We start from the raw sequence: 112886 nt of genomic DNA on the forward strand, positions 1-112886 counted from the left end.
TGGCCCTGGGGCTGCATGTAGCCGCCCATCACGCCGAACGGGCCGACGGCCACGCCGTCCTTGCTGAGGAAGCCGGGAATGATGGTGTGGAAGGTCTTCTTGCCCGGCGCCAGGGCGTTGGAATGCGCCGGGTCGAGGCTGAACTCCGAGCCACGGTTCTGCAGGCCGATGCCGCTGTCGGGCAGCACCACGCCGGAGCCGAAGCCGTGGTAGGCGCTCTGGATGAACGAGACCATGTTGCCTTCGCCATCGGCGGTGGCGATGTACACGGTGCCGCTGGAGTGCGGGTCGCCATGTTTCGGCTCGGCGGCCCGTTCGCCAATCTCGGCGCGGCGGCGCGCGGCGTAGTCGTCGGAGAGCAGCGCGGCGGTGCTGACGCGCATGTGCTCGGCGTCGGTGATGTAGTGCAGGCCATCGGCGTAGGCCTTCTTCATGGCTTCGAGCTGGCGGTGCCAGGTGAGCTGGCTGTCGCGTTGGTCGAAGTCATAGCCTTGCAGGATGTTCAGGGTCATCAGGGCGATCAGGCCCTGGCCGGCCGGGGGGATTTCCCAGACGTCATAGCCACGGTAATTGGTCTTGATCGGCTCGACCCACTTGGGCTTGTAGCCGGCCAGGTCCGCCGCGCTCAGCTCACCGCCGGTGGCGGCGGAGTGCTCGGCCAGGCGCTGGGCGAGGGCGCCACGGTAGAAGCTTTCGCACTTCGTCTCGGCCAGTTCGGCGAGGGTTTTCGCCTGGGCCGGGTTGCGGAACAGCTGGCCGGCGCGGGGGGCTTTGCCGTCCACGGTGAAGGTGTCGAACCAGGCTTCCAGGGCCGGCACGGCGGCGCGGTTTTGCTGGTATTCCTGGCGGGCGATTTCCCACTGGTGGGCGACTACCGGGGAGACCGGGAAACCGTCGCGGGCCAAGGCAATGGCCGGTTGCAGCAGGTCGGCGAAGGGCAGTTTGCCGAAGCGCGCGGACAACTCGGCCCAGGCCGAGGGAATGCCCGGCACGGTGACCGGCAGCCAGCCGTGCACCGGCATCTTGTCGTGCCCGGCGGCTTTCACCTTGTCGATGGAGAGGGAGGCGGGTGCGTGGCCGCTGGCGTCCAGACCGTGCAACTGGTCCTTGACCCAGACCAGGGCGAAGGCGTCGCCGCCGATGGCGCAGCCGGTGGGCTCGACCACCGTCAGCGCGGCGGCGGTGGCGATGGCGGCGTCGATGGCGTTGCCGCCGGCGCGCAGCATGGTAATGCCAGCCTCGGCAGCCAGGGGCTGCGAGGCGGCGACCATGCCGTTGCGGGCGAACACGCTCTGGCGCTGGGAGGCGTAGGGATACTCGTGAGCGGAAAACTTAAGCATGGCAGGGCTCTTCGAAGGTCATTGGCCAGTCTTGATTCGGGTCCATTCGCGGGTGATCACGCGCTGGATTTTCGGAGGAAGGTCGGCGGAGACGTAGAGCTTCTCGATCACCGCATCGCTGGGGTAGATGCCGGGGTTGTCACGCACTTTCGGGTCGAGCAGCGGCGTGGCGTCGGGGTTGGGGTTGGCATAGCCGACGTAGTCGCTGACCGGGGCGATGACTTCCGGGCGCAGCAGGTAGTTCACCAGCTCGTGGGCGCCCTTGGGGTTCTTCGAGTCGCGCGGGATGGCGAACATGTCGAACCAGAGGTTGGCGCCTTCCTTGGGGATCACGTAGCGCACGTCGATCTTCTTGCCCGCTTCCTGGGCGCGGGTCTGCGCCTGCATCACGTCGCCCGAATAGCCGACCGCCACGCAGATGTCGCCGTTGGCGAGGTCGGTGGTGTACTTGGAGGAGTTGAAGTAGGTGATCGACGGGGCGAGCTTCTGCAACAGGGCAGAGGCGTTGGTGTAGTCGTCGGGGTTGGTGCTGTTCGGGTTCAGGCCGAGGTAGTGCAGCGCCTGCGGGATGATCTTCACCGGTGCGTCGAGGAAGGCCACGCCGCAACCATGCAGTTTGGCGAGGTTTTCCGGCTTGAAGATCAGGTCCCAGGAATCCAGCGGAGCGTTGTCGCCCAGGGCGGCCCTGACCTTGTCGACGTTGTAGCCGATGCCCACGGTGCCCCACATGTAGGGCACGGCATACTGGTTGCCCGGGTCGGCGGCTTCCAGGCGTTTCATCAGGCGCGGGTCGAGGTGCTTCCAGTTGGGCAGTTGGGCGCGGTCGAGTTTCTGGTAGACGCCGGCGTTGATCTGCTTGGTGAGGAACTGGCTGGACGGCACCACCAGGTCGTAGCCCGAGTGGCCGGAGAGCAACTTGGCCTCGAGCATTTCGTTGGTGTCGAAGACGTCGTACTGGACCTTGATGCCGCTGTCCTTCTCGAAGTTCTTCAGGGTGTCCGGGCCCATGTAGTCGGACCAGTTGTAGAAGCGCACCAGCTTGTCGTCGGCCTGGGCGGCGGTGGCGCAGGCGAGGAGGGTGAGAGTGCTGGCGAACAGAACGCGTTTACGCATGACTTGTCCTTATCTTCAGAGAACGCGGCTGAGGAATTCCCGCGTGCGCGGGTGGTGCGGATTGCCGAAGACCTGCGCCGGCGGGCCTTCTTCGATGAGCTCGCCCTGGTGCAGGACCACCACGCGGTCGGCCACTTCGCGGGCGAAGCCCATCTCGTGGGTGACGACCACCATGGTCATGCCTTCGTCGGCCAGCTCCTTCATCACCTGCAGCACTTCGCCCACGGTTTCCGGGTCCAGCGCGCTGGTGGGTTCGTCGAAGAGCATGGCCTGGGGCTTCATCGCCAGGGCGCGGGCAATGGCCACGCGCTGCTGCTGGCCGCCTGAGAGCTGGCCGGGGTAGTGCTCGGCCTTGTCCGACAGGCGAACGCGGGCGAGCAGGCGACGGGCCTGGTCCAGTGCCTCGCCCTTGGGCACACCGAGCACCTGGGTCGGCGCTTCGATGATGTTCTCCAGCACGGTCATGTGCGGGAACAGGTTGAAGCGCTGGAACACCATGCCAATGTCGCGGCGGCGGCGGGCAATGTTGCTTTCCGAGTCGCGCACCAGCTTGCCGTCCGGGCGTTCGCGGTAGCCCATCAGTTCGCCGTTGACGCGGATGCTGCCGCCCTGGATGTCTTCCAGGTGGTTCATGCAGCGGATGAAGGTGGTCTTGCCCGAGCCCGAGGCACCGATCAGCACCACCACTTCGCCACGACGGACTTCCAGGGAAACGCCCTTGAGGATTTCCAGCTCGCCGAAGGCCTTGTGTACGTCGCGGGCCTGGATCACCACGTCTTTCATGTCCGGGATCATCTCAACGCCCCCTCAGCAGTTTCATGGCCTGCCGGCCGAACAGGCGGTTCGGTGCGGTAGCGTGGCCGTCGGATTTGCCGAAGCGCGCTTCCAGCCAGCGCTGGAAGAAGCCCCACAGGGTGGTCAGGGCGAGGAAGTAGATCGCCACGACCAGGTACAGTTCGAACACGCGGAAGGTCGCCGAGGTGACCATCTGGGTGCTCAGCAGCAGTTCCTGCACGCCGATCACGCTGACCAGCGTGGTGTTCTTCAGCATCACGTTGAACTCGTTGCCCAGCGGCGGAACGATCACCCGGAAGGCCTGCGGCAGCACGATGCGGCGCATCAGCCTGGGGAAGGTCATGCCGAGGGATTTGCCGGCTTCGTACTGGCCCTTGTCCACCGCGCCGATGCCGGCGCGGATGATCTCGGCCATGTACGCGCCTTCGTTGAGGCCCAGGGCGATGATGGCGGCCTGGATATTGCCCGGCAGGATGAACAGCCCGAGGTCCAGGTCCTCGAAGCGGAAGATCCCGCCAGCAGCCAGCGCGGTGTAGAGGAAGACGATCTGCACCAGCAGCGGCGTGCCGCGCATCAGCCACACGTAGAAGCGCACCGGGTATTGCAACAGCGGATTGCTCGACAGGCGCATCAGCGCCGCCAGCAGCCCGAGCACGCAACCCAGGAGCATGGCGCTGACGGCGATCACGCAGGTCAGCCACAGGCCGTAGAGGTAGATGTCGCTCGGCCGCAGCAGGTACTGCCAGAACACGTCCCAACTGAAGTTCATGGCTCGTTACCTCAGTCCAGTTTGTCGCCTTCGATGTGCCACTTGGCCAGGAGGGCGGCGTAGCTGCCGTCGGCCTGCATGTCCTTGATGATCTGGGTGACGGCTTCGCTCAGCTGCTTGTCTTCCTTGCGGATGCCCAGGCCGGTGAGGATGCGCGCGAAGGCCGGTACGCCGATCTCGAACAGATCCGGCGCCATGCTCTGGTAGTAGCCGGCGGTTTCCACGGTGGTGCCGTAGGCGTCGGTCTGGCGGATGCGCAGGGACTGGAAGGCGTCGGTGTCGGTGTTGTAGACCACCACCTTCATCGGCGGCTTGCCGGCCTTGGCCAGCTTCTCGTTGTGGGCGTCGAGCAGGGTGCGGATGGTCGAGCCGTTGAGCACCGCGACCTTCTTGCCGGAGAGATCGTCCAGGTTGCGGATGCCCTCGGGGTTGCCCTTGGCGACGACCACGGCCTGGCTGGAGTACATGTAGTTGACCATGTCGATCACTTCGCGCCGCTCGGGCTTGTCGAACAGCTGGTCCACCAGCATGTCGCACTGGCCGGCGAGCAGCGCCGGGATCAGTCCGGAGAAGGGCGTGATGCGCCAGTCGATCTTCTTGTCGCCCAGGCGCTTGGCGATGGCTTCGCCCAGGTCGATGGTGACGCCGGTGAGTTTCTGGTTGGCGTCATAGAAGCCCATGGGCGGGGAGTCCATGCCGCCGCAGAAAGTGACCTTGCTGGCGTTCTGCAAGCGGTCGGGAATCTTCACTTCGGCGTGCGCCAGCGGGGCGGCCAGGCAAAGGGCGAGAAGGCACTGCGGGATCCTGCGTTCGAACATATTGCTCTCCGGGGTGGGGTTGCCAGGGGCAGTTCAGGGACACAGAAGTACGGGTCTAGGCGCCCGTTGCTTCGATTCTTTCTCTCAGGAGGACTGCGCCTCGAGGAATTTCGCGAGGGACGGGATGGTCCCCTCGATGTGGTCGCAGATCACCCGCTCGGCTTCGCGGGCATCGCCCGAGCGCAGGGCGTCGAGGATCACCGCGTGTTCCTCGCGGGCGCTCATGGGCTTGTCGACGTGCTGCAGCCACAGGCGCATGTGCGGCTCGATCACGGAGTAGAGTGCGGTGATCTGCCGTTGCAGGCGCGGACGTCCGGAAAGGCTGCAGAGGTATTCGTGGAAGGCGCGGTGGCGGCTGACCCACCCGGCGCTGTCGTCGCGGTAGTCGTCCATTTCGTCGAGCATGCGTTCGAGGCGGGACAGGTCGCGGTCGGTGAGTTGCGGCACGGCGAGGCGGATGGCCAGGCCTTCCAGGGCGCTGCGCATCTCGAAGACTTCGCGCATCTCCTCGATGTTCAGCCCGCTGACGATGGCCCCGCGATTGGGTCGCAGGGTCACCAGGCCCTCGGCGTCCAGGCGCTTGAAGGCGCCGCGCACGGGCATTCGGCTCATGCCGATGTCGCTGGCGATGTCTTCGGCCACCAGCCGGTCGCCGGTCTTGTAGCGGCCGGTGCAGATGGCCTGGAGGAGATAGTCGTAGGCCTCGTCTTCGGCGCTCATCGGCGGGCGGGCAGCGGGTACCAGGCGCATGGGTGTTTCCTCGTGGATTTTTGGATCCAATTATCCATGCATGCAATCAAGCAGTTGCCGTGCCAATGATGGCGAAGTGATTGGAATCGGGCGGATTAGGCGGCTCGGCGTAGGAAAGAGGTGTAAGAATGGTGTCGAGTAAAGAGGGCGAAACGGTAACGGATAGGAAGATTCGTGCGCGTTTGCGGTGCGCTTCGGTAACGTTGTGGTGCAGCATCCCTGTAACAACGTGAATTGGCTTACACGCCAATCGACAGGTAGATAGTTGACTGCAAAGGTTGGTGATGCAGTTCACTTTCTATAGAATGCGCAAACGTTTCAGCAGACCATGCATCCCTCCCACAACAAAAGCCGAAGCCGAAGGCTTTGCGTGTCTCTCTGCGCAGGACGTCCCTCATTCCATCAAGCAGGCCCCAGAGCCGGCGGAGGAGGGAACTGAGTCCCGACTCATCCTCGTCATCTGTCGCCTTGCCCGTCGTTAGCGCTCCGTGCGCGGGGCACGGCCTTCACGCTGTATGACGCCGGTGGGGAAGGCCAAGCCCTAACGACGAGAAACCTTTCGATGATCAAGAAAGTTAGCGGGGCGCTGCTGGGCCTCGCTCTGGCAGTGAATTGCGCGCCCGCGTTCGCGGAAACCAAGAAGGTCGATGTGCTGCTGATCGGTGGCGGCATCATGAGCACTACCCTGGGCGTCTGGCTCAACGAGCTGGAGCCGGGCTGGAGCATGGAGATGGTCGAGCGCCTGGATGGCGTCGCCCAGGAAAGCTCCAACGGCTGGAACAACGCCGGCACCGGCCATTCCGCCCTGGCCGAGCTGAACTACACCCCCGAGGATAAAGACGGCAACGTCAGCATCGCCAAGGCGGTGGAGATCAACGAGTCGTTCCAGATCTCCCGTCAGTTCTGGGCCTGGCAGGTGCAGAACGGTGTGCTGAAGAACCCGCGCTCGTTCATCAACTCCACCCCGCACATGAGCTTCGTCTGGGGCGATGACAACATCGCCTTCCTCAGGAAGCGCTACGAGGCGCTGCAGGCCAGCCCGCTGTTCCGTGGCATGCAGTACTCCGAGGACCCGGCGCAGATCGCCAAGTGGGTACCGCTGATGATGCAGGGCCGCGACCCGTCGCAGAAGATCGCCGCCACCTGGACGCCGATCGGCACCGACGTGAACTTCGGCGAGATCACCCGCCAGTTCGCCGGCTACCTGCAGACCAAACCGAACTTCAGCCTGAAGCTCTCCAGCGAAGTCGAGGACATCACCCGCAACGACGACGGCACCTGGCGCGTCGAGTACAAGAACCTCAAGGACGGCAGCGTCAGCGAAACCGACGCCAAGTTCGTTTTCATCGGCGCCGGCGGCGGTGCACTGCGCCTGCTGCAGAAATCCGGCATCGAGGAAGCCAAGGACTACGCCGGCTTCCCGGTGGGCGGTTCGTTCCTGGTCACCGAGAACCCGACTCTCGCCCAGCAGCATCTGGCCAAGGCCTACGGCAAGGCATCGGTCGGTGCTCCGCCGATGTCCGTGCCGCACCTGGACACCCGCGTGCTCGACGGCAAGCGTGTGATCCTCTTCGGGCCGTTCGCCACCTTCTCCACCAAGTTCCTCAAGGAAGGCTCGTACCTCGACCTGCTGGGCAGCACCAACGTCCACAACGTCTGGCCGATGACCCGCGTGGGCATCGATGAGTACCCGCTGGTGGAATACCTCGCCGGCCAGCTGATGCTCTCCGACGACGACCGCCTCGCGGCACTGCGCGAATACTTCCCGGAAGCCAAGGCCGAGGACTGGCGCCTGTGGCAGGCCGGTCAGCGCGTGCAGATCATCAAGCGCGACGCGGACAAGGGCGGGGTGCTGAAGCTCGGCACCGAGATCGTCGCCTCCGCCGACGGCAGCATCGCCGGCCTGCTGGGTGCATCGCCGGGCGCTTCCACCGCCGCGCCGATCATGCTCAGCGTGCTGGAGAAGGTGTTCAAGGAGAAACTCGCCACCCCCGAATGGCAGGCCAAGGTCCACCAGATCGTCCCGAGTTATGGCACCAAGCTCAACGACAGCCCGGAGAAGACCTTCGCCGAGTGGAGCTACACCGCCAAGGTCCTGCAACTGGACCCGCCGCCAGCCATCGACCAGGCTCCGACCGAGACGTCGAGCGACGCCGCACCCGCGTCGGAAAAGGCTTCCAGCGACATGGCGCTCTGAGCCGAGTTTCGCTGTAGAACAAGGCCCGCCATTGGCGGGCCTTGTTCATTCTGCGCCCGGGGCCGGTGTCGATTCACAGCCAGGCGGGAACGTATCGAGGCGGATGCCCTCAAAGGAACACCAAGCAGCAGATTTCAGTGGACGCGGGAACACCCGGCAAACGCCCCCTTTGCGCAACTGCCGAAGGGCCGGGCACCTGGGGAGGACAAGGGCGTGACACCTGTAGGGGCGAGCCTGCCTGTCATGGTTGTCCGGGCGGGGCTTGCGCGCGGGCTCGCTCCTACGGCGGCCGGAGCCACCTTTGCCTCATCGCGGCCGCGGCGCCGCTGGTTTCAGCATCTCCAGGGCGCGCGCCAGATCATCAACGGCGCGCTGCAGTTCCTGTGGCGTATAGGCGGCGAACCCCATCAGGAACCCGGGCTGCGGAGGCCGGGTAACAAAGAGTCCGCTCAACCCTAGTAACTCGATACCCGCCGTGCGCGCTGCACCCAGCACCGCACGCTCCGTCATCTCGCCACTCAGCAGGCACGGCATCTGCAGGCCGCCAGCGGGCCGCCGTGGTTGCAGAGCCCCACCCAGGCGCTGCTCAAGCAGGTCTGCCAGCAGTTCCAGCCGCTCCGCGTAGAGGTTGCGCATCGCGCGCACGTAGGCGCCGAAATGGCCGCCGGTGATGAAGCGGGCCAACGTCAGCTGGGCAATGGAGGCGGTGTGGCCGTCCTGCAGCGAACGGGCAATGGTCATCGGCTCGACCAGCGAAGGCGGCAGGACCAGGTATCCGATACGCAGGCCTGCAAAAAGCGACTTGGTGAAGGTGCCGATGTATAGCGTGCGCTCATGGGCGTCCAGGCCCTGCACGCAGGCCGTGGGTTTGCCGGCGTAGTGGAATTCGCTGTCGTAATCGTCCTCGATGATCCAGGCCTGCTCGCGCCGCGCCCATTCGATCAGCGACAGGCGCCGCTCCAGGGACAGGGTGGCCCCGCTGGGGAACTGGTGCGAGGGGGTCAGGTAGACGACCTTGGCCGGGTGTGGGTGGGCCAGCAACTCATCCACCCGAATGCCCTGTGCGTCGACGGGGATCGCCTGGCAGTCCAGTCCTGCCGCGGCGAATGCCTTGCGCGCACCGTAGTAGACCGGGTCTTCGATGAAAATCCTCTCGCCGGCATCCAGCAGCACGTTGGCGCAAAGGCCCAGCGCCTGCTGCGAGCTGGTCAGCACCAGCACCTGATCCGCTGTGGTTCGGGCACCGCGCTCCAGGTTGACGTAGTCGGCGATGGCCTGCCGCAAGGGCTGCATGCCTTGCGGATCGCTATGCAGCAACGCCCGTGGGCCGAACTCCTTCAGCACCTGGCGTTGCAGGCGCTCCCAGGTCGACAGCGGGAAGGTGCGGGTCTCTGGCACGCCGGGCGCGAAGGGACGGGGCGCGAGCTGCTCGCGCACTCCGCCGTTGTCGAGCATTGCCTGGCCGCGCTGGCTGAGGTTTGCCGCACCGGGTGGCGCGCCACTCAGGCGCCTCCGGGTACGGCGGCCGGGCGACAGGCGCGTGGCTTCGGCGACGAAACTACCACTACCGACACGCCGCTCGATGAAACCCTCGGCGTGCAGGTGCGAGTAGGCGGATTCGATGGTGTCGCGCGATACCCCAAGCGATCGGGCCAGCAGACGTGAAGCAGGAAGAGCGCTGCCGGCGCCCAGCGCACCTTCGAGAATCAGTTGGCGCAGCGTCCGCTGGATGCGCGAATGCAGCGGCAGGGACAGAAGTTCCGGATGGGCCATCGCGGCCTTGACCGATTCGAGCAGGGAGGTCTTGAACAATTGGTCTGTTACTCATCCGTGAATTGGCTGGGTCTTTCATGCCATTAGGGCGATATAAATCAGCCCGGTCAAGCAGGGGGTCTGCAGACCGGGGCGATTGTCCGTCATCGTGGATGGATGAAAAGGACACGCTCCCGCCGTGATCAAGGAGACAGGACATGACAGCGATACAACAGCTCATCTCGATTCGCCCGGTAGTGCAGGAAGACTTCGAGAAGTGGTCCGAGTACTGGGCCCGGTATCAGGATTTCTACGGTGTGGACCTGGGCGAGGAAGTCACCCGGATCACCTGGGCGCGCTTCTTCGATAGCGCCGAACCGATGCATTGCGCTGTCGCCACGGATGGCGAGCGGATATTCGGCTTCGTCAATTTCGTCTACCACCGTTCGACCTGGGGACGGAACCAATTCTGTTACCTGGAAGACCTCTACGTTTCCTCCAGTGTGCGAGGCCAGCAGATTGGCAAGAAACTGATCGAGTACGTGCAAGGCCAGGCGCGGGAGCACCAGTGCGACCGGTTATATTGGCATACCCAGGAAACCAACCACAGGGCGCAGCGGCTCTACGACTGGATCGCCGAACGGCCGGGGGTGATCGAATATCGGATGCCGCTTGAGGGTTGAGCCGGGACTTCGCGTTAGAGGGGGCGGACCTTGTCCGCCGTGCGCCGGGATGGTTGGCGATTGCCGATGCCGGCTTGCTGGCTGTCCCATGGCAGCGGATGGAATCCGCTGCCATGGGACATGAGGCGCTGGTGCACGATGTTCGACGTCGTGCACCCTGCGGCCTACCGCCGCGAAGCCTTCCAGCGACGAATCACCAGCTTCTCCAGTTCCACTGCGAAGAACACCACGACGCCGATGCCCAGCGAGATCAGCCAGCCGCTGAAGGGCAGGGCGACAGTGTGGAAGGCGGTCTGCATGAAGGGCACGTAGATCACGAAGCACTGCAGCAGGATCAGCGCCAGGGTCACGGTGAGCAGCGCACCGTTGCGCAGCAGCGCGGTGTTCAGCGAGAACTCCTCCTGCAGGCGGCAGTTGAACAGGTAGGCCCACTGGGCGGTGACCAGGGTGTGCAGGATCATGGTGCGGATGTGGTCGGTGTCCTGACCGTTGCTGACCATCCAGGCTTCCAGCAGGAAGGCCGCGGCGGTGAGCAGGCCGCCGACGTAGAGCACCCGCCAGACCGCGAAGCCATTGAGGATCGACTCCTTCGCGTTGCGCGGCGGCCGACGCATCATCCCCGGTTCGCCAGGCTCGAAGGCCAGGGCGAAGGACAGGGTGGTGGAGGTCGCCATGTTCATCCAGAGGATCTGCAGCGGCGCCAGGGGGATCACCGCGCCGGCGAGGATCGCCATGACGATCAGCAGGCCCTGGGCCATGTTGGTCGGCAGGATGAACAGCACGGTCTTCTTCAGGTTGTCGTAGACCCGGCGGCCTTCGCGCACGGCGCCGGCGATGGTGGAGAAGTTGTCGTCGGTGAGCACCATGTCGGCGGCTTCCTTGGTCACCTCGGTGCCCTTGATGCCCATGGCGATGCCGACGTCGGCCTGTTTCAGCGCCGGGGCGTCGTTGACCCCGTCGCCGGTCATGCCGACCACTTCCTCGTTGGCCTGCAGCGCGCGCACCAGGCGCAGCTTGTGCTCGGGGCTGGTGCGGGCGAATACCGAGTACTGCATGGCGAGGGATTTCAGCTGGGTGTCATCGGCCTGCTCCAGCTCCTGGCCGGTCATGGCGCGCAGGTCGTTGCCCATGCCGAGCATGCCGGCGATGGCGACGGCGGTGTCCGGGTGGTCGCCGGTGATCATCTTCACCTGGATGCCGGCGCGCTTGCACAGCGCAATGGCCTCGATGGCCTCCGGGCGCGGCGGGTCGAGCAGGCCGGCGACGCCGAGGAAGATCACGCCGTCCTGCACGTCCTCGTGGTCGATCACGCCGTCATCGGGCTGTACCGGCTTGTAGGCGGCGGCGAGCATGCGCAGGCCTTGCCCGGCGATGAAGCTCATCTCGCGCTCCCAGTACTCGCGGTCCAGCGGCTCCACGCCGTTGGCGCCGAGCTGTTGCTGGCACATGCGCAGCAGCACGTCGGGCGCGCCCTTGAGGTAGATCAGGCTCCGCCCGGCAACGTCGCAGCGTCGAGCCATGTACTTGTAGGCGGAGTCGAAGGGAATCTTGCCGAACTTGTGGAACTCGATCTCCGGCAGGTTGGCTTTGCGCGCCAGGACTTTCAGCGCGCCCTCGGTGGGGCCGCCGACCACGCCCCAGCGACCTTCGTCACCCAGTTGCAGGCTGCTGTCGTTGCAGATGTCTACTGCGCGGATGAAGGACTCCAGCGCGGTGTGTTGCGACCAGTCGAGTTCGTCGCTGGTGCTGCCGAAGGTGATGCGACCCCTGGGCTCGTAGCTCTGGCCCTCAACCGCATAGATGCCGTTGGCGAGCAGCACGCTCTTCACGGTCATCTCGTTCATGGTCAGGGTGCCGGTCTTGTCCGAGCAGATCACGCTCATGGCGCCCAGGGTTTCCACGGTCGGCAGCTTGCGGATGATCGCCTTGTTCTGCGCCATGCGTTGCACGCCCAGCGACAGGATGATCGAGACGATGGCCGGCAGGCCCTCCGGCACCGAGGCCACGGCCAGGCTGATCAGGGACAGCAGCAGCTCGCCGAACGGGTAGTCGTGCCAGAAGAAACCGATGACGAAGAGCACCACCATCATGCCGATGATCAGCTGGAAGATGCGCTTGCCCAGCTCGGCGATCTGCCGCAGCAGTGGCGTCTCGCCTTCGTCGACGTTGGCGATCAGCTTGTTGATGCGCCCGAGTTCGGTGGTCGGGCCGGTTGCGATCACCACGCCGCGCGCGTTTCCGGCGCTGACGTTGGTGCCGGAGAAGCCGAGGTTGGTGCGGTCGGCCAGCAGCGCTTCCTTGTCCAGCGCGTCGGCGTGCTTGCCCACGGTGAGGGATTCGCCGGTGAGCATGGATTCCTCGACCTGCAGATGGTGCACGTCAAACAGGCGCACGTCGGCGGGAATCTTGTCTCCGGGGCGCAGGATGACGATGTCGCCGGGCACTAGCCGGGCGGCGTCCATCTCGATCTTCTTGCCGTTGCGCACCACGTGGGCGGTGCTGCTGAGCATGCCGCGCAGGGCAGCGAGGGATTTCTCCGCCTTGTTCTCCTGAAAGAAGCCGATGCCCGCGTTGATCACCGCCACCAGCAGGATGACCGCGGTGTCGGTCCAGTGGCCCATCAGCGCGGTGGCCGCGGCGGCGGCCAGGAGGATGTAGATCAGCACGTCGTTGAAGTGCCGGGCGAAGCGCAGCCAGAGCGGATCGACCGCCTTGGCCGGCAAGGCGTTGGGGCCGACTCGCAGCCATCGCGCCTCGGCTTCGTCGGGGGAGAGGCCTTGCACGCAGGTCTGCAGATCGGCCAGGGTCTGGTCGATGCTCTTGCGGTACCAGTCGGTGCTTTTGGGGTCGGTGCTGTGCGGTTTGCCGTCGGTGGGTTGCTGTGCAGTCATGCGTTGACTCCCGGCTCCTGCCTGTTGGGAAATTTGGACTGACTCCAGGCTAGACGGAGGGCGTTACATCGGAACTGTCATACCTCAAGGTTCTTCCGATCCTGGCTGAACACTTCCTGAACGGCGTAGGAATTAACAATGCAGGGCGGGTAACGCGTCAGCGTTATCCACCCTGCGGTTTTATGAAACGTCCGGCGCCAATTCCTGCGTTGCCCCGACCCGGGCGGCCTGCCGCCAGCGGTTCGGCGTGCAGCCCACCAGCTTGCGGAAGCTGCGGCAGAAGTGCGACTGATCGGCGAAGCCGCATTCCTGGCTGACCTGGGATATCGGCGCGTCGCCGCAGGCGAGCAACTGGCGGGCGCGGTCGATCCGCAGGCGCAGCGCCCATTCCCGTGGCGCGAGCCCGGTGGCCTGCTTGAAGGCGCGGGAAAAGTGGCTGCGCGACATGCCGCACTGCTCGGCGACATCGGCGATGTACAGGCGGCTGAGCAGGCTGCCGGCAAGGATGTCCTTGGCCTTGCGTTCCTGCCAGGGGGCGAGGGCGAGGCGTTCGCCCGCCTCCTGCCCCTCGTTGTCGGGTTCCGGCATCCGATAGTGTTCCAGCAAATGCTGGCACAGGCGCTGGCTGGCCTGGTGGAGGCCTTCTCCGCGGCTTTCCAGCGCCTCCATGAGCTGCAGGAGCAGGCGGTGGGTCTGGGGGGCGAGCATGGTCGCTACCTGGTGGGCAGGTGCGGGCATGGCGTCTCTCTTGTCGTGGTGTCCTTCGGCAGCAAAAGGCTGCTCAGGAATAGGAAAAATCCAAGGTAAATCAAGGTGATCCGATGCTCAATCGAATTCCGCCGGCGGACCGCTTTCAAGCACATCCGTCCAAGAGAAATGCGCTGTACTGTGCTCGACTGGCGCGGCCCTCGTCTTGTGCAAAGATGCCCACTCCACAGCCCCGAGCGACCAGCCATGAACCGAAACGATCTGCGCCGCCTGGACATGAACCTGCTGGTGATCTTCGAATCCCTGATGCTGGAGCGGAACCTCACCCGCGTCGGCGAGAAGCTGTTCATCACCCAGTCCACCGTCAGCGCCGCCCTGGCCCGCCTGCGCGACCTGTTCGACGACCCGCTGCTGGTGCGTGCCGGCCGCGCCATGGAGCCCACCAGCCGGGCGCTGCATATCTTCGAGGAGCTGCGCCCGGCGATGGATGTGATCTCCGCAGCCGTCAGCCGGGCCAAGACCTTCGAGCCCGAGAGCAGCTGCAACATCTTCCGCCTGGGCCTTTCCGACGACGCCGAGTTCGGCCTGTTCCCGGCGCTGCTGGCGCGCCTGCAGCAGGAAGCGCCGAATATCACTGTGGTGGTGCGGCGCGCCAACTTCCTGCTGATGCCGGCGCTGCTGTCCTCCGGTGAGATCACCGTCGGCGTCAGCTACACCACCGACCTGCCGGCCAACGCCAAGCGCCGAAAGCTGCGCGATATCGGCGTGAAGGTGCTGCGCGGCGACGATCGCCCGGGCCCGCTGACCCTGGACGACTACTGTTCGCGACCCCATGTGATGGTGTCCTTCTCTGGCGACCTGAACGGCGCCATCGACCTGGACCTGGAGCGCATCGAACGCCGCCGTCGCGTGGTGCTGGCCGTGCCGCAGTTCGGCAGCCTGCGCGCGCTGCTGCGCAACACCGAGATGATCGCCACCGTCCCCGACTACGCGGCCTGCGCGCTGGTGGAGGACAGCTGCCTGCGCGCCGAGTCCCCCCCGTTGGAGATCAGACCGGCCGAGCTGTCCCTGGTCTGGAACGCCGCCCACGACAACGACCCAGCGGAACGCTGGCTGCGCGAGCGGATGGTCGAGTACATGAGCGCGCCGGTGCCCTGAGACCCGGGCTCCGGCCTTTGTGGGATGGGAGCGCCTGAGCGATAACCGTGCTGCCGGTGCGCGGGGCTGATGGGTACCGCTGTGCTCCACGCCATCCGACGGAGCGTTCTTCCCGGGAACTTCCCACACATCCTTTTCGTAGCAACCGGCCATATCCGCGTTCATTGAAGTGCATCAGCGCCGAGCAAGAATCGCTTCTGCAAGGCCGCGTGCTACGGCGCGATGTCGCCGAACTTCCGCGCGATGGCATCGATCACCGCGCGAACTCGCGCCGTATGGCGCACATCCTTGTGGGTGACCAGCCACACGTCGTAGGGCTGTGGCGAGCGATCCGGCCACAGGCGGACCAGGCCATCCGCTTCGCCCAGCGGCAGCGGCAGTTCGCCGACGCCCAGGCCGGCGGCCAGCGCGCGGCGGACCATGAAGCCGGAGGTGCAGGTCATGGCGATGCGCCCGTGAATGATCGGCTCGGAGGCGAGGAAAACTTCCTTGCCCGCGTCGAGATAAGGTTGATAGACCACCAGGTCGTGTCCGGCGAAGGCGCTTCCCGGCTCAGGAACCCCGCGCTGCTCGATGTACTGCGCGGAGGCGAACAGCCCGCTGCCCCAGCGTGCCAGGCGCCGCACGATCAGGTCCGGGTTCTCCGGCTGGTGGGTGCGCACGGCGATGTCGGCCTCGCGTTTGCTCAGGTTGAGCATCTGCGTGGAGGTCTGCAGTTGCACCTCGATGCCCGGCTCCTCGCGGTGCAGGAGGGCGAGCGCGGGGATGATGAAGTCGGCGGCGAAGGAGTCGGTGGTGGTGACCCGCACCACGCCGCTCATGCGGTCGTCCATGCCGAGGATCTGCCGTTGCAGCTGGGCGGCGGATGACTCCATGGCCTGCGCCGCGGCCAGGGCGATCTCGCCGGCGGCGGTCAGGCTGTAGCCGGCCGAGGTGCGCAGGAACAGCGTCGCCTCCAGCGAACGCTCCAGCGATGCCAGGCGCCGGCCCACCGTCGCCTGATCCACCGCCAGCACGCGGGCGGCGCCGCGCAGGGTCTGTTCGCGGCACAGGGCGAGGAACACGCGGGCATCGTCCCAGTTCATCATCACGAAGTCCTTTTGATGCAAAAATGCAATGGTTGCATGAAAACACGCTGCATTACTGCATTTTACCTGGCCTTTATGATTTCCCCATCACCACTCAACGGCGCCGCCCTGACGGCGCGATAGGGGTTGTCATGCATACCGATGCTTCCCGCCTCGCCAGCCGGGGCTCCCTCTGGTTGCCGATCTGGGCTGGCCTCTGCGCCAGCCTGGTCGGCATCGGCCTGGCGCGTTTCGCCTACACGCCGCTGATCCCGGCGCTGATCGAGGCGCACTGGTTCTCGGCATCCGCCGTGGTCTACCTGGGCGCCGCCAATCTCGCCGGCTACCTGGTCGGGGCGCTGGCCGGCCGTCCGCTGGCGGCACGCTGGTCGAGCACAACGGTACTTCGCGGCATGATGCTGCTGGTCACGCTGTCGTTCTTCGCCTGCGCCTGGCCGCTGAACCAGGCGTGGTTCTTCTTCTGGCGGCTGGTCTCGGGCATTTCCGGCGGGGTGATCATGGTGCTGGCCGCCGCTACCATCCTGCCGCATGTGGCCGCCAATCGGCGCGGGCTGGCGAGCGGGGCGATCTTCCTGGGCATCGGGCTGGGCATCGCCGCTTCCGGCACCCTGGTGCCGCTTCTGCTGGCGCTGGGGTTGGTTCAGACCTGGCTCGGGCTCGGCGCGCTGGCCCTGGTGCTCAGCCTGAGCAGCTGGTTCGGCTGGCCACAGGAGCACCCGCATACCCAGGCCCCTGACGTGGCTGGGCCGCGCGCCTCGGCGGGTGTCTACGTGCTCTTTGCCCAGTACGCGCTGATGGCCGCCGCGCTGGTGGCGCCGATGATGTTCCTGGTCGACTACGTGGCGCGGGGCCTGGGCGCTGGCACCCACAGCGAGGCACTGATCTGGACGCTGTACGGCGTCGGCGCCATCGTCGGGCCGGTGGTCTATGGCTTCCTCGCCGACCATCTGGGCGCGCGAGCGGCGATCCGGCTGGTGCTGGTGGCGCAATTCATCGCCCTCGGCCTGCTGCTGGAAACCGGCGACCTGCGCCTGCTGGGCGTGGCCAGCCTGGTGATCGGCTCGTTCCCGCCGGGCATCGTGCCGCTGGCCCTGGCGCGGGTGCATCAGCTGGTACCCGGCCATGCTGCGCAGAACGCCACCTGGAGCCGCGCGACGGTGTCCTTCGCCAGCTTCCAGGCCATCGCCGGCTATGCCTACTCGGCTTTGTTCAGTGCCAGCCACGGGCATTACGCGCTGCTCTTTGCGGTGGCCACCGGCGCTATCGTGCTGGCGCTGTTGATGGAGCTGGGATTGTTGTTCAGGGTGGCGCCGGCAACCGGTGAGCCGGCGCGTGGCTGACCGCTGCCGGTGTGTCGGCTTTCCTACAGGTCCGGATGTCCGTCGGCGCGGTTCAGAAAACGCCCTTGAGCGGGTATTCGACGATCACGTAGATGCGGTCGATATCCGCACCGCCCTGGGCGTCGTTGGCGCGGTGCGAGACCTGGGCGAAGCTCAGCGCCAGGTCCTTGGCCGGACCGGACTGCACCACGTAGCGCACGTCGAGATCGCGCTCCCAGTGGCGCCCGCCGTCGCCATAGGCGGGCTGGCAGGCGCCGCCCTCCAGGGGGTTGTAGGCGCCGCCGCACGGGGCGTGGGTGCCGTCGATGCCGCTGCCGCGCACATAGCGGGTGGAGAAGGTCAGTCCGGCAAGGCCGGCGCTGGCTCCGTCCCACTGGTAGCGGGCCTGCCAGGAATGCTCGCCAGGGCCATTGAAATCGGCGTATTTGATGGAGTTGGCGAGGTAGATGGAGTCGCCGCCGACGAAGTCGAAGGGTGTGTCGCCGTCGATCTGCTGGTAGGCAAGGCTCAGCGCATGGCTGCCCAGGGCGACCTTGCCCAGCAGGCTCCAGGCCAGGGTGTCGATGCTGCCTGCGCGGGCGCTGCCGGTGTCGCCGGTCTTGTACAGGTTGGCGTCCACCGACCAGCGGCCGAAGCGGCCGTTGAGGTTGGCGTAGGCCTGGCGCCAGACGTCGTCGAGCTGGCTGGCGTAGAGTGCGCCGCCCCAGTGGGCGCCGGGGGCGCTCCAGGTGGCGCCGGCCAGGCTCAGGCCGCCGAAACGGGTGCTGGCGCCGTAGCCTTCGAATTCGCCGTGGCTGGAGCTGGAGTCCTGATTCTTGAAGGCGGTGAAGCGCCCGGCCTGTAAACGCAGCCCCGGCAGGCTGCGGTCGTCGAGGAACCAGCCGGTGGCGTACTCGGGTTGCAGGCGCTTGTCGCCGGTGTCGAACACCGGGGTTTCCACTTCCATCTCGCCCCAGGCGAGGGCGGTCTTTTCATGTACCAGACGCAGCGCGGCGCCGACATCGGAGTACTCGCTCTCGCTGCGGCCATCGCTGTCCAGCGGCAGCAGGCCGGTGCCGGCGTGGCCGCGGCCGCCGTCGAGTTTCAGGCCGAGGAAGGCGTGGGCATCGACGCCCAGGCCGATGGCGCCGGGCGTGACGTCGCTGCTGAATCTGCCGATGAAACCCTGCGCCCATTCGCGGCGCAGGCTCTGGCCGTTGGGGCCGGGGCTGCGGTAGTCGTTGTCGAGGAAGTAGTTGCGTGAGAGCAGCGACCAGTCGGCAGCGTGCGCCTGGGCGCAGGCAAACGCCAACGCGCAGGAGAGCAGGGCGGTTTTCAAGTTCAGGACTCCGTGCCGAAGGCGGCGAGGCGAGGCAGGGTGAGGCGATAACGGCCAGGACCGGCAAGCGCCAGGCCGGCGAAGAGGATCAGCATCCACCAGGCGAACTGGCCTTCTTCCAGTGACCACTGCGGGTGCACGAACAGCAGCGCAACCAGCAGCACGGCGATCACCGGCAGGCAGGCGAGGCGGGCGAACACGCCCAGGATCAGCAGGAGCGGACAGAGCACTTCGGCGAACACTGCCAGCGCCAGGGTCGGTGCGGCGCCGAGGCCGAAAGGGTCTTCGATGTGCTTGAGCTCGCTCTGCCAGTGCAGCAGCTTGGGCAGCCCGTGTACCTGGAGCAGCAACAGGGCGGCGCTGACGCGCATGAACAGCAGCGCCAGGGCGCCGGAGCGGTCTTGGGTCGGCATGGTGTTTATCCCTGAAATGAAAAAGGGGCGGCAATGCCGCCCCTTTTCTGTCGCGAAGAATCAGTGGCCTTCGCTGGCGTTGAACATGGTCTTGGCGTAGATCAGGCCCAAGCCGTAGGCGCCGCCGTGCTCGATGGAGGTTTTCACGATCTGGTCATAGGTTTCGCCACGGGCCCAGTCGCGTTGCAGTTCCAGCAGGTACTGCAGGGAGGTCATGGGGCGTGCGCCCAGCTGGATCATTCGTTGCAGGGCCATCTCATGGGCCTCGGTGGATACGTCGCCACAGGCATCGGCGATGACGTAGACCTCGAAGCCCTGGTCGATGGCCGACAGGGCCGGGCCGACAATGCACACGGACGTCCAGAGGCCGGCGAGGACGATCTTCTGCTTGCCGAACTTGTTCACTTCAACGGCGATGCGCGGGTCTTCCCAGGTGTTCATGCTGGTGCGGTCGATGACGTTGTGTTCGGGGAAGACCGACTTGATCTCGTCGAAGATCGGGCCGGAGAAGCTCTTCTCGGCAACGGTGGTGAGAATGGTGGAAACGCCGAATTCCCGGGCCGCCTTGGACACCAGCGCTGCGTTGTTGCGCAGGGTCACCGCATCGATGGACTTGGTCGCGAAGGACATCTGCGACTGGTGGTCGATCATGATCAGGGTGTGGTCGGTGGGGCTGAGCAGGGTTTTACCGGGAACGGCTTTGGCGATGGCGGTCATGGTCGGATTTCCTTTGGGCTTGCGTGGGAAGAAGAGGGCAGCTGGGTCGGTCTGCATCGTGGGTCGGCAAACCGTGGAGCCATTCTTGTCGATCGCTCGAAAACGCGGAACAGACAGCCCTGCAGGGTCGCTTTGCAGTTCTGCAAGGGCCATCCGGGCGCTTCGATGGGCAAACTATGGTCAGGCCGGCGCGGCATTTATTGGACCCGTGTGCTCGGCCACGGCGGCGCAGAATGATGCAAACGTGCGATTCGCCAGCGCGGCGAGTCGGTACAGTGGTTTTTTTCCTATATCGGGGCACGCGAGACCGCCAAGCCCCGTTTGCGTGCGAGTAGACGAATGAAAACAGTGGCCATGGTGCTGTACGACGACGTGCTGGCGCTGGATGTGACCGGGCCGATGGAGGTGTTCTCCATGGCCAACCGTTATTTGCCGCCGGAGCGGCATTACCAGTTGCTGACGGTGGCGGCGCAGCCCGAAAGCGTGCGCGCCTCCAGCGGCCTGCGCATGACCGCGGACCTGTCGCTGCCGGCGCTGCCGGCAGGCGTCGACCTGCTGCTGGTGCCCGGCGGACCCGGCGCCTACAACGGCAACAACGAGGCGCTCCAGGCCTGGTTGCCGGGTGCGGCGCGTGCGGCCAAGCGCTACGGCGCGGTGTGCACCGGCGCCTTCCTGCTGGGCGCAGCCGGGTTGCTCGATGGCTACCGCTGCACCACCCACTGGAACTACCTCGAGCGCCTGGCGCAGCTGTACCCGCGCACCCAGGTGCAGGCGGAGCGCATCTACGTCGTCGACCGCAACCTGATCACCTCCGGTGGTGTCACCGCCGGCATCGACATGGCGCTGGCGGTAGTCGCCGAGGACCACGGCAAGGACATCGCCCTGGAAGTCGCCAAGGTGCTGCTGGTGGTGCTCAAGCGCCAGGGCGGACAGACGCCGTTCGGCCCGCTGCTGGTGTCGGTGGTGCGCGACGGCTCGGTGATCGCCCGCGCCCAGGCCTACGTGGTGGATCACATCGACGAGCCGCTGACGGTGAACCGCCTCGCCGAACTGGTGGCCATGAGCCCGCGCAACTTCGCCCGCGCCTTCCAGCGCGAAACCAGCATGACGCCCATGCAGTACGTGCAGAGCGCGCGCATCGACCATGCCCGCAAGCTGCTGGAAAGCAGCGACCTGCCGCTCAAGCAGGTGGCCAGCCGCAGTGGCTTTGGCAGCCCCCGGCACATGCGCACGGTATTCGGCGAGCGGATCGGCATGACGCCGAGCCAGTACCGCGAGCAATTCGGCTTTGCCTGATGGCCCAGGGCCGCATTTTTCACCGGTTGACCGTCCGGCGCACCCAAGTTGGCCGAATCCTTCCCCCCGCGGGAATTGCGCTGTCATGGCGAGGCGGGAAAATACCCCTGACCAATCATCGGGGGCGCGTCACTTTGGTTTCGATCAGATCGCCTGGAGGCCCCGTTGTAGAGCGATCCATTCGGACCACGGCGTGAGCAGGACATGAGCACGAGCACGGAAAACCGCACCGAGACCGTCCTGCAGTTCGGTCGCTTCCAGTTCCATCCCTACAAGCGCCAGCTGCTGCAGGGAGATCGCCCGGTGCGCATCGGCAGCCGGGCGCTGGACATTCTGCAGGTGCTGATCCGCCAGCCCGGCGAGATCATCGCCAAGGACACGATCATCGCGGAAGTCTGGGGCGGCACGGTGGTGGAGGAGATCAACCTGCGCGTGCACATCGCGGCACTGCGCCGCGCCCTTGGCGAAGGCCGCACTGGCGAGCGCTACATCGCCAACGTGCCGTTGCGCGGCTATGGCTTCGTCGGTGTGGTGGAAAGCGTGGCCGCACCGGTGCAGACCGTGGCGCTGCCTTGCGAAGTGCGCGCCAGCAACCTGCCGGTGCTGCTGATGGGCCTGGTCGGCCGCCAGGTGCAGCTCGAACGGCTGGTGAAGCAGCTGCCCGCCACGCGCCTGCTGACCCTGGTCGGCCCCGGCGGTATGGGCAAGACCTCCCTGGCGATCCATGCCGCCGAGCAGCTCGGCAGGCACTTCAGCCAGGTGCGCTTCCTCGACCTGTCCGCCGATCCGGACGGCGTGTCCCTCAGCCAGAGCCTCGCCATCCTCCTGCGCGAGCCGGCCTGTGAACCGACGCTGCTGGTGCTGGACAACTGCGAGCACCTGGCCGAGCGTTGCGCCGAGGCGGTGGAGCATCTGCTGCGTCTGCACCCTGCACTGAACATCCTGGCCACCAGCCGTGAGCCGCTGCGAGCCGAGGGTGAGCACGTGTTGCGCCTACCGCCGCTGGAGGTGCCTGCACAGGACGACGCGCCGCTGGCGCTGGCCATGTGCAGCTCGGCGGTGCAACTGTTCGTGATGCGCGCGCGGGAGGTCTGCGACCGCTTCGAACTCAAGCCCGGCCAGGTGCGCGCGATCATCGACATCTGCCGACGCCTGGACGGCATCCCCCTGGCCATCGAGATGGCCGCGCGGCAGGTCGGCATTCTCGGCCTTGCCGGGCTGCCGGCGCTGCTGGATACCCCCATGCAATTGCTGATGCCCGGCCGCCGCACCGCCCCGGCGCGTCAGCAGAGCCTGCAGGCGACCTACGACTGGAGCTACGCGCTGCTGGACGCCGTCGAGCGGCGTTGCCTGGGCTTGCTCGCGCAGCTGGCGGACGGCTTCACCCTCGACACGGCCGTCGCCTCGCTGGACGACAAGCGCTGGTGCCGCGAGTGCGTGTTCGCCGCCGTGCGGCAACTGGCGGACAAGTCCCTGTTGTGGGTGGAGCAGGGCGACAGCGAAGTGCGCTACCGCGTGCCGCATACGGCGCGTGCCTATATGCGCCAGGTGACCCTGCCGGGGCTTGCCATCTCCGCGGCCTGATCGCCTTCTGCTGCAGCTGCCGGCATCCCGCGTTCATGTATCCCCTGACTCCGGTGCGAACGGTGACTCGAGCGGCGTAGGGCGCATAACGCGCCAGCGTTATCCGCCGTTCGGCCGCCGGCGGATAACCCTTTCCGGTTATGCGCCCTGCCTGGCTTCACCCTGGCGCAGGAGCGGACTTTGTCCGCGACAGGTTCGCATCGCGCCCGACACCCTCGCGGTCGGAGTCCGCTCCTACGCACCTGCAGACCCCCATGGTCGAGCAGCTATCCAGCACATGCGTCCAATAGGACGACCGTTGCCGCCGCCATAGTGATCGGACCTCAATCATGAGTCCGGAACACCCATGAGCGCCGAAACCATCGATCTGAACAGCGTGGTGACGCTGGTGGTCCACCACAAGGTGCGTTGCGAAGCCCTGCCCAGCTACGAGGCCTGGCTGCGCCGTACCGTTTCGGCCGCGCGCCGACAGCCGGGGCACCTGGGGGTGAACGTGATCCGTCCGGACGGCGAGGGCGCCATGTTCACCACCGTGGTGCGCTTCGCCCGCGCCGGCCAGCTGCAGGCCTGGATCGACTCCCGCGAACGCGCGGAACTGGTCGCCGAAGTCCTGCCGCTGCTGGAGGAGGGCGATCACCCGCTGATCCACAACGACGCCGAGTTCTGGTTCACCCCCGAGCACGGCAACGCGCGCCAGCCACCGAAATGGAAGCAGGCGCTGCTCACCTACCTGGTGATCAGCCCGCTCACCATGGTGATTCCGCCGCTCTGGGCGCCGGCGTTCGAGCGCTTCCCGATGCTGGCCGGCGTGGTGCCGAGCAACCTGCTGGTGACCCTGTGCATCGTCCTGCCGGTGGTCTACCTGATCATGCCCTGGGTGACGCGTCGCTGCGCCCGCTGGCTCAGCGCCGACTGAAGCTGTCCCCTGAATTTCCCTCCCGCGGCGCCCGAGCGGCGCCCGTACCCACATCGTCCTGCATGGCAGGCAGAGGAGTTTCCATGAGCACTTTCGTTACCCGCGACGGCACCGAGATCTATTACAAGGACTGGGGCAGCGGCAAGCCCGTGCTGTTCAGCCACGGTTGGCCGCTGGACGGCGACATGTGGGAATACCAGATGCAGTACCTGAGCAGCCGCGGCTACCGCACCATCGCCTTCGACCGTCGCGGTTTCGGTCGCTCCAGCCAGCCGTGGAACGGCTACGACTACGACACCTTCGCCGATGACATCGCCGGCCTGATCGAGCACCTGGACCTGCGCGAAGTGACCCTGGTCGGCTTCTCCATGGGCGGCGGCGACGTCAGCCGCTACATCGGCCGCCATGGCACCTCGCGCGTCGCCGGCCTGGTGCTGCTGGGCGCCGTCACGCCGATCTTCGGCAAGGCCGCCGACTTCCCGCAGGGCGTCGACGGCGCCGTGTTCGATGGCATCAAGGCCGGCCTGCTGCAGGACCGCGCACAGTTCATCGCCGACTTCGCCGCGCCGTTCTACGGCATCAACCATGGCCAGAAGGTCTCCGACGGGGTGCTTACCCAGACCCTCAACATCGCCCTGCTGGCTTCGCTCAAGGGCACCGTGGACTGCGTCGGCGCCTTCTCCGAAACCGACTTCCGCGCGGATCTTGCCAAGGTGAACGTGCCGACCCTGGTGATCCACGGCGACGACGACCAGATCGTGCCGTTCGAAACCACCGGCAAGCTGGCGGCCGAACAGATCCCGGGCGCCGAACTGAAGGTCTACGCCGGCGCGCCCCACGGCTTTGCCGTCACCCACGCGCAGCAACTCAACGAAGACCTGCTGGCCTTCCTGCAACGCTGAGGGGCACGAGCATGAGCAACACAGAACGCAACGCAGACCTGATCCTGTTCAACGGCAAGCTGCACACCGTCGACCCCGAGCGCCCCCACGCCACGGCCGTGGCCATCGCCGACGGCAAGTTCCTCGCCGTGGGCACCGACGTCCAGGTCATGGCCTACCGCGACGCCTCGACCCAGCTGGTCGACCTCAACCGCCGCACGGTCATTCCCGGCCTCAACGACTCGCACCTGCACCTGATCCGTGGCGGCCTGAACTACAACCTGGAACTGCGCTGGGAGGGCGTGCCTTCGCTCTCCGATGCGCTGGAGATGCTGCGCCTGCAGGCCCAGCGCACCCCGTCGCCGCAGTGGGTGCGCGTGGTGGGTGGCTGGAACGAATTCCAGTTCGCCGAACGCCGCCTGCCGACCCTCGAGGAGTTGAACAAGGCGGCGCCGGATACCCCGGTGTTCGTCCTGCACCTGTACGACCGCGCGTTGCTGAACCGCGCCGCGCTGCGCGTCGTCGGCTACACCAGGGAAACACCGAACCCGCCCGGCGGCGAGATCGTCCGCGACAGCAACGGCGAACCCACCGGCATGCTGATCGCCCGCCCCAACGCGATGATCCTCTACGCGACCCTGGCCAAGGGGCCGAAGCTGCCGCTGGAATACCAGGTCAACTCGACCCGCCAGTTCATGCGCGAGCTGAACCGTCTTGGCCTGACCAGCGTGATCGACGCCGGCGGTGGCTTCCAGAACTACCCGGACGACTACCAGGTGATCCAGCAGCTGGCCGACGCCGACCAGCTCACCGTGCGCATCGCCTACAACCTATTCACTCAGAAGCCCAAGGAAGAGCTGGCCGATTTCAGGAACTGGACCAGCAGCGTGACCTATGGCCAGGGCACTGACTTCCTGCGGCACAACGGCGCCGGCGAGATGCTGGTGTTCTCGGCGGCCGACTTCGAGGACTTCCTCGAACCGCGCCCGGACCTGCCCGGCACCATGGAGGCGGAGCTGGAGCCGGTGGTGCGGCACCTGGTCGAACAGCGCTGGCCGTTCCGCCTGCACGCCACCTACGACGAATCCATCTCGCGCATGCTCGACGTGTTCGAGAAGGTCGACCGCGACATTCCGTTCAACGGCCTGCCGTGGTTCTTCGACCACGCCGAGACCATCACGCCGAAGAACATCGAGCGCGTCCGCGCCCTGGGCGGTGGCATTGCCATCCAGGACCGCATGGCCTTCCAGGGCGAATACTTCGTCGACCGCTACGGCAGGCAGGCCGCCGAGGCCACGCCGCCGATCAAGCGCATGCTGGCCGAAGGCGTGCCGGTGGGCGCCGGCACCGACGCCACCCGTGTTTCGAGTTACAACCCATGGACCTCGCTGTACTGGATGGTCAGCGGCAAGACCGTCGGCGGCCTGAGCCTGTACCCGGAGGGCCTGTCCCGCGAGGTGGCGATTGAGTTGTTCACCCATGGCAGCGCCTGGTTCTCCAGCGAGCAGGGCAAGAAGGGCATGCTCAAGGCCGGCCAGCTGGCGGATTTGGCGGTGCTCTCGGAGGATTTCTTCAGCGTCGAGGAAGAGGCCATCAAGACCATCGAGTCGGTGCTCACCGTGGTGGGCGGCAAGATCGTCCACGGCGACCGCGAGTTCGACAAGCTGGCCCCGCCGAGCATCCCGGTGGTGCCGGAGTGGTCTCCGGTCGCCATGGTCCCTGGCCACTGGCGCCCCCAGGTGCCCCTGCAGCAGGCTGTGCACCAGTGCGTTGGCTCCTGTGGTGTGCACGGCCACAGCCACGAGCGTGCCCGCACCAAGGATGTGCCGGTGAGCGACTTCGCCGGGTTCTGGGGCGCGTTCGGCTGTTCCTGCTTCGCGTTCTGATGGCGAGGTTCGCGACGGCCTGATGCCAATCGCGGACGGAGTCCGCTCCTACGTATCGGGGAACGCCGAGGCTCGCCTTGCGCGTAGGAGCGGACTCCGTCCGCGATATTTCCGTGCTCGTTCCGTCGCCGGCATGTCCCGCGAACCGCCCAGCGTCAGGTTTGCTGGTGCATGCCCTCTGTCACAAGGCTTTTCGCCATCCCCATCGATAGCTTTTTACCGTTAGAGCCAATCAATAACTGCAATAGCAGCCCGTCCCGTTTGATCTATCTTCTGATGGGTTGTGCGAATACGAGGCGCCACGCCAAGCGCCCACAAGGAGCCTGCAATGAGCGACGAAAACAAAGGTGGTTGCCCGTTTCACCAGACGGCTGGTGGCGGCACGTCCAACCGTGACTGGTGGCCGAACCAGCTGAGGCTGGACCTGCTGCACCAGCACTCTTCCAAGTCCAACCCGATGGGCGAGGACTTTAATTACGCCGAGGCATTCAAGAGCCTTGACCTGGAAGCGGTCAAGGCGGACCTGCGCGCCCTGATGACCGACTCCCAGGACTGGTGGCCGGCCGACTTCGGCCACTACGGCCCGCTGTTCATCCGCATGGCCTGGCACTCGGCCGGCACCTACCGCATCGGTGATGGCCGTGGTGGCGCCGGCCGCGGCCAGCAACGCTTCGCCCCACTCAACAGCTGGCCGGACAACGTCAGCCTGGACAAGGCGCGCCGACTCATCTGGCCGATCAAGCAGAAATATGGCGCCAAGCTGTCCTGGGCCGACCTGATCGTGCTCACCGGCAACGTCGCCCTGGAATCCATGGGCTTCAAGACCTTCGGCTTCGCCGGCGGCCGCGAAGACGTATGGGAACCGGACCTGGACGTGTACTGGGGCGAGGAGACCACCTGGCTGGGTGGCGACAAGCGCTACTCCGGCGAGCGTGATCTGGAAAACCCCCTGGCTGCCGTGCAGATGGGCCTGATCTACGTGAACCCCGAGGGCCCCAACGGCAACCCCGACCCGCTGGCTGCCGCGCGGGACATCCGCGAGACCTTCGCCCGCATGGCCATGGACGACGAGGAAACCGTCGCCCTGATCGCCGGTGGCCACACCTTCGGCAAGACCCATGGCGCGGGCCCGGCGGATCACGTCGGCGCCGACCCGGAAGCGGGCGGACTGGAAAACCAGGGCCTTGGCTGGGTCAGCAGCTTTGGCACGGGCTCCGGTGGCGACACCATCACCAGTGGCCTGGAAGTCACCTGGACGTCCACTCCGACGCGCTGGAGCAACAACTTCTTCTGGAACCTGTTCGGCTACGAATGGGAACTGACCAAGAGCCCGGCCGGCGCCCACCAGTGGCAGCCGAAGAACGGCGCGGGCGCCGGCAGCATTCCCGATGCCCACGACAAGTCCAAGCGCCGTGCGCCGTCGATGCTCACCACCGACATCGCGCTGCGCGTCGATCCGGCCTACGAGAAGATTTCCCGGCGCTTCTACGAAGACCCGGATGCCTTCGCCGACGCCTTCGCACGCGCCTGGTTCAAGCTGACCCACCGCGACATGGGCCCGCTGGCTCGCTACCTGGGGCCGGACGTGCCAAAAGAGGAACTGATCTGGCAGGACCCGATCCCGGCAGTCGATCATCCCCTGGTGGACGAGCAGGATGTCGCCGCGCTCAAGGCCAAGGTACTGGCTTCGGGGCTGTCGGTCGGCGAGCTGGTCTCCACCGCCTGGGCCTCGGCCTCGACCTTCCGTGGCTCCGACAAGCGCGGCGGCGCCAATGGCGCGCGCATCCGACTCGCGCCGCAGAAGGACTGGCCGGTGAACCAGCCCGAGCAGTTGGCCAAGGTGCTCGGCGTGCTGGAGGAAATCCAGGCCGAGTTCAACGCATCCACCGCCGGCGGCAAGAAGATATCCCTGGCCGACCTGATCGTCCTGGCCGGCGATGCCGGCGTGGAAGAGGCCGCGCGCAAGGGCGGCCACGACATCCGCGTGCCGTTCGCACCGGGCCGCATGGATGCCAGCCAGGAGCAGACCGACGTGCACTCGGTTGGCATGCTGGAGCCGGTGGCCGATGGCTTCCGCAACTTCCAGAAGTCCAAGTTCGCCGTGCCGGCCGAGGCGCTGCTGATCGACAAGGCGCAGTTGCTGACCCTCACCGCGCCGGAAGTCACCGCGCTGATCGGCGGCCTGCGTGTGCTGGGCGCCAACACCGGCGGCTCGCAGCACGGCGTGTTCACTTCGCGCCCCGGCACGCTCAGCAACGACTTCTTCGTCAATCTGCTGGACATGGGTACCGTGTGGAAGCCGACTTCAGCGGACAACACCGAGTTCGAGGGCCGCGACCGCAAGACCGGCGAACCGAAGTGGACCGGCAGCCGTATCGACCTGCTACTGGGTTCCAATTCTCAGCTGCGGGCGTTGTCGGAGGTCTATGGCTGCTCGGACGGCGAACGCAGGTTCGTGCATGACTTCGTCAAGGCCTGGACCAAGGTGATGAATCTCGACCGCTTCGACCTGCCGCGCTGATACGCCACCCTGAGGGGGGGCTTGCTCGCGAACCAGGCTCATCTGCCGTGCGGTTCGCGGGCAAGGACTCGGTGCCCCCTCGGTCCTTCATCCAAAGCCCGCTGACGAGACATTGTCAGCGGGCTTTTTTCTTGCCGGGGCATGTCAACGGAATTGCGCGGAGCGGGCAGGGTCCTATTCTCCAAGATTCCGTTCCCGGGGGGCCTATGCTCCTGGGCCGTTGCAGCTTCACTTCGCCCCTGGTTGCACGAGCGTCATGCATGCGCGCCAGACTGGGGCGCTTATCCGTTACCCAGCCAAAGGGGTTTCGCACATGCGCCGTCGCATCATCGCTGTACTGGGCACCATCGCACTGGCTGCCGCCAGCTTCATCGTCAGCGCCGAGGAGTCGCCCGGCCGCGCCCTGAGCGAGGCCGCCGGCGTGCCCTGGCCGGCAGTGATCGCTCATCGCGGTGCCTCCCACGATGCGCCCGAGGAAACCGCGCCGGCCTATCTCGCCGCCCGTGACCTGGGCGCGGACTACCTGGAGGCGGACCTGCAGCGCACCAAGGATGGCGTACTGGTGGCATTGCACGACGACACCCTGGAACGTACCACCAACATTGCCAAGGTCTTCCCCGGCCGCGAAAAGGACCCGGTGAGCCAGTTCACCCTGGCCGAACTCAAGCGCCTGGATGCCGGCAGCTGGTTCAACGCCACTTATCCCGAACGCGCTCGCTCCAGGTATGCGGGACTGCGCATCCTTACCCTCGACGAGCTGATCGACATCGCCGAGGGGGGTGGCGAAACCCCTGGCCTGTACCTGGAGACCAAGGCGCCGGGCCAGTTCCCCGGTATCGAGGAAGACCTGCGCAAGGCGCTGGAAAACCGTGGCTGGCTCGATGCCAATGGTGAGCCCCAGGGCAGGATCGTCCTGCAGACGTTCGAGAAGAGCAGCCTGGAACTCCTGAACAGGAGCATGCCGAAGGTGCCGAAGGTCCTGCTGCTGTGGGTCGGCGACGGCTACATGGCGGCCAGGAGTCCGGCCACCTTCGCCCAGTCCGGCGAGAAGATCAAAGCGGACTTCTATGCCCGCCAGGAAGTGAAATCCAAGGAAGAGCTCTTCGCCTGGCTAGACTGGGCAAAGGCCAACGGCGCCCTGGGCAGCGGCCCTTCGGCGACACTCACCGCCCGTGGAGACCAGAGCTACATGGACCTGGTGCAACCCTGGATGAACCAGGCGGCCCACGAGCGCGGCTTGTTCGTGCATGCCTATACCGTCGATGACTCGGTGGACTTCGACAAGCTGAGCAAGGCCGGCGTGGACGGCTTCTTCACCAACCGTACCGACCAACTGCTGATGTTCCTCGGTCGGCCGCCGAGCCAATCGGTGGACGAGGTGCTGAAGTCGGTGGGCTATTGAGTTGACGCAAGCGGACGGGGTCTACACTCGCTGAGGTAACCAGCGCCGCGTGCTATGCAACCAGGAGAGCCCCATGAATGCCTGCAAACCGATTTCCATTGTCCTCGCCGCCTTGCTGCCCTGGTCCCTGGCCCAGGCCGCGTCCCTCGGCGACGTTGCCGACCAGCTCGGCGGTCTTGGCAGCCTGCCGTCGGTATCTTCCAGCAGCAGTAGCAACGTTGCCGGGCTGCTGGAGTACTGCGCGAAGAACAACTACCTCAATGCCGACGCCGCCACCCAGGTGAAGGACAAGCTGCTGGGCAAACTGCCGGGCAACACCACCACCAGCGACAGCGGCTACAAGGACGGCGCCAAGGGTGTCCTCACCGGCAGCGACGGCAAGAGCCTCGACCTGTCCGGCAGCGGCATCAAGGAAAAGGTCACCAGGCAGGTCTGCGACAAGGTTCTCAGCCAGGGCAAGTCGCTGCTCTGACAAGGCCTGCGCACTGCACGGAAATCATCGCGGACCTTGTCCGCGATCACTCCTTGTCCGCGGGCCGAGGTTTTTCATAACGCACGTCGCGCTCGTCCACCCGCGCGACCCGCTCCCAGCCCCGCTTCAGGTAGAACCCGTTGGCGCGAATCTCGTCGCCGCCATCCGTCAGCAGCCAGATAGTCTCGTGTTCGCGGAAAAGCTCGGTCTCCGCAGCCCTTAGTAGCAGGCTGCCCAGCCCTTGGTCTTCCCATTGGGGACGGACGAACAGGGCGAAGACTTCTGCCGATGCCATATCCACCATGGCGAAGCCCCCGGCGCTGCCGTCCACCTCGGCAATCCAGGCGCAGGGGCCTGCCTCCAGCGCCTCCTTCAGCGCTTGCGGTGTAATGCCCAATTCGGCCATCTGCTCACGGCTCAGGTGGTTCTGCCGCACGCTGGTGCGGATGTCGAAGAGGGTGTCGATGTCGGCGGCAGTCGCGCGACGAATCCTGGGTGTCATGTGTCTTCCTTGCCTCAGTGGCCACAGCGGCGACACCTTGCGGGAGGTGCCGCCGCTTCCGCATCAGGACGCGGAAAAGGCCGGGTGGTAGGCGACCTTGCCGGCTGCCGGAATGTCGCCCAGTCGAAGAGCCATGAAGTACTCCGGCGGTACGCCTTCGTAGCGGATCGCCGGGTCCACGGCAAAGCCGAAGCGGCGGTAGTAGCGCGGATCGCCGAGTACCACGCAGCCCCGGGCGCCGAGCGCCTTGAGTTGTTCCAGTCCTGTGCGGATCAGTGCCGCGCCTATGCCCTGGCCATGCAGGTCAGGGCGCACGGAAACCGGGCCCAGGCCGTACCAGCCGCGGTTTTCGCCGTCGAGCGCGATGGGCGAGAAGGCCGCATGGCCAACCAGTTCGTCGCCATGCCTGGCGACCAGCGACACACTCAGTGCGCCGGCCGCACGCAAGGCGTCGACGATGGCGCCTTCGGTACCGTCGCTGTGTTCGGCCACGGCGAAGGCCGCTTCGGTTACCCGTCGGATATTGGCTGCGTCTTCAGGACGTTCGGGGTGAATGCTGTAGTTCATGGGGCATAGTCCAGGGTTGAACGTAACGCTGGCACTGTAGCGTTTTCGCACCGCCGTGGCCTTGCCGGTCGACGATCCGCGACGGCCTCGGGCGAGTCTTGTGAAGGGGCTCGATCTGCATGATCGCGGCCGGAGCGCGGCGCAATCGCTTTGTTCGATAAGGTAAGCTGCGCAGCTTTCCCAGCGTTCCATCCGGAGAACGATCCATGGAAGACCTCAACACCCTCTATTACTTCACCCAGGTGGTGGAGCAGGGTGGTTTCGCCGCAGCCGGCCGCGCGCTGGATATCCCCAAATCCAAGCTCAGCCGGCGCATCGCCCAGTTGGAGGACCGCCTGGGCGTTCGCCTGTTGCACCGCACCAGCCGGCACTGCTCGCTGACCGAGATCGGCCAGGAGTACTACCAGCGCTGCGTGGCCATGCGCATCGAGGCGGAAGGCGCTTCCGAGGTCATCGAGCGCAACCGTGCCGAGCCGCGCGGCCTGGTGCGGCTGGCCTGCCCGACGACGCTGCTCAACTCCTGGGTCGGGCCGATGCTCACCCGCTACATGCTCAAGTACCCGCTGGTGGAGCTGTTCATCGAGAGCACCAACCGTCGCGTCGACCTGCTCCACGAGGGCTTCGACATTGCCCTGCGGGTGCGCTTCCCGCCGCTGGAGAATACCGACATGGTGATGAAGGTGCTGGGCAACAGCACCCAGTGCCTGGTGGGACGGCCGGACTTCCTCGAGCGCATGGCCGGGGACAGTTCGCCCATGGGCTTCGGCCAGCTGCCGAGCCTGCACTGGGGCGGCATGCAGCGCGAATACCAGTGGGAGCTGTTCAACGAGGAGGGCGAGCGGCTGCTCATCTCGCACAAGCCGCGGATGGTCACCGACGACCTGCTGGCCCTGCGCAACGCCGTGATCGCCGGCGTCGGCATTGCCCACGTGCCGCGCGTGGCGGTGCGCGAGGACCTGGCCGCCGGCAGGCTGGTGGAGTTGCTGCCGGGCTGGTCGCCCAAGTGCGGCATCGTCCATGCGATCTTCCCCTCGCGCCGGGGCCTGCTGCCCTCGGTGCGCACGCTGATCGACTTCCTCGCCGAGGAATTCAGCAACAGCGACATGGCCTGAGAAACCGCGCCGGCGGGCAGCGTTGCGTTTTTCGCACCGCTGTTTTGCCGGCCCGACCGATTCTGCGCGGGAGGCCGCCGGCATAGTCTGGCGCCACTGTTTTCCCCACAAGGAATGGTCATGAACCCCGCATCGAATTCCCTCCCGGCCAACCACGCGCAGCCGACCCTGTCCTCGGCGATGGTGCTGCTGCTCGCGTTCTGCTGCGGCGCCGTGGTCGCCAACCTCTACTACGCGCAACCCATAGTCGAGCTGATTGCCCCGGCGATTGGCCTGTCCACCGAAAACGCCAGCCTGATCGTCTCGCTGACCCAGTTCGGCTACGCCATCGGCCTGCTGTTCCTGGTGCCGCTGGCGGACCTGCTGGAGAACCGCAAACTGGTCATCGGTTTCACCCTGGCCGTGGCGCTGTGCCTGGCCGGCGCGGGGCTGGCGAATTCGCCGTCGGTGCTGCTGGCCTGCGCGCTGCTGATCGGCCTGACCTCGGTGGCGGTGCAGATCCTCGTGCCGCTGGCCGCTCACCTGGCGCCGGAAGAGGCTCGCGGCCGGGTGGTGGGCAATATCATGGGCGGCCTGCTGCTGGGTATCCTGCTGTCGCGGCCGGTGTCGAGCCTGGTGGCGGAAGTCTTCGGCTGGCGTGGCGTGTTCCTCGCCGCGTCCGTACTGATGCTGGTGATCGCACTGGTGATGGCGGTGGCGCTGCCGCGCCGCCTGCCGACCCACAGCGCGACCTATCCGCAGCTGATCGGCTCGGTGTTCGCCCTGGCGCGGCGCTACGCCGTGCTGCGTGAACGCGCCCTGTACCAGGGCCTGCTGTTCGCCGCGTTCAGCGCCTTCTGGACCATCGCGCCCATCGAGCTGATCCGCCACCACGGCTTCAGCCAGACCCAGGTCGCGCTGTTCGCCCTGGTCGGTGCGGTCGGCGCCGTCGCCGCCCCTGTCGCCGGCCGTCTGGCCGATGCAGGGCACACCCTCAAGGGCACCATCGTCGCCCTGTTGCTGGCGCCGTTCGCCTTGCTGCTCGGGGCGATTCCCGGTGCGGGCTTCTTCTGGCTGGTGGTGTGCGCGGTGCTGCTGGATTTCGCCGTACAACTGAACATGGTGCTCGGCCAGCGCGAGGTGTATGCCCTCGACCCGCACAGCCGCGCGCGTTTGAACGCGGTTTACATGACCAGCATCTTCGTCGGCGGCGCGCTCGGATCGCTGGTTGCCAGTCCGCTCTACGAAGCCATCAGCTGGACGCCGTTCGCCATCGGCGCGGCAGTCATCCCGAGCATCGCCACCTTGCTCTTCCTGCTGCGCGGCGACAGCCACGCCTGAGAGCACAGGCGTGCAAGGCGAGCGCGGGAATGATTGGGTACACTCCGGGATTTCCCGCTCCCGGAGCCCCACCATGGACAAACTGCAGGCCCTGTCGATGTTCGTCGAGACCGTGCGTTGCGGCGGCTACTCGGCCGCGGCCCGCAAGCTCGGCGTGGCGACTTCCTCGGTGACCCGCCAGGTGGCGGCGCTGGAAGCGGAACTGGGCGCCACGCTGCTCAACCGCACCACCCGCCACAGCAGTCCGACGCTGGCCGGGCAGGCCTACTACGACAAGGCGGTGGAAATCATCGAGGCGCTGGTGGAGGCCGACGGGCTGGTCAGCGACCGTGGCCGCGAGGCGAAAGGGCGGTTGCGCGTCAGCGTACCGGTGGAGTTCGGCCGCCGTGTCATCGCCCCGCACCTGGGCCGCTTGCTGGCGCAATACCCGGGTCTGGAAGTCAGTCTGTCCCTGAGCGACCAGATCACCGACCTGCCAAAGCAGCAGATCGACCTTTCCGTACGCCTGGGCTCGAGCCTCACCAGCGACGACATCATCAGCCGCCCCATCGGCCAGTTCGAGCGCTGGCTGGTGGCGAGCCCCGACTACCTGCAACGCGCCGGCACGCCGGCCCATCCGCTGGAACTCATGGAGCACCAGTGCCTGCGCTTCGACTACGGCGGCACGCACCTGACCTGGACCTGCACCGATGGCCGCGAGAGCTGGCCGCTCAACGTGCAGGGGCGTCTGCAGAGCAACAACGCCGACGTGCTGCGCGAGACCGCCCTGGCCGGCGGCGGCATCGCGCTGCTGTCGGACTGGCTGGTGGCCGAGGATGTCCATGCCGGGCGGCTGGTGCGCCTGCTGCCCGAGTACGACTCCTATCCGGGCACTACCGTGGGCAGCATCAACGTGCTGTACCCGCCAAGCCTGCGCGAATCCAGCCGCATCCGCGTGTTCGTCGCCTTCCTCGAGGAGCTGATGGCGGCTCAGTGACTGTCCGCGCTGGGCTGCGCAGGCGGAGCGATCCTGTGCATCAGCGGTACCAGCAACAGCGTCACTGCAAAGCACGCCCCGACCAGCAGGAAGGTATCGGCGAAAGTCAGCGTCTGCGCTTCGCGCCAGGTCAGGTCCCACAGGTGTTTCAGCGCCTGCTGCGAGGGTTCGCCATTCAGATCCATGGACGGCGCCAGCCAGTGGTTGAGCGCTTCGTTGCCGCTGTTCAGATGCTCGGCCAGGCGCAGGAAGTGCAGGTTGGCGCGGTCGTTGAGCACCGTGGCGCAGGCGGCGATGCCGATGGCGCCGCCCAGGTTGCGCATCAGGTTGAACAGCCCGGAAGCCAGCTTCAGGCGCTCCGGCGGCAGTGAGCCCAGTGCCAGCGTCACGGTGGGCGCCACGCAGAACTGCTGCGCCATGCCGCGCAGGGCCTGCGGGAACATCAGCTGCGCCGCGCCCCAGTCGTGGGTCAGCGGGGCGAATTCATACATCGACAGGGTGAACATCAGCATGCCCAGCAGCAATATCCAGCGCAGGTCGACTCGCTTGGCGAGAGCGGCGTAGAGCGGAATGCTCATGATCTGGAAGATGCCGGTGGAGAAGATCGCCAGGCCGATGTCCAGCGCGCCGTAGCCTCGCACGCGGCCGAGGAACAGCGGGGTCAGGTAGATGGTGGCGAAGATGCCGATGCCGGTGACGAAGCTGAACAGGCAGCCGAGGGCGAAGTTGCGTTCCTTCAACGCGCGCAGGTCGACTATGGGGTTCGCGGCGGACAGACTGCGGTAGATGAAGGCGATGCCGCACAGGCCGGAGATCCACGCAGTGGCGAGGATGGTGTCATCGCTGAACCAGTTCCAGCGCGGGCCTTCCTCCATGGTGTATTCCAGGCAACCGAGGAACAGCGCCATCAGCACGATCGCCGGATAGTCGGCCTGCTTGAGCAGCGACAGGTCGGGCTTGTCGATGCGCACCATGATCGGCACCACGATGGCGACGAACAGCCCCGGCACCAGGTTGATGTAGAACAGCCAGGGCCAGGAGGAAATGTCGGTGATCCAGCCGCCGACCACCGGGCCCAGGGTCGGTGCGAGAGAGGCGATGGCGCCGATGGTGGCGGCGACGACGATGCGCTGCTTGCCGTCGAAGTACATGAAGCCGGTGGTGAACACCATGGGGATCATCGAGCCGCCGAGGAAGCCCTGCAGCGCGCGGAAGGCGATCATGCTCTGGATGTTCCAGGCCATGGCGCAGAGCAGGCTGGTGAGGGTGAAGCCCAGCGCCGAGGCGGCGAACAGCCAGCGCGTGGACAGGACCTTGGACAGCCAGCCTGACAGCGGAATGACGATGATCTCGGCGATCAGGTAGCTGGTCTGCACCCAGGCGAGCTCATCGGCACCGGCCGACAGCCCGCCGCCGATGTCGCGCAGCGAGGCGGAGACGATCTGGATGTCCAGCAGGGCGATGAACATGCCCAGGCACATGCAGGCGAAGGCAATGACCTTGCGGGCGGTGGACAGGCTCTCCACCGGCACCACTTCGTTGCTCCAGAGGTTCACGGCAGCGTGCTCTGGGCGACACGCTGGGCGGCGGCGTCGTGTTCGTGGGCGCGGGTGTCCACCTCCACCAGCACGGAAAGGCCCGGGCGCAGGTCGCCGAGGCGACCGTCGGCGTCGTCCAGGTGCACGCGCACCGGGACGCGCTGGACGATCTTGGTGAAGTTGCCGGTGGCGTTCTCCGGCGGGAGGATGCTGAACTGCGCGCCGGTGGCGGGCGCGAGGCTGTCCAGGTGGCCGTGGAAGACCTTGCCGGGGAGGATGTCGGCCTCGATGATGACCGCCTGGCCGGGCAGCATGCGCGCCAGTTGGTCTTCCTTGAAGTTGGCGTCGACCCACAGGCCCTGGGCGGGCACCACGGCGAGCAACTGGGTGCCGGCGGCGACGTAGCTGCCGACCCGCGCGCGGCGGTTGCCGATGTAGCCGTCCACCGGCGCGCGCAGCTCGGTGTAGCTGAGGTCCAGGCGCGCCAGGTCGCGGGCGGCGATGGCTTGCTCCAGGGCGGCCTGGGCCTGCTGGCGCTGGCTGCGGATCACGTCCAGCTGGCGGCGCGCGGCGAGCAGGCTGGCGCGGGCCTTGTCGCTGTTGGCGCGGGCGGACTTGAAGCTGGCGTCGGCGCGCTGCGCGGCCTCCACCGAAACGGCGTTGGTACGTACCAGGGTGGCGTAGCGGCGCTGGTCGTCGCGGGTGCGCACTTCCTCGGCGGCGGTCGCGTCGATCTCCGCCTGGCTCTGGCGGATCAGCGCGTCCTGCAGCGAGGCCTGGGCGTCGACATTGCCCAGCGCCGCTTCCTCGGCATGTACCGCACCCTCGGCTTTTGCCAGGGCGGCGCGGTAGTCGCGGTCATCGATGCGGGCGAGCAGGTCGCCAGCGTGCACCAACTGGTTGTCGTTCACCTTCAATTCGGCGATGTAGCCGGCCACGCGCGGGCTGATGACGGTGACGTCGCCGCCGACGTAGGCATCGTCGGTCTTCTCCAGGAAGCGCCCGTCGAGCCACCAGTGGCCGGCATAGGCGCCTGCACCGAGGATGGCCGCGGCGGCGACTGCGAGCTTGAGGGCCTTGCGGGATGTCGGTTTGGCCGTGTCGACGGCTGGCGTGGCGGGGAGGGTGACAGGCTGGTTCATGGCGGCCTCGCTCAGGCGTGATCGGCTTGGGGGATGGGCTGGTTGAAAACGGGGACGAGACGCTCGCCCTCGCGGCGTTGGATCTGGTGCTGCGGGCCGATGGGCTCGCCGCTGTCGGCGTCCACCAGGGCGATGTGCACCGGACGGCCGCTGCGGGTGTCGACCAGTTCGGCGGCGCTGGCCATGCCGGCGTGGCGCTTGCCCCACTGCAGCAGGGTCAGCAGCACCGGGCGCAGGTCGCGGCCACGATCGGTGAGCAGGTACTCGAAGCGCGGCGGGTGGTCGTTGTACTGGTGGCGCTGCAGCAGGCCGCTGTCCACGAGGGCGCGCAGGCGGCGGCTGAGCACGTTGCTGGCGATGCCCAATCGTGCGAGGAACTGGTCGAAACGGGTGGAGCCGTAGAAGGCTTCGCGCAGGATCAGCACGTTCCAGCTGTCGCCGATCAGGTCCAGCGCCTGGGCCACGGGGCAGGGCAGGTGGTCGAAGTGGGTTCTGCGCATGGCTGCACCTCTTTGAATTACATTCGTCATCTAATAGAGCCGCCTTGCCACGGGCCTGGCAAGGCAGCAGGCAGGGCCCGGCACGTAAAGATTATGGTCGTAATCTAATTCGGTCACTTGCTTTGCGCAAGTCACTCTTTGGGAGGAGGGTGGCGCAGGGGATGAACGGTGTATCGGTTGAATTTACGGCGGGCCCGAGAGTTGCCCGATCCTGCGGAAGCTGCCCGGAAAAGTTCAGGGAAAGTTAGCGGGAAATGGCGGCTGGAATAACTCTGGAAACAGTTGGGCTAATTATTCGGAAAATGCTCTGGAACGGTTGTTCCATAACTTTTCTTCAGGCAAAAAAAGGCCGCCTGGGGAGGCGGCCAAACCAAAGGATGATGAAGTGGAGCAATCCGCCGGACGCTCTGGAGCGGGCATCCGGGACTCATGTGCTTCATCGGGGCGCAAGCTTAATGGCGATGGCGGCAAATGCTGAATCATTCGTCTCGATATCGACTATCGACAAAGCTGGTTTGAGGCGAGGGCGGCGGATTGTTATCTCTTCGCTCGCTCTGCCTATGGCGGGGAAACATAAGAAAGTTGTTCAGAATTCAATCGATACACCTGCCAAGACAAGATCAACAAAGGGGTAGCAGATGTCCGCGTTCCGTCTTTCCGCTCGCGTTTCCATGCTTGGCGCCATCGTCGCCGGCATTCCGTTCCAAGTGGCGCACGCCGCCGTGGTTTCCGACCAGTCCGAAGCCACCGGCTTCATCGAAGGCAGCAGCGCTTCGCTGCTGATGCGCAACTACTACTACAACAGCGACCGCAAGTCCGGCGACCGGGACCGCAAGGACTGGACCCAGGGCTTCACGCTGAACTACAGCTCCGGCTTCACCCAGGGCACCGTCGGTTTCGGTGTCGAGGCGTTCGGCAATTGGGGCATCCGTCTCGACGGCGGCGCCGGCACTTCCGGCACGGGCAACCTGCCGGTGCGTGACGATGGCTCGCCGGAAAGCGAGTACGGCCGCGCTGGCGGCGCCGTGAAGCTGCGCGTATCGAAGACCGAACTGCGCTGGGGCGACCTGCAGCCCACCGCGCCAGTGTTCGCCGCCGGCGGCACCCGCCTGTTTCCGCAGACCGCCACCGGATTCAACATCCTCAGCAGCGAGATCGACGGGCTGGACCTGGACGGTGGCCACTTCACCGGCGGCAACGGCCCGGTGACCACCAACGGCGACCACGGCATCTGGGCGTCCTATGCCAACGTCGAGGCCAACAGCATTGACTATGTCGGCGGCAAGTACGCGGTCAACGACACGCTGAACTTCTCGCTCTACGCCTCCAAGCTGGAGGACGTGTGGCGCCAGTACTACGGCAACGCCAACTACACCCTGCCGCTGGCGGACGACCAGTCGCTGAACTTCGACTTCAACCTCTACCGCACCAACGACGACGGTAGCGCCAAGGCTGGCGAGATCAGCAACACCACCTGGTCCGCCGCCGCCGCGTACAGCTTCCTCGCCGCGCACACCCTGACCCTGGCCTACCAGAAGGTCCACGGCGACACGCCGTTCGACTACGTCGCCTTTGGCGTCAACGGCCCCGGCGACACCGCCGATTCGATCTTCCTCGCCAACTCCATCCAGTACTCGGACTTCAACGGCCCGGAAGAAAAGTCCTGGCAGCTGCGCTATGACCTGGCGATGGCCACCTACGGCATCCCCGGCCTGAGCTTCATGGCCCGCTACGTCAACGGCCACGGCATCGACGGCACGAAAATGGCGGCCGACAGCCCGTATCGCGGCTATGGCTACGGCGAGGACGGCAAGCACCACGAGACCAACCTGGAAGCCAGGTACGTGGTGCAGTCCGGGCCGGCGAAGGACCTGTCGTTCCGTCTGCGCGAGGCGATCCACCGGGGCAACGCCGACCAGGCCGAGGGAGATGTCAACGAGTTCCGCCTGATCGTCGACTACCCGCTGTCGATCCTGTAGTGACTGGCACCGGCGTCTCGTTCGCGGGCGCCGGTGCTGCAGGTCGTGGATCTAGTAGGCGACGTGGGAAATCGCCTGTGCCAGGCCATCCGGGTTGTCGTAGGCGATCATGTGCCCGCTATGGGCAACGATTTCAACCCGGCAGCCTGCCTGGTGATACCGACGGATGTCGTTCAGTGGTGTGTTGTCCGAGAGGATCACCGCCTTTTTCGGAATGCGCAGCACTTTCAGGGCCTCGATCCAGGCGCCAGCGTCGTAGTCGGCGAGCGCCGCGCCGGCCCACTGGTAGATGGCCTGAGGCGAGCAGACCTGGAAGGAGCCGAGCCAGATTTCGTTGTCGCCGTCTTCCTTGAGTCGTTCGAGCAATTGTGAAAAGCCAATGGCGACAAACTCGCTTTCGCTCATGGATGTGATGGATTCAAGCAAGGTAACGCCATATTCGGTGAGGCCGGGTTGGCAGAGGATCAGCTTGTTGACCTTGGTCGGCATGGCGGCTGCGAGCTTGAGGGCGATAAAGGCACCAGCGCTGTGGCCGAACAGGCCACAGCGGAGGATGCCGGTGCTGAGAATCCAGTTCTCCAGCGTCTGGGCCTGTGCCGTTGTGCCGTAGAGAGTGGCCTCAGGCTTGTCGCTGAAACCGGCGCCAGGAAGGTCCACCAGCCAGGAACGGCGCCGGCAGTAGGCATCCGACGCGATGACCGCCGGATAGTCGCTGCTCGACGCACAGCCCAGGCCGTGAATGAAGATAAGGGGAGACGCTCCATAGCAGACGTCTTGCCAACGCAGCAGGTCCTTCTGCTCGTCAAAGGGATAGGTGTTCATGTCTCACACTCCCATTGGAATTGCAGAACCCGGAGGCTTGCGGAAGATGCACGGGACGGCACAGCAGCCTCTTCGTGCATACCGCCAGGGGCTTGGCGGTGAGGTCAGGGTACGGGCATGGCAGAGCCGTGGGGCGGCAGTTCGAACGAGGTTGAAACCGGTCAAGTTTGGGTCTGCTTTTCTTGTGGGAAGCGTCTGTTTATTCGTTATTTGTTTGCCAGTTCCGATGAAGAGGCGAACGACATCCACTCCGCTGTTGTCATGGCAAACCCGCGACAAGCCGTGCCTGCCATGATGTGGGATACTGCCGGGCCTACAATGTGTAGTCCCGTTCGTCCCAAGGAAAGCCCATGTGCGCCGAAGAAGAACGCAGCACGCAACTGATCGATGGGCCGGCGGGCAAGTTGCAGTTGCTGATCGACCGGCCGGGTATGCCGCCGCAGGGCATCGCGCTGATCAGCCATCCGCAGCCGCTGCTCGGCGGCAGCCCGAAACACCGCGTGCCGCTGGTCCTGTCGCGCAAGCTCTGTGGTGCTGGCTGGTTGACCGTGCGGCCGAGTTTCCGTGGCGTGGACGGCAGCGAAGGCGAGTACGCCGAAGGTATCGGCGAGGCACAGGACATGCTCGCCGTGATCGCGCACCTGCGCAGCGAGTACCCCGAGCTGCCGCTGGCGCTGGTGGGCTTTTCCTTCGGCGCCTACGTGTTCGCCCGCGTGGCCAGCGAGCTGTCCCCGCCTGCGGACGCCATCGCGCTGATGGGCTTGCCGGTGGGCACCGTTCCCGGTGGGCGAGACTACGAAGCGCAGGAGCTGCCGGCCGATTGCCTGCTGCTGCACGGCGAGGCGGACGAGATGGCGCCGCTGGCCAACCTGCTGGACTGGGCGCGCCCGGCCCAGCGCGAGGTGTGGCTCTACGCCGGCGCCGACCACTTCTTCAAGGGTTGCCTGGAGCGCGCCGTGGAACGCGTGCTGGAGCACCTGTCGCGCGCGATCAGCCGAGTCCTCTGAGATACGCCCAGGGGTATATACCCCGGTCGTGACCATCGTCGAACACCAGCTGAACGCCGTAGCCTTGCAGGTTCAGTGCCTGCAGGGCGACGTCGGCCTTCACCAGGTCGATGCGTCCTTTCAGCCGGCCCGCCCGGCATGGCGAGCAGGGGCAGGCGCCGCGCAGACGGGCGAAGGCGATGCACTGTTCGACGCCGTCGTCCCAGCGGATGCGCAGCTCGCCGGCGGCGCTGGATCGGTGCAGGCCGACCGGCGTGTTCATGCCGATTGCTCCAACTGCGTGAGCGCGATGCGCACGGCCTTGCGGACCTCCGGGTCGCCGTCTTGTTCGGCGCTGCGCAGCGCGTCGAGGGCATCGCTGCTGCCCAGTTCGCCCAGGGCCAGCGCGGCCTCCTTGCGCAGGTTGCTGATGCCGTGGCCGAGCACGACGATCAGGCCTGGCAGCGCCGGCAGGTAGCGCAGCTTGCCCAGTGAGCGGGCGGCGCGCAGGCGCACCTGCCAGAAGTCGTCTTCCAGTGCCCGGGCCAGGGCTTCTCCGGCTTCCGGCAGCGCCAGTTTGCCCAGCGTGCCGGCGGCTTCCTCGCGTACCTGCCAGGCCGGGTCGGCCAGGGCCGCCTGCAGGGCCGGAAGTACGCTGGCATCAATGGCCAGGCCGAGGGCGCCGGCAGCCGCGCGGCGGACTTCGGCGTCCGGGTCGTCGCGGGTCAGGCGTGCCAGGTGCGGCAGGGCGTCGGTGCGCCTGAGCCAGCCGAGGATGCCCACGGCTTCACGGCGCACACCGGCGTCGCTGTCGTCCAGCGCATTCAGGGCGGGTTCGGCGGCATCTTCCAGGCGCAGCTCGCGCAGGGCGCGCAAGGCGCTGCGACGCACGAAAATGTCGGCATGGTTCGCCCACGGCAGCAGGCGCACACCGGCTTCGGCGGTCTTCAGCTCGCTCAGGCTCTGGGCCGCGGCTTCACGCACGTCGTTGTCGCTGTCGGCGAGGGCCTGGCAGAGGGCGTCCACCACCGTGGGTTCTTCCCAGGCTTCCAGCAGGCGCGCAGCCTCGGCGCGGACGCTGGCGGCGGCGTCATGGTTCAGCGCGTGGGCGAGCCAGGGCAGGCCATCGGGATCCTCCAGGTCGGCCAGCTCGATCAGGGCAATGCGGCGCACGCTGGCGTCGGCGGCTTGCAGGCGCGGTTGCAGGTCGAGGATGTCTGGGTTGTCGGTGCTCAGGTCGAAGGCAGTCATATGGCGAATCGCGGTATCCGTTGGGGAGTGGGCAGGCCCAGGGGCGTCAGGCGTGGCAACTGGCGGCCGTCTTCGTGGCGCAGCAGTTCCAGGCAGTGGCGCTTGAGCCGGGAAAATTCTGGCGTGGTGAGCAGGTCGGCGTGGCGCGGGCGCGGGAAGTCGAGGCGGATGTCTTCGAGGATGCGGCCGGGGCGCGGGCTCATCACCAGGATGCGGTCGGCGAGGAACAGCGCCTCGTCGATGTCGTGGGTGATGAACAGCACGCTGGTGCGCAGGCGCGTCCAGATGTCCAGCAGCAGTTCCTGCATCATCATCCGTGTCTGCGCGTCGAGGGCGCCGAAGGGTTCGTCCATCAGCAGCAGGCGCGGCTGGTTGATCAGCACGCGGGCGATTTCCACGCGCTGCTGCATGCCGCCGGAGAGCTGCGACGGCCAGCGCTCGGCGAAGCCGTTCAGGCCCACCAGCTGGAGCATCTCGTCGGCCTGGCGATGGCGCTCGGAGCGGGCCACGCCGCGCATCTTCAGACCGAAGGCGACGTTGTCGCGCACCCGCCGCCAGGGCAGCAGGGTGTGGTGCTGGAACACCATGCCGCGCTCGGGGGAGGGGCCTGCGACGGTTTGGCCGTCCACTTCCAGCTGGCCGGCGCTGGGCGTCAGGTGCCCGGCCAGTGCGCCGAGCAGGGTGGACTTGCCGCAGCCGGACGGGCCCAGCACGCAGACGAATTCGCCCGGCTCGATGGAAAAGCTCAGGGACTGCACGGCCTCGAAGGCGTCGCGGCCGCTGCCCAGGTGGATCGACAGACCGTCGACGCGCACGCACCCGGGTGCGCTGGCGGGCAGGGTCATGGCTTGCCTCCGGCCTGGCGCTGCCAGGGTGTGGCCAGGGCGCCGAGCTGGCGCACCAGCAGGCTGCTGGCCATGCCGAGCACGCCGATCAGCAGCATGCCGACCACGATGTCGGGGTAGTTCTGCAAGGTATAGGACTCCCAGGTGTAGTAGCCGATGCCCCATTGCCCGGAGATCATCTCGGCGGTCACCAGGCAGAACCACGAGGTGCCCATGCCGATGGCCAGGCCGGTGACAATGCTCGGCGCGGCGCCCGGCAGCACCACCTCGCGCAGCAGCGCCAGGCGGCCGGCGCCGAGGCTGCGGGCGGAGGCGAGCAGGCGCGGGTCGACCGCCTCCACGCCATGGATGGTGTTGAGCAGGATGGGGAACAGCGCGCCGGTAAAGGTGATGAAGATCATCGACAGCTCGGAGCTGGGGAACATCAGGATCGCCAGCGGAATCCATGCCACCGCCGGGATCGGTCGCAGCACTTCCAGCGGCGGCAGCAGGCTGTCGCGGGCCCAGCGGCCGCGGCCGATGAGCAGCCCGAGGAGAATGCCGGCGAAGGCCGCCAGCAGGTAGCCGGCCAGCACCCGCAGCAGGCTGCTGCCCAGGTGGCGGCCGAGCTTGCTCGATTGCGCGAGGTTCCAGGCGGCATCGAGCACGTCGCGTGGGCCGGGTACGTTGGCGAAGGTGACCAGACCGAGGTCCACGTGCCGCGCGCTGAGCACCTGCCAGAGTGCGAGGCAGGCCAGCAGCGAGGCCAGGCGCAGGCTCCAGCGGGTGAGGGTGGTGCTGTTCATCATCGTTCTCCGTCGAGTCCCGGCGCACGGGGCGCCGGGTTTTTACCCGAGTGGCTGCCTCAGCGGCTGGCCACCGCCCGCTGGCTGGCGGCGGTGAAGTCGGCGACCTCTCCGCCATGCTGGCGGGCGAAGGCGTCGGCCTGCTCGCGCAGCAGGAAGGCATCCAGCGCGCCGTCCTTGCCGCGCACGAACCACGCCTGCCCGGCGAGCAGCTTGATGCCGCTGTCGCTGGCCTGGGCATACACCGCGCGGATGTCCTTGCCCTGTTGCTTGAGTTCGGCCAACTGGCCCAGCGCCTCTTTGGCGGTCGCGTAGCTGCGCACTTTCGGCTCGCCGCGCACCCAGATCTGCGCGACCTTGCGGGTATCGCTGATCGGTTTGCCGGTCAGCGCGTCGTTGCCCAGCAGCGGCTGCTGCGCGTAGTTCTTCAACGCAAGGTCGTAGTCGGCGCCGGACGCCTTGAAGGCCGCACGGATATAGCGGTCGTCGACGAACTGCTCGACGTTCAGCCCGCGGTCGGCCTTCTTCAGCAGCTTCAGGGTGTCGATGGCGGTGGCCACGGCCTGGCGGTATTCCGGCTTCCAGGTCAGGTCGCGGGTCTGCAGGCCGAGCGGGCCATGGAACAGGTAGTTCACCTCGGCGGGGATGCCGGCGACCTTCTCGATCAGCTCGCTGTATTTCTCAGGCTCCTTGGCGAGCAACTGGTTGGCCTCGTAGGTCGCGCGCAGGTAGGCCTCGACGATTTCCGGGTACTGCTGCGCGTAGTCGGCTTCGACCAGCGCGCCGTGGAAGGTCGGCGCCTTGGCTTGCGATCCGTCATAGATCTTGCGGGCGATGCCACGGCTTTCGAACAGCTCGGCAAAGGGCACGAAGTCGGCGTGGGCGGCGATCTTGTTGGCCTGCAGGGCGGAGCCGGCGACTTCCGGCGGCTGCGCGATGATGGTGACGTCCTTCTCCGGGTCCCAGCCCTGGGCGGCGATGGCGCGCAGCAGCAGGCCGTGGGCGGTGGAGGCGAAGGGTACGGAGATGGTCTGGCCCTTGAGTTCGGCCAGCGACTGCACCTTGGACGCGGCGGGGACGACGATGCCGTTGCCGCTGCCTTCGATGCTGCCCGAGAGCACGCTGATGAACAGGCTGCGCTTGCCGGCGGCCTCGTGGGCGACGCCGTTGAGCGAGCCGGGGAAGTCGGCCATGGCGCCGAAGTCGAGCTTGCCGGCAAGCATCTCGTTGGTCAGCGGCGCGCCGCTGGTGAAGTTCTTCCACTGCACGTCGTACTGCGCGTCCTTGTACGCGCCGTCGTGGGGCAGGTACTTGTCGAGCAGGCCGAGTTCGCGGATCAGCAGGCCGCCGGCGGCGCAGTTGATGGTGGTGTCCTGGGTGCCGATGGCGACGCGAATCGTCTCTGCGTGGGCGGTGATGCTGGCGATGGCCAGCGCGAGGCCGGCCAGGGTGGTGCGCAAGGTCATGGGGGTTCCCCTCGAATCATCAGTGTTGGAATCGTCTCCGCCGCGGGTCTACGGTGGGAAACGAGGGGCGGTGCATCAGGCGTCCGGTCGTTGGCCGGTAGCGTTTCTTGTTCAGGTGATGGGTATCGCTTCGCTCCACGCCATCCTACGAAGCACCGTAGGGCGAATAACCTGGAACAGGTTATCCGCCGGTACCTCGGTGGCGGATAACGCTGGCGCGTTATGCGCCCTACGGAGCTAATGCGGTTGCCGGATCAACGCAGGAGGTAAGGAATCTCGACCTTCACCGCGCCAGTCGGGCAGTCCTTCTCGCAGGGCATGCAGTACCAGCATTCGTCGAAGGCCATGTAGGCCTTCTGGGTGGCGGGGTTGATCGCCAGCAGGTCCATCGGGCAGACCTCGACGCAGACGGTGCAGCCCTTGTCGGCGATGCACTTGTCCTCGTCCACCGTCACCGGGGCGCTGGAGCGAAAGAAGATTTCCTGGGGTTGGTAGGCCATTGCACGCGGTCCTCATGGTGTTGCTTGCCGGCCGTCGTGGCGGCGGGCTGGTTGTTCAGGTCGTGGGTTCGGCGCGGTGGCTCGTTACCCTCTCCCCAGCCCTCTCCCTGAAGGGAGAGGGGGCTTGATCGTGCCGGCGGACAACACTGCGCCCGCCGGAAACCTCCGTTAATGCCGAGCTTTCGTGCTCGTCGGAGGACTCCATCGTTGCCGCTCGCACCGGACAGCTCCCTCTACCGCTTGCGGGAGAGGGCGGGGGGAGAGGGGCTTTTCGAGCAGCCGAAACGCCTCAGGCCGCCTCACTCTTAACCCGCAGCCGCTCATAGGCCTGCTGCTCGTCCTCATCCAGCGCGATCACGTAGGGCTCGATGGGTTTCTTGAAACTGGTCATCACACCGTCCTCGCCTTTCTTCAGGTGCGCATGGCATAACCACTCGGCGTCGTTGCGCAGCGGGTAGTCGACGCGGTGGTGGTACAGGCCCCAGCGGCTTTCCGTGCGGAACAGCGAGGCGCGGGCGGCCATCTCGGCGCAGTCGCGGATCACGCTGACTTCCATGGCGCGCATCAGCTCGTGGGGAGTGTTGGCCTTGAGCTGGTCGAGGTCGCGGGCAATCTCGGCGAAGCGCTGCAGGCCAATCTCCATCTTCCTGGTCACCTTGGGCGGCTGCAGGTAGTCGTTGACCATCCGCCGCAGCTTGTACTCGACCTGCGCCGGCGGCAGGCCGTGCTCGCGCTTGAGCGGGGCGAAGACGCGTTCGCGCTCGCGCTCGACCTGGGCGGAGTCGATCTCGCTGAACTCTCGCCCGGCCACGTACTGCGCGGCGTTGGCCCCGGCGAACCAGCCGTAGGTGAAGGCGCCGAGCATGTAGTTGTGCGGCACGGCAGCCATGTCGCCGGCCGAGTACAGGCCTTTCACACTGGTCTCGGCCTTCTCGTTGACCCACACGCCGGAGGCGGAGTGGCCGGAGCAGAAGCCGATCTCGGAGATGTGCATTTCCACCATCTGCTGGCGGTAGTCGGTGCCGCGCCCGGCGTGGAACTGTCCACGGCTGGGGCGTTCGTTGCTGTGGAGGATTTCTTCGATGGTCTGGATGGTTTCCTCGGCCAGGTGGTCCAGCTTGAGGAATACCGGGCCGTTGCCGCCTTCGAGCTCCTGGTGGAACTCCCACATCATCTGGCCGCTCCAGTAGTCGCACTCGATGAAGCGCTCGCCCTTGCTGTTGGCGGTGTAGCCGCCCAGCGGGCCGGTGACATAGGCGCAGGCCGGGCCGTTGTAGTCCTTGATCAGCGGGTTGATCTGGAAGCACTCCAGGTTCGAGAGCTCCGCCCCCGCGTGGTACGCCATGGCATAGCCGTCGCCGGCGTTGGTGGGGTTCTCGTAGGTGCCCATCAGGTAGCCGGACGAGGGCAGGCCCAGGCGCCCGGCGGCGCCGCAGGCCAGCACCACGGCCTTGGCGCGGATGACCTGGAACTGCGCAGTGCGGCAGTCGAAGCCGAGCAGGCCGTTGACCGCGCCGTCTGCGTCGGTGAGCAGGCGGGTGGCCACAAGACGGTTGGTGATCTCGATGCGTGCACGCTTGAGCTGGCGGTACAGCACCTTCTTGATGTCGTGGCCCTCGGGCATCGGCAGCACGTAGGCGCCCATGTGGTGGACCTTCTTCACCGCATAGTCGCCGACTTCGTCCTTCTCGAACTTCACGCCCCAACGGTCCAGCTGCTGCAGGGTTTCGAAGCTGTGGGTGGCGTAGGCGTAGACCGCCGCCTGGTTGACGATGCCGTCGTTGGCGATGGTGATTTCCTTGGTGTACTGCTCGGGCGTGGCGTGGCCGGGGATGATGGCGTTGTTAAGGCCGTCCATGCCCATGCTGATGGCGCCGCTGCGCTTGACGTTGGCCTTGTCCACCAGCAGCACGCGCAACTCGCGGTTGGCTTCCTTGGCCTTGATCGCGGCCATCGGGCCAGCGGTGCCGCCGCCGATCACCACGATGTCGTAGGCGAGTTCCTTGTCCTCGGGAATCTGGGAGAGGTCGAACTGGCTCATTGCTGCGGTCCCTTGTGGCGGTCGATGCGCAGGCGGTACTGGAAGGCATCGCCGCGGTAATAGAGGTGTTCGTAGTCCAGCGGCGTGCCGTCGGCGGTGTGGGTGAGGCGCTCGATGCGCATCACCGGCGAGCCTTCCTGCACTTCCAGCGCGCTGGCCAGTTCCGCGTCAGCGAGGATGGCGTCGATGGCCAGATCGGCGTGGCCCAGGGGCAGGGCGCAATCGTTCTCCAGGATCAGGAAGATGTCGCGGCTGACCAGGTCGGCCTTCTCCAGGCGCTTGCCGACGTGCTCGGGCAGCCAGGTGACTTCCAGCGACACCAGCTCGCGATTGACCAGGCGGGCGCGCTTGATCTGCACCACGTTTTCGCCCTCGGCGACTTGCAGCCGTGCGGCGACCTGGGCGCTGGCGGGCACGGTCTTGAAGCTGCGCAGGCGGTTGATCACTTCATAGCCGCGCTGGCTCATGGATTCGCCCAGGCCCTGCAGGGTGCTGACGTTCTGGAAGGCCTTGGGCTTGGCGACGAAGGTGCCCTTGCCATGGATCTTGAAGATCAGCCCTTCCTTCTGCAGATCGCCCAGCGCCTGTCGCACGGTGATGCGGCTGACGTCGAAGGCCTTGCCCAGCTCAGCCTCGGAGGGCATGCGGCTGAGCGGCGGATAGCTGCCGTCGAGGATGCGCGTGCGCAGGATTTCCTTGAGCTGGCTGTAGAGAGGAACGGGAGAGAGGGGAAGTAGTTCGGCCATAGTTCATAACTTGTTATGACGAGTTGCCGAAACTATAAAAGGAATAATTGACTCAGGACAAGAAACGATTTGGCATAAGCGTAGAGAGCGTTGTCTTCGGGACCTGGTCTTCGGGACCAGTAGGGCGGATAACGCGTCAGCGTTATCCGCCCTGCCTTCGCATCAGAACGGCCGGCTGCCCGACAGGCTGATGCGCTTCAGACGACGCTTCTCGCTCGCCGGGAAGGCGTTACGGCCATGCAGAACGGCTTGGTTGTCCCACCAGACGATGTCGCCCACCGACCATTTATGGCTGTAGATGAGTTCGGCTTTCTGCAGGTGCTCGCGCAGCTTCTCCACCAGCGCCGCGCCCTGTTGCGGATCGGCGCCGGGGATTTCGACCTCGGTGTGCACGGAGAGGAACAGCACGCGCTTGCCGTTCTCCGGATGGGTGCGCACCAGCGGATGTTCGGTGCCCTGGATGGGCTCGATCTCCGGGGTGCGGTAGCGCACGAAGGTGCCGTTGTAGCCGCCGCTCTTCAGACGGATGAAGGGGTTGTAGTTGATCAGCCGGAGCGGGTCGATCTCGGCACGGGTCGCCTCGTCCAGTGTCTCGTAGGCGCGGGCCAGGTTGGTGAACTGGGTTTCGCCGCCAGTCTTGGGGACTTCCAGCGCATACAGGAAGGAGCCGGAGGAGGGCACCGGCGTCCACTGGTGGTCGACGTGGGCCGGCAGGGCGAAGTTGCCCAGTTCGCCGTCCTCGGTGTTGGCCACCTTGACGATGTCCGGGGCCTTGCCATCGGTGCCGGAGGACAGCACCGGGATGTCCGTCGGCGGCTGGAACACCGCGCCGAACAGGGTGGCGAAGCGCAGGAATTGCTGATCGTCGAGCTGCTGGTCCTTGAAGATCAGGATGTGGTGCTCGCGGTGGGCCTGCTTGATGGCCAGGATCTGCTCTGGCGACAGCGGCTCGCGGGCGTCCAGGCCGCGTACTTCGGCGCCCAGCGGGGCGGCGAGGGGGACGATGGCGAAGGGTTCGGGGGTGGATTGCTGGAGGGCGGATTGGGTCATCTTGCAGTGCTCCGTTCAGGCATGGTCGGCCCTCTCCCTAACCCTCTCCCTGAAGGGAGAGGGGACTGGATCGGCGCCAGGTGAAACCAGGGTGCAGGCCGGTAAACGAGGCAACAGGACTGCACGCGAAACTCGCTTCACGCGGAAGCTCCCTCTCCCTTCAGGGGGGGACGCCTAGTTAGAGGGCTGGGGAGAGGGTGAATGGCAGAGGACCATCAAACCTTCTTGATCGTCCGGCTGCGCTGTCCGTCGACGCCCACTGGCACGTCGCCGTCGAGCGTCACGCGGCGCACGATGCGCGGCTGGGTGCCGTAGTCGTCCACGGCGTAGTGCTGGGTCGCGCGGTTGTCCCAGATGGCCACATCGCCCGGCTGCCAGCGCCAGCGCACGGTGTTCTCCAGCCGCGTGACGTGGCTCTGCAGCACGGCGAACAGGTGCGCAGAGTCATGCTGCGAGAGGCCCTTGAGGCGCTTGACGAAATGCCCCAGCAGCAGGGTCTTCTCGCCGCTGACCGGGTGCACGCGCACCACCGGGTGCTCGGTCTTGTAGACGGTGGAGGTGAAGATCTTGCGGTATTCCTCCAGGCGCGCCGGGTCGACATTCGGCCGCACGCTGGCGTAGTCGTATTCGTTGCTGTGCACCGCCCAGAGCGAGTCGGCCAGCGCCTTCAGTTCCGGCGACAGGTCGTCGTAGGCCGTGGCGGTGTTGGCCCATACCGTGTCGCCGCCAGACTCCGGGGCCACCACGTTGCGCAGGATCGAAGCCTTGGGGTAGGCCTCGACGAAGGTCACGTCGGTGTGCCAGGAGTTGGCGCGGCGGCCCTGGGCGCCGTCGAGCTCCAGCAGGTAGTGGGTGCCTTGCTGCACCGGTACGGTGGGGTGCGCCACCGGGTTTCCGAGCCGCTTGGCGAAGGCCTCCTGGCCCTGATCGTCGAGCTGCGTCTGGCCGCGGAAGAAGATCACCTTGTGCTTCACCAGCGCGGCCTGGATGGCGTCGACGGTGGCGGCGTCCAGCTCGCCGGAAAGCTTCACGCCGCGAATCTCGGCGCCGATGCGGCCGGCTACCGGATGGATGTCGAGGCTGACTGCGTGCTGCTGGATAGCTTGTGCTGCGTTGCTCATCTCATCGTCCTCTTGCTGTGGCAATGGCGCCGCGCCCGCTGGCGCGGCGGATGGGGATCAGAAGTCGTAGCGAACCGAGGCGCCCAGCGTGCGCGGCTGCCCCACCGAGGCGGTGTAGGAGCCGTTGATGCTGGCGAAGGCGGCCAGGTAGTAGTCCTTGTCGAAGGCGTTCTTCAGCCAGACCGACGCGTCCAGCTGGCCGTCGCCGATGTCCTTGCGCAGGCCGACGGAGAAGTTCGCCAGGCCGTAGCCGTCGATCTTCGAGAGGTCGGAGTTGTCCAACGTGCCCTCGGCCTCGGAGCGGTAGGAGTAGCTGCCGGTCACGTAGGGGCGGATGCCGTCGTCGAGGTTCCAGGCGTACTCGCCGTTGAGGTTGGCGATCCACTTCGAGGCACCGACCACGCGTTGCCCGGTGAGGTCGCAGGTGGCCGGGGCATTGGGTTGAGTGGAGACTTCCGCCGGGCACGGGGCGTCCTTGAACGACAGGTAGGTGACGTCGTTGTAGGAGCCGTTGAAATTCAGCGTCAGGCCGCGGATCGGCAGGGCGGTCGCCTCGAACTCCAGGCCGCGCGAGCGCACGCTGCCGGCGTTGGAGAGTACCGAGACCAGCTGGGTCGAGCCCGGAGGCTGGTACAGGGTGGTCGCCTGGTAGCCGTGGATGCCGGTCCAGAAGAGGTTGGTGTTGAGTTGCAGGCGGTTGTCGAACAGGGTGGTCTTGATCCCCAGTTCGGCGTCGTTGGCGCGTTCCGGGCCGACCAGCAGGGAGTCCGCGCCCGCCGTCGGGGCACTGCCCACGGCCAGGTTCACGCCGCCGGATTTCTCGCCATGGGCCAGCGAGGCATAGCCCAGCAGGTCGTCGGTGAACTGGTAGCTCAGGCTCAGCAGCGCCGAGGGCGCGAAGCTGTAGAGGCTGAGGTCGCCCGAGTCGTAGGCGCCCAGCTGGTTGCGCCGCACCACGGCGCCCGCGCCGGTCACGGGGGCGCCGCCCACCGGGTCGAAGCGTTCGACCTTGGCGTCCTTTTCCTCGTAGGTGCCGCGCAGGCCAGCGGTGAAATCCAGCTTGTCGGTCAGGTGCCAGGTACCCTGGGCGAACAGCGCGAAGCTGTCGGTCTCGATCTTGCCGTTGGCCTTCGAGTAGGTGTTGTTCAGGGCGTTGAGGTTGGTGCCGAGCAGGTAGCGGTCGGCCAGAGGGCCGTAGTCGGTGAAGGTCTTGTTGCCCAGGTTCTGGTTGAACGCATAGGCGCCCAGCACGTAGTCGAAGAAGCCGCCGGTGGGCGAGGCCAGGCGGATTTCCTGGGAGAACTGGCGGTCATGGACTTCCACGCCGGTGTTGTTGATTGCCGAGACGTTGAGCTGCTCGTCGTTGGCCGGTGTGAAGTGCCAGTAGCGGTAGGCACTGATGGAGGTCAGCTTGTAGCCGCCGTCGAGGTTCCAGTTGGCCTCCACCGAGCTGCCGCCCTGGTGCACGCTGACGTGCTGGCGGCTGTTGATATTGACCTTGTGCCGGTCCGGATCGCGGATCGGCGAGGCGCCTACCGCGGCGGCTCGCTGCCAGAAGCGGTCGGCGGCGCCGTAGACGACCATGCTGCCGTTGCTGGAATCCTCCTCGTTGTAGTCGTTGATCCAGCGCAGGTCGAAGTCCTCGTTGGGCTTGAACAGCAGTTGCCCGCGGATGCCCTGGCGCTCGCCGCCGTTCAGGTAGTTGTCGTCGTGGATGTTCTTGATGTAGCCGTCGTCGCGGGTGCGGTAGGCGGACACGCGCCCGGCCAGGCTGTCGGTCAGCGCGCCGGAAACGGTTCCCTTGCCCTGGAAGTAGCCGTCCTGGCCGCCGGAGACCTCGACGCTGCGTTCCGGCGTGAAGGTCGGCGCGCGGGTGCTGATGTTCAGCACGCCGGCCGTGGTGTTCTTGCCGAACAGCGTACCCTGCGGACCGCGCAGCAGTTCCAGCTGCTCGATGTCGAGCAGGTCGAACACCGCCATGCCGGGGCGGCCGAGGTAGACGTTGTCCAGGTAGACCCCGGCGCTGCCCTCCAGGCCGTCGCTGGCCGGGTTGTTGCCGATGCCGCGCACGGCGATGCTCGACTGCCGCGCATGGATGAAGGCGACGTTCACGCTGGGCAGGATCTGCTGCAGGTCCTGCACCTTGTAGACGCGCTGGGTTTCCAGGGTCTCGCCGCCGACCACGGTGATCGGCGTGGGCACTTTCTGCGAGTCCTCCTCGCGGCGGCGGGCGGTGACGGTGACCTTGCCCAGGGTGGCGTCGGCCTTGGCCGGCGCGGCACTGACGGGCTTGTTGGTCTCACTGTTGCTGGCGTCCTCGGCTTCCTCGGCGAATACCGGCAACGCGCCGCCCAGAGCCAGCAGCACGATGGCGTAGCGCAGCCGGTGGAGTTTGAAAGGGAAGGGCGAATGTCTCGAAGTCATGCTGTGTCCTTGTCTGTCCGCGCCTATCGCGGGCAAAAGGGGGCCGCGCCACGCAGCAGTGGCGAACGACGTTTTTCCTGGAAGGGGGGTGCGGCTTTGGCTGTCAGCGACAGCGGGACAGGCACATTCGCGAAGAAAGGAGGTGCAAGGCTGGCATCGGGCGACTCCTGGTCTGAGCTATATTCTTAGTTCATAAAAGAATAGATGTTTGTTTTATTCTTCGTTGACGGAATAAGAGCTTGCATTTAAAACCAGCGCATAGGAAAGCGGCAAATGCCTTTGCCCACTATTTTCAATGCCGGAAATGCATCATGGATCTGCGCCAACTCCGCTACTTCATCGCCCTCAACGAACACCGCAGCTTCGTGCGTGCCGCCGATGCCATGGGCATCACCCAGCCGGCGTTCAGCCGCAGCATCCAGGGCCTTGAGCAGGAGCTGGGCTGCCGGCTGGTGGACCGCGGCAGCAAGGACCTGCGGCCCACGCCAGAGGGACAGGTCGTGCTGCAGCACGCGCTGAGCCTGGTGCAGGGGGCCAACAACCTGAGCCACGCGGTGGCCCGGCTGAACAAGCTGGACTCGGGTGAGCTGCGCTTCGGCAGTGGGCCGGCTCCGGCGCAGAAGCTGGTGTCCGACGCGGTGTCGCGTTTCGTCCAGCGCTACCCGCGCATCCACATCCAGTTCGGCGTCGACAACTGGGAGCGCCTCGCGCGCAGCCTGAGCCGCGAGGAGATCGAATTCTTCATCGCCGATATCCGCCATTTCGAGGCTGACCCGAACTTCCAGACCCGCGCACTGAAGCCGCGCAGCGGGCTGTTCTTCTGCCGTGCGGGGCACCCGCTGCTGGCCAAGGAGAGCCTGTCCACCAACGACATCTTCGCCTACCCGCTGGCGGCCACGCTGATTCCGCCCAGCGCGCGAAAGATGCTCGCCAACCTCAGCGGCAAGATCGACATCAGCACCAACGTGCAGTGCGAGGACATGGCCTCGCTGGTACGCATCGTCGGCCAGACCGACGCCATCGGCATCGCGGTGGAAGAAGCGCTGAGCGAGCCGATGGTGCGCGGCGAACTGGTGCGCCTGCACTTTCGCAACCTGCCGCAGAACGTCGACATCCTCCAGGCCCGCTGCGGCATCGTCACTCGCAGCGGCGACCGCCTCTCGGCGGCGGCGCGGGCGATGATCGAGCTGCTGGTGGACCTGGATGCGGGGGTGGAGAGCGCGGTGGCGTAAGGCGGTGCCGGTGCGGATTCCGCGCTGAGCCGACCACTGTCGCAATGGCTTCCCCTTCTTCCGCTGAATTGGCTGTTGGCCCTCCTGGCCGCCGGGCGTAGCGTGGAGCCATCTTCCCACTGCCCGAGGTCAACGCCATGCCCGCCACTTCCTTGAAATTCTTTTTCGCCGGCCTCGGCCTGGTGTTCAGCCTGCCGGCACTTGCCCACGAGGCGGACGCCCGCAGCGAGAAAATCACCGTCCAGCAGGAGCAGAAACTCCCCGACGCGGCGGGCAAGAAGGGCCTGATGATCACCGTCTCCTATGCGCCCGGCCAGGCTTCCGGCGCCCACGTGCACAGCGGCTCGGTATTCGCCTACGTGCTCGAAGGCGCGGTGATCTCCCAGCTGGAAGGGCAGAAACCGGTGACCTACCGGGCCGGCCAGTCCTGGTACGAGGCGCCGAACACGCCGCATCTGGTATCGCGCAATGCCAGCAACGAAAAACCGGCCAGGCTGCTGGTGTGGATGCTGCTGGACGAGAAGGCCCCGGTGTTGACGCCGCTGAAACAATGAGCGCAAAAACAGAACCCCGCCAATCGGCGGGGTTCTGCTTCTCAGGCTGTGCATTCATCCGTAGGGCGCATAACGCGCCGGCGTTATCCGCCACACAGGTGCCGGCGGATAACCTGTGCCGGATCATGCGCCCTGCGCAGGGCTCACTCCGCCACGCCCGGCACCTTGCGCGGAGCCATGAAGAACATCCAGGCCAGGGCCAGGAAATACATGGTCGGGATGATGGTGAACAGCACCGCATAGTTGTTGTGGGTGACGGTGAGGATGTAGCCGACGATCTGGGTCATGAACATCCCGCCGATGGCCGCGCACATGCCGCCGAAGCCGAACACCGTGCTCATCATGTGCTTGGGCGTGTAGTCCATCACCAGGCTCCAGATGTTCGCCGTCCAGGCCTGGTGCGCGCCGACGCCCAGGGCGATGGCGGCTACGGCGATCCATAGTCCGCTGGCCTTGGCGGCGAAGACCACGCCGATGATCACGCAGGCGCAGATGAACATCGACAGCAGGCGCGCACTGATCGGCTTCACGCCGCGGCCGATCAGCCAGGACGAGAGTATGCCGCCGCCGATGCTGCCGAAGTCCGCGGTCAGCCAGATCAGCATCAGCGGGATGCCCATCTGGGTCACGCTGATGCCCAGGCCGTACTGCTGGTTGAGGAAGGGTGGCAGCCAGTAGAGATAGAACCAGAACACCGGTGCGGTCAGCGAAAGGGCCACGGCGAACGCCCAGGTGCCGCGCATGCGCAGGATGGCGGAAAAGGGCACGCGTTCGGCCGGCGGCTCGTCGGCTGCCTGGATGTAGTCCAACTCGCTCTGCTTCACCGTCGGGTGTTCTTCAGGGTTGAAGTACTTCAGGCTCCACAGCACCACCCAGACGAAGCCCAGTGCGCTCATGCACAGGAACGCCGCCTGCCAGCCCCAGGCCGCGAGGATCAACGGCAGCAGTGCGGGGGTGAGCATGGCGCCGACGTTGGTGCCTGCATTGAAGATGCCGGTGGCCATGGCCCGTTCGCCGGCCGGGAACCACAGACGCGTAGTCTTTACGCAGGCCGGGTAGTTGGCGGCTTCGGTCAGGCCGAGGATGAAGCGGCAGACCATGAAGCCGGCCGCCGAACTGGCCAGGCCGTGGGCGCCGGTGGCGAAGCTCCACAGCAGCACGGCGAAGAAGAATGCGCGCTTCACACCGATGCGGTCGATCAACCGGCCCTGCAGCACGAAGCCGATGGCGTAGCCCACCTGGAACCAGAAGTTGATGTTGGCGTAGTCCATGGCCGTCCAGGCCATCTTCTCGGCGAGCAATGGTTGCATCACGCCCAGGGCGGCGCGGTCGATGTAGTTCAGTGTGGTGGCGAAGAACACCAGGGCGAGCATGCCCCAGCGCACCTTGCCGACGGCCATGGCGCCACGCACCTTGCCGAAGAAGGAGGAACCGTGCGGCGCGACCGCAGCAAGGGGAGCGGATTGCGTATGGATCATGATCGGGGCCATCCGTTATCGGGCTGACGCGCAGCCTCAGGAATTATTGTCGTGCCGCAGGCATCCCGCGTGCTCCACCGCCAATCGGTGTGGCATCAGGAAAGACGTGCGGTGGCTGGCGGAAAATCAGTGCGCGCGAGGGCGCCCGCGCAACGAGCACAGCTCCGGCATCAGGCGGGCCCGGACGATTCGCGGATGGGGGATGCAGGCGAGGCGAAGGTGAGGGATGTACATGAGCATTTACCCGTTCTTGAAATTGTTATGGATGACACGCAGGCCATCTCGCAGCGGCTGGTGGTGTCCATTGGGCGGAGGCAGGTGCCCGCAGGGACAGCCGGATTGCGTCGACGTGGCTAAATCTTGAGCAGCGGCTGGAACAGCGTCAATTCGATAAACGGCCTTTGGTTCGGTAATCGAACACAAAACTAACCAGTTAGTACACTTTAAATTGCCGGCGACCCGGACCGCCAGAATAATCAGACTCAGCCGGAACCCGATTCCAACAAGCCCTCAGTACATCCGGCAGGAGTCAAAGAAATGCAACGTTCGATCGCCACCGTTTCCTTGAGCGGAACCCTGCCGGACAAACTCGAAGCCATCGCCGCCGCCGGCTTCGACGGCGTGGAAATCTTCGAGAACGATCTCCTCTATTACGGTGGCAGCCCGCGTGACGTGCGCCGGCTCTGCGCCGACCTGGGGCTGGCGATCACCCTGTTCCAGCCGTTCCGCGATTTCGAGGGTTGCCGCCGCGACCGCCTGCCGCGCAACCTCGACCGCCTGGAGCGCAAGTTCGACCTGATGCAGGAACTGGGCACCGACCTGGTATTGATGTGCACCAATGTCGCCGCCGACTCCCTGGGCGAGCGCGAATTCCTCCTCGAGGATCTCGGCCTTGCTGCCGAGCGCGCCGGTGCCCGTGGCCTGCGCGTGGGGTACGAGGCGCTGGCCTGGGGGCGCCACGTGAACACCTGGCAGCAGGTCTGGGACCTGGTGCGTGAGGTGAACCACCCGGCGCTGGGGGTGATCCTCGACAGCTTCCACACCCTCTCGCTGAAGGGCGACCCGGCCGGCATCGCACAGATTCCGGGGGAGAAGATCTTCTTCGTGCAGATGGCCGACGCGCCGATCCTGGCGATGGACGTGCTGGAGTGGAGCCGGCATTTCCGCAACTTCCCCGGCCAGGGCGAGTTCGACCTCGCGGGCTTCCTTGCGCCGATCCTCAGGAGCGGTTATCGCGGCCCGCTGTCGCTGGAAATCTTCAACGACGGTTTCCGCGCCGCGCCGCCGCGTGCCAACGCCGCCGACGGCCTGCGTTCGCTGCTCTACCTCGAGGAAAAGACCCGCGCCCGCCTGGAAAGCCAAGGCACGCCGAAGGAGCAGCTCGACTGCCTGTTCGCGCCGCCACCGGCCAGCCAACTGGATGGCGTGGAATTCCTTGAGTTCGCCGTCGATGAAGCCCTTGGCGCGCGCCTGGGCAACTGGCTGGAACGTCTGGGCTTCGCCCGCGCGGGTGAGCACCGTTCCAAGGCGGTGAGCCTGCTGCGCCAGGGTGAGATCAATATCGTACTCAACGCCGAACCCTATTCCTTTGCCCACAGCTTCTTCGAGGCCCATGGCCCGTCGTTGTGCGCCACCGCCTTGCGCGTGCGTGACGCCGCCAGCGCATTGCATCGCGCACAGGACTACAAGGGCCAGCCCTATCGCGGGCTGGTCGGCCCCAACGAGCGCGAGATTCCCGCCGTGCGCGCGCCGGATGGCAGCCTCATCTACCTGGTGGAGGAGCGCGCGGCGGGGCAGACCATCTATGACGTCGATTTCCGCCTCGATCCTGCCGCGAAGCCGACCGGCCAGCTGCAGCGCATCGATCACATGGCCCTGGCACTACCGGCGGACGGGCTGGACAACTGGGTGCTGTTCTACAAGGGCCTGTTCGACTTCGAGGCCGACGACGAAGTGGTGCTGCCCGACCCCTATGGCCTGGTGAAAAGCCGCGCCCTGCGCAGCACCAACGGTAGCGTGCGGTTGCCGCTGAACATATCGGAGAACCGCAACACGGCGATCTCCCATGCGTTGTCCAGTTATCGCGGCTCCGGCGTCCACCACATCGCCTTCGCCTGCGAAGACATCTTCGCCGAGGTGGCGCGGGCCAAGGATGCCGGCGTGCCGCTGCTGGAAATCCCGCTGAACTACTACGACGACCTGGCCGCGCGCTTCGACTTCGATGACGAATTCCTCAGCGAACTGGCCTACTTCAACGTGCTCTACGACCGTGACGCCCATGGCGGCGAGCTGTTCCACGTATACACCGAGCCGTTCGAGGAGCGCTTCTTCTTCGAGATCATCCAGCGTCGCGGCGGCTACGCAGGCTACGGCGCGGCCAACGTCGCCGTACGCCTGGCCGCCATGGCCCAGGCGCGCAACGGCACCACGCGCCGGCCGAAGGTCTAGTCCCGCCGCGCTTTGCCTCGCAAGGGGGCCGGCGCGCATAATCCGCGCATCCCTTCAGCCAAGCAGGCGCCATTGGGCGCCTGCCAGACGATGCCGAGCCATGACCGACAGCGCTACCCAGCCGATTCCCGCCGCAACCGCTCGCCGGGGCCGCAAGAACAACCCGGAGAAAACCCGCGAGGACATCCTCCAGGCGGCCATCGTCGAGTTCGTTCAGCAGGGGCTTTCCGGCGCGCGGGTGGACGCCATCGCCGAGCGCATGAACACCTCGAAGCGGATGATCTACTACTACTTCGGCAGCAAGGAGCAGCTCTACCAGGCAGTGCTGGAGAAGCTCTACGGCGACATCCGCGGCACCGAGCAGACCCTGCACCTGGCCGAACTGGAACCGCTGGAGGCCATGCGCCGGCTGGTGGATTTCACCTTCGACCACCACGACCGCAACGTCGATTTCGTGCGCATCGTCTGCATCGAGAATATCCACTATGGCCAGTTCGCCGCAGGCTCCGAAGCGATCCGCTCGATGAACAGCAACATCCTGCGCACCATCGAGGACATCCTCCAGCGCGGCGCCGCCAGCGGTGAGTTCCGCGCCGGCCTGCAGGCCATCGACGTGCACATGCTGATCAGCGGGTTCTGTTTCTATCGGGTGTCCAACCGCCATACCGTCGGCTCGCTGTTCCAGGTCGAGCTGGAGGACCCGGCGATCAAGGCGCGGCACAAGGAGATGATCGTCGAGGCGGTTTTACGGTACGTGCAGCCGTAACCGGATTCGGATCTGGAGCGAAGGTTGTTCGCGAGCAAGCTCGCTCCTACAAGAGCCGCTCGATTTGAAACCTGGCGTAAGCGGACTCCGTCCGCGATGTGCCATCGGCCTGTTCCGAGCGGCCGGGAATCGATCGCGGATGGAGTCCGCTCCTACGCTCGTTGTGAAATCACATCGTGGCGAAATGCGCCAGCATCCGCTCGGCGTCCGCCTCCACGCCACTGACCAGCTCGAACGCCTTCACCGCCTGGAACACCGCCATGTTGCCGCCATCCAGCGTGCGGCAGCCGAGGCTGCGGGCGTGCCTGAGCAACTCGGTCTCCAGCGGGAAGTAGATGATTTCCGCGACCCACAGGCCCGGGTGCAGCAGCTCCAGCGGCAGCGGCGCGCCGGGCAGCTTGGCCATGCCCACGGGCGTGGTGTTGACCAGTCCGTCCGCTTCGGTGACCGCGCCGGCCAGGTCATGACCGACCCGCGCGCGCTGCCCGCCGAAATGCGCGTTGAGGTTGTCCACCAGCGCCTGGGCGCGGGCAGCATCCACTTCGAACAGGGTCAGCTGCTGCACGCCTTCGCCGAGCAGCGCATGGGCGACCGCCGCGCCCGCGCCGCCAGCGCCCAGTTGCACCACGCGCTCGCGCGGCGCATCGCTGAGGTTGCGCCGGAAACCTTCGGCAAAGCCCAGGCAGTCGGTGTTGTGGCCGATCCGCTTGCCCTCGCGCAGCACCACGGTATTCACCGCGCCGATGCCCCGCGCCTCATCCGACAGCTCGTGCAACAGAGGAATCACCGCCTGCTTGCAGGGAAAGGTGATGTTCAGCCCGGTGTAGCCCATGCGCTCCGCGGCGGCGAGCAGGTCGGGCAGGGCGCCGGCATCGACACCGAGGGTATCCAGGTCGATCAGCCGGTAGAGATAGCGCAGCCCCTGGGCGTCGCCCTCGCGCTCGTGCAGGGCTGGCGTACGCGAAGCCTGGATGCCGGCGCCGATCAGGCCGGCCAGCACTGTGCGGTGGTCATGCATGGCGTTCACCCTCAAGCAGCTTGGCGAAGTGCTGGATGCCGGCGCGGTAGCCGTCGCTGCCCAGCCCTGCGATGACGCCCACGGCAACGCCGGAAACGAACGAGTGGTGGCGGAACTCCTCGCGTTTGTGAACGTTGGACAGGTGCACTTCGATCACCGGCAGTTCCACGGCAGCGAGCGCATCGCGGATGGCCACCGACGTGTGGGTCCAGGCGGCCGGGTTGATCAGGATACCGGAGCAGCGCCCGCGTGCCTGGTGGATCCAGTCGATCAGCTGGCCTTCGTGGTTGGTCTGGCGGAACTCGATTTCCAGGCCGTTCTCGGCGCCGGTGCGCTGGCAGAGCGCGGCGATGTCGTCGAGGGTTTCATGGCCGTAGGTGGCAGGCTCGCGAGTGCCGAGCAGATTGAGGTTCGGCCCGTTGAGCACGAGCAGCGTTTGCGGCATGGGTTTGGCTCCGTTGTTCTTGTATGGCCGAGGTCGAATGGCCTGTAGGAGAAAAATGTACCAAACAGTTAATTTAGTCAATGCGGCGTAAAGATGAGCATTTTTGCGGCGAAAATTCATGATCGAGCCGAGAAGGGCCGTGAATGGCCGATACTCTTGCGTGAGTGAACGCGCACGGAGGCCCTGGGCAGAACCAGAATCCGTGCGGTGATCGACCCGGATGCGTAGGAGCGGACTTCGTCCGCGATCGGCATCCGCGGTGAAGAAATCGCGGATGAATCCGCGCCTACGCAGCCATCCATGGTCTGCGTAGGCGAATAACGCGCCTGCAAAAAAAGACCCGCCAATCGGCGGGTCAGGAGGGGGAAGCCCAGTTGGAGAGAACAGGCGTCAGACGTGCAAGGCATGCCCCAGCGCGCGCAGGGCAGCTTCCTGCACCGCTTCGCCGAGGGTCGGGTGGGCGTGGATGGTGCCGGCGATGTCTTCCAGGCAGGCGCCCATTTCCAGCGACTGCACAAAGGCCGTGGACAGCTCCGACACCGCCTTGCCCACGGCCTGCCAGCCGAGGATCAGGTGGTTGTCCTGGCGCGCCACCACGCGGACGAAGCCGTCGCTGGCCTCCAGGGTCATGGCACGGCCGTTGGCGGCGAACGGGAAGCTTGCCGTCAGTACCTGGTAGCCGGCCGCCTGCGCCTGCTCGGGCGACAGCCCGACCACCACCACTTCCGGATCGGTGAAGCACACTGCCGGGATAGCCGTGGGGGTGAAGGCGCGGCGCTTGCCGGCGATGATCTCGGCAACCATCTCGCCCTGGGCCATGGCGCGGTGGGCCAGCATGGGCTCGCCGGCGATGTCGCCGATGGCCCAGACGTCACGCATGGAGGTGCGGCACTGGTCGTCGATCTGCACGGCGCGGCCGTTCATGTCCAGGCGCAGGGTGTCGAGGTTCCAGCCGGCGGTGTTGGGGTGGCGACCCACCGCGACCAGCACCTGATCGGTTTCGATCACCCGTTGCGAGCCCGCGCCGTCCTGCACGCGTAGGCTTTTGCCGTCCGGCTCCAGGCCCATCACGCTATGGCCCAGGTACAGCTCGATGCCCAGCTTGCGCAGGGAATGGGCTACCGGCTTGGTCAGTTCCTCGTCATAGGTGGGCAGGATGCGTGGCTGCGCTTCCACCACCGTGACTTCCACGCCGAGCTTGCGATAGGCGATGCCCAGCTCCAGGCCGATGTAGCCGCCGCCGACCACGGCCAGGCGCTTGGGCAGCGCCCTGGGTGCCAGCGCCTCGGTGGAGGATATGACGTTGCCGCCCAGCGGCAGGAAGGGCAGTTCCACGGATTTCGAACCGGCCGCCAGCAGCAGGTGTTCGGTGTGGATGTGCCGGGTACCGCCTTCGCTCAGATCGACCTCCACGGTCTTGCCATCGACGATCTTCGCCCAACCGTTCACCACGGTGACGCCGTGCTTCTTCAGCAGCGCAGCGACGCCGGTGGTCAGGCGGTCGACGATGCCGTCCTTCCATTCCACGGTGCGCTGGATGTCGATGCTTGGCGCCTGCACGCTGATGCCCAGCGGCGACTTGCCGGCGAACTCGCGGGCTTTCAGGTATTCCTCGGCGGCGTGGATCAGCGCCTTGGACGGGATGCAGCCGATGTTCAGGCAGGTGCCGCCCAGGGCAGCACCTTCCACCAGCACGGTGCGGATGCCCAGCTGGCCGGCGCGAATGGCCGCGACGTAGCCGCCGGGGCCGCCACCGATCACCAGCAGGGTGGTTTCGAGAGTCAGGTTCTGCTTCACGAGTCGGCTCCGTCAGTCGATGAACAGGGTGGCGGGATGTTCGAGCAGGGCGCGTACGGCCTGGATGAAGGCCGCCGCATCCATGCCGTCGACCACCCGGTGATCGAAGGACGAGGACAGGTTCATCATCTTGCGCACGACGATCTGGCCGTTGATCACCATGGGCCGCTCGACCATGCGGTTGACCCCGACGATGGCAACTTCCGGATGGTTGATTACCGGCGTGCTGACGATGCCGCCGAGCGCGCCGAGGCTGCTCAGGGTGATGGTCGAGCCGGAGAGTTCTTCGCGGCTGGCCTTGCCGTGGCGCGCGGCTTCGGCCAGGCGCGCCACTTCCGCGGCGTTGCCCCACAGGTCGCGGGATTCGGCGTTGCGCAGCACCGGCACCATCAGGCCGTTGTCGCTCTGGGTGGCGACGCCCAGGTGCACCGCGCCGTAGCGGGTGATGACGTCTGCTTCGTCGTCATAGCGCGCGTTGAGCTGCGGGAAGTCGCGCAGGGCGACGACCATGGCGCGGGCAATGAAGGGCAGCAGGGTGAGCTTGCCGCGGGCCGCAGCGTGCTTGGCGTTGAGGTGCACGCGCAGCGCTTCGAGGTCGGTGACGTCGATTTCCTCGACGTAGCTGAAGTGCGGGATGCGCCGCTTGGCCTCGGCCATCTTCTTCGCGATCATGCGGCGCAGGCCGATCACCGGGATCTGGTGCTCGTCGTGGCGTGCGGCATAGCCGGAGGCAATGGTAGCGCCGCCGTGTTCCAGATAATGCTCCAGGTCTTCGCGCAGGATGCGCCCGGCCGGGCCGCTGCCCTGCACGAACTGCAGCTCCACGCCGAGGTCGCGGGCACGCTGGCGCACTGCCGGCGAGGCCAGCGGTTTCTCGCCCGGCGCGCGGCGTGGTGCCGGCGACGGAGCGGGGCGCGCGGCCGGGGCGACCGGTTTGCTCTCGACGCGCGGCGCCGGCCTGGGGGCTTCGTCGATGGCAGCGGGCTTGGCTTCCGGCTTGGCCGGGGCGTCTTCCTGGGCCTTGGGTTGCGCGGCTTCGCGGTGGTTGCCGTGGCCTTCCACTTCCAGGCGGATCAGCTCGCCGCCCACGGCCATCACCTGGCCAGGCACGCCGCCCAGGGCGATGATCCTGCCGGCTACCGGCGAGGGGATTTCCACGGTGGCCTTGTCGGTCATGACTTCCGCCAGCAGCTGGTCCTCATGGACCTCATCGCCGACCTGGACATGCCACTCCACCAGCTCGACCTCGGCGATACCTTCGCCGATGTCCGGCATCTTGATGACGTGAGTGCCCATTCAGACCTCCATGGCGCGCTTGAAGGCCGCGCCGACACGCGCGGGCCCCGGGAAGTAGTCCCATTCCTGGGCGTGCGGGTAGGGGGTGTCCCAGCCGGTCACGCGTGCGATGGGGGCTTCGAGATGGTGGAAGCAGTTTTCCTGGACCAGCGACATCAGCTCGGCGCCGTAGCCGCAGGTGCGGGTGGCCTCGTGGACGATGACGCAGCGGCCGGTCTTCTTCACCGACTCGACGATGGTGTCCAGGTCCAGCGGCCAGAGGCTGCGCAGGTCGATGATCTCGGCATCGATGCCAGTCTCCTCGGCGGCGGTCTGGGCGACGTAGACGGTGGTGCCGTAGGTCAGCACGGTGAGCTCGGAGCCGGGGCGGGCGATGGCCGCCTTGTCCAGCGGAACGCTGTAGTAACCTTCCGGCACCTGGCTGGCCGGATGCTTGGACCAGGGCGTCACCGGCCGGTCGTGGTGGCCGTCGAACGGGCCGTTATACAGGCGCTTGGGTTCGAGGAAGATCACCGGGTCGTCGTTCTCGATGCAGGCGATCAAGAGGCCCTTGGCGTCGTAGGGGTTGGACGGCATGACGGTGCGCAGGCCGCAGACCTGGGTGAACATCGCCTCCGGGCTCTGGCTGTGCGTCTGTCCGCCATAGATGCCGCCGCCGCAGGGCATGCGCACTACCATGGGGACGGTGAAGTCGTTGACCGAGCGGTAGCGGATGCGCGCCGCCTCGGACACCAACTGGTCGGTGGCCGGGTAGACGTAGTCGGCGAACTGGATTTCCACCACCGGGCGCAGGCCATAGGCGCCCATGCCGACGGCGGCGCCGATGATGCCGCTCTCGGAGATCGGCGCATCGAACACCCGCGAGGTGCCGTACTTCTTCTGCAGGCCTTCGGTGCAGCGGAACACGCCGCCGAAGTAGCCGACGTCCTGGCCGAACACCACGACGTTGTCGTCGCGCTCGAGCATCACGTCCATCGCCGAGCGCAGCGCCTGGATCATGGTCATGCTGGTGACCGCCTGGGCGTTCTCGTGTTGCGGGTTCATGGCATTCATACCCCAAGCTCCTGGCGCTGCCGGCGCAGGTGTTCCGGCAGGTCCTTGTAGACGTCGTCGAACAGGTTGGCGGCGCTGAACACATGGCCGTCCACCAGCGAGCCGTGGCGTTCGGCTTCTTTTTGCGCGGCGATCACTTCGGCTTCCAGTTCCTTCTTCAGCGCTTCCTGTTGCTCTTCGGACCAGATGCCGAGGCCGATCAGGTGCTGCTTCAAGCGGGCGATGGGATCGCCCAGGGGGAAGTTGGTCCAGTCGTCGGCGGGGCGGTACTTGGACGGATCGTCCGAGGTGGAGTGCGGGCCCGCGCGATAGGTGACCCACTCGATCAGGCTCGGGCCATGGCCACGGCGGGCGCGTTCGGCGGCCCACCGCGAGGCGGCGTAGACGGCGAGGAAATCGTTGCCGTCCACCCGCAGCGAGGCGATGCCGCAACCCACGCCGCGGTTGGCGAAGGTGGTGCCTTCACCGCCGGCGATGGCCTGGAAGGTGGAGATCGCCCACTGGTTGTTGACCACGTTGAGGATCACCGGCGCGCGATACACGTGGGCGAAGGTCAGGGCGGTGTGGAAGTCGGATTCGGCGGTGGCGCCGTCGCCGATCCAGGCGGACGAGATCCTGGTGTCGCCCTTGATCGCCGAGGCCATGCCCCAGCCGACGGCCTGGATGAACTGGGTGGCGAGGTTGCCGGAGATGGAGAAGAAACCCTTCTCGCGGCTGGAGTACATGATCGGCAGCTGGCGGCCCTTGAGCGGGTCCTGCTCGTTGGAGAGCAGCTGGCAGATCATGTCCTTGAGCGGGTAGTCGCGGGTGATCAGGATGCCTTGCTGACGGTAGGTCGGGAAGGTCATGTCGCCGCCCTGCAGGGCCATGGTGTGGGCGGTGGCGATGGCCTCTTCACCCAGGCACTGCATGTAGAAGGACATCTTCTTCTGGCGCTGGGCGGTGAGCATGCGCGCGTCGAAGATGCGCGTCTTGAGCATCAGGCGCATGCCGCGCAGCAGCTGCTCGTGGCTCAGGTCCGGAGCCCAGGGGCCGACGGCATGGCCGTCCTCGTCGAGCACGCGCACCAGGCTGAAGGCCAGGTCGGTGGTCTGCGCGGGTTCGACATCGATGGCGGGCTTGCGCACCTCACCGGCGGGCGAGAGGTGCAGGTAGGAGAAGTCGGTCTTGCAGCCCGGGCGTCCGGTGGGTTCGGGGACGTGCAGGCGGAGCGGAGCGTAGTCGGTCATGGCGGGTCTCCAGTTGTGATCGTTGGGTGTGGATCAGCAGACGGAAGAAGCCATGCCTGGCGGACGCACCCGGCCGGATAAGGCTACGGTGCGGGTGCCGCGCAGGGTTGCGCAGCGGGTGGTGACATCACTCATGGTGAGGTCCTCGGTTGTTGTAGTTGTGGTTTCAGTATAGGTGTGACCGATTGGTTTTTTGCTCCAAATTGACTAGGTCTGAGCTTGCGGATTAGTGTGTTTGAACTATAAAAACGACCTTCCGTAGTACTGAGGAAAAATGGCTGAACTGGACCGCACCGACCTGAAAATCCTCCGCGCCCTGGCCGACGATGGCCGGCTCTCCTGGCGTGATCTGGCGCAGAACATCGGCCTGTCGCTGACCCCGACCTTGCGCCGGGTGCGCCGCCTGGAGGAGGAGCACTACATCCAGGGCTACTTCGCCCGGCTGGACGAAGAGCGCCTGTCCGGCGGCATGAGCGTCTTCGTCTCGGTGTCCCTGGAAAAACAGACCGGCGACTACCTCGCCCGGTTCGAAGAACGCATCGTCCAGGCGCCACAGGTGATGAGTTGCTTCCAGATGACCGGCGACGCCGACTACATGCTGCGGGTGGTGGTGAAGGACCTGTCGGCGTACCAGCTGTTCCTCACCAACACGCTGACGCAGATTCCCGGCGTGGCGGGAATCAAGTCGGCGTTCGCCCTGAAGTCGGTGATGCTGCGCTCGGCGCCGCCGATCTGACCGGCGGCGGGAAGCCCGGCCCGATGCAGGAGCCATGCCGCGATCGCGCGCATGGCTCGCTCCTGCAGCCGAGGCCGTGCAGGAGCCACCCGTGATCGTGCGCCTATGCGATGGGTATCGCTGCGCCCCACGTCGTCCTACGACGAGGCACGCTGGCCACTCTCCTGCGAAAGCGCTCCGCCCCAATCAGCCAGCATCCCGTGACAATCACCGGCGCGGGGCCGTTGCAAGCGGCCATTATTGCGCGATTCGCAGAAATGCATTGTCGAACTCGATCTGTGTAGGAAAGGTCCGATCAGCTAGATTTATGGCAGTGGGCCACGATCGACGCGACCCGCGTGATCCCTGAGGTTCCTGCCATGAAATCCACTCTTGCCGCACTCTTCGCCGTCCCTGCCTTGCTGCTGTCCTTCACCGCCTTCGCCGATGATGCCGTCGTCTACCACTACGGCATGCCGCTGGACGTGGCCAAGGTACTGAGCATTTCCCAACCCAATGATCGCTGCGAAGTCAGCCAGGCCACCATGGTCTACCTGGACTCCCAGGGCGAGCAGCACAGCGTCAAGTACCTGCGCCAGACCCCGCGCTGCAGCGACATCTGAGTCGGGCGCCCAACCGTTTCACCCCCCGTGCCGCCGGCTGCCAGGTCGTTCAGTGAACGACTGGCGCTGGCGGCCTGCTGCGCCGGATCGGGAATGGTCCGGATGACATCGTGGTGTCGCGCTTGATCGGGTCGTGCCGAGGTCTGTCACAGCAGTCGAGGTCGTCTGACCTTAGAAGGTGGTGGAGAACAGCAGCTGGCTGTAGAGGTTGCTGTTGTCGTTGCCGATCTGGGTGCCGCCTTCGGCCGCGCTCTTCTTCGGCTGGTACAGGCCCACCAGCGGGATGATCACCAGGTGCTCGTTGATCGCCCACTCGGCGTAGAGGTCCAGCTCGCGGCCGTCGGTGTTGCCCAGGTCGGTGTCCAGGGTGTGGAAGTCGAAGTACTGCGCGCCGATGGAAAGGTTCTCCAGCGGGGTGACCTTGGCGCCGACATTGTGTACGCGGGTGTTGTTGTTGAACGGACCGGAGTAGTTGCCTGCCACCTCGCCCTGGAACCAGGTGCCGAAGCCGCGGCTGAAGCCGTAGAAGAGAGTGTCGTAGCCTTCCGAGAAGCGGCTGAAGCGGTAGCTGACATAGGGTTTCCAGGCGACGTCGGAGAAGGTCCAGCCGGCTTCCAGGTACCAGGCGCTGGCGGTGTCGTCGGTGTACTGGGCGTCGCGCCTGTCCTGCCAGGCGTATTCGCCGGAGAGGAACAGGTTCTCCACGCCGGCGTTGCCGGTGCCGCGCAGGCTGTAGGTCTTCATGTCCTTGCGGTCGAGCTGGATGGGCGAGGCGTAGCGCTCGTCGATGTCGGTGACGTCGATGTAGGTGAGGCCGAAGGTCGCTTTCGGGGCGACGTGCTCCAGGGTGGCGACGTACAGCTCGGAGTTGGCCTGGGCGCGGTTGTCCGACTTCAGGCGCATCAGGTCGCCGCGCCAGCCTTCCTTGCCGCCGATGCGCAGCACGGCGGTCTCGTCGAAGTCGCGGCGCGCTGCCAGGTAATAGGCGCCGCCACGGTTGTACTCGCCGTCCGCCAGGCCCTTGCCCATGTTCAGGGCGTCGCCGTCGATCAGGAAGCCATCGCCGACCACGATGTTCTGGCGGCCGAAGGACAGGTCGATGCCGTCCTCGCCCAGCACCGGGAACAGCCCGGCCGAACGCCAGCCGGCGTAGGCGTCCTCGATCTTGGTGGTGCGTTCGGAACCGTCGCTGAAACCGGCGGCGTCGCCGTCGTCCCAGGTACCGGAACTGAGCAGGTTGAACGCGCCATAGGCGGTGCCCGCGCCGCCGAGCTTCTGGTCGCCGCTCAGGCCGTACTTGATGAAGCCTTCCTGCCAGGAGGACGAGCCTTCATCCAGCGTGCCCGTCATGTTGTAACGCTCCTGGCTGTGGAACAGCCCGAAGGTCGCCGAGAGGTCGGCGTTCAGGTGCGTGTCGTCGGTCGCGTACAGCTCGTAGGCACTGGCGGAACTGGCCCCGGCGATGAGCAGGGCGAGCAGGGTGGGGCGCAGCACGGCGGCGTGGGTCATGGCGAAGGCATCCGTTGTTCTTGTCGGTTGGAGGGGATGGGTCTTCTGCCGATGCTAAGTAAGGGCTGGCCCTGTGCCGTTGCTCCTGTCTGCCAAGTAATTGGGTGTGGTTGCCAGATCGGGCGATGGTGCTTTTGTAGGAGCGAGCTTGCTCGCGAACCCGCTTGAGGCGGGAGCTGCCGGTGAGTTTGTTCGCGAGCAAGCTCGCTCCTACGAAGAGCAGAAGCTCAGCGCATGCGCGAGAGCAGCGACGGCTGCTCCGCATACAACCGCTTGTACAAGGCCGAGAAATGGCTGGAACTGGCGAAGCCCAGGTCCAGTGCCAGGTTCGTGATGCTCTGCTGCGGCTCCTGCTTGAGCCGGCGGCGCGCCTCGGCCAGGCGCAGGCTGAGGAAGAACTGCTGCGGCGTGCTCTGGCAGATCTGCCGGAAGCAGTACTGCAGGGTGCGCTGGCTGGTATTCAGGCTCTGGCTCAGTTCCAGCAACGACAGCGGCTCGGAAAGGTCCGCCTGCATGCGCTCGATGGCTGCCAGCACCAGCCGGCGGTGCTGCTGCAAAGAGCGTGGCGCGCCCTCGCGGTCGCTGCCGGGAAGGATTTCCTCCAGCGCCTGCAGCACGTGGCTCAGCACCAGGGCAACGGCGTGGCCGGCCTGTTGGGGGTCATCTACCCGCCAGGGCTCGCCTTCGAAGGCGGCGAGGGCGTCGCAGAGGCTGCGGCGCAGGTCTCCTGCACCGGTGGGTGAGAGTTGCAGGCGGCGTTGCTGTAGCGCGCGCTCGAACAACTCGCGCTCCTCGGCGCCGAGCAGGCGTTCCAGCTGCGGCTGGCTGAAGGTCAGGCCGAGCATGTGGATTTCGCCGGCGGCGCAGATTTCCAGCTCGCGGCCGCCTTCGAGTACCAGCAGGGTGTCGTCATGCAGGGCCTGGCCGTTGAAGCGCGAATCGGCGCTGGCGCGCAGCGGGATGCCGATCACCAGGTGGCCGGCGGGCGGCGCCATGTTCTCGTGCAGGTGCAGGTTGGAGTGTTCGTAGATCAGCGAGGCGCCGGGCAACTGCACATGCAGCAGCTCCGCCTGCAGGCGGCCGTGGCCGAGCTGGGTGTAGTCCTGGCTCCAGCCGGCGAGGGCGCAGGCCAGTTCATCGGAGTCGGTTGCCTGGTGGCGGGCTATGCCGGTCATGGCGGTTCACCTCGGTTATGCGCCGAGTATCGGCCAGCGTTGGCGCGCAGGCTTGTGCCTGCGCGCCAGGGTGTTGCGACGCTCTGCCAGATTCAACGGCCGGCAAGGTAGGCGCTGGCCAGTGTACAGGCGCGCTCGATCAGCATGGGGGCCAGCTCCCGCGCGGTTTCGCTGTTGCGCCGGGTGTGCACCCAGCCCAGGTAGGTGGTGCCGCGCAGGGCAAGGAACAGTGGCAGGGCGGCGCGGTCGGCGGCGGACAGCGGCTTGACCGCGTCGTAGCCGGCCAGCAGCGCCGCCTGGATCTGCGCCAGGCGCGGGTCGTCCAGGCAGAAGTACAGCGCGGTAGCCAGCTCGAACATGTGCCAGCCGAAACCGGCATCGTCGAAGTCGATCAGCTGCAGTTCGCCGCCCTCGAGCAGCAGGTTTTCCGGCACCAGGTCGGCGTGGATCATGCCGAAGTTGCCCAGGTTGCGGCCGTAGCGGCGCAGGACCAGACGGGCCTCCTGGCGGAAGTGCTGAAGCAGGTCGCGCTGCTGGTCGCTGAGCAGGTCCAGCTCCCAGAAGCGTCCCCAGAACGGATTGGCGCCGACCAGGCCTTCCTCGTCCCAGGCGTGCCGGGTGAACTCGTTGGGTTGGCGCCACTGTGCCGAATTCAGGTGGATGCGCGCGGCAACGGCGCCGGCCTGGTGGAACAGGGCCTGGATGTCGCCCTCGGCGCTCAGGCCCTGTTCGGCGGAGCCCAGGGTGCTGCCGCCGAGCCAGCCGAGCATGTCGACGAAGCGCGACTCCGCCAGGGCGGCGCTGCGTACCTCGGCCAGGTGTTCGCCGCTGCGGGTGCGGATGATGCTCGGCACACCGATGCCGCCAGCGGCCAGTTGCTCCATCCAGGTCAGCTCGGAGCGCAGCGCCGCCTCGCTGTGGTAGCCGCCACGGTGCACGCGCAGGGCGCTACGGGTGCCGTCGCTGCGGGTGGCGCAGAAAACCGCATTTTCCCGGTACTTGAGCAGTTCCAGACCGATGAAATCGCCGTCCCAGTGGCGCAGGGCGTCCAGCGCCAGCTCGCGCAGGCAGGCGATCTGCTGGTCGTGGTCGAGCATTGAGAAGTCAGTCATGCCAGTGTCCTTCATAGCTCGCCCAGGACCTGGTCCAGGGTGTGGATGAACAGCTCGCCGTGTTCGCCCTGGAAGGGCAGCGGCGGGCGAATCTTGAGGATGTTGTCGGCGCCGCCGATCTTGCTGATCAACACGCCGCGCTGGCGCATGGCATTGACGATGCGCCGCGCTTCCAGGCCGGCCGGCTCGCGGGTGGCGCGGTCACGCACCAGCTCCACGGCGAAGAACAGGCCCTGGCCGCGCACGTCGCCGATGATCGAGTGGCGCTCGGCAAGGCGGTGCAGCCCGGCACTGAGCTTCGCACCCTGGCGCCGGGCGTTGCCTTGCAGGTCCTCTTCGGCGATCACGTCGAGCACCGCCTGGCCGACGGCCGCGCCCACGGGCGAGCCGCCGAAGGTGTTGAAGTACAGGTTGGCGCGGCCGAAGGTTTCGACGCGCTCGCGGCTGGTCACCAGCCCGGCCAGGGGGAATCCGTTGCCCATGGGCTTGCCGAGGGTGACGATGTCCGGCACCAGCGGGTGCGACTGGTGGCCCCACAGGTGATCACCGGTGCGGGCGAAGCCCGATTGCACCTCGTCGGCGATCAGCAGGCCGCCGGCCTCGCGCACCAGCTTCGCCACGCGCTCCAGGTAGCCGGCTGGCAGGCGCGGAATGCCTTCGTTGGCGAACAGGGTATCGATCAGCATCGCCGCCAGGCCGACGCCTGCCGCCTGCAGCTCGGCGATGGCCTCGGCGACCTTCGTGACGTAGCGGTCGGCGACCTGCTCGGGCGTGCCGGCGGCGTGGTACAGGCAGGGGATCGGCACGGCCCGAGCATGGGCCGAGAACGGCTCCGAGCTGGGCAGCGCGGTGGTCACCGCGGCCAGCATGGTGGTGTTGCCGTGGTAGTTGTAGTCGCTGACGATCACGCCCTTGTTGCCGGTGGCGAAGCGCGCCATGCGCAGGGCCAGTTCGTTGGCCTCGCTGCCGGTGCAGGTGAACATCAGGCTGTCCAGCGGTTCGGCGAAGGTCGCGGTGAGGCTTTCGGCGTAGCGCACCACGCGCTCGTTGAGGTAGCGGGTGTGGATGTTCAGCGTCGCCGCCTGTTCGGCCATGGCCGCCACCACCCTGGGGTGGCAGTGACCGACGCAGGGCACGTTGTTGTAGCAGTCCAGGTAGCGTTTGCCGGCAGCGTCGGTCAGCCAGACGCCTTCACCCTTCACCAGCTCCAGCGGCTCGTCGTAGAACAGTGGCGAGGCATCGCCCATGACCTGGTGGCGGCGTTGCAGCAGGGTTGCTTCAGACATTCTCGGCATTCTCCAGGGGCTTGCCGGCGCGGCTCGCGGCGCGCAGCAGGTAGTTGAGGATGAGGGCGGCGACCACCAGGGCCAGGGCGCTGAGCATCGCCACTTCCAGCTGGAAGCAGGCAGCGATCACCACCAGGGTCAGCAGCATGCCGACGCTGGCCACGACCGGGCCGCCGCGCAGGCAAAAGGGACGCACCAGACCGGGCTGGGTGCGGTGCAGGCGCAGGTAGGCGGCAAACAGCACCAGGTGGCAGCTGCCCAGCAACAGGACGATGCACAGCAGGAGTTTTTCCGGCGGCACCAGGGTCAGTGGCAGGCCGATCACGGTCAGCACCAGCAGGGCCACGTAGGGCGAGCCACGACGGTTGGTGCGGGCCAGAGCGGCGGGGAAGAAGCCGTCGCGGGCCAGGGCGAACAGTTGGCGGGAGGCGGAGAACACCACCGAGAAGAAGGTGGCCAGCAGGCCGCACACGGCGCCGGAACCGACCAGCAAGGGCAGCCAGTCGCGCTCGCGGTAGAGTCCGCCGTGGGTCATGGCGGCGTACAGCGGATCCCCCGCGTTGCCGACGACTTCCACGCCGGCAGCTCCCGGCGCGCTGATCACCACGGTCAGGGCGGTCAGCAGCAGGGTTCCGACGGCGGCGATGATCCCGCGCGGCATGCTGCGGCAGGGGTCGGCGGCTTCCTCGGCAGCGGAGGCGACCTGCTCCAGGCAGATGAACATCCAGATGGCGAAGGGGACGCAGGCAAACACGCCGGAGACGCTCACGCCCGGCAGTGCACTGCCGGATGTAGCCAGCAGATTCTCCCAGTGCACGTGGGGCAGCATGGCGCCGCCGAAGGCGAGCAGTGCGATGGCGGCCACCGCGCCGGCCAGCAGCGTCAGCCCGAGGGCTTCACCCACGCCGATGATATGGATGCCGATGATCACCGCGAACAGGCCGATGCGCACCGGCCAGCCGCCGAAGCCGAACACCGATTCCATGTAGGCGGCGAGGAAGTTGGCCGCGGCACCCGTGCCGATGGTGAGCGCCAGCGCGCAGGCGGCGCCGACCAGGTAGCCGACGAAGGGCCCGAAGGCCAGCTGTGCGTAGGCGAACACGCCGCCAGCGTGGGGCCTGGCAGTGGAGAGTTCGCACACGCACAGCGCCAGGCCGCCGCAGAGCACGGCCATCAGCAGGGTGGCGACGAGCATGTTGGCCCAGCCGCTGCTGGCCAGGCCGTAGTTCCAGCCGGAGAACTGCCCGGCGATGACCAGTGAAATGCCGAGCCCGGCGATCTGGGGCCAGCGGAGTACGCCTTGTTTGAGCATGGTGGTTGTCCCTTGCCTGTGAATGATGGGGAATCGAACAGCAGTCAGCCGCGAGCGCCGAAGCGCAGTGGGCAAGGGAAATCGGCGACGGGTGCAGGCGCCTGGATGCGTGGAGTCATGGAGCGGGCCCTTCTTGTTGTTTTATGGGGTGGTGCACGCGCCCGCCGTCAGGAGCAGCGGGCAGGCAGAAGGTACGAAGGGCGCGGGGTGGGGCGATATCAGAAATGCGCAAAGACGCAAGGCGGGCGTTGCACATCGGTGAGGGCTTGCCGTGAACCCCTTGGCGGTGACGTCCGTTCGCGGGCGGGCTCGCTCCCGCCGGTTGGGACGTGACCATGAGAGACCGGCCCGAAGGCCGGTTGGGCGGGCGGCGCAAAGCGCATCACATGCACTTGAATGCCGGGGCTGGAATGTGGCTGACCCCGAGGCCGCTGGGGCGCGGCGCAGGGGGCGTGAGGCGAATTACTGAATCGCCGCCACCGGTTGCCCGGCGAGCTGGCGGCTCGCTGCGTCCTGTAGCGCCGGGCTGGCCCAGTCGGCGGCCTTGAAGTCGCGGCGGATCAGGCCGTAGGACTTCGCTGCCGTGATCGATGCGTCCAGGCGGCCGAGGAAGTCAGCGTCCAGCTTGGGCGACAGCACCTCCAGCAGCGGGCGGCCCTGGTATTCGCTCTTGAAGATCACCGCCGGGTAGTTGGCCTGTCGGGATATCAGGTCGATGTACGCATCGCGATTGGCGTCGGCACTGGCCCATTGCACGGCCTGCAGTTGTACCTTGAGCAGGCGCTCGACGATGTCCGGGTGGGCGTCGACGAACTCGCCGTTGCCCACCAGCAGCGCCTGCAGGGTCCCGGCGCCGCCGAGGTCATGGGTGCTCAGGGGGATTTCAGCCAGACCCTTGTCACGCAGGGCGAACAGGCCCGCCAGGCCCCAGGTGGCGTCGATCTGCCTCGCGGCGAGTGCGGCGAGGGCTGCGCTGAAGTCGAGGTTGATCACCTTCAGGTCCTTCTCCGACAGGCCGGCACTGGCCAGCGCGTTGTCGAACGACAGCTGGCTGGCTGTGCCACGGAAGATGCCCACGCGCTTGCCCTTGAGGTCGGCCAGGGACTTGATTCCCGAGCCCGGCTGCACGCCCAGGTAATGGTTCACACCGCGCGCGGTGGCGGCCAGCAGGCGGCTGTCCAGGCCGCTGGACTTGCCGATGATCGCGGCAAGATCGCCCAGGTAGGCGAAGTCCACCTGGCCATTGGCGAAGGCCTCGTTGACCACCGGCCCGGCACCCTTGAAGAAGCTCCATTTGACCTGGATGCCGTCAGCGGCGAATTCCTTCTCCAACAGTTGGCGGGTGTAGAGGATATCCGCCACGCCTCCGCTGGAGTGGTTCTGTCCGGCGCTGACATCGGGCACGGCGATGCGGATTTCCTTCACCGGCTCGGCGGCCTGGGTGATCAGCGGATAGGCGCCAAACAGACCCGCCAGCACTGGCGCAGCGAAGAGGGAGAGCAATTGATGGGTGAGGGCCTTCATGGCGCCTGCCTCCTGCAGTAGGGAGCGCGTATGGCTCCGGCGCCCGCACTAAAGGCACGGGGCTGCCCATCAACAAAATAATAAAAAGTGATTTTTTAGTAATTATTGGAGCTAAGCAAGCAGCCACACGGCTTCGCGGGCCGATGCCCGGAGGGCATAAAAAATATTCGGCGAATGCATTGGATCAGCGCCTGGGCCTTCCCTTAAATGCCCTGTGTTAGCTCATAAATGCATTGATATAACTATTTATATTCCAATGAAGAATATTGCCAAGCCATATCGCCTTGCTCTTCTCAGCCCCCGCCTGGGGCCCTCGACCTTTGGCTGGCGTGGGCTCGAACCGTTGTTGCCGTGGCTGGTGCCGCTGGCCGTCACCGTGTTGTGGTGGACGGCCAGCCATCGACACTGGATGTCCGCGCAAATCCTGCCCATGCCCGAGCTGGTGCTGCAGGCCGGCCGCGAACTCCTGGCCGGCGAGCTCTGGCAGCAGTTGGGCGTCAGTTTGAAACGTCTGCTCTGGGGCCTGCTGGCCGGCATCCTCAGCGGGTTGGCACTGGGCGCCTGGCTCGGCTTCAGCCGCCGCGCCGAGCGTCTGGTGCTGCCCACCTTCAGTGCCCTGGCGCAGGTCCCGACCCTGGCCTGGATTCCGCTGTTCATGCTGTTCTTCGGCATTGGCGAGCTGCTCAAGCTGGTGGTGCTGATCAAGGCCATCATCGTGCCGGTGACGCTGCACACCCTGGTCGGCGTGCGCGATGCCCAGCCGCGCCTGCACGAGGCCGCCGCCGTTCTGCGACTGCCGCGCCGGCTGTTGCTGTGGCGACTGATCCTGCCGGCGGCGCTGCCGGCTTTCCTCACCGGTGTGCGCCTGGCCCTGGCGCAGGGCTGGACCTCGCTGCTGGCCGTGGAGCTGCTGGCCTCCAGCGAAGGCATCGGCTACCTGATGGTGCAGGCGCGCCAGCTGTTCATGCTCGACATCGTCTTCGTCTGCATCCTCGTCATCGGCCTGGTGGGCGCGGCCATGGATCGCGGCATCCAGGCGCTGGACCGGCGCCTGGTGCACTGGCCGCAGCAGGCCGCCGGGGAGCTCCGCCGTACCGGGCTGGCCCGCAGCGGCGCGGGGCAGGGCTGGGAACGCCTGCAGCCCTGGCTGCTGCCGCTTGCCCTGCTGGCGATCTGGCAGGTGGCGAGCTCGCTGGAGTGGGTCGATCCGGCGATTCTCGCCAGCCCCGCGTCAGTGGCCGTTGCGCTATGGGACGGCCTGCTGGACAACAGCCTGACCATTGCGCTGCTGGCAAGCCTGCAACGCACGCTCGCCGGCTTGCTGCTGGGCGGCTCGCTGGGCTTCCTGCTCGGGCTCGGCCTGGGCTTGTGGCGCCCGGCGGAAAGACTGCTGGGCCCGTCCTTCGCGGCGCTGCGGCAGGTGGCGATCTTCGCGTGGGTACCGCTGCTCACCGCCTGGTTCGGGCTCGGCGAGCTGGCCAAGGTGGTGTTCGTCGGCCTTGCCGCGTTCTTCCCGTTGCTGCTGGCGACCCAGCGCGGCATCGCCAGCCTGCCGGCGCAACTGACCGAGGCGGCCATCGCGCTGCGCCTCTCGCCCTGGCAACGCCTGCGCCGGCTGGTCCTGCCAGGGGCCGCGCCCTCGGTATTCGCCGGGGTGCGCCTGGCGCTGATCTACGCCTGGCTCGGCACCATCGGCGCCGAGTACTTCATGCCCTCGGACGGTGGCATCGGCAGCCTGATGATCGGCGCGCAACAACTCTTCCGCATGGACCTGGTCGGCGCCGGCATGTTGCTGGTCGGCCTCACCGGAGCCCTGCTGGCCGCACTCGGCCAGCGCATCGAAGCGCGGGTGACGCGCTGGAGACACGCATGAACGCTTTCGCATCCCAGGCGCTGGTGAGCTTTCGCCAGGTCGCCAAGAGTTTCCCCGTGGACGGTCGCGAGCTGCAGGCCATCGAACGTTTCGACCTGGAAATCGCCGACGGCGAGTTCATCGCCATCGTTGGCGCCAGTGGTTGTGGCAAGTCCACGCTGCTGCGCCTGCTGGTGGGGCTGGACCGCGAGTTCCAGGGTGAGATCCGCATCGACGGTGCGCCCATCGACGGCATCGGCGGCGAGCGCGGCATCGTGTTCCAGGAGCACCGCCTGTTCCCCTGGCTGAACGTGGAGCAGAACGTCGCCCTCGGGCTGGTCAACGAGCCGCTGAGCGAGACCGGCAAGGCCGCCAGGGTCGCCGACTACCTGCAGCTGGTCGGCCTGACGGCCTTCGCCCGTGCCTACCCGCACCAGCTGTCCGGCGGCATGGCACAGCGCGTGGCGATCGCCCGTGGCCTGGTGGCCAGCCCGCGCATCCTACTGCTGGACGAACCCTTCGGCGCGCTGGATGCCCTGACCCGCCAGCAGTTGCAGGAAGAACTGCTGCGCATCCGCCAGCGCGAACGCATCACCACCGTGCTGGTGACCCACGATGTGGAAGAGGCGCTATTCCTCGCCGACCGGGTCGTGGTGATGGCGCCGCGCCCGGGGCGCATCAAGCGCATCGTCGAGGTGCCGCTGGCGCACCCGCGTGAGCGCGGTGGCTACGACTTCCTGCGCCAGCGCGAGGCGCTGCTGCACGAACTGACGGGCGAGGGCGACTACGTCGCGCCACAGCCGAGGCGGGTGGAAGACCTGCCGTTCGAGTTCATTGCCTGCTGACTCCGGGAACCCTCTCCCTAACCCTGGCGGAGGGAGAGGGGAGTCGTGGGCAGGATGTCCCGGAAAAGCACAGTCGCACCTATCCATCATTACCCTTGAACGAGTCCGACCATGAGCAAACGCCCCAACTTCCTCGTCATCGTCGCCGACGACCTCGGCTTCTCCGACCTCGGCGCCTTCGGCGGCGAGATCGCCACGCCGCACCTGGACGCCCTGGCCCTCGACGGCCTGCGCCTGACCGACTTCCACACCGCGCCGACCTGTTCGCCGACACGCTCGATGCTGCTCACCGGCACCGACCACCACATCGCCGGCATCGGCACCATGGCCGAGGCGCTGACGCCTGAGCTGGAGGGCAAGCCGGGCTACGAGGGCTACCTCAACGACCGCGTCGTGGCGCTGCCCGAACTGCTGCGCGAGGCGGGCTACCAGACGCTGCTGTCCGGCAAATGGCACCTGGGCCTGAAGCTGGAACAGGCGCCCCATGCGCGTGGATTCGAGCGCTCCTTCTCGCTGTTGCCCGGCGCTGCCAACCACTACGGTTTCGAGCCGCCGTACGACGACAGCACGCCGCGCATCCTCAAGAGCACGCCGGCCCTGTACGTCGAGGACGACCGGTTCATCGAGGAACTGCCGGCGGACTTCTATTCCTCCGATGCCTTCGGCGACAAATTGATCCAGTACCTGAAGGAGCGTGACCAGAACCGTCCGTTCTTCGCCTACCTGCCGTTCTCCGCGCCGCACTGGCCGCTGCAGGCGCCCAGGGAGGTGGTCGACAAGTACAAGGGCCGCTACGACGCCGGCCCCGAAGCGCTGCGCCTGGAGCGTCTGGAACGACTCAGGCAACTGGGCCTGATCGATGCTGACGTGAAGGCGCACCCGGTACTGGCGATCAGCAAGGAGTGGGCCCAGCTCAGCGATGAGGAGAAGGCCAGTTCCGCACGGGCCATGGAGGTCTACGCGGCGATGGTCGAGCGCCTGGACTGGAACGTCGGCCGCGTCGTCGAGTACCTGCGCCAGCAGGGCGAACTGGACAACACCTTCGTCCTGTTCATGTCCGACAATGGCGCCGAGGGTGCGCTGCTGGAAGCCTTCCCGCGCTTCGGGCCGGACTTGCTGAGCTTCCTCGACCAGCACTACGACAACAGCCTGGAGAACATCGGCCGCGCCAACTCCTACATCTGGTACGGTCCGCGCTGGGCCCAGGCCGCTACTGCGCCCTCGCGGCTGTACAAGGCCTTTACCACCCAGGGCGGTATCCGCGTGCCGGCGCTGGTGCGCTACCCGGCGCTGCAACGCCAGGGCGAGATCAGCCATTCGTTCTCCACGGTGATGGACATCACCCCGACCATTCTCGACCTCGCCGGCGTGCGGCATCCGGGCAGGCAGTGGCGCGGCCGCGAGGTGGCCGAGGTACGCGGCAAATCCTGGCTGGGCTGGCTGTCGGGTGAAACCGAACAGACCCATGACGAAAACACCGTCACCGGCTGGGAGCTCTTCGGCATGCGCGCGATCCGCCAGGGCGACTGGAAGGCCGTGTTCCTGCCCGCGCCGGTCGGCCCGGCGACCTGGCAGCTTTATGATCTCGCCCGCGACCCCGGCGAGACCCAGGATCTGGCCAAGAGCGAGCCGGCGAAACTGGAAGCGCTGATCGAACACTACAAGCAGTACGTCAACGAGACCGGGGTGATCGACGCGCCGCCGCCGTTCCTGGCGCGCTGAGCCGCTTCGAGCACAAGAACCCCGGGGAAATGCCCTCGGGGTTCCTGTCGCCTGCCTTACCGCTTGGAAAAAAGCCTGAACTCCGACGACCGGTCCTGTCCCAAGGGATAGGTACGAGGCGGCCAGCGAGCCGTCGATCATCCGTGACGAGGAGAACGCTTCATGGCACAGACCCCCGGCAAGCAGAGCGAACTGGCAGGCACCGGCACCACCGACCGTGGCAACACCAGCGAGAAGATCGAGCAACTGGAGCGCTACCGCGAGGACTCCACCGGCGAAGCCCTGACCACCAACACCAACGTGCGCATCGCCGACAACCAGAACAGCCTGCGCGCCGGCGACCGCGGCCCCTCGCTGCTGGAAGATTTCATCCTGCGCGAGAAGATCACCCACTTCGACCACGAGCGGATCCCCGAGCGCATCGTCCACGCGCGCGGCACGGCTGCCCATGGCTACTTCGAGTCCTATGACGACTGGAGCGCGCTGACCAAGGCGTCCTTCCTCGGCAAGGCCGGCAAGCAGACCCCGGTGTTCGTGCGCTTCTCCACCGTGCAGGGCCCGCGCGGCTCGGCGGATACGGTGCGCGACGTGCGCGGCTTCGCCGTGAAGTTCTACACCGACGAGGGCAACTACGACCTGGTGGGCAACAACATGCCGGTGTTCTTCATCCAGGACGCCATCAAGTTCCCCGACTTCGTCCACGCGGTGAAGCCCGAGCCGCACAACGAAATCCCCACCGGCGCCTCGGCCCACGATACCTTCTGGGACTTCGTCTCGCTGACGCCGGAATCCGCGCACATGGTCACCTGGGCCATGTCCGACCGTGCCATTCCGATTTCCCTGCGGCACATGCAGGGCTTCGGCGTGCATACCTTCCGCCTGATCAACGCGGCGGGCGAAAGCTCGCTGGTGAAGTTCCACTGGAAGCCCAAGGCCGGCGTCTGCTCGCTGGTCTGGGACGAGGCGCAGAAGCTCGCCGGCAAGGACCCGGACATCCACCGCCGCAAGCTGTGGGAGGACATCGAGAGTGGCGACTATCCCGAGTGGGAGCTGGGCGTGCAGGTGATTCCCGAGGCCGACGCTGACCAGTTCGACTTCGATCTGCTCGACCCGACCAAGCTGGTGCCCGAGGAACGGGTGCCGGTGAAGCTGCTCGGGCGCATGGTGCTCAACCGCAACCCGGACAACTTCTTCGCCGAGACCGAGCAGGCCGCCTTCCACCCCGGCCACATCGTGCCCGGCATCGACTTCAGCAACGACCCGCTGCTGCAGGGCCGGCTGTTCTCCTACACCGACACCCAGTTGCTGCGCCTGGGCGGCCCGAACTTCAACCAGATCCCGATCAACCAGCCGCTGTGCCCGTTCCACAACAACCAGCGCGACGGCCTGCACCAGCACATGATCCACAAGGGGCGCGCGTCCTATGAACCCAACTCCATCGACAACGGCTGGCCGAAGGAAACCCCGGCCGCGGCGCGCCAGGGCGGCTTCGCCAGCTACCACGAACCGGTGGCAGGGTCGAAGGTGCGCGTGCGCGCCGATTCCTTCGCCGACCACTTCAGCCAGGCCGCGCTGTTCTACCAGAGCCTGAGCGAGGCGGAGCAGGGGCACGTGGTGTCCGCCTACGCCTTCGAGCTGTCGAAGGTGGAGCGCATGTCGATCCGCGAGCGCGAGGTCAACGAGATCCTGGTGAACATCTCGCCGGACCTGGCGCAACGGGTCGCCAGCCAGATCGGGGTGAAAGTCACCGCGCAACCGACCGCTACGCCGCAGCCGCAGACGTCCCCGGCGCTCAGCCAGGCGAACCTGCTGTCCGGCGATATCCGTTCGCGCAAGGTGGCCATCCTGATTGCCGATGGTGTCAGCGAGAGTGACGTGAGCGACCTCACCGACGCACTGCAGAAAGCTGGCGCCAGCGCCAAGCTGATCGGCCCCAGCGCCGCGCCGGTGACGGCGGACAGCGGCACGGAGCTGATTCCCCATGGCAGCTATGACGGCTTGCCTTCGGTGGTATTCGATGCGGTGTTCGTGCCGGGCGGCGCACAGTCGGTGCAGACCCTGGGCGGCGACGGTCGCTCGCTGCACTACCTGCTCGAAGCCTACAAGCACCTCAAGCCGCTGGCTTTTGCCGGCGACGCCAAGGCGCTGCCGGGCCAGTTGGGCCTGCCGGCGGATGAGGGGGTGGTGCAGGGCGCTTCGGCGACCGATGTATTCGGGCCTCTGGAGGCGGCGCTGAAGCAGCACCGCATCTGGGCGCGCGAAGCGCAGATTGCGCGGATTCCGGCGTAGGGCCAGCACCGGTGGGCCTGGCTCGCTCCCTGACGAGCGAGCCAGGCCGCGCCCCGCTTCTGGCGCATTCCTGCAGCCTCTGTCGCGGGTGCGGTCAGCGCAGGAGCAACTGTCTTCTTCTGATCGTTCTGCCTTGGATTTCCCCTCTCCCTAACCCTCTCCCTGACGGGAGAGGGGATCGTATGGTGCAGGTTGAAACCAGGGCGTTAGCTGGCATTGGCGGCTCCCTCGCCCTTCGCAGCGTGCCCCTTGAACTTCTATTCAACGAGGGCATTTTTCGCCTAAGCGAAAAACCGAATGTCCAGGGCAAGACCTTTGCCTTCTTTGGGTCGTTTGCCAAAGAAGGTCGCCCGAGGGGGCGAAACAAGGAGTCCCGACACACGCCGGAGCGGCGCGGAACACCGAGATCCAGACATCGCGGACAGAGTTCGCGCCCAAGGCTCGTGACCGCTGAGCAGCGTCCAGGTACTCGGGGTTCATGCGGCCTGCAAGATCAACCCAGCCGCTTCATCGTCAGCGTCACTGCCGCGATCCGCTCGGCCTGCTGGTAGGCCGGGCATTCCAGTTCCTCGCCGAAGACGTCCGGGTCCATCTCCTCGTAGCGCCAACTGACCGGCCGGTCGGCCAGCAGTGCATCGAGACGGCGGCGCAGCGGCGCTTCGCCATTGACCACCGCGGCACCGGTGTAGAGCAGTAGCGAGCCACCCGGGGCGAGGCGCTCCAGTGCGGTCTCGACGATGCGCAGCGAGAGGCCGTCGCCCAGGTCGCCGCCGCCGTGGCGGTAGGTGCGTTCGTCCGGGTCGAGCAGGTAGGGCGGATTGGCGACTATCAGGTCGAACTGCCCGTCGATGGCATCCAGCAGGTTGCTCTGGCGGATCTGCAGATCATCGATGCCGGCGAGGCAGGCATTGGCGCGGGTGAAGTCCAGGGCGCGGGGGTTGATGTCCACCGCCGTGACTTCGGCGTCCGGGTAGGCCTGGGCGATGAGGATGGCCCCCGGGCCGGCGCCGCAGCCGATGTCCACGGCGCGACGCACCGAGTCGGCCGGCTCGCTGTCGAAATGGCGCTGCAGCGCCTGGGCGAAGCGATAGGTATCGGGGCCGAAGAACACCGCGTCGGATTCCAGCGTCGGGTAGGCCGAATGGGCGAAGAGCTGTCCGCCCAGGCTCGACCAGCGCACCGCGCTGCGCCACTGGCTGTCTTCGCGTTGCAGCAGGCCGCCGGTCTCCAGCAGCGCGAGCATGCGTTCGCTGATCACCGCGTCGGGGAACAACCGGCTCCAGCCGAACACGCCTTGCAGGTCCTCGGCGACCTGGTTCTGCGGGCGCGAGTTGACTCGCGCGTGGGTCGCCGGGGTGACGGTGGTAAAGCAATAGTTCTCCGCGCGCAGTTCTTCTCCAAGGGTGATCAGGGCTTGCAGGCGCGTGTCGAAGAAGGCGGTCATGGTTCGATTCCCAGTTTGTCGGTGTAGATACGGGTCGCCAGCAGGCCGGCGGGGGTGAAGTGCGAGTGCGGCGCCATCAGCTGTACCAGGCGATGCATACGGCTGCGCGGCGAAAGGGTGGTGAGTTCGTTGAGCAGGGCGCGCTCTTCGAGGGCGAAGTCCGAGTGCATCGGCGGCTCGCCCGCGATGGCCTTGTCGCTGCCACGCCACGGGTTGCGCGGCTGCGGTTCGTTCCAGTCGCCGGCAATCCAGTCGTGCAGCAGTTGCCGCTCGTAGGGGTTGAATACCCCGAACATGGCCGCCCCATCGCCGGAAATCAGGTTCCACAAGCGGCTGTGGGCCGGGTCCTGGTGACGGTTGATCCAGCCCTGGCGCTCCAGCGCTGCGAGGAATTCGCCCATGCGCCCCGGGCCGGCCAGCCACTGGTTCACGGTGCGCCCGCCGATGCGGGCGCGGTCGTCGTGCATCTGCTTGGCAAAGGGGCGCTTGCGCTCGAGCATGGCGATCATCTCGGCGTCCAGGTCAAAGCCATCGAGGATCTGCCGGTTGCCCAACCCGGCGTCGTTGAGGCGGTAGCCGGCGTGCACGCGGCGCAGGAATTCCTCCTGATCGGCCACCTGCGGCATGCACGCCTTGAGGGCCTGCAACGCCTTGCGCCCGTGGCCGCTCGCGGCGTTGTCGATGGTGACGTGGAGGCGGAAGTATTCCGGGTCGATGCCCAGTTCGCGCAGTTCGTAGCTGGTGATCATCAGGTGCAGCGGCGGCAGCTCGTATCCCAGGTTGTAACCCAGCACTTCGGGCAGGAAGTCGCCCGCCAGATAACCCAGTGCGAGTTGCAGGGTGCCCTGCAGATAGTGCGCGTCACTGAGTTGCGGCGGGGCGTCGCAACCCAGGCTGTCGAGCAGGCGCTGGTAGATCACCACATGATTGCGGGCGGGGATGCCGTGGCCCAGTTCTTCCAGGCAGATATGCACCAGCGGCAGCAGGCGCGGGTCGCTCCAGTGTTCGAGGATGCCGTAGAGCCAGGCTCCATCGACCTGCTTGGTGGGCGCCACCGCCTGCAGGAAATACAGCGCGTGGGCGCGGTTGCGGAAGTGTCGGCGCGGCGCGCCCTCGCGCCTGTCTTCCAGGTAGCTGGCGTACGCGGCCGCGCTGCACTCGGCGCGACTGGCCAGCCAGGCGTCCCAGTCTTGCGGGTCGGCGGGCAGCTCGTCGTCCTGCGATAGCTGTTGCTGCAACTGCTCCTGAAGGAATTCCGCCGCCGTTTCCAGGTGGCTCTGCGGCGCGCGCAGCAAGGCGTCGTAGAGATCCTGGGTGGAACGGCATGGGCGGCGGGGGGATACGGCCTTGCGGGAAGCGGGCAGTGTCATGCTGGGCTCCTTGAGCGGGAATGCGGCTCTTTCCATTGCGAGTGGATGAGCGGGCAAAGGTTTCAACGAAATGACCGGTGCACCGCTGTGCTGTGACGCCGCTGAAAAGACTGAACGGCAACGGTCGCCTCGCGTCTGAGCGCTTAACCGCACAACAGGAAGCACCCCATGTCGCCACGTACCGGGCTGGCCCGTTTTGGTATCGAGGAGGAGTTCTTCCTGCTCGACCCACGCACACTGGATATCGCCCGCGATGTTCCCCTGGGCCTGCCCCATGCTTGCCGCGCAATTCTGGGTAGCGAGGTGAGCGAGGAAATCTTCGACTGCCAGCTGGAACTGGTGAGTCCGATCTTCCACGCCCTGCATCCGGCAGCGCAGCACCTGGCGGACCGTCGCAGACGCCTGCGCGCCATCGTCAACGGCCACGGCCTGGAGCTGTTCTGCGCGGGGGCCCATCCCTTCAGCCAACTGCACCTGCAGGGCCCGCAGGTGCGCCCGCGCTATCGCAACCTGATCGAGGAGGAGGGTGTGGTGGCGCGGCAGAGCCTGCTGAGCGGGCTGCATGTTCACGTGGAGGTGCTGGGTGAAGATCGCGTGCGGGTGCTCAACAAGGTGTTGCCGTGGCTGCCGCTGCTGTTGGCGCTCAGTTGCTCCTCGCCATTCTGGGGCGGACGGGACAGCGGACTGTGCAGTTACCGCCAGGCGCTGTCCGGGGAATGGCCGCGCATGGGCATTCCACCGTATTTCGAGGACGAGGCGCGCTGGCGGCGTTTTCTGCGGCTGCTGCTGGAGCAGGGACTGATGGACGAACCCGGCCATGCCTGGTGGTTCCTGCGTCCCTCGGTACGCTATCCCACCCTGGAATTGCGCATAACCGACGCCTGTCCGCGGGTGGAGGATGCGCTATGCATCGCCGGCCTGTTCCGCCTGCTGGTCGCCCAGGCACAGGCGGCACCGGAGCATCCCGATCCACACTGGCAACGGGCGTTGCTGGCGGAAAACTGCTGGCAGGCGCGGCGCCATGGCGTGGCGGCGCGGTTTCTCCTGGGAGAGAGCCTCGTCGGCGTGGATGACCCGGGCAAGGGCGATAGCAGCGTGACGGCGCGGGACTGGCTCGGGCTGGCCCGGCATGCGTGCGAACCCTTTGCCGACGCGGAAACCGAGCTGGTCTTCGCCCATGCGCAGCGGATCATCGACGAGGGCACCAGCGCCGACCGCCAGCGCGCCGTGCATCGCGCCGCCCGCGAGTCGGGCAGGACGGAGCAGCAAGCGCTGCGGGCGGTGGTCGAACACCTGCTGGCGGAGAACCGGAGTGCGCCCGACTACAGGGACTGACGGCGCCTCCGGAACAACGTCACTGCGCGAGGCGGCAGAGAATCAGGGCGCCTCGTTCAAACCTTGCTGGCGGGCTGCGGAGAGATGCGGCTCCTGCTGGCTGTCTTCGGGTTCGATGTCCACCAGTTCTTCCAGCGCCTGCTCGCCCGAGACTTTCGGATCGGGGTCGGGGATGTCGTTGGGATTTTTCATGGTCTACCTCGGCGATCTGCCTGATGGCGTGCTGGAGTGCCCTGCTGTCATTTGCCCGAGAGCGCCCGTAGGCGTGCGCCGGCGACGACGATCTTGCGCGGCCGGTGGGTCGGGTTGACGGGAACGAAGGTCTGCAGCTCGATGCGCTTGAGAAACCAGTCGACGTTCTCCTGCTCCAGCGGCCCTTCGACGGTCATCAGGTCGCGGCGGATGCGTTCCACCAGGTTGTTCAACAGTACCGCGCTGGTTTGTTCCTCCTGCTGGATGACGCGGGACATCAGGCGCTTGCCCGCCGCATTGCGCAGGTTGATCAGCACGGTGCCGTCAGGGCGGATGAAGAACTGCGGTCGGTAATCGGTGAACAGAAGGCTCATGTGCTCGATGGCAGTGTCGCGGCAGCTGGACATGTCGGTGCCTCTTCTGGCAGGGCGCGAACGCCAGTGGCGTTGGGGGCCCGCATGGGTTGGAGCCTGAACCGTTGCATCAGCCGTTCCAGCCCGGCGCAGGTTGTCTCGTTTTCTTAACAGGTTGTTATTGCTGCGCTTGGCGCCGCGGTACTGGCCCCTGGTCATCAGCAAAGTGCAAGGTCACCGGGCAAGCGTGCGGGAAAATGCACGGCCGGCGCCCGCGCTCCCCTGGGACCTTCTGTCAGAAAGCTCGCATTTGCGAGAACCAGCCCGTCGGCAAAGCGACACTTGCCAGCACTGGCTATCAGCCAGTTGCCCAGAGCCTCGGCGCGTGGCTGGGCAAGGTGCCACCATTTCGCTGTGGCGCCAGCGGGCTAGGGTGAAGGCTGGGGGACGGGAGACGGCCATGACTGAATTCAGACGCCTGGACGTGGAAGCCGTGCTGCACGACGCCTATCCATTGTTCAGCTTCTCCTGCTGCCGCGAAGAGGGTGGACGCTATTCCATTGCCTTGGGCAGCCAACTGGCGAACATGCCGCGCACCACGGTGGTGGGCATTCACAGCGACGAATTGAGCAGCGCCGGCCGCGTGCGCAGCCTCGGCATGGAATTGATCAACAGCTTCATCGACCCGTAACAACCCCTACGGCGGCGCGTCCGGCGCCGCTGCCTCCCAGCAGAAAACCTGAACTCCCTGATTGCGCTCGGCTCAACCCAGCAGAGCGCAAGGGAGGCTGTCGCCATGAAACCTGAAGTTTGCCAATGCCCGGGCTGCATCTGCGAGCTCGACGGTGACGCGATGCGCCGTGGGGATCGCTACTACTGCTGCGAGGCCTGCGCCGAGGGCCATGGCCAGGACCAGTCCTGCCGCGATCCGGAGTGCCCTTGCATCGACAAGGCGCGGGAGCGCAGGTCCCGCCAAGGACCACCGGGCAAAGTACCGGCAAGCGGAGTACCGGTAAGCAGAGTGCCGGCCGACTCCCCGCAAGCCGCGTCAGAGCCTGCCCCAGAAGAAACCTTCCGCGCCGGCGAACCCCTCTCGCCGGGACGGACCCTCCAGGAGAGACCCCATGACTGAACGACGCGAACAGCACATCGAGATCGATGACACCGAGGACCGCATGGGCAGCGTGCGGGAGCTGGATTTCGAAAAGGGTCCGGAGGGGCGCATCGGCGACGAGCGCTCGCCCGAGGACGTGGAACGTGACTTCCCCGCCCAGCGGCGCCGCGAGATGGGCCTGAGCGGTGGCGAGACGCTGGGCCAGGGCGAGACCGAGGACGGCGTGAGCATGGACGACCTGTCGCCCGAAACCCTGATCGACGAGGACGGCACCGAATCGCCGCTGGACCCGGCCGACAGCAAGCCGGCGGACAAGGAACTGTCCATCGTCCGCGAAAGCGAGATCGGCGGCGGCATCGGCCTGGACGAGGCCGAGGAAGGCCGGGTGCATCCGCTGGACGGCAAACCCTGGGACGAGTCCGACCCTGACGAGGAACAGTGAGCCATGGCCCGAGCCGAGACCCTCCATGAATATGCCCGCAAGCGCGACTTCAGCGGCACCCCCGAACCCAGTGGCGAATCGGCTTCCGGCCATGCCGGGGAGTTCGCCTTCGTGGTGCAGAAGCATGATGCCAGCCACCTGCACTATGACTTTCGCCTCGAACTCGATGGCGTACTGAAAAGCTGGGCGGTGCCCAAGGGGCCTTGCCTGGACCCCAGCGTGAAGCGCCTGGCCGTCCAGGTGGAAGACCACCCGCTGGACTACGCGCGGTTCGAAGGGCATATCCCCGACGGGCATTACGGCGCGGGTGACGTCATCGTCTGGGACGAAGGCCGCTGGACGCCCATTGGCGACCCCCACGAGGGCATCAGGAGCGGGCACCTGAAATTCCGCCTGGAGGGCAGCAAGCTCGCCGGCAGCTGGAACCTTGTCCGTACACGCATGGCCGGCCGGCAACCGCAGTGGTTCCTGATCAAGGGCCGCGACGACCAGGCGCGGGATTACCCGCGTTTCGACATCCTCGCCGAGGAGCCGCTCAGCGTGGTCACCGGACAGTCGCTGCCCAGCGAGGCGGCAGCGGTGAAGAAGGCCGCACCCCGGAGCGGCCGCCCGGCAAGGGCGGCAGACGCTCCGGCGAGGAAGACGACGAAGAAAGCCGCTTCGGGCAAGCGCGGCAGCGCCAGGTTGCCCGACGCGCTGTCGCCGGAGCTGGCCACCCTGGTCGAGGCGCCACCGCCCGGCGATTGGCGATACGAGATCAAGATCGACGGCTATCGCATCCTCGCCCGTCTCGACCACGGCAAGGTACGGTTGCAGACCCGCAACGGCCACGACTGGTCCAGCAAGCTGCCCGAGCTGTGCGAGGCACTGGCCGGGCTCGACGTGCAGTCGGCCTGGCTGGATGGCGAAATCCTGGTGATGGACGAAGAGGGCCGCCCGGACTTCCAGCGCTTGCAGAACGCCTTCGACGCGCAGCTTTCCGAGCCGATCCACTACACCCTGTTCGACCTGCTCTGGCTGGACGGCGAGGATTACCGAGGCAAGCCGCTGGAGGAGCGCCGCGAAGCGCTGCAACAGGTGCTGCGCGGTAACGCCAGCCAATACCTGCGCTATTCCGAGGACTTCACCGACGACCCCCGGAGCATTCTCGACAGCGCCTGTCGCCTGGGTCTGGAGGGCCTGATCGGCAAGCGCGCCGGCAGCACCTATACCGAGAAGCGCTCCCGTGACTGGATCAAGCTCAAGTGCAAGCGGCGGCAGGAGTTTGTCATCGTCGGCTACAGCGAACCCAAGGGCTCGCGTTCGCATTTCGGCGCCTTGCTGCTGGGCCTGCACGACAAGGATGGCGAGCTGCGCTACGCCGGCAAGGTGGGCACCGGCTTCAGCAGCACCAGCCTGAAAACCATCTACCAGCAGCTCAAGCCCTTGCAGCGCAAAGCCTGCCCGTTGCATACGCCGCCTCGGGGCGCCGATGCCAAGGGGGTTACCTGGCTGCGACCGGAGCTGCTTTGCGAGGTGGCCTTCGCCGAGATCACCCGCGAAGGTCTGGTCCGCCAGGCGGTGTTCCATGGCCTGCGCAGTGACAAGCCCGCCCAAGCCATAGTCGAGGAGAAACCGCAGAAGGCGGCCAGAGCGCCCGGCAAAACCCCGGGCAAAACCTCGGGCAAAACCTCCGCCGGGGCAGGTGCCGCGACGGGCAACAAGGTCGAAGGCGTGACCATTACCCACCCCGACCGGGTGATCGACCCCACCAGCAAACTGCGCAAGATCGACGTCGCCCGCTATTACGAGAAGGCCGCCGAACGGATGCTGCCCTGGCTTGGCGACCGCCCGGTGTCGCTGGTGCGGGCGCCGGATGGCGTGGGCGGCGAGCAGTTCTTCCAGCGGCACGCATCGCGCAACGCCATTCCCGGCGTCGACCTGCTGGACCCGAAGCTCGATCCGGGGCGCCCGGCACTGTTGCGCATCGCCAGCGCCAAAGGGCTGGTCGGCGCCGCGCAGATGGGAGCGCTGGAGATGCATACCTGGAACGCCGCAGTGGACGACCTGGAGAAGCCCGACCGCTTCGTCCTCGACCTCGACCCGGACCCAAGCCTGCCCTGGTCACGGATGATCGAGGCGACCCAGCTGACGCTGACGCTGCTCGACGAACTGGGCCTGCAGTCCTTCCTCAAGACCAGCGGCGGCAAGGGCATGCACATCCTCGTGCCGTTGCAGCGCAACCATGGCTGGGACGAGGTCAAGGACTTCGCCCACGCCATCAGCCGGCACATGGCCAGGATCATGCCGGACCGATTCAGCGCCGTGTCCGGGCCGAAGAACCGGGTCAAGCGCATCTTCATCGATTACCTGCGCAATGGCCGCAGCGCCAGCACGGTCTGCGTCTGGTCGGTGCGCGCGCGCGAAGGCCTGCCGGTGTCGGTACCGGTCAGCCGCGAGGAGCTGGCCGAACTCAAGGGCGCCAATCGCTGGACCATCGCCAACGTCGACGAGCGCCTCGCCGCAGCCGACCCCTGGGCCGACTGGAGCAAGACCCGCCAGCGCCTGACGCGCAGGATGTGGGATCAGCTCGAAGGCTGAATCGAAGGGTTAGGGTGCCTGCGAGGCCACCAGCTGGTCGGCCAGCTCACGCTGGTGATAGAGCATCGGCAGCCAGAGCCGGGCGAAGCCTTGCAGGTCCGGGTCGGCGTTGCGCCTGCTCATGCGGTCGAAGGCCTCCACCGCGGCCTTGCTCGCCTCCAGCTGCGCCACCGCGTAGTCATGGTCGAAGCGTTCGCTCTCGGCCAGTTGCGCCTGCGTGCCTTGCTGTTTGAGCGGAGCATCCGCCTGCGCCGGCACACCTTTCTTCTGCGCCAGGGTCTGCAGGTCGCGCAGCAGGTTGGAATGCTCGTCCAGCACGCCCTGGGCCTGGTCGCGTACCGCCAGCGTCTTGCCGTAGCGGATCGCCTGCTGGGCCCGGGCGAGCTGCTGCTGGCTGTTGCGCAGGGCTTCGGAGATGAAGGCCGATTCGCTTGACGGTTCTTGCGCCGGGGTGGCGCTGCCGAACAGCAGCAGGCCCAGCAGCAGCGGGCCGAGCAGGGTCGACAGTCTGGGATGCGTCATCGCCATTCTCCTGGTTCTCGGGTGGGATACCGCGATGGACGCGGACACGGCGCGGGGGTTCAGAAAAGCCGGTCGGCGGCCGGCACCGCTCGCGAAAAAGCCTGAACTACGCCCGCGCCCGCCGGCCTACCCAGTGAGCCCAGCCCAGCCCAGACCCGGGAGGTCACCATGAACGATCAACCCTGCTCCTGCCCCGGCTGCTCGTGCAGCCTGGGCGCCAACGCCGTCTACCGCGAAGGCCGCGCCTATTGCTGCCAGGCCTGCGCCGACGGCCACCCCGAAGGCGAAAAACGCTGCCAGGACCCGCACTGCCACTGCGGCGAGCAGAAACCGCCACGCGTCTGACATTCGACGGTTGGACCTTCATCGATGCCCCGGCGGCATCCCAAGGAGAACGGCATGAGCGATACCCAGACCCTTCCGCCCCAGCACCAGGATCAGCAACCCGGCAGCGAGGAACAGATGCAGCCGCATCCCGAGTTCGTCTCCAGCCAGTACCGCGCCGCCGGCAAGCTGGCCGGCAAGGTGGCGATAGTCACCGGCGGCGACAGTGGCATCGGCCGCGCCGTCGCGGTGACCTTCGCCCGCGAGCGCGCCGACGTGGTGCTGCTTTACCTGAATGAATCCGAGGATGCGCTCAAGACCTGCCAGGTCATCGAATCCCTCGGCCAGCAATGCCTGGAAATGGCCGGTGACGTCGCCGATGCCGGCTTCTGCGCGGAAGTCGCGCGCAAGGTGCAGGAGCGCTGGGGGCACGTCGATATCCTGGTGAACAACGCCGGCGAGCAGCACCCGCAGGAATCACTGGAGGACATCAGCGAAGCGCAGTGGGAGAAGACCTTCCGCACCAACATCTTCGGCATGTTCCAGCTGACCAAGGCGGTGCTGCCGCTGATGGGAGAGGGCGGGGCGATCGTCAACACCACCTCGATCACCGCCTACAAGGGCAACCCGAAGCTGATCGACTATTCCTCCACCAAGGGCGCGATTACTTCCTTCACCCGCTCCCTGGCGATGAACCTGGTCAAGCGCGGCATCCGCGTCAATGCCGTCGCGCCGGGGCCGATCTGGACGCCGCTGATCCCCTCGACCTTCAGCGCCGAGGAAGTGGCCAGGTTCGGCGCCAATACGCCCATGGGGAGGCCCGGCCAGCCGGAGGAGCTGGCACCGGCCTACGTCTACCTCGCCAGCAGCGATTCCTCCTACGTCAGCGGGCAGGTGCTGCACGTGAATGGCGGGACGGTGGTCAACGGCTGAGCCGCCGACCACCGCGCCGGACTCACGGGTTCCGGCTCAACGCACAAGCCGCGGCAAGGAGGCCGGCGGCCGCGGCGAGGATCGCCACGGTCTGCCACGGATGCTCGCCGACGTAGTCGCTGCCGGCCTGCACGGCGCGCCGGCTGCGGTGCATCAGGTGGTCGCTGGTTTCGCGGCTCTGGTCGACCAGCCCGCGCAGTTTCGCCTTGAACACCGGAAGCTCGTCCGCGGCCAGGTCGCGGCCGCTTTCCAGCAGGCTTTCCAGGTCGCGCACCAGCGATTGCAGTTCATTCACGCCACTGTGGCGCGAGGAAGGGGACCATCGATAGCTGCCCATGGGACTTTCTCCTGGTAGGTCGTCGTGAGTGGATGTCGCTGGCTGGTGCTCAGGCTGCCTTGCGCAAGGCCTCGATCAGCTCCTGCTTGCGCATGGTCGAGCGGCCGCTGATCTGCCGGGTGCGGGCACGGTTGAGCAACTCGGCCTTGGTCATGGATTCCAGCGACTGGTCCGGACGTGGCACGCCGCGCTTGGTGGCCACCGCCCGACGCGCGGAGGATTTGCGCGACTGGCTCTTGGCCTGGGGACTCTTGCGCTGGCCCGAGCCGCCTTTGCGCTCGCCGCCGCCGGACTGCTTGTTCACCGTGGCCCAGGCGCGCGCCTCGGCTTCGCCCTGGGGAACACCACGCTCTTCGTAGCTTTCCTCGATGTGCTCGGCCTTGCGCTTCTGCTTGTCGGTGTACTTGTCTTTGCTGCCGCGTGGCATGGCTGTTCTCCTCTTGTCTCTGCTGGAAGGGCGCGGGAACTGGAGCACTCCCGCGCCGGGCCGGCAATCTACCGCCCACAAGGGGGAGAAACCGCTCGTCGCCGAGCGTTCAGCGATTCTGATGAACGGCGGCGCCCGCCCGGCGAAAAGGTCTGAACTGATCGTTTTCGCCGTGGACAGATGCACTGGGGTACGTTGCGCTTTGCCGGCCCGCGCCCCTTTCCCGCCCACATCAGGAGACGGCAATGGCCCTGGACAGCACCCCCGATCAGTCGGAAGTCGAAACCTTCAAGCACGCCGTGCTCACCCGCCTGCGCTACGCCGTGGGCAAGGACCCGGCCGACGCCTTCGACCACGACTGGTTCGAGGCGGTCGCCCTGGCCGCGCGCAAGTACCAGGTGGACCGCTGGGAGGAGGCCACCCGCGCGATCAATCGCAGCGACCGCAAGCACGTCTACTACCTGTCGCTGGAGTTCCTCATCGGCCGCCTGCTGATCGACAACCTGAGCAACCTCGGCCTGCTGGACGTCGCCCGCCAGGCGCTGTCGGAGCTGGGCGTGGACCTGGAACGCATCCGCCTGCTGGAGCCCGACGCCGCGCTGGGCAACGGTGGCCTGGGACGCCTGGCGGCGTGTTTCATGGAAAGCATGGCCACCCTGGATATCCCGGCCCACGGCTATGGCATCCGCTACGAACACGGCCTGTTCAAGCAGGCGATTGGCGATGGCTGGCAGCAGGAGCTCACTGAAACCTGGCTGGACTTCGGCAACCCCTGGGAATTCGAGCGGCCCGAGTGCAGCTTCAGTGTCGGTTTCGGCGGCGCCGTGTACAGCGAGCCGGACGCCAACGGTGTCGAACGCCAGCGCTGGGCGCCGGTGGAGCGGGTGAGGGCGGTCGCCTACGACATGCCCATCGTCGGCTGGCGCGGCGCCAGCGTGAACACCCTGCGCCTGTGGCGCGCCCGCGCCGAGCAAACCCTGCACCTGGAGCGCTTCAATGCGGGCGATTACCTCGGTGCGGTGGCCGACACGGTGCGCGCCGAAAGCATCTCGCGCGTGCTTTATCCGGCCGACAGCACCGAGGCCGGCCAGGAACTGCGCCTGCGCCAGGAATATTTCTTCGTCAGCGCCTCGCTGCAGGACCTGATGCAGCGCCACCTGGGCAACGGCGAGGAGGTCCGTGGCCTCCCCGAGCGCGTCGCCATCCAGCTCAACGACACCCACCCGGCCATCGCCGTCGCCGAGCTGATGCGCCTGCTGCTCGACGAACGCGCCCTGGAATGGGAGCAGGCGTGGGAGCTGACCGTGGCCACGCTGTCCTACACCAACCACACGCTGCTGCCCGAAGCCCTGGAATCCTGGCCGGTAGGGTTGATGGAGCGCCTGCTGCCGCGGCACATGCAGATCATCTACCTGATCAACGCCTTCCACATCGATGCCCTGCGCGCCAAGGACATCCACGACTTCAGCCTGCTGCGCTCGGTGTCACTGATCGAGGAAGACCACGGCCGCCGCGTGCGCATGGGCAACCTCGCGTTCCTCGGCTCGCACAGCGTCAACGGCGTGTCCGCGCTGCACACCGAGCTGATGCGCGAGACGGTGTTCCGCGACCTGCACCGGCTCTATCCGAACCGCATCAGCAACAAGACCAACGGCGTGACCTTCCGCCGCTGGCTGTTCCAGACCAACCCCGAACTGACCGAACTGCTGGTGGAAACCCTCGGCGAAGACGTACTGGACAACCCGGAGAATCGCCTGCGCGACCTTGCCGCCTTCGCCGAGAAGACCGCCGTGCGCCAGCGCTTCGCCCAGCAGCGTCGCAACGCCAAGGAACGCCTGGCGGGACTGATCGAGGAGCGGCTGGGCGTGCGGGTCGACCCCGATGCGCTGTTCGACGTGCACGTCAAGCGCATCCACGAGTACAAGCGCCAGCTGCTCAACCTGCTGCACACCGTGGCGCTCTACCAGGACATCCGCAACGACCCCACCACCGAGCGCGTGCCGCGGGTGAAGATATTCGCCGGCAAGGCCGCGCCCAGCTACGTGCTGGCCAAGCTCATCATCAAGCTGGCCAACGACATCAGCCGCACGGTCAATGCCGACCCCACCGTGCGCGGGTTGCTCAAGGTGGTGTTCATCCCCAACTACAACGTCAGCCTGGCCGAGTCGATCATCCCGGCGGCCGATCTTTCCGAACAGATTTCCACGGCGGGCCTGGAAGCCTCGGGCACCAGCAACATGAAGTTCGCGCTGAACGGCGCACTGACCATCGGCACCCTGGACGGCGCCAACGTCGAGATGTGCGAGCGCATCGGCCCGGAAAACATGTTCATCTTCGGCCTCAAGGCCCAGCAGGTAGTGGCGCGCAAGCGCACCGGGGACCTGGCCATGCACAACGAGATCGCCGCCTCGCCGCGCCTGGAGGAGGCGCTGCGTTCGGTGAGCAGCGGGATCTTCTCGCCGGACGATCCGCAGCGCTACACCGCCCTGGTGGACAGCCTGCGCTACGACGACCGCTTCCTGGTCTGCGCGGATTTCGACGCCTATTGGGACGCCCAGGAGCGCGTCGAGCAACTCTGGAGAAAACCCTCGCGCTGGTGGAAAGCTTCTATGCTCAACACCGCGCGGGTCGGCTGGTTCTCTTCCGACCGCACCATCCGCGAGTACGCCCAGGACATCTGGAAAGTATCGACGGGACAACAAGAATAAGGTGCGACGATTGGCGGCAGTTCGCGGGGCAGCGTAGCGGTGTTCGCTTGTGTAGGATGCCGCCCGCCACGCCATGAGCACTTCAAGAACCGGGAGACGACCGCCGATGCTGATCCGTGACCTTCGCGACGACGACATGGACCAGGTGCTGGATATCTGGTTGCGAGCCTCGCAGCAGGCCCACGACTTCATCGACGCCGATTTCTGGCAGCAACGCCTGCAGGACATGCGCGATGTCTACCTGCCCGCCGCCGCGTCACGCGTCGTCGAGAGCGACGGTTGCGTGAGCGGTTTCTACAGCCTGCACGATGGCGCGCTGGCCGCGCTGTTCGTCGCCCCGGAATGCCAGGGCAGGGGGCTGGGCTCGCACCTGCTGAGCGACGCCAAGGTTCACCTGCCGATGCTGGAACTGTCGGTCTATTCGGCCAATTCCGGCGCGGTGGCCTTCTACCGGCGGCATGGCTTCGAGGTGCTGGAAGAGCGCGCCGACGAGCACACCGGCCATGCGGAGATGCGCATGGGCTGGACTGCGCGCCGGGCGGCGTGCGGATGCTGAAGCAGGGCGCGGGCGTTGTGCTGCTGGCGGTTGCCGGCCTCGCCAACGCCATGGATGGCAAGGGCAACTCCTCCGACCACTTCACCGTCGGCAGCAGCCTCGGCACGGCCGCCGTCAGCGAGTCCACCAGCCAGTCGTCGCGCGCTGCCTATCAGCACGCCCGCGACGATGCGCTGGCCTATGTCGCTACTGCCGGGCTGATCCACGGCGCCCAACTCGAACAAGCCCTGCATCTGTATCGCAGCGAGCATCCGCAATCGCCCCTGAGCGACCTGCAGGTGGCCGAGGCCATCGCCAGCCAGGGCTGAGTTCTCTACCTGCAAGGAATTAATCCGGCTTGCATTCGTGATCTGGAGTCAATTGATTTTGCCGAAACGACGTCTTAATCCTCGCCGGTAAAGCCCGCAGACTGCCTTCCATTCGAACGATCGAGTGGTTCGCGACACTGCACCGGGCCCCGCGGACTTCCCGATCGCGCCTCTTGCCGCTGAAGGAGTCCGCCATGAGCACCCACGCATCCCCGCTGTTCCAGTCCTATTCCCTGGGTGGCCTCGAACTGCCCAACCGCATCGTCATGCCGCCGATGACCCGCTCACGCGCCAGCCAGCCGGGCGACGTGCCCAACGAGCTGATGGCCGAGTACTACGCCCAGCGCGCCGGCGCTGGCCTGATCGTCAGCGAGGGCACCTGGATTTCCCCGCTGGGCAAGGGCTACGCCTGGACCCCGGGCATCCACACCCCGGCCCAGGTCGCCGGCTGGCGCAAGGTCACCCAGGCCGTGCATGCCGCCGGCGGGCGCATCTTCGCTCAGCTCTGGCACGTCGGCCGGCTCAGCCACATCAGCCTGCTCGACGGCCAGTCGCCGGTGTCTTCCTCGGCGATGCAGGCTGAAGGCGTCAACGTCTTCGTCGCCGAGAACGACGGCACTCCCGGCTTCGTCCAGGCCTCGAAACCCCGTGCGCTGAAGGTGGAGGAAATCCACGCCATCGTCGACGAGTACCGCCAGGCCGCGCGCAACGCCATGGTTGCCGGCTTCGACGGTGTCGAGCTGCACGCCGCCAACGGCTACCTGGTCAACCAGTTCATCGACTCCAACGCCAACGACCGCACCGACCAGTACGGCGGCTCGCTGGAGAACCGCCTGCGCTTCCTCGCCGAAGTGGCCAGGGCGCTGGTGGAAGGCACCGGTGACAAGGGCCGCGTCGGCATCCGCCTGGCGCCGCTGACCACCCTGAACGGCTGTTCCGACGCCGACCCGCAAACCACCTACCTGGCCGCTGCGCGCCTGCTGGGCGAGATCGGCGTGGGTTACATCCATATCGCCGAAGCCGACTGGGACGATGCCCCGCATATGCCGCTCGAGTTCAAGCGCCGCCTGCGCGAAGTGTTCCCCGGCGCGCTGATTTACGCCGGCAAGTACACCGCCGAGCGTGCCACTGCCGCGCTGGAGGAAGGCTGGGCTGACCTGATCGCCTTCGGCCGTCCCTTCGTCGCTAACCCCGACCTGCCCGAACGCCTGCGCCTGGGCGCACCGCTCAACACCCACCAGCGCGAAACCCTGTTCGGCGGCGGCGCACACGGGCTTACCGATTACCCGCGCCTGACTGCCTGAACTGCATCACTGCCTGAATATAGGAATCCGAACATGAAAGCCCTCGCGACATTCACCCTCGCCACCTTGTTGGCGCTGGCCATGCAGAGCGCCTCGGCGGAAGATTGGTACCCGTCCGTCTACGGCGCCCACGACGAGATCGGTGCCGCCAACCTGCTCACCCCGGAGGTGACCCGGCAGGCCGTGGAGCTGGTGAAGACCGGCAAGACCTACCCGCTGGCCGTGCCGGTGGACAAGCACCTGCCGGCCTTCCGCCACCGCAGCTTCCACCTCTACAACATCCAGCCGGGCGAGCAGGACGGGCAGACGCTGGGCCCGAACAAGTTCACCTTCAACGATGAACTGGTGAACGCCTGGACCGGTGTCGGCACCCAGCTCAACGGCATCGGCCACATCGGCATCGACAACCGCTACTACAACGGCAACCGCGCCGCCAACTTCGTCACCGTCGAGGGCGTGAAGCAACTCGGCATCGAGAAGGTGCCGCCTTTCGTGACCCGCGGCGTGGTGTTGGACATGACGGCGCACTACGGCAAGGCCATCGTCCCCGGCGGCACCGAGTTCAGCTTCGCCGACATCCAGGCGGTACTGAAGAAGGAAGGCCTGACCCTGCGCAAGGGCGACGTGGTGCTGTTCAACACCGGCTGGCTGGAGCTGATCGGCAAGGACAACAAGCAGTTCCTCGAAATCGAACCGGGCATCGGCATGGAAGCGGCCAAATGGCTGGCCGACCAGGGCATAGTCGCCTTCGGCGGCGACACCTGGGCCTCGGAGGTTTACCCGAACCCGCACGGCAAGGACGAGTTCCCGGTCAACCAGTACCTGCTGGCCAAGCGCGGCATCTACGACCTGGAACTGATCGACAGCCGCGCGCTGGTGCGCGGTCAGGCCTGGGAATTCCTCTTCGTCCTCGGCCGGCCGCTGTACGTCGGCTCGACTCAGGTCAACATCAACCCGGTGGGGTCAGATGAGGCATCGCAAGCCGGAGTTGTAGCTTGCTGATGGTTTGAGGGAGCCGGCGTCGGTGTCGTCGGTCTGGCGCAGGATCAGACAGACTTCCCAGACGGGGCTGACTGACAAGGCGCAAGCCCAACTGGTGGGATCGTCGTTCCCCTGGAACGGACGCCCGCCATGCTCATCAACGCCGCTCACCGGTTCTTCGATCACAGCCGCCATACCCTGAAAATCCGGGGCGTTGAAGCCCCGCTCGACGTGCTCGCCTTCGAGGGTGAAGAAGCCCTCAGCCAGCCCTTCACCTACCGTATCGAATTCACCAGCACCCACCTTGATCTGCCTGCCGATACCTTCCTGCTCAAGGACGCCAGCTTCAGCCTGCGCGCCCCGCCCGAGCAGCTCGGCATTCCCGGCTACACGCCACCGATTGCCCCGCCGCTGCGCACCCTGTACGGCACCATCACTCGCTTCGCCCTGCTGGCCGTCTCACGGGATGAATCGCGCTACGAAGTGACCTTCGTGCCGCGCCTGAAGCTGCTGGGGCTTGCCCGCCAGTACCGCATTTACCAGAACCAGAGCGTGCCGGAGATCGTCGAGCAGGTGCTGCGGCGCAATGACTTCGCCGGGCAGGACTTCCTCTTCCAGCTGACCCGCGAGTACCCGCAGCGCGAACAGGTGATGCAGTACGGCGAGGACGATCTCGCCTTCATCCAGCGCCTCACCGCCGAGGTCGGCATCTGGTATCGCTTCTCGATGAACCCGGAGCTGCGCATCGAGACGGTGGAGTTCCATGACGACCAACGCCATTACCTGCCCGCGCCGTCCCTGCCGTTGCGCCCACTGTCATCGCTGGAGTCCAGCGGGCAGGATGCCGTCTGGGGCCTGCAGAGCCGCTATGAACGGGTACCGCAGCAAGTCAGCAACCGGGCCTATTACTACCGCGATGCCGGCGCGTCGCTGGATGCACAGGTCGACCTGCTCAAGTCGCCGCAAACCACCTATGGCGAGGCCTACCACTACGGCGAGCCGCACCAGACCCTCGGCGACGCCTACGCCCAGGACGAAGACCTGGAGAGCGAGAGCGGTTACTTCTACGCGCGCCTCGCCCACGAGCGCTACCTCAACAGCCGCACGCGCCTGACCGGCAGCACCAGCAGCCCCGTCCTGCTCCCCGGCCAGGTGCTGAAACTCGATGAGGTCGAACCCGCCTTCGCGCCCGGCGCGGTGATCGTCCGTCTGCACAGCCGCGCCGCCCGCGACCGCAGTTTCGAGGTGCAGTTCGAAGCCATTCCCTATGACGAACAGATCTGCTTCCGCCCCGAAGTGCCAGCCAAACCCGTCATCGCCGGCAGCCTCCCGGCGCGTGTCACCAGCCCTGAACCCAACGATCTCTACGGCCACATCGACAAGGAAGGCCGCTACAAATGCTACTTCCTGTTCGACCGCGACAATTGGCCGGCCGGGCGTGAATCCCTGTGGTTGCGCCTGGCGCGCCCCTATGCCGGCGACACCTACGGCCTGCATTTTCCGCTGATCCAAGGCACCGAAATCCGCGTCGAATTCGAAAACGGCGACCCCGACCGGCCCTACATCGCCCACGCCATGCACGACTCGCGGCATCCCGACCTCGTCACCCTGCAGAACTACAAGCGCAACGTCCTGCGCACGCCGGCCAACAACAAACTGCGCATGGAGGACTCGCGGGGCAAGGAGCACATCAAGCTCAGCACCGAGCACAGCGGCAAGAGCCAGCTCAACCTCGGGCACTTGGTGGACGCGCAGAAACAGAAACGCGGCGAAGGCTTCGAGCTGCGCACTGATGGCCACGGCGCCATCCGCGCCGGCAAGGGCCTGTTCATCAGCGCCGACGCCCAGCCCGGCGCCCAGGGCGAAACGCTGGACATGCAGGCCGCCGTGCGCGAGCTGGAGCAAGCCCTGCAAGAACTCCGCGGCATGGCCCGCGATGCCGCCCTGGCCATGGTCGAGGCACCGGACCTCTACGCCCCCGAACAACTCAAGGCCGCCCTCGACCTGCTTCAGCAACCCGGCATCCTCGCCAGCGCCCCGGACGGCATCGCCCTCGCCAGCGGCCAGCACCTGCAGATCGCCGCCGCGCAGAACCTGATCGCCACCGCCGGCGCCAACATGGACATCAGCGTCGCCAAGCGCTTCACCACCGCTGTCGGCGAAGGCATCAGCCTGTTCGCCAGGAAGCTGGGCATGAAGCTCTTCGCCAACCAGGGCCCGGTAACGATCCAGGCGCAGAACGACGGCTTGGCACTGCTCGCCCGACACGGGCTGGATATTGTCAGCACCGAAGACGAAATCCGCATCACCGCCAAACGCAAGATCACCCTCAACGCCGGCGGCACCTACATCACCCTCGACCCGCACAGCATCGAACTGGGGACCAAGGGCGACTTCACCATCAAGGCCTCGCACTTCGACATGCGCGGGCCGGCGGGCCTCGCACCGGAATTGCCGACGCTTCCCGACACCGAAGCCGAAAGCCTTGCCGCACCGCCCCCGATACCACAACGCTTGGAGGGCCCGGTTTGCGGCAAGCAAGCCAATGGCGTCTGCACGCGGGAGGACTGCCCATGCCTGCGGGGTTGAAAGCCTTCCTCGCCCAACTGGAGCGAGCCGACAACGGCCCTGGCGAGGCCAACCAGTTATTCATCTTCGATCAGAATCAGAACCCGGAACTGATGGGTTCGCTGCGAGCCAGCAGCCTGGGCCTGCCCTATACCGCGTTGCCCCTGTTCGCCGGCACCGGCAACCTGCACATGGCCAGCCATGGCCCGCTCTGGTGCCAGTTCCCGCCGCACTCCACGCTGTCCCGTGGGGCGTTGTACCGCGCCAGCAAAAACGCCAGCGGAATCGCCCTGGAGGCAGACAACCCGAACGCCGCTCAACTCCACGCCCGCGACCTGCTCTACCTGCACGAAGGTTGCGGCCTGAGCCTCTCCGCGTATTACCGCCCAGCGAAATGGGCCGCCCTCGCGCTCACCGCCCAGCCCGGCCTCTTCGGCCCCTGGCGCTGCGTCTACAGCCCCGCCCCCAAACACATCGGTAACCCACGTGGCGCCTGGTTGCGCTGGGATGCCCCGGCCGCTGGCGATCCACTCAAGCCGCCGTACCGACAGCCTCCCGAGACCGCCGCCACCTACCGCACCCTGCGCTGGCTGTACTGGCTCGACCAGCACTTCGAAACGTTCGGCCAACCCTCACCGGCGCAATTGCCGACACTGATCGACAACCTCGAACTGCTTGCCGAACACGACATCGCCGAGGGCTTCCTGCTACTTCGGCTAGCGCCTCTCTGCCAGGGCCGGCCACTCGTCCAGCGCGCCGACGTCATGGCCATCCTGCAACTCCCGGCGCTACCGCCCTACAGCAAATATCAACGCCTTCTTCAACTCTGAGTTGCCCAAAGGAATCGATGCCCGTGACCGCCACGCAGCCCCCCGCCTCGAATACCGAACAGACCGACACCCAGGTTCTGCAACTGGAACCCCAACCCGGCAGCGCCTGTCAGCCCTCCGATAGCAGCAGCTTTGGCAAGGACCGCCTGAGCTGCTCGCCGGAATTCGTCGACATTCTCTACAGCACCCGCGACGATCCCCTCACCGAGAACGGCGAGGATGAAAAGTCGGCCTTCTGGCTGCTACCCGCTCAAGTTTCCAGCCTGATTCGCGAAAGCACCCAGGCCCTGAATACCCTGCTGTCCCCGGAAAAGGCCGCCGACCAGCGTAACCAGGGCATGGACGCCGCCAGCCTGCTGGAGCACTTCATCGAGCCGCACTTCAGTGCCTTCCTCAAGGGCGAACAGAAAGCCCGCATGGAGGGTTACGAGGAACGGGAGCCCAGCCTGGTGGACAGCTACGCGTTCGAAGTCGCCGCCATCAATGCACTCTCACCCCTGCAACTGGCACGCCCGGATATCCGCGCCCGACAAGCCCAGCTCCAGGAGTGGGATCAACTGCGCAAGCTGGCCGTCTTCAACGCCCAAGCCCAGGGCTACACCTACCGTGACGGCCAGCTCTACACACGCCAGGCCGAAGAGGCCCGCCAAGCCCTGGCGCGCTACAACACCGCACGCAGCAACCTGCTGGCCCAGAGCGAGATGCCGGTCTACAGCCCCGATGAACTGGCCCAACTGGTGGCCATCAACAAGATTCGCTACCTGGAAGCCACCGACTGCAAGGTCAACTGCAAGGCGCCCATGGAGGACTATCTCGCCTGGCGCAAAGAGCAGCGCAGCCCCATCGCCTACCTCGACTACAACAACGCCATCCTCGACGTCGCCAACTACGGACTTGCCCTGCCCGAGTTCGCCCTGACCAACGACGACGAGGCGGGCTTGTCCAGCGGTGTCGCACGCTTCAAGCACTATCTCGAGCTGCTGGAACAGCAGGAACAGCTCAAGGACGCCATGCACGAGAAGCAACGGCAGTGGAGCGAAGCCACCGGCCAGAACGTGCCCCTGCCCAGCGGCTTGCTCGACGCCGAACGAGCGCAATGGGATGAACTGCAAACCGATCTTCAGCAACTCAAGGCCGAAGCCGAGGCGCGCGTCGCCCAGAGCACGCCGCGCCGCCACCTCCTGTGGAACCCCGAAATCTACTCTCCGCCCCCCGCCCATCGCCTGGTGAAGGCCGACTTCCCCCTGCGCGAAGTCAGCCTGCCCAACGCCCCCCAGCGCGCCGTCCAGCACCTGAGCCTTGCCCAACTGAAGAAAATGCTCACCCCGCGCTACGCCGGCAGCAGCACCGGCAAGGCCAACCAGGACCACGCCACCAGCGACTTCCACGACTGGCTGGTGCAACACGGCGCCCTGCGCATCGACGCCCAGGGCGACTGGTTCGACCACCAGGGCTGGTTCGACGGCGAAGCCTTCTACCGCTACCTGCAAGCCCAGCATTACCAGGTCAAAACCCTCGAAGACCCGCAGCAGCGCCACGCCTGGACCGAGCAACTGCGGCAGATGCTCTTCCAGCGCAACGCCCTGCGCCACCTGCGCCTGTTCGACAACAGCCCCGCCGCGCAACTGGTGCGTTGTCTGGCACCACCACAATCGATGCTGCAGCACGATACCAGCCTCAGCGGCGGCCTCTCGCTCAGCGGGCTCAATGCCGAAGTCAAGGTCGACCTGGGCGTCAACCTCGCCCGTGGCGAAGTGGAAATCCTCAACATCGACCTGCCCTCGCGCATCGAGGCGTCGGATACCTTCATCGGCTATCGGCTCGCCAAAGAAGAGGAGACCCATCAGATCAACCTCGGCCGCTTCTCCCTGCACCTGGGCGCCCGCGCCTGGGGCTTTGCCGGTGCCTCGCTGATGCTGGCCGGTTCCGTCGCCATCGGCATGGGCAACGCCGGCTACGGCGCCAACTTCCGCCCTGGCAAACGGGCCACGCGCACGCGCAATACCGTCAGCCTCGAAGGTCTGGGCCGCACCCAACCGGTCCTCGACGGCAATGCGCGCAAGGTGCAGATCAACGACGGCGCCAAGGCCGAACTGAACCTCTTCGCCGGCGTGCAAGCCGGCATCCTCGCCACCGGCGCCCTCAACTGGTCACCGCCGCCCCCGACCTTTCAGGGAGCGTTAGCGCACCTGCCCAGCAGCGTCAGCACCTCCCGGCAATGGCTCAGCGTGGCCCGGCTGGAACTGGACGGCGCAGTGGCCCTGGGACTGGGCATCAAGGGCAGTGTCTCCCTCTCGCTCAGCCGGGGGCGCCTGATCCTGCGCATGAAAGCCGCCCTGATCGGCGGCCCCGGCGCAGAGGGCAGTATCAGCTTCTCCGTCGGCTACCAGGCCATAGGCGACCTGCTCGACCTGGTACGCCGCGAACTGCACAACAACCAGCAACAGTGCATGGAATGGGTGAGCGACGACGCCATGGCCCTGCTCGCCAAACTCAACGTCGCCGGCGCCTTGGGCGTTGATGTGGGCATGCTCTACCTGCTCGACCACGGCAACGACCTGGCCATGGGCGCGCTGCGCGTCGCCGATGCGGTCATGAGCCTCTACGAGGCCATGACCAGCGGCGGACGGGGCGGATGGGTGGCGTATTCGATTCTTAACTATGAAAACCAGGAGCAACTCAAGCGCTGGGTGGTGGAGTGCATTCCCCAGGGACTGGGGCCGATGTTGATGACATTGACCTCTCCGCAGACAGTCACGGAGGCGGCGAAAGCCACTGCCAAGGATGTGATGAAAACAATTGGGCTAGGCGCAGCATCCGCTGATAAATCTGAAAACAGCGGCGAGCAAAATAACAGTAGTTCTTACGACCCTGAAAGTGCGCCGCTTTACCAACAACAAGCCTTGGAAAGAATATTGGGCTGGATTGTCGAGTCCGCAGGAACGGACCCCGAAAAGATCGCCGCCGCGCAACGGCAGTTCGATAGCGCCTGCTCGCGCATGAATAAATTTGGCAGCTATGACTATAAAGGGCAGGTTTATTGCGACAACCGTGATCGGATGGATAAGTTTATGTCTAAAATTTCCGACGCCGAAGATGCTGGCAGCTTGGAAGGCTCCAAAATGCGTTCCAACTACCGTCAACATGTCAAGTTACTAGGGGCTCTACGGGATGGATACTGCACAGCGAGCAGCTTCTCTGGTACGACTTATGTGCCAGGCGGGCGGAAAATTTATACCGGGCCGGGGGCGTAATCCATGAATATCCCTAAGTTTGTCATAGCCTGTGCGGTGACTTTACTCAGCATACCTGTCTTGGCAAATCAACTTACCGCTGAGCAGGAATCTGCAAAAACTCGTGGATTGACGCTATTCAATCAACACAAGGCCATATCCGCAGAGCCATTTCTTACCATTGCAGCGAAAGCGGGAGATCGCGAAGCGCAATTCTATTTGGGCAAAGCAATACAGTTCAACAAACACTACATGACCGCCGAGGCACAGAAATGGTACACCGCCGCCGCCGAGCAAGGGGATATGTACTCCATGTACCAACTAGCTTATAACGGAAATGACCTCTGCCATGCCATGGGCAACTGCCCGCAAGGAACCCGAACGGCAAGAGAGTGGAAAGAACTGCTGATCAACACGGCCACACCATTGACTGAGCAAGGCGATGGTGAAGCGATGTACATGATGTATCTCGTAACGGGCGATCTCGACTGGCTGAGAAAACCAGCGAACCCCGGATTCCCTTTTAAACCATATTGGCTGGCGGTCAGATACAGAAATAACGAAGGCTTTATCTTTCCGCCGTGGGAGCGCTCAGGTCGAATATTTGAACTATACAAAGAAGCGGCAGAGGGCGGATATCCTCCAGCCATGTATAGATATGCGGTTCTCCTTCGTTCAAAAGGTGATATGAGCGAAGCTAGAGAATGGCTGAAAAAGGGCGCGGAGTATGGGTATACATCTGTCTTTGTGGAATATGCCGGATCGCTTTCCACACCTGACAACTCCTGGGGACTCCCAACTGATTATGTAAAAAGCTATGGCTTACTATCATTAGCTCTCGAACTAGACGGAGGTGGAACTTCAAGGGAGTTTGCGCAAGGGGAACTTCCACGTATCGCCGAGCACCTGACTCCCGAACAGATCGAAGAAGCCAAAAAGATCGGCGCCGAATGGAAGGCCACCCATCCGCCACTTTCCTTCTTCCCGCAGAAGTTAGGATTTTGATTGCCGAATCGAAGCCTGACTACGAAATGCTCTTCCAACGGCGCCCGCCTGTTCGACAACCCATCCGTCGAACACCGGGCCCGGACAAGAAGTTAATACTTGGACGTAAATATAAGCAGTGAAAATCATTAAATATGTCATCGCCTGCTTAGTAACTTTAATGAGCACATCGCTGTGGGCCAGCCAGCTTACACCCGAGCAGGAATCTGCAAAAACTCGTGGACTAACGCTATTCAACCAACACAAAGCCATATCGGCAGAGCCATTTCTTACTATAGCGGCAGAGGCTGGGGACCGTGAGGCACAGTTCTATTTGGGCAAAGCAATACAATTTAACAAACGCTACATGACTGCCGAGGCACGGAAATGGTACACCGCCGCCGCTGAGCAAGGCGATATGTACTCCATGTACCAGCTGGCATATAACGGCAATGACCTCTGCCATGCCATGGGCAACTGCCCGCGAGGAACCCGAACGGCAAGAGAGTGGAAAGATTTACTTATCAATACAGCCACACCATTGACCGAACAAGGCGATGGTGAAGCGATGTACATGATGTATCTCGTAACGGGCGATCTCGACTGGCTGAAAAAGCAAGCGAAGCCCGGCTTCCCCTTCAAACCATATTGGTTGGCGATTAGATACGATAATGATGAATGTTTTATTTTTCCACCATGGCAGCGCTCTGATCGAATCAAGGAATTATACAAAGAGGCGGCAGAGGGTGGGTATCCGGTCGCCATGTACTACTACGCCGACTTGCTTCAAAAAAGCGGAGATCTAGAAAATGCGCGAAACTGGGTTGTAAAGTCAGCAGCGCTAGGATATGAGTCAACATTTCTTGAATATGCCTATGGGCTATCGGACCCCAGCAACAAATGGGGCTTTCAAGTAGATTACGTAAAGAGCTATGGGTTGATGTCACTTCTGCTGGAACTCAATGGCGGTGGTAACGTACTGAGCTTCGTCAATGAAGAACTACCGCGCATTGCCAAGAACCTGACTCCCGAACAGATCGAAGAAGCCAAAAAGATCGGCGCCGAATGGAAGGCCACCCATCCGCCACTTTCCTTTTTCCCGCAGAAGTTAGGATTTTGATTGCCGAATCGAAGCCTGACTACGAAATGCTCTTCCAACGCCGCCCCACCTGTTCGACAACCCATCCGTCGAACACCGGGATGGCGGACAAGAAGTTCATGCCTGGACGTAAATATAAGCAGTGAAAATCATTAAATATGTCATAGCCTGTCTAGCAACTTTAGTAAGCACATCGCTATGGGCAAGCCAGCTGACGCCCGAGCAGGACTCTGCAAAAATACGCGGACTAACACTCTACAACCAATATAAAGATGGCGAGCCGGATTTGCGCATTGCGGCCATGGCAGGAGATCGAGAGTCGCAATTTTACTTGGCAAAAGACCTGCAGAATACAGCGCGTTACATGATCGCCGAGGCACAGAAATGGTACACCGCCGCCGCCGAACAAGGGGATATGTACTCCATGTACCAACTAGCTTATAACGGCAATGACCTCTGCCATGCGATGGGCAACTGCCCGCAAGGAGCCAGAACGGCAAGAGAGTGGAAAGATTTACTTATCAATACAGCCACACCATTGACCGAACAAGGCGATGGTGAAGCGATGTACATGATGTATCTCGTAACGGGCGATCTCGACTGGCTGAAAAAGCCAGCGAAGCCAGGCTTCCCTTTCAAGTCGTATTGGCTGGCGATTAGATACGAGAATGGCGAAGGATTTATTTTTCCGCCATGGCAACGCTCTAATCGAATCATGGAACTATATAAGGAGGCAGCAGAGGGCGGATATCCAGTCGCCATGTATGAATACGCGGAGCAACTTCAATCACAGGGAGATATGAACGAGGCCAGAGAGTGGCTGAAAAAAGGAGCTGAAGCTGGCTATACCGTATCGTTTGGCGAGTATGCAGTGTCATTCTCTCTTCCTGACAACCCTTGGGGTATCTCTGAGGATTTTGTGAAAAGCTACGGACTGATGTCTCTGCTTCTTGAGTTGAATGGTGGTGGCACTTCACTTAGATTTGCACAGTCCGAACTCCCACGCATCGCGAAGCACCTGACCCCGGAACAGATCGAAGAAGCCAAAAAAATCGGCGCCGAATGGAAGGCCACACATCCGCCGCTATCGTACTTCCCTGACAAACTGTGACGGTTTGCACGTGGGCGGATCACTAAAAGTGCAGAGGCATGCTATCGGACCTGGCAGGAACCCCACCGTCCGCCGGACTACGCGATGCCGAGCGGCGTACCCAGCCCGAACTCGATGCAAAGAGCTGCCGGCACTTCACCAGCAGGCGGCGGACTCGGCGACACAGTCGCAGCCCCGCCGGCAGCTGTTGTTGCACCCCGAAGATTCGCCCATACGCATTCGTGCGGTGCGCGCTACGTCCAATGGCTCATTTATTCAGTTCACCCTCGACATGCTCGAAGGCCTCAAGCAGATACCCGCCAGCAGCTTTTATATATTTTTTGGGAAGTATTCGTGAGAAGAATTTTAGGGTGAAGATTTTTTAGGGTTAGGAAGATTATCGATGTGAGGGTGTGTATGCGTATGTTGAGCTTATGTCGCGTTTTTGTGTGTAATAGATTTTCTCTAACGGCTTGGGTTTTGGCTCTGATAGTGCTCGTATTTGCGCTATTTGTATATGTATGCTTTTTCTATTTGGACATTTGTAGGTTTGATGCGTTTAAAGACGGATGCCAGCGGCCGCACCCAGCGCAGGGAGATGAGGCTCATTATTTTAAGACTGAGGTCCGGCGCGAAAAATTTTCCTCTCTTGCTGGGGATATAATAGGTCTGACAAAAATAGTAAACGCCAATTCCATATATGCAGTTTCTAGCTCCCCCGATGGTAAGGTGTTTTTGGGTGGTGGAGTGGATGCGAAAATTATTCAGGTCAATTCAGATGAGGAAAACTGGGGCGTCATTGAACTCTTTGAGGGGATTAAAGTAATTGACGACATTAAGTTTTTGAACAATGAGAAGGCTGTTGCAGTTGGAAGTGAGGGTAGGATTTATCAGTCAGCGGATGGTGGGGTAAGTTGGGTGCTTTATAATCCTGAATTTCCTTTTGGAAAGACTAATCCATGGTTGAATTCCTTGCGTTTTGATGAGGCGTACACCGTTGCTTTCGCAGATGAGCGCTATGGCCTTGTCGGCGGAATCGGGCGTTTGCTTAATACGAAAAATGGTGGCAAAACATGGCATTCCATAGATGTGGATGCAGATACCGTATTTGAAAAAATAATTCTTAAAAGTGATCGCAGTGGTTGGGCTGCAACCAATAGAGGGCTGCTTCGCACAAAGGATGGTGGAAATACATGGGGTACTATTTTTTCATTCAATAAGTTCTTTTACGGGCGCCTAGAGGTTTTTGCGCTTGATTATGTTGAGAATGGCCTTCTCTGCTTTAGTGAGCGTTATGATGTCTATTGCTCAGATACCTCCGAATCTTTCAATAAGGCTAATGTTGAGTGGAGTGGCAAACCCCGTGATCGGTGGGGCAGGGTTTCCGGGATAAAAATGATAAATAGCAGGGTGGGGTGGTTTATCACTGATACGGGGGAGATTTACAGAACTGAGGATGGGGCTCGGAACTGGAAGCTTTGGGTGGATGTTATGAGTTATATGAAGGGCAATTCGGATTGTCTGGACTTGGATGAGTGCAAGGTTGCTTTGTATTCCATTGCTTCTGGGGTTGACAGTATTTATGTGGTTGGCAAAATTGAAATGTCTTGCAAGGTCGGGGCGAAGATATATCGGAGTTTGAGTGTTCTTTTGAATTGGAAGGTTTCATCTGAAGAGTACAAATAAGAGGTGATGTATAATTTTTTAACTCTGGAAGTAAAATAGAATAGATTCATTTTCCTTACAGGCTCTAATCAAACGGTGCTAGCGCCCAACAAAAGCCCCTTGCGCCGTGGCAGGCAAGGGGCTTCGTCGTTCCTGCAGGGTGACTTACCAGAACCCCCCGGCATGCCGGCTGGACGCATAGTCCAGGTGCAGCGCGAAGGAGCTCTGGAAGAATTCCAGCAGGCGGGTGTCGAGCACCATTTCGTTCAGCGAAGCGAGCGAGCCGATCACCTGCTGCACGTCGCCTTCGCTCTCGCCGCAACGGTTCTCGTGGCACAGCCGCTGCGTCTGCGGGTCGGCGCTGATGCGGCAGACGCATTCCGGATCATGGCAGGAGCCGCGCACCTTGAGGCTCAACTCCGGTAG

General features: G+C 65.5%; 97 protein-coding genes (2 of these 97 cut by a window edge). 46 read left to right on the plus strand and 51 right to left on the minus strand.

From position 1 onward, the window contains the following. The 6 genes from MJ122_RS06475 to MJ122_RS06500 form a co-directional block, all read right to left on the minus strand. Positions 1-1340, minus strand: the 5' portion of a protein-coding gene (locus tag MJ122_RS06475) for a gamma-glutamyltransferase family protein (protein WP_239743091.1). Its footprint begins 277 nt before the window's first position; 1340 of the gene's 1617 nt are visible here — the first part of the coding sequence; it begins with the start codon at positions 1338-1340; its stop codon lies off the left edge, out of view. Positions 1341-1358: 18 nt separating this feature from the next. Continuing rightward, positions 1359-2453 carry a polyamine ABC transporter substrate-binding protein gene (locus MJ122_RS06480; protein ID WP_239743093.1) on the minus strand — a complete coding sequence of 365 codons (1095 nt, stop codon included), beginning with the start codon at positions 2451-2453 and terminating at the stop codon, positions 1359-1361. Between the two features lie 15 nt (positions 2454-2468). Continuing rightward, positions 2469-3248, minus strand: coding sequence for an amino acid ABC transporter ATP-binding protein (locus MJ122_RS06485; protein ID WP_138216802.1), 780 nt, complete (start codon positions 3246-3248; stop codon positions 2469-2471). A 1-nt stretch (position 3249) separates the two neighbouring features. Further along, on the minus strand, positions 3250-4017 hold the full coding sequence (locus MJ122_RS06490) for an amino acid ABC transporter permease (RefSeq protein ID WP_239743094.1): 768 nt from the start codon (positions 4015-4017) through the stop codon (positions 3250-3252). Between the two features lie 11 nt (positions 4018-4028). Continuing rightward, positions 4029-4835 carry an ABC transporter substrate-binding protein gene (locus MJ122_RS06495; protein ID WP_239743096.1) on the minus strand — a complete coding sequence of 269 codons (807 nt, stop codon included), beginning with the start codon at positions 4833-4835 and terminating at the stop codon, positions 4029-4031. Between the two features lie 84 nt (positions 4836-4919). After that, complete coding sequence (locus tag MJ122_RS06500) at positions 4920-5585, minus strand: GntR family transcriptional regulator (protein WP_088418403.1); 666 nt, start codon at positions 5583-5585, stop codon at positions 4920-4922. Positions 5586-6147: 562 nt separating this feature from the next. Between MJ122_RS06500 and mqo the strand changes: the two genes are divergently transcribed. Next, a complete protein-coding gene (gene mqo / locus MJ122_RS06505; protein WP_239743098.1) occupies positions 6148-7782 on the plus strand; it encodes a malate dehydrogenase (quinone) in 1635 nt (544 codons plus the stop codon). Positions 7783-8088: 306 nt separating this feature from the next. Here the strand turns inward: mqo and MJ122_RS06510 are convergent, their stop codons facing one another. Next, positions 8089-9594 (minus strand): PLP-dependent aminotransferase family protein, encoded by a 1506-nt coding sequence (locus MJ122_RS06510; protein ID WP_239743100.1) that lies wholly within the window; start codon positions 9592-9594, stop codon positions 8089-8091. A gap of 158 nt (positions 9595-9752) precedes the next feature. On the opposite strand from MJ122_RS06510, the gene MJ122_RS06515 reads away from it, so the two are divergent. Then, positions 9753-10217: a GNAT family N-acetyltransferase gene (locus tag MJ122_RS06515; RefSeq protein WP_192432620.1), complete on the plus strand. Its 465-nt coding sequence runs from the start codon at positions 9753-9755 to the stop codon at positions 10215-10217. A gap of 164 nt (positions 10218-10381) precedes the next feature. Here MJ122_RS06515 and MJ122_RS06520 read toward each other — a convergent pair whose 3' ends face one another. Both MJ122_RS06520 and MJ122_RS06525 read right to left on the minus strand, forming a co-directional pair. Then, positions 10382-13108 (minus strand): cation-transporting P-type ATPase, encoded by a 2727-nt coding sequence (locus tag MJ122_RS06520; protein ID WP_239743102.1) that lies wholly within the window; start codon positions 13106-13108, stop codon positions 10382-10384. 180 nt (positions 13109-13288) lie between these two features. Beyond that, positions 13289-13846, minus strand: a complete 558-nt coding sequence (locus MJ122_RS06525) for an AraC family transcriptional regulator (RefSeq protein ID WP_239743103.1) — start codon at positions 13844-13846, stop codon at positions 13289-13291. 216 nt (positions 13847-14062) lie between these two features. Between MJ122_RS06525 and MJ122_RS06530 the strand changes: the two genes are divergently transcribed. Next, a complete protein-coding gene (locus tag MJ122_RS06530; protein WP_017518358.1) occupies positions 14063-14974 on the plus strand; it encodes a LysR substrate-binding domain-containing protein in 912 nt (303 codons plus the stop codon). 212 nt (positions 14975-15186) lie between these two features. Here the strand turns inward: MJ122_RS06530 and MJ122_RS06535 are convergent, their stop codons facing one another. After that, a complete protein-coding gene (locus MJ122_RS06535; RefSeq protein ID WP_239743303.1) occupies positions 15187-16059 on the minus strand; it encodes a LysR family transcriptional regulator in 873 nt (290 codons plus the stop codon). Positions 16060-16193: 134 nt separating this feature from the next. Between MJ122_RS06535 and MJ122_RS06540 the strand changes: the two genes are divergently transcribed. Continuing rightward, positions 16194-17402, plus strand: coding sequence for a YbfB/YjiJ family MFS transporter (locus MJ122_RS06540; protein ID WP_239743105.1), 1209 nt, complete (start codon positions 16194-16196; stop codon positions 17400-17402). Positions 17403-17454: 52 nt separating this feature from the next. Here the strand turns inward: MJ122_RS06540 and MJ122_RS06545 are convergent, their stop codons facing one another. From MJ122_RS06545 to MJ122_RS06555, 3 genes are read right to left on the minus strand one after another with little or no spacing between them, the layout of a single operon-like run. Continuing rightward, on the minus strand, positions 17455-18708 hold the full coding sequence (locus tag MJ122_RS06545) for an OprD family porin (RefSeq protein WP_239743305.1): 1254 nt from the start codon (positions 18706-18708) through the stop codon (positions 17455-17457). 14 nt (positions 18709-18722) lie between these two features. Then, positions 18723-19133 (minus strand): DoxX family protein, encoded by a 411-nt coding sequence (locus MJ122_RS06550; RefSeq protein WP_088418421.1) that lies wholly within the window; start codon positions 19131-19133, stop codon positions 18723-18725. Positions 19134-19193: 60 nt separating this feature from the next. Beyond that, the gene (locus tag MJ122_RS06555) at positions 19194-19850 is read right to left on the minus strand and encodes a hydrolase (protein WP_239743107.1); all 657 of its coding nucleotides are present in this window, start codon (positions 19848-19850) and stop codon (positions 19194-19196) included. Positions 19851-20189: 339 nt separating this feature from the next. Here MJ122_RS06555 and MJ122_RS06560 point away from each other — a divergent pair, with 339 nt between their 5' ends. From MJ122_RS06560 to MJ122_RS06595, 8 genes are all read left to right on the plus strand, one after another. Further along, complete coding sequence (locus tag MJ122_RS06560; protein WP_088418425.1) at positions 20190-21146, plus strand: GlxA family transcriptional regulator; 957 nt, start codon at positions 20190-20192, stop codon at positions 21144-21146. A 204-nt stretch (positions 21147-21350) separates the two neighbouring features. Next, entirely contained in the window at positions 21351-22730 is a 1380-nt protein-coding gene (locus MJ122_RS06565; protein ID WP_239743109.1) for a winged helix-turn-helix domain-containing protein, read from the plus strand. A gap of 346 nt (positions 22731-23076) precedes the next feature. Beyond that, positions 23077-23646 carry an antibiotic biosynthesis monooxygenase gene (locus tag MJ122_RS06570; protein WP_239743111.1) on the plus strand — a complete coding sequence of 190 codons (570 nt, stop codon included), beginning with the start codon at positions 23077-23079 and terminating at the stop codon, positions 23644-23646. An 83-nt stretch (positions 23647-23729) separates the two neighbouring features. Next, entirely contained in the window at positions 23730-24548 is an 819-nt protein-coding gene (locus MJ122_RS06575; protein ID WP_088418429.1) for an alpha/beta hydrolase, read from the plus strand. An 11-nt stretch (positions 24549-24559) separates the two neighbouring features. Beyond that, complete coding sequence (locus tag MJ122_RS06580; RefSeq protein WP_239743113.1) at positions 24560-26413, plus strand: amidohydrolase; 1854 nt, start codon at positions 24560-24562, stop codon at positions 26411-26413. A gap of 328 nt (positions 26414-26741) precedes the next feature. Continuing rightward, a complete protein-coding gene (katG, locus tag MJ122_RS06585) occupies positions 26742-28934 on the plus strand; it encodes a catalase/peroxidase HPI (protein WP_239743115.1) in 2193 nt (730 codons plus the stop codon). A gap of 313 nt (positions 28935-29247) precedes the next feature. Then, positions 29248-30336, plus strand: coding sequence for a glycerophosphodiester phosphodiesterase (locus MJ122_RS06590; RefSeq protein ID WP_239743117.1), 1089 nt, complete (start codon positions 29248-29250; stop codon positions 30334-30336). Positions 30337-30409: 73 nt separating this feature from the next. Beyond that, positions 30410-30808, plus strand: a complete 399-nt coding sequence (locus MJ122_RS06595) for a DUF2501 domain-containing protein (protein ID WP_239743119.1) — start codon at positions 30410-30412, stop codon at positions 30806-30808. Between the two features lie 46 nt (positions 30809-30854). Here MJ122_RS06595 and MJ122_RS06600 read toward each other — a convergent pair whose 3' ends face one another. Further along, entirely contained in the window at positions 30855-31310 is a 456-nt protein-coding gene (locus MJ122_RS06600; RefSeq protein WP_239743121.1) for a GNAT family N-acetyltransferase, read from the minus strand. A gap of 63 nt (positions 31311-31373) precedes the next feature. Then, positions 31374-31877 (minus strand): N-acetyltransferase, encoded by a 504-nt coding sequence (locus MJ122_RS06605; RefSeq protein ID WP_239743123.1) that lies wholly within the window; start codon positions 31875-31877, stop codon positions 31374-31376. Positions 31878-32083: 206 nt separating this feature from the next. Here MJ122_RS06605 and MJ122_RS06610 point away from each other — a divergent pair, with 206 nt between their 5' ends. The 3 genes from MJ122_RS06610 (at position 32084) to MJ122_RS06620 (ending at position 35285) form a co-directional block, all read left to right on the plus strand. Next, on the plus strand, positions 32084-32989 hold the full coding sequence (locus MJ122_RS06610) for a LysR substrate-binding domain-containing protein (RefSeq protein WP_088418443.1): 906 nt from the start codon (positions 32084-32086) through the stop codon (positions 32987-32989). 120 nt (positions 32990-33109) lie between these two features. Continuing rightward, positions 33110-34309, plus strand: coding sequence for an MFS transporter (locus MJ122_RS06615; protein ID WP_088418445.1), 1200 nt, complete (start codon positions 33110-33112; stop codon positions 34307-34309). 73 nt (positions 34310-34382) lie between these two features. Further along, the gene (locus MJ122_RS06620) at positions 34383-35285 is read left to right on the plus strand and encodes a LysR family transcriptional regulator (protein WP_088418447.1); all 903 of its coding nucleotides are present in this window, start codon (positions 34383-34385) and stop codon (positions 35283-35285) included. Here MJ122_RS06620 and MJ122_RS06625 read toward each other — a convergent pair. Genes MJ122_RS06625 through MJ122_RS06635 form a run of 3 tightly spaced genes read right to left on the minus strand, consistent with a single transcriptional unit; the run spans position 35279 to position 38465 of the window. Then, positions 35279-36841: a DHA2 family efflux MFS transporter permease subunit gene (locus MJ122_RS06625; RefSeq protein WP_345772975.1), complete on the minus strand. Its 1563-nt coding sequence runs from the start codon at positions 36839-36841 to the stop codon at positions 35279-35281. The genes MJ122_RS06620 and MJ122_RS06625 overlap by 7 nt on opposite strands. Next, the gene (locus tag MJ122_RS06630; protein WP_239743125.1) at positions 36838-37965 is read right to left on the minus strand and encodes an HlyD family secretion protein; all 1128 of its coding nucleotides are present in this window, start codon (positions 37963-37965) and stop codon (positions 36838-36840) included. Before MJ122_RS06630 ends, MJ122_RS06625 begins: the two co-directional genes overlap by 4 nt. Positions 37966-37976: 11 nt before the next feature. Further along, a complete protein-coding gene (locus tag MJ122_RS06635; protein WP_239743127.1) occupies positions 37977-38465 on the minus strand; it encodes a helix-turn-helix domain-containing protein in 489 nt (162 codons plus the stop codon). A gap of 671 nt (positions 38466-39136) precedes the next feature. Here MJ122_RS06635 and MJ122_RS06640 point away from each other — a divergent pair. Further along, complete coding sequence (locus MJ122_RS06640) at positions 39137-40444, plus strand: OprD family porin (RefSeq protein ID WP_239743309.1); 1308 nt, start codon at positions 39137-39139, stop codon at positions 40442-40444. A 51-nt stretch (positions 40445-40495) separates the two neighbouring features. Here the strand turns inward: MJ122_RS06640 and MJ122_RS06645 are convergent, their stop codons facing one another. After that, positions 40496-41266 carry an alpha/beta hydrolase gene (locus MJ122_RS06645; protein ID WP_239743129.1) on the minus strand — a complete coding sequence of 257 codons (771 nt, stop codon included), beginning with the start codon at positions 41264-41266 and terminating at the stop codon, positions 40496-40498. A gap of 350 nt (positions 41267-41616) precedes the next feature. Between MJ122_RS06645 and MJ122_RS06650 the strand changes: the two genes are divergently transcribed. Then, complete coding sequence (locus tag MJ122_RS06650; RefSeq protein ID WP_239743131.1) at positions 41617-42273, plus strand: alpha/beta family hydrolase; 657 nt, start codon at positions 41617-41619, stop codon at positions 42271-42273. On the opposite strand, the gene MJ122_RS06655 is transcribed toward MJ122_RS06650, so the two are convergent. The 11 genes from MJ122_RS06655 to MJ122_RS06705 all read right to left on the minus strand — a co-directional run bounded on the left by MJ122_RS06655 (position 42257) and on the right by MJ122_RS06705 (position 54481). Next, positions 42257-42535: a gamma-butyrobetaine hydroxylase-like domain-containing protein gene (locus MJ122_RS06655; protein WP_088418461.1), complete on the minus strand. Its 279-nt coding sequence runs from the start codon at positions 42533-42535 to the stop codon at positions 42257-42259. The genes MJ122_RS06650 and MJ122_RS06655 overlap by 17 nt on opposite strands. Next, positions 42532-43503, minus strand: a complete 972-nt coding sequence (locus MJ122_RS06660) for a HEAT repeat domain-containing protein (RefSeq protein WP_239743133.1) — start codon at positions 43501-43503, stop codon at positions 42532-42534. The genes MJ122_RS06655 and MJ122_RS06660 overlap by 4 nt, the downstream gene beginning before the upstream one ends. Continuing rightward, positions 43500-44348, minus strand: coding sequence for an ABC transporter ATP-binding protein (locus MJ122_RS06665; protein WP_239743135.1), 849 nt, complete (start codon positions 44346-44348; stop codon positions 43500-43502). The genes MJ122_RS06660 and MJ122_RS06665 overlap by 4 nt, the downstream gene beginning before the upstream one ends. Further along, positions 44345-45133 (minus strand): ABC transporter permease, encoded by a 789-nt coding sequence (locus tag MJ122_RS06670; protein WP_088418467.1) that lies wholly within the window; start codon positions 45131-45133, stop codon positions 44345-44347. The genes MJ122_RS06665 and MJ122_RS06670 overlap by 4 nt, the downstream gene beginning before the upstream one ends. Before the next feature lie 59 nt (positions 45134-45192). After that, on the minus strand, positions 45193-46599 hold the full coding sequence (locus tag MJ122_RS06675; RefSeq protein ID WP_239743137.1) for an ABC transporter substrate-binding protein: 1407 nt from the start codon (positions 46597-46599) through the stop codon (positions 45193-45195). A 254-nt stretch (positions 46600-46853) separates the two neighbouring features. Further along, positions 46854-47099, minus strand: coding sequence for a ferredoxin family protein (locus MJ122_RS06680; protein ID WP_081517023.1), 246 nt, complete (start codon positions 47097-47099; stop codon positions 46854-46856). Positions 47100-47388: 289 nt separating this feature from the next. Next, positions 47389-49140, minus strand: coding sequence for a fumarate reductase/succinate dehydrogenase flavoprotein subunit (locus MJ122_RS06685; RefSeq protein ID WP_239743139.1), 1752 nt, complete (start codon positions 49138-49140; stop codon positions 47389-47391). Further along, positions 49137-49886 (minus strand): GntR family transcriptional regulator, encoded by a 750-nt coding sequence (locus MJ122_RS06690; protein ID WP_239743141.1) that lies wholly within the window; start codon positions 49884-49886, stop codon positions 49137-49139. The genes MJ122_RS06685 and MJ122_RS06690 overlap by 4 nt, the downstream gene beginning before the upstream one ends. Positions 49887-50048: 162 nt before the next feature. Further along, on the minus strand, positions 50049-50936 hold the full coding sequence (locus tag MJ122_RS06695; protein ID WP_239743142.1) for a TauD/TfdA family dioxygenase: 888 nt from the start codon (positions 50934-50936) through the stop codon (positions 50049-50051). 215 nt (positions 50937-51151) lie between these two features. Beyond that, on the minus strand, positions 51152-52057 hold the full coding sequence (locus MJ122_RS06700) for a TauD/TfdA family dioxygenase (RefSeq protein ID WP_239743144.1): 906 nt from the start codon (positions 52055-52057) through the stop codon (positions 51152-51154). A gap of 57 nt (positions 52058-52114) precedes the next feature. Further along, a complete protein-coding gene (locus MJ122_RS06705) occupies positions 52115-54481 on the minus strand; it encodes a TonB-dependent receptor (protein ID WP_239743145.1) in 2367 nt (788 codons plus the stop codon). A 311-nt stretch (positions 54482-54792) separates the two neighbouring features. Between MJ122_RS06705 and MJ122_RS06710 the strand changes: the two genes are divergently transcribed. Then, a complete protein-coding gene (locus MJ122_RS06710; protein ID WP_017518310.1) occupies positions 54793-55713 on the plus strand; it encodes a LysR family transcriptional regulator in 921 nt (306 codons plus the stop codon). Positions 55714-55850: 137 nt separating this feature from the next. Continuing rightward, entirely contained in the window at positions 55851-56267 is a 417-nt protein-coding gene (locus tag MJ122_RS06715; protein ID WP_239743146.1) for a cupin domain-containing protein, read from the plus strand. A gap of 143 nt (positions 56268-56410) precedes the next feature. Here MJ122_RS06715 and MJ122_RS06720 read toward each other — a convergent pair whose 3' ends face one another. Next, the gene (locus MJ122_RS06720; RefSeq protein ID WP_239743148.1) at positions 56411-57745 is read right to left on the minus strand and encodes an MFS transporter; all 1335 of its coding nucleotides are present in this window, start codon (positions 57743-57745) and stop codon (positions 56411-56413) included. 537 nt (positions 57746-58282) lie between these two features. On the opposite strand from MJ122_RS06720, the gene quiC reads away from it, so the two are divergent. Both quiC and MJ122_RS06730 read left to right on the plus strand, forming a co-directional pair. Further along, on the plus strand, positions 58283-60193 hold the full coding sequence (gene quiC, locus MJ122_RS06725) for a 3-dehydroshikimate dehydratase QuiC (RefSeq protein ID WP_239743150.1): 1911 nt from the start codon (positions 58283-58285) through the stop codon (positions 60191-60193). Positions 60194-60293: 100 nt separating this feature from the next. Further along, complete coding sequence (locus MJ122_RS06730) at positions 60294-60959, plus strand: TetR/AcrR family transcriptional regulator (RefSeq protein WP_239743152.1); 666 nt, start codon at positions 60294-60296, stop codon at positions 60957-60959. A gap of 169 nt (positions 60960-61128) precedes the next feature. Here the strand turns inward: MJ122_RS06730 and MJ122_RS06735 are convergent, their stop codons facing one another. The 6 genes from MJ122_RS06735 to MJ122_RS06760 all read right to left on the minus strand — a co-directional run bounded on the left by MJ122_RS06735 (position 61129) and on the right by MJ122_RS06760 (position 67797). Beyond that, complete coding sequence (locus MJ122_RS06735) at positions 61129-61977, minus strand: shikimate dehydrogenase (RefSeq protein WP_239743154.1); 849 nt, start codon at positions 61975-61977, stop codon at positions 61129-61131. Further along, the gene (aroQ, locus tag MJ122_RS06740; protein ID WP_088418489.1) at positions 61970-62422 is read right to left on the minus strand and encodes a type II 3-dehydroquinate dehydratase; all 453 of its coding nucleotides are present in this window, start codon (positions 62420-62422) and stop codon (positions 61970-61972) included. Before aroQ ends, MJ122_RS06735 begins: the two co-directional genes overlap by 8 nt. Before the next feature lie 390 nt (positions 62423-62812). Continuing rightward, positions 62813-64207: a dihydrolipoyl dehydrogenase gene (gene lpdA, locus MJ122_RS06745; RefSeq protein ID WP_239743312.1), complete on the minus strand. Its 1395-nt coding sequence runs from the start codon at positions 64205-64207 to the stop codon at positions 62813-62815. Between the two features lie 24 nt (positions 64208-64231). Beyond that, a complete protein-coding gene (locus MJ122_RS06750; protein ID WP_088418493.1) occupies positions 64232-65515 on the minus strand; it encodes a dihydrolipoamide acetyltransferase family protein in 1284 nt (427 codons plus the stop codon). After that, a complete protein-coding gene (locus MJ122_RS06755; RefSeq protein ID WP_017518320.1) occupies positions 65516-66568 on the minus strand; it encodes an alpha-ketoacid dehydrogenase subunit beta in 1053 nt (350 codons plus the stop codon). Then, positions 66565-67797: a 3-methyl-2-oxobutanoate dehydrogenase (2-methylpropanoyl-transferring) subunit alpha gene (locus MJ122_RS06760; protein ID WP_239743156.1), complete on the minus strand. Its 1233-nt coding sequence runs from the start codon at positions 67795-67797 to the stop codon at positions 66565-66567. Before MJ122_RS06760 ends, MJ122_RS06755 begins: the two co-directional genes overlap by 4 nt. 274 nt (positions 67798-68071) lie before the next feature. On the opposite strand from MJ122_RS06760, the gene MJ122_RS06765 reads away from it, so the two are divergent. Both MJ122_RS06765 and MJ122_RS06770 read left to right on the plus strand, forming a co-directional pair. Next, positions 68072-68533: an Lrp/AsnC family transcriptional regulator gene (locus MJ122_RS06765; protein WP_017518322.1), complete on the plus strand. Its 462-nt coding sequence runs from the start codon at positions 68072-68074 to the stop codon at positions 68531-68533. A gap of 359 nt (positions 68534-68892) precedes the next feature. Then, positions 68893-69135, plus strand: coding sequence for a DUF2790 domain-containing protein (locus MJ122_RS06770; protein WP_239743157.1), 243 nt, complete (start codon positions 68893-68895; stop codon positions 69133-69135). Between the two features lie 171 nt (positions 69136-69306). Here MJ122_RS06770 and MJ122_RS06775 read toward each other — a convergent pair whose 3' ends face one another. The 6 genes from MJ122_RS06775 to MJ122_RS06800 all read right to left on the minus strand — a co-directional run bounded on the left by MJ122_RS06775 (position 69307) and on the right by MJ122_RS06800 (position 77053). After that, complete coding sequence (locus MJ122_RS06775) at positions 69307-70644, minus strand: alginate export family protein (RefSeq protein WP_239743159.1); 1338 nt, start codon at positions 70642-70644, stop codon at positions 69307-69309. A 227-nt stretch (positions 70645-70871) separates the two neighbouring features. Then, the gene (locus MJ122_RS06780; RefSeq protein WP_239743161.1) at positions 70872-71819 is read right to left on the minus strand and encodes a helix-turn-helix domain-containing protein; all 948 of its coding nucleotides are present in this window, start codon (positions 71817-71819) and stop codon (positions 70872-70874) included. Between the two features lie 92 nt (positions 71820-71911). Next, positions 71912-72931, minus strand: a complete 1020-nt coding sequence (locus MJ122_RS06785) for a phosphotransferase (RefSeq protein ID WP_239743164.1) — start codon at positions 72929-72931, stop codon at positions 71912-71914. Between the two features lie 11 nt (positions 72932-72942). Next, positions 72943-74217 (minus strand): aminotransferase class III-fold pyridoxal phosphate-dependent enzyme, encoded by a 1275-nt coding sequence (locus tag MJ122_RS06790; protein ID WP_239743166.1) that lies wholly within the window; start codon positions 74215-74217, stop codon positions 72943-72945. Beyond that, on the minus strand, positions 74210-75529 hold the full coding sequence (locus tag MJ122_RS06795; RefSeq protein WP_239743168.1) for an amino acid permease: 1320 nt from the start codon (positions 75527-75529) through the stop codon (positions 74210-74212). The genes MJ122_RS06790 and MJ122_RS06795 overlap by 8 nt, the downstream gene beginning before the upstream one ends. 462 nt (positions 75530-75991) lie before the next feature. Continuing rightward, positions 75992-77053, minus strand: a complete 1062-nt coding sequence (locus MJ122_RS06800; RefSeq protein WP_088418507.1) for an ABC transporter substrate-binding protein — start codon at positions 77051-77053, stop codon at positions 75992-75994. A 256-nt stretch (positions 77054-77309) separates the two neighbouring features. Here MJ122_RS06800 and MJ122_RS06805 point away from each other — a divergent pair, with 256 nt between their 5' ends. The 4 genes from MJ122_RS06805 (at position 77310) to katE (ending at position 83761) form a co-directional block, all read left to right on the plus strand. Continuing rightward, entirely contained in the window at positions 77310-78926 is a 1617-nt protein-coding gene (locus tag MJ122_RS06805; protein WP_275590613.1) for an ABC transporter permease, read from the plus strand. Further along, a complete protein-coding gene (locus tag MJ122_RS06810; protein WP_239743172.1) occupies positions 78923-79750 on the plus strand; it encodes an ABC transporter ATP-binding protein in 828 nt (275 codons plus the stop codon). Before MJ122_RS06805 ends, MJ122_RS06810 begins: the two co-directional genes overlap by 4 nt. Before the next feature lie 111 nt (positions 79751-79861). Beyond that, the gene (locus MJ122_RS06815) at positions 79862-81472 is read left to right on the plus strand and encodes an arylsulfatase (protein WP_239743174.1); all 1611 of its coding nucleotides are present in this window, start codon (positions 79862-79864) and stop codon (positions 81470-81472) included. A 162-nt stretch (positions 81473-81634) separates the two neighbouring features. Then, positions 81635-83761: a catalase HPII gene (gene katE / locus MJ122_RS06820; protein WP_239743176.1), complete on the plus strand. Its 2127-nt coding sequence runs from the start codon at positions 81635-81637 to the stop codon at positions 83759-83761. 493 nt (positions 83762-84254) lie between these two features. Here katE and MJ122_RS06825 read toward each other — a convergent pair whose 3' ends face one another. Together MJ122_RS06825 and MJ122_RS06830 are read right to left on the minus strand one after the other, a co-directional pair. Next, entirely contained in the window at positions 84255-85205 is a 951-nt protein-coding gene (locus MJ122_RS06825) for a class I SAM-dependent methyltransferase (RefSeq protein ID WP_239743178.1), read from the minus strand. Beyond that, positions 85202-86575: an iron-containing redox enzyme family protein gene (locus MJ122_RS06830; RefSeq protein WP_239743180.1), complete on the minus strand. Its 1374-nt coding sequence runs from the start codon at positions 86573-86575 to the stop codon at positions 85202-85204. Before MJ122_RS06830 ends, MJ122_RS06825 begins: the two co-directional genes overlap by 4 nt. Before the next feature lie 168 nt (positions 86576-86743). Here MJ122_RS06830 and MJ122_RS06835 point away from each other — a divergent pair, with 168 nt between their 5' ends. Next, the gene (locus tag MJ122_RS06835; protein ID WP_239743182.1) at positions 86744-87910 is read left to right on the plus strand and encodes a carboxylate-amine ligase; all 1167 of its coding nucleotides are present in this window, start codon (positions 86744-86746) and stop codon (positions 87908-87910) included. A 42-nt stretch (positions 87911-87952) separates the two neighbouring features. Here the strand turns inward: MJ122_RS06835 and MJ122_RS06840 are convergent, their stop codons facing one another. Further along, positions 87953-88102 (minus strand): hypothetical protein, encoded by a 150-nt coding sequence (locus tag MJ122_RS06840; RefSeq protein WP_172419229.1) that lies wholly within the window; start codon positions 88100-88102, stop codon positions 87953-87955. Between the two features lie 47 nt (positions 88103-88149). After that, positions 88150-88509 (minus strand): DUF3509 domain-containing protein, encoded by a 360-nt coding sequence (locus tag MJ122_RS06845; RefSeq protein WP_088418522.1) that lies wholly within the window; start codon positions 88507-88509, stop codon positions 88150-88152. Positions 88510-88915: 406 nt separating this feature from the next. Here MJ122_RS06845 and MJ122_RS06850 point away from each other — a divergent pair, with 406 nt between their 5' ends. From MJ122_RS06850 to ligD, 4 genes are all read left to right on the plus strand, one after another. Further along, complete coding sequence (locus tag MJ122_RS06850) at positions 88916-89146, plus strand: hypothetical protein (RefSeq protein WP_088418524.1); 231 nt, start codon at positions 88916-88918, stop codon at positions 89144-89146. Between the two features lie 105 nt (positions 89147-89251). Next, on the plus strand, positions 89252-89587 hold the full coding sequence (locus tag MJ122_RS06855; RefSeq protein ID WP_275590614.1) for a metallothionein: 336 nt from the start codon (positions 89252-89254) through the stop codon (positions 89585-89587). After that, complete coding sequence (locus MJ122_RS06860) at positions 89580-90011, plus strand: phosphotransferase system, HPr-related protein (protein WP_088418528.1); 432 nt, start codon at positions 89580-89582, stop codon at positions 90009-90011. Before MJ122_RS06855 ends, MJ122_RS06860 begins: the two co-directional genes overlap by 8 nt. Positions 90012-90014: 3 nt before the next feature. Then, entirely contained in the window at positions 90015-92591 is a 2577-nt protein-coding gene (ligD, locus tag MJ122_RS06865) for a DNA ligase D (protein WP_239743184.1), read from the plus strand. 9 nt (positions 92592-92600) lie between these two features. Here ligD and MJ122_RS06870 read toward each other — a convergent pair whose 3' ends face one another. Further along, a complete protein-coding gene (locus MJ122_RS06870; protein WP_239743186.1) occupies positions 92601-93113 on the minus strand; it encodes a DUF4142 domain-containing protein in 513 nt (170 codons plus the stop codon). A 168-nt stretch (positions 93114-93281) separates the two neighbouring features. On the opposite strand from MJ122_RS06870, the gene MJ122_RS06875 reads away from it, so the two are divergent. Both MJ122_RS06875 and MJ122_RS06880 read left to right on the plus strand, forming a co-directional pair. Continuing rightward, on the plus strand, positions 93282-93458 hold the full coding sequence (locus MJ122_RS06875; protein ID WP_017517854.1) for a hypothetical protein: 177 nt from the start codon (positions 93282-93284) through the stop codon (positions 93456-93458). Between the two features lie 54 nt (positions 93459-93512). Beyond that, positions 93513-94370, plus strand: a complete 858-nt coding sequence (locus MJ122_RS06880) for an SDR family oxidoreductase (RefSeq protein WP_239743188.1) — start codon at positions 93513-93515, stop codon at positions 94368-94370. Between the two features lie 22 nt (positions 94371-94392). Here the strand turns inward: MJ122_RS06880 and MJ122_RS06885 are convergent, their stop codons facing one another. Further along, positions 94393-94707, minus strand: a complete 315-nt coding sequence (locus MJ122_RS06885; RefSeq protein ID WP_088418536.1) for a DUF883 family protein — start codon at positions 94705-94707, stop codon at positions 94393-94395. A 49-nt stretch (positions 94708-94756) separates the two neighbouring features. Continuing rightward, positions 94757-95134, minus strand: coding sequence for a Rho termination factor N-terminal domain-containing protein (locus MJ122_RS06890; RefSeq protein ID WP_088418538.1), 378 nt, complete (start codon positions 95132-95134; stop codon positions 94757-94759). A gap of 251 nt (positions 95135-95385) precedes the next feature. Here MJ122_RS06890 and MJ122_RS06895 point away from each other — a divergent pair, with 251 nt between their 5' ends. The 12 genes from MJ122_RS06895 to MJ122_RS06950 all read left to right on the plus strand — a co-directional run bounded on the left by MJ122_RS06895 (position 95386) and on the right by MJ122_RS06950 (position 112481). Then, complete coding sequence (locus tag MJ122_RS06895) at positions 95386-97842, plus strand: glycogen/starch/alpha-glucan phosphorylase (protein WP_239743316.1); 2457 nt, start codon at positions 95386-95388, stop codon at positions 97840-97842. Positions 97843-97948: 106 nt separating this feature from the next. Continuing rightward, positions 97949-98398: an N-acetyltransferase gene (locus MJ122_RS06900; RefSeq protein WP_239743190.1), complete on the plus strand. Its 450-nt coding sequence runs from the start codon at positions 97949-97951 to the stop codon at positions 98396-98398. Then, positions 98392-98706, plus strand: coding sequence for a DUF2388 domain-containing protein (locus MJ122_RS06905; protein ID WP_239743192.1), 315 nt, complete (start codon positions 98392-98394; stop codon positions 98704-98706). The genes MJ122_RS06900 and MJ122_RS06905 overlap by 7 nt, the downstream gene beginning before the upstream one ends. 194 nt (positions 98707-98900) lie before the next feature. Then, positions 98901-100010 (plus strand): alkene reductase, encoded by a 1110-nt coding sequence (locus tag MJ122_RS06910; protein WP_239743194.1) that lies wholly within the window; start codon positions 98901-98903, stop codon positions 100008-100010. Positions 100011-100043: 33 nt separating this feature from the next. Beyond that, a complete protein-coding gene (locus tag MJ122_RS06915) occupies positions 100044-101012 on the plus strand; it encodes a cyclase family protein (RefSeq protein ID WP_239743196.1) in 969 nt (322 codons plus the stop codon). Positions 101013-101141: 129 nt separating this feature from the next. After that, positions 101142-103580 carry a type VI secretion system Vgr family protein gene (vgrG, locus tag MJ122_RS06920; protein WP_239743198.1) on the plus strand — a complete coding sequence of 813 codons (2439 nt, stop codon included), beginning with the start codon at positions 101142-101144 and terminating at the stop codon, positions 103578-103580. Beyond that, positions 103565-104389, plus strand: a complete 825-nt coding sequence (locus MJ122_RS06925) for a hypothetical protein (protein WP_239743200.1) — start codon at positions 103565-103567, stop codon at positions 104387-104389. Before vgrG ends, MJ122_RS06925 begins: the two co-directional genes overlap by 16 nt. A 23-nt stretch (positions 104390-104412) precedes the next feature. After that, the gene (locus MJ122_RS06930) at positions 104413-107643 is read left to right on the plus strand and encodes a hypothetical protein (RefSeq protein WP_239743202.1); all 3231 of its coding nucleotides are present in this window, start codon (positions 104413-104415) and stop codon (positions 107641-107643) included. Positions 107644-107646: 3 nt separating this feature from the next. Further along, positions 107647-108627, plus strand: a complete 981-nt coding sequence (locus tag MJ122_RS06935) for a sel1 repeat family protein (RefSeq protein WP_239743204.1) — start codon at positions 107647-107649, stop codon at positions 108625-108627. Between the two features lie 118 nt (positions 108628-108745). Beyond that, entirely contained in the window at positions 108746-109726 is a 981-nt protein-coding gene (locus MJ122_RS06940) for a sel1 repeat family protein (RefSeq protein WP_239743206.1), read from the plus strand. Between the two features lie 121 nt (positions 109727-109847). Next, complete coding sequence (locus MJ122_RS06945; RefSeq protein ID WP_239743208.1) at positions 109848-110816, plus strand: sel1 repeat family protein; 969 nt, start codon at positions 109848-109850, stop codon at positions 110814-110816. Between the two features lie 396 nt (positions 110817-111212). Continuing rightward, positions 111213-112481, plus strand: coding sequence for a YCF48-related protein (locus MJ122_RS06950; RefSeq protein WP_239743210.1), 1269 nt, complete (start codon positions 111213-111215; stop codon positions 112479-112481). Positions 112482-112625: 144 nt separating this feature from the next. On the opposite strand, the gene MJ122_RS06955 is transcribed toward MJ122_RS06950, so the two are convergent. Beyond that, positions 112626-112886 carry the 3' portion of a hypothetical protein gene (locus MJ122_RS06955; RefSeq protein WP_017517867.1) on the minus strand. 147 nt of this gene lie beyond the right edge of the window, so 261 of the gene's 408 nt are visible here — the last part of the coding sequence; its start codon lies beyond the right edge, outside the window — the gene reads right to left on this strand; it ends in the stop codon at positions 112626-112628.

It is taken from the genome of Pseudomonas sp. DP-17 (assembly GCF_022380625.1).
GTDB lineage: Bacteria > Pseudomonadota > Gammaproteobacteria > Pseudomonadales > Pseudomonadaceae > Pseudomonas > Pseudomonas nitroreducens_A.

Excerpts from the sequence above, each read along its gene's own strand:
- MJ122_RS06615 (WP_088418445.1), top strand. The coding sequence starts at position 33,110 with ATGAACCCCGCATCGAATTCCCTCCCGGCCAACCACGCGCAGCCGACC.
- MJ122_RS06665 (WP_239743135.1), bottom strand. The coding sequence starts at position 44,348 with ATGACCCTGCCCGCCAGCGCACCCGGGTGCGTGCGCGTCGACGGTCTG.
- MJ122_RS06690 (WP_239743141.1), bottom strand. The coding sequence starts at position 49,886 with ATGGCCGAACTACTTCCCCTCTCTCCCGTTCCTCTCTACAGCCAGCTC.
- MJ122_RS06535 (WP_239743303.1), bottom strand. The coding sequence starts at position 16,059 with ATGAACTGGGACGATGCCCGCGTGTTCCTCGCCCTGTGCCGCGAACAG.
- MJ122_RS06915 (WP_239743196.1), top strand. The coding sequence starts at position 100,044 with ATGAAAGCCCTCGCGACATTCACCCTCGCCACCTTGTTGGCGCTGGCC.
- MJ122_RS06845 (WP_088418522.1), bottom strand. The coding sequence starts at position 88,509 with ATGTCCAGCTGCCGCGACACTGCCATCGAGCACATGAGCCTTCTGTTC.
- MJ122_RS06580 (WP_239743113.1), top strand. The coding sequence starts at position 24,560 with ATGAGCAACACAGAACGCAACGCAGACCTGATCCTGTTCAACGGCAAG.
- MJ122_RS06825 (WP_239743178.1), bottom strand. The coding sequence starts at position 85,205 with ATGACCGCCTTCTTCGACACGCGCCTGCAAGCCCTGATCACCCTTGGA.
- MJ122_RS06685 (WP_239743139.1), bottom strand. The coding sequence starts at position 49,140 with ATGAGCCAGTTCGACCTCTCCCAGATTCCCGAGGACAAGGAACTCGCC.
- MJ122_RS06710 (WP_017518310.1), top strand. The coding sequence starts at position 54,793 with ATGGATCTGCGCCAACTCCGCTACTTCATCGCCCTCAACGAACACCGC.
- quiC (WP_239743150.1), top strand. The coding sequence starts at position 58,283 with ATGCAACGTTCGATCGCCACCGTTTCCTTGAGCGGAACCCTGCCGGAC.
- MJ122_RS06640 (WP_239743309.1), top strand. The coding sequence starts at position 39,137 with ATGCTTGGCGCCATCGTCGCCGGCATTCCGTTCCAAGTGGCGCACGCC.
- MJ122_RS06860 (WP_088418528.1), top strand. The coding sequence starts at position 89,580 with ATGACTGAACGACGCGAACAGCACATCGAGATCGATGACACCGAGGAC.
- MJ122_RS06850 (WP_088418524.1), top strand. The coding sequence starts at position 88,916 with ATGACTGAATTCAGACGCCTGGACGTGGAAGCCGTGCTGCACGACGCC.
- aroQ (WP_088418489.1), bottom strand. The coding sequence starts at position 62,422 with ATGCCGCAAACGCTGCTCGTGCTCAACGGGCCGAACCTCAATCTGCTC.
- MJ122_RS06875 (WP_017517854.1), top strand. The coding sequence starts at position 93,282 with ATGAACGATCAACCCTGCTCCTGCCCCGGCTGCTCGTGCAGCCTGGGC.
- MJ122_RS06600 (WP_239743121.1), bottom strand. The coding sequence starts at position 31,310 with ATGACACCCAGGATTCGTCGCGCGACTGCCGCCGACATCGACACCCTC.
- MJ122_RS06800 (WP_088418507.1), bottom strand. The coding sequence starts at position 77,053 with ATGAAGGCCCTCACCCATCAATTGCTCTCCCTCTTCGCTGCGCCAGTG.
- MJ122_RS06765 (WP_017518322.1), top strand. The coding sequence starts at position 68,072 with ATGGCTGAACTGGACCGCACCGACCTGAAAATCCTCCGCGCCCTGGCC.
- MJ122_RS06935 (WP_239743204.1), top strand. The coding sequence starts at position 107,647 with ATGAATATCCCTAAGTTTGTCATAGCCTGTGCGGTGACTTTACTCAGC.
- MJ122_RS06730 (WP_239743152.1), top strand. The coding sequence starts at position 60,294 with ATGACCGACAGCGCTACCCAGCCGATTCCCGCCGCAACCGCTCGCCGG.
- ligD (WP_239743184.1), top strand. The coding sequence starts at position 90,015 with ATGGCCCGAGCCGAGACCCTCCATGAATATGCCCGCAAGCGCGACTTC.
- MJ122_RS06520 (WP_239743102.1), bottom strand. The coding sequence starts at position 13,108 with ATGACTGCACAGCAACCCACCGACGGCAAACCGCACAGCACCGACCCC.
- MJ122_RS06650 (WP_239743131.1), top strand. The coding sequence starts at position 41,617 with ATGTGCGCCGAAGAAGAACGCAGCACGCAACTGATCGATGGGCCGGCG.
- MJ122_RS06780 (WP_239743161.1), bottom strand. The coding sequence starts at position 71,819 with ATGACCGGCATAGCCCGCCACCAGGCAACCGACTCCGATGAACTGGCC.
- MJ122_RS06500 (WP_088418403.1), bottom strand. The coding sequence starts at position 5,585 with ATGCGCCTGGTACCCGCTGCCCGCCCGCCGATGAGCGCCGAAGACGAG.
- MJ122_RS06715 (WP_239743146.1), top strand. The coding sequence starts at position 55,851 with ATGCCCGCCACTTCCTTGAAATTCTTTTTCGCCGGCCTCGGCCTGGTG.
- MJ122_RS06635 (WP_239743127.1), bottom strand. The coding sequence starts at position 38,465 with ATGCGCAGAACCCACTTCGACCACCTGCCCTGCCCCGTGGCCCAGGCG.
- MJ122_RS06610 (WP_088418443.1), top strand. The coding sequence starts at position 32,084 with ATGGAAGACCTCAACACCCTCTATTACTTCACCCAGGTGGTGGAGCAG.
- MJ122_RS06855 (WP_275590614.1), top strand. The coding sequence starts at position 89,252 with ATGAAACCTGAAGTTTGCCAATGCCCGGGCTGCATCTGCGAGCTCGAC.
- MJ122_RS06550 (WP_088418421.1), bottom strand. The coding sequence starts at position 19,133 with ATGCCGACCCAAGACCGCTCCGGCGCCCTGGCGCTGCTGTTCATGCGC.
- MJ122_RS06605 (WP_239743123.1), bottom strand. The coding sequence starts at position 31,877 with ATGAACTACAGCATTCACCCCGAACGTCCTGAAGACGCAGCCAATATC.
- MJ122_RS06565 (WP_239743109.1), top strand. The coding sequence starts at position 21,351 with ATGAGCACGAGCACGGAAAACCGCACCGAGACCGTCCTGCAGTTCGGT.
- MJ122_RS06790 (WP_239743166.1), bottom strand. The coding sequence starts at position 74,217 with ATGTCTGAAGCAACCCTGCTGCAACGCCGCCACCAGGTCATGGGCGAT.
- MJ122_RS06830 (WP_239743180.1), bottom strand. The coding sequence starts at position 86,575 with ATGACACTGCCCGCTTCCCGCAAGGCCGTATCCCCCCGCCGCCCATGC.
- MJ122_RS06805 (WP_275590613.1), top strand. The coding sequence starts at position 77,310 with ATGAAGAATATTGCCAAGCCATATCGCCTTGCTCTTCTCAGCCCCCGC.
- mqo (WP_239743098.1), top strand. The coding sequence starts at position 6,148 with ATGATCAAGAAAGTTAGCGGGGCGCTGCTGGGCCTCGCTCTGGCAGTG.
- MJ122_RS06835 (WP_239743182.1), top strand. The coding sequence starts at position 86,744 with ATGTCGCCACGTACCGGGCTGGCCCGTTTTGGTATCGAGGAGGAGTTC.
- katG (WP_239743115.1), top strand. The coding sequence starts at position 26,742 with ATGAGCGACGAAAACAAAGGTGGTTGCCCGTTTCACCAGACGGCTGGT.
- MJ122_RS06750 (WP_088418493.1), bottom strand. The coding sequence starts at position 65,515 with ATGGGCACTCACGTCATCAAGATGCCGGACATCGGCGAAGGTATCGCC.
- MJ122_RS06700 (WP_239743144.1), bottom strand. The coding sequence starts at position 52,057 with ATGAGCAACGCAGCACAAGCTATCCAGCAGCACGCAGTCAGCCTCGAC.
- MJ122_RS06890 (WP_088418538.1), bottom strand. The coding sequence starts at position 95,134 with ATGCCACGCGGCAGCAAAGACAAGTACACCGACAAGCAGAAGCGCAAG.
- MJ122_RS06755 (WP_017518320.1), bottom strand. The coding sequence starts at position 66,568 with ATGAATGCCATGAACCCGCAACACGAGAACGCCCAGGCGGTCACCAGC.
- MJ122_RS06590 (WP_239743117.1), top strand. The coding sequence starts at position 29,248 with ATGCGCCGTCGCATCATCGCTGTACTGGGCACCATCGCACTGGCTGCC.
- MJ122_RS06485 (WP_138216802.1), bottom strand. The coding sequence starts at position 3,248 with ATGATCCCGGACATGAAAGACGTGGTGATCCAGGCCCGCGACGTACAC.
- MJ122_RS06620 (WP_088418447.1), top strand. The coding sequence starts at position 34,383 with ATGGACAAACTGCAGGCCCTGTCGATGTTCGTCGAGACCGTGCGTTGC.
- MJ122_RS06720 (WP_239743148.1), bottom strand. The coding sequence starts at position 57,745 with ATGATCCATACGCAATCCGCTCCCCTTGCTGCGGTCGCGCCGCACGGT.
- MJ122_RS06795 (WP_239743168.1), bottom strand. The coding sequence starts at position 75,529 with ATGCTCAAACAAGGCGTACTCCGCTGGCCCCAGATCGCCGGGCTCGGC.
- MJ122_RS06675 (WP_239743137.1), bottom strand. The coding sequence starts at position 46,599 with ATGACCTTGCGCACCACCCTGGCCGGCCTCGCGCTGGCCATCGCCAGC.
- MJ122_RS06680 (WP_081517023.1), bottom strand. The coding sequence starts at position 47,099 with ATGGCCTACCAACCCCAGGAAATCTTCTTTCGCTCCAGCGCCCCGGTG.
- MJ122_RS06900 (WP_239743190.1), top strand. The coding sequence starts at position 97,949 with ATGCTGATCCGTGACCTTCGCGACGACGACATGGACCAGGTGCTGGAT.
- MJ122_RS06670 (WP_088418467.1), bottom strand. The coding sequence starts at position 45,133 with ATGAACAGCACCACCCTCACCCGCTGGAGCCTGCGCCTGGCCTCGCTG.
- MJ122_RS06480 (WP_239743093.1), bottom strand. The coding sequence starts at position 2,453 with ATGCGTAAACGCGTTCTGTTCGCCAGCACTCTCACCCTCCTCGCCTGC.
- MJ122_RS06575 (WP_088418429.1), top strand. The coding sequence starts at position 23,730 with ATGAGCACTTTCGTTACCCGCGACGGCACCGAGATCTATTACAAGGAC.
- katE (WP_239743176.1), top strand. The coding sequence starts at position 81,635 with ATGGCACAGACCCCCGGCAAGCAGAGCGAACTGGCAGGCACCGGCACC.
- MJ122_RS06530 (WP_017518358.1), top strand. The coding sequence starts at position 14,063 with ATGAACCGAAACGATCTGCGCCGCCTGGACATGAACCTGCTGGTGATC.
- MJ122_RS06910 (WP_239743194.1), top strand. The coding sequence starts at position 98,901 with ATGAGCACCCACGCATCCCCGCTGTTCCAGTCCTATTCCCTGGGTGGC.
- MJ122_RS06870 (WP_239743186.1), bottom strand. The coding sequence starts at position 93,113 with ATGACGCATCCCAGACTGTCGACCCTGCTCGGCCCGCTGCTGCTGGGC.
- MJ122_RS06840 (WP_172419229.1), bottom strand. The coding sequence starts at position 88,102 with ATGAAAAATCCCAACGACATCCCCGACCCCGATCCGAAAGTCTCGGGC.
- MJ122_RS06770 (WP_239743157.1), top strand. The coding sequence starts at position 68,893 with ATGAAATCCACTCTTGCCGCACTCTTCGCCGTCCCTGCCTTGCTGCTG.
- MJ122_RS06495 (WP_239743096.1), bottom strand. The coding sequence starts at position 4,835 with ATGTTCGAACGCAGGATCCCGCAGTGCCTTCTCGCCCTTTGCCTGGCC.
- MJ122_RS06885 (WP_088418536.1), bottom strand. The coding sequence starts at position 94,707 with ATGGGCAGCTATCGATGGTCCCCTTCCTCGCGCCACAGTGGCGTGAAT.
- MJ122_RS06570 (WP_239743111.1), top strand. The coding sequence starts at position 23,077 with ATGAGCGCCGAAACCATCGATCTGAACAGCGTGGTGACGCTGGTGGTC.
- MJ122_RS06905 (WP_239743192.1), top strand. The coding sequence starts at position 98,392 with ATGCTGAAGCAGGGCGCGGGCGTTGTGCTGCTGGCGGTTGCCGGCCTC.
- vgrG (WP_239743198.1), top strand. The coding sequence starts at position 101,142 with ATGCTCATCAACGCCGCTCACCGGTTCTTCGATCACAGCCGCCATACC.
- MJ122_RS06515 (WP_192432620.1), top strand. The coding sequence starts at position 9,753 with ATGACAGCGATACAACAGCTCATCTCGATTCGCCCGGTAGTGCAGGAA.
- MJ122_RS06925 (WP_239743200.1), top strand. The coding sequence starts at position 103,565 with ATGCCTGCGGGGTTGAAAGCCTTCCTCGCCCAACTGGAGCGAGCCGAC.
- MJ122_RS06810 (WP_239743172.1), top strand. The coding sequence starts at position 78,923 with ATGAACGCTTTCGCATCCCAGGCGCTGGTGAGCTTTCGCCAGGTCGCC.
- MJ122_RS06490 (WP_239743094.1), bottom strand. The coding sequence starts at position 4,017 with ATGAACTTCAGTTGGGACGTGTTCTGGCAGTACCTGCTGCGGCCGAGC.
- MJ122_RS06735 (WP_239743154.1), bottom strand. The coding sequence starts at position 61,977 with ATGCATGACCACCGCACAGTGCTGGCCGGCCTGATCGGCGCCGGCATC.
- MJ122_RS06815 (WP_239743174.1), top strand. The coding sequence starts at position 79,862 with ATGAGCAAACGCCCCAACTTCCTCGTCATCGTCGCCGACGACCTCGGC.
- MJ122_RS06660 (WP_239743133.1), bottom strand. The coding sequence starts at position 43,503 with ATGACTGCCTTCGACCTGAGCACCGACAACCCAGACATCCTCGACCTG.
- MJ122_RS06880 (WP_239743188.1), top strand. The coding sequence starts at position 93,513 with ATGAGCGATACCCAGACCCTTCCGCCCCAGCACCAGGATCAGCAACCC.
- MJ122_RS06555 (WP_239743107.1), bottom strand. The coding sequence starts at position 19,850 with ATGACCGCCATCGCCAAAGCCGTTCCCGGTAAAACCCTGCTCAGCCCC.
- MJ122_RS06540 (WP_239743105.1), top strand. The coding sequence starts at position 16,194 with ATGCATACCGATGCTTCCCGCCTCGCCAGCCGGGGCTCCCTCTGGTTG.
- MJ122_RS06645 (WP_239743129.1), bottom strand. The coding sequence starts at position 41,266 with ATGAACACCTATCCCTTTGACGAGCAGAAGGACCTGCTGCGTTGGCAA.
- MJ122_RS06775 (WP_239743159.1), bottom strand. The coding sequence starts at position 70,644 with ATGACCCACGCCGCCGTGCTGCGCCCCACCCTGCTCGCCCTGCTCATC.
- MJ122_RS06950 (WP_239743210.1), top strand. The coding sequence starts at position 111,213 with ATGCGTATGTTGAGCTTATGTCGCGTTTTTGTGTGTAATAGATTTTCT.
- MJ122_RS06525 (WP_239743103.1), bottom strand. The coding sequence starts at position 13,846 with ATGCCCGCACCTGCCCACCAGGTAGCGACCATGCTCGCCCCCCAGACC.
- MJ122_RS06560 (WP_088418425.1), top strand. The coding sequence starts at position 20,190 with ATGAAAACAGTGGCCATGGTGCTGTACGACGACGTGCTGGCGCTGGAT.
- MJ122_RS06785 (WP_239743164.1), bottom strand. The coding sequence starts at position 72,931 with ATGACTGACTTCTCAATGCTCGACCACGACCAGCAGATCGCCTGCCTG.
- MJ122_RS06760 (WP_239743156.1), bottom strand. The coding sequence starts at position 67,797 with ATGACCGACTACGCTCCGCTCCGCCTGCACGTCCCCGAACCCACCGGA.
- MJ122_RS06630 (WP_239743125.1), bottom strand. The coding sequence starts at position 37,965 with ATGAACCAGCCTGTCACCCTCCCCGCCACGCCAGCCGTCGACACGGCC.
- MJ122_RS06655 (WP_088418461.1), bottom strand. The coding sequence starts at position 42,535 with ATGAACACGCCGGTCGGCCTGCACCGATCCAGCGCCGCCGGCGAGCTG.
- MJ122_RS06695 (WP_239743142.1), bottom strand. The coding sequence starts at position 50,936 with ATGACCCAATCCGCCCTCCAGCAATCCACCCCCGAACCCTTCGCCATC.
- MJ122_RS06595 (WP_239743119.1), top strand. The coding sequence starts at position 30,410 with ATGAATGCCTGCAAACCGATTTCCATTGTCCTCGCCGCCTTGCTGCCC.
- MJ122_RS06705 (WP_239743145.1), bottom strand. The coding sequence starts at position 54,481 with ATGACTTCGAGACATTCGCCCTTCCCTTTCAAACTCCACCGGCTGCGC.